This window comes from Zooshikella ganghwensis (genome assembly GCF_018263875.1).
Lineage (GTDB): Bacteria > Pseudomonadota > Gammaproteobacteria > Pseudomonadales > Zooshikellaceae > Zooshikella > Zooshikella ganghwensis.
In genome coordinates, this window is sequence record NZ_JAEVHG010000023.1 from 1 (window position 1) to 82,110 (window position 82,110).

At 40.8% G+C, this 82,110-nt stretch carries 62 protein-coding genes and 2 tRNA genes; 33 read left to right on the forward strand and 31 right to left on the reverse strand.

All coding sequences use genetic code 11. The features are described 5' to 3' along the window. Positions 1 to 243: 243 nt before the first annotated feature. Together KHS79_RS22185 and KHS79_RS22190 are read right to left on the reverse strand one after the other, a co-directional pair. Positions 244 to 1,629, reverse strand: coding sequence for a TRAP transporter large permease (locus tag KHS79_RS22185; protein WP_212722187.1), 1,386 nt, complete (start codon positions 1,627 to 1,629; stop codon positions 244 to 246). Further along, positions 1,629 to 2,243, reverse strand: a complete 615-nt coding sequence (locus tag KHS79_RS22190; RefSeq protein ID WP_212722189.1) for a TRAP transporter small permease subunit — start codon at positions 2,241 to 2,243, stop codon at positions 1,629 to 1,631. The genes KHS79_RS22185 and KHS79_RS22190 overlap by 1 nt, the downstream gene beginning before the upstream one ends. A gap of 531 nt (positions 2,244 to 2,774) precedes the next feature. On the opposite strand from KHS79_RS22190, the gene KHS79_RS22195 reads away from it, so the two are divergent. The 7 genes from KHS79_RS22195 to KHS79_RS22225 all read left to right on the forward strand — a co-directional run bounded on the left by KHS79_RS22195 (position 2,775) and on the right by KHS79_RS22225 (position 12,027). Next, positions 2,775 to 3,755, forward strand: a complete 981-nt coding sequence (locus tag KHS79_RS22195) for a PstS family phosphate ABC transporter substrate-binding protein (protein ID WP_212722191.1) — start codon at positions 2,775 to 2,777, stop codon at positions 3,753 to 3,755. Positions 3,756 to 3,996: 241 nt separating this feature from the next. Further along, the gene (locus KHS79_RS22200) at positions 3,997 to 6,273 is read left to right on the forward strand and encodes an ABC transporter permease subunit (RefSeq protein ID WP_212722193.1); all 2,277 of its coding nucleotides are present in this window, start codon (positions 3,997 to 3,999) and stop codon (positions 6,271 to 6,273) included. A gap of 34 nt (positions 6,274 to 6,307) precedes the next feature. Next, positions 6,308 to 7,975 (forward strand): phosphate ABC transporter permease PstA, encoded by a 1,668-nt coding sequence (gene pstA, locus KHS79_RS22205; protein ID WP_212722195.1) that lies wholly within the window; start codon positions 6,308 to 6,310, stop codon positions 7,973 to 7,975. 39 nt (positions 7,976 to 8,014) lie between these two features. Beyond that, positions 8,015 to 8,884: a phosphate ABC transporter ATP-binding protein PstB gene (gene pstB / locus KHS79_RS22210; RefSeq protein WP_211233660.1), complete on the forward strand. Its 870-nt coding sequence runs from the start codon at positions 8,015 to 8,017 to the stop codon at positions 8,882 to 8,884. 310 nt (positions 8,885 to 9,194) lie between these two features. Beyond that, positions 9,195 to 9,923 carry a phosphate signaling complex protein PhoU gene (gene phoU / locus KHS79_RS22215; RefSeq protein WP_027709042.1) on the forward strand — a complete coding sequence of 243 codons (729 nt, stop codon included), beginning with the start codon at positions 9,195 to 9,197 and terminating at the stop codon, positions 9,921 to 9,923. A gap of 282 nt (positions 9,924 to 10,205) precedes the next feature. After that, the gene (locus tag KHS79_RS22220) at positions 10,206 to 10,946 is read left to right on the forward strand and encodes a substrate-binding periplasmic protein (protein ID WP_212722196.1); all 741 of its coding nucleotides are present in this window, start codon (positions 10,206 to 10,208) and stop codon (positions 10,944 to 10,946) included. Positions 10,947 to 11,115: 169 nt separating this feature from the next. After that, positions 11,116 to 12,027 carry a response regulator gene (locus KHS79_RS22225; RefSeq protein WP_212722199.1) on the forward strand — a complete coding sequence of 304 codons (912 nt, stop codon included), beginning with the start codon at positions 11,116 to 11,118 and terminating at the stop codon, positions 12,025 to 12,027. A 12-nt stretch (positions 12,028 to 12,039) separates the two neighbouring features. On the opposite strand, the gene KHS79_RS22230 is transcribed toward KHS79_RS22225, so the two are convergent. Next, the gene (locus KHS79_RS22230; protein ID WP_212722200.1) at positions 12,040 to 13,821 is read right to left on the reverse strand and encodes a hypothetical protein; all 1,782 of its coding nucleotides are present in this window, start codon (positions 13,819 to 13,821) and stop codon (positions 12,040 to 12,042) included. 557 nt (positions 13,822 to 14,378) lie between these two features. Here KHS79_RS22230 and KHS79_RS22235 point away from each other — a divergent pair. Both KHS79_RS22235 and KHS79_RS22240 read left to right on the forward strand, forming a co-directional pair. Next, the gene (locus tag KHS79_RS22235) at positions 14,379 to 15,116 is read left to right on the forward strand and encodes a vWA domain-containing protein (protein ID WP_212722201.1); all 738 of its coding nucleotides are present in this window, start codon (positions 14,379 to 14,381) and stop codon (positions 15,114 to 15,116) included. 188 nt (positions 15,117 to 15,304) lie between these two features. After that, positions 15,305 to 16,171 (forward strand): phytanoyl-CoA dioxygenase family protein, encoded by an 867-nt coding sequence (locus KHS79_RS22240; RefSeq protein WP_212722202.1) that lies wholly within the window; start codon positions 15,305 to 15,307, stop codon positions 16,169 to 16,171. A 96-nt stretch (positions 16,172 to 16,267) separates the two neighbouring features. Here the strand turns inward: KHS79_RS22240 and treC are convergent, their stop codons facing one another. Continuing rightward, positions 16,268 to 17,950, reverse strand: coding sequence for an alpha,alpha-phosphotrehalase (treC, locus tag KHS79_RS22245; protein ID WP_212722203.1), 1,683 nt, complete (start codon positions 17,948 to 17,950; stop codon positions 16,268 to 16,270). Positions 17,951 to 18,001: 51 nt separating this feature from the next. Further along, a complete protein-coding gene (locus tag KHS79_RS22250; protein WP_212722204.1) occupies positions 18,002 to 19,639 on the reverse strand; it encodes a PTS transporter subunit EIIC in 1,638 nt (545 codons plus the stop codon). Between the two features lie 191 nt (positions 19,640 to 19,830). Between KHS79_RS22250 and KHS79_RS22255 the strand changes: the two genes are divergently transcribed. The 3 genes from KHS79_RS22255 to KHS79_RS22265 all read left to right on the forward strand — a co-directional run bounded on the left by KHS79_RS22255 (position 19,831) and on the right by KHS79_RS22265 (position 23,289). After that, entirely contained in the window at positions 19,831 to 20,850 is a 1,020-nt protein-coding gene (locus KHS79_RS22255) for a LacI family DNA-binding transcriptional regulator (protein WP_094788940.1), read from the forward strand. 339 nt (positions 20,851 to 21,189) lie between these two features. Continuing rightward, positions 21,190 to 22,407, forward strand: coding sequence for an aromatic amino acid transport family protein (locus KHS79_RS22260; RefSeq protein ID WP_212722205.1), 1,218 nt, complete (start codon positions 21,190 to 21,192; stop codon positions 22,405 to 22,407). A gap of 228 nt (positions 22,408 to 22,635) precedes the next feature. After that, positions 22,636 to 23,289, forward strand: coding sequence for a hypothetical protein (locus KHS79_RS22265; protein WP_212722206.1), 654 nt, complete (start codon positions 22,636 to 22,638; stop codon positions 23,287 to 23,289). Positions 23,290 to 23,409: 120 nt separating this feature from the next. Here the strand turns inward: KHS79_RS22265 and KHS79_RS22270 are convergent, their stop codons facing one another. Further along, on the reverse strand, positions 23,410 to 24,732 hold the full coding sequence (locus KHS79_RS22270; protein ID WP_212722207.1) for an OprD family outer membrane porin: 1,323 nt from the start codon (positions 24,730 to 24,732) through the stop codon (positions 23,410 to 23,412). A 603-nt stretch (positions 24,733 to 25,335) separates the two neighbouring features. On the opposite strand from KHS79_RS22270, the gene KHS79_RS22275 reads away from it, so the two are divergent. After that, a tRNA-Lys gene (locus tag KHS79_RS22275) sits at positions 25,336 to 25,411 on the forward strand. A 207-nt stretch (positions 25,412 to 25,618) separates the two neighbouring features. On the opposite strand, the gene queF is transcribed toward KHS79_RS22275, so the two are convergent. Continuing rightward, positions 25,619 to 26,455: an NADPH-dependent 7-cyano-7-deazaguanine reductase QueF gene (gene queF / locus KHS79_RS22280; protein WP_212722209.1), complete on the reverse strand. Its 837-nt coding sequence runs from the start codon at positions 26,453 to 26,455 to the stop codon at positions 25,619 to 25,621. A gap of 191 nt (positions 26,456 to 26,646) precedes the next feature. Here queF and KHS79_RS22285 point away from each other — a divergent pair, with 191 nt between their 5' ends. The 3 genes from KHS79_RS22285 to KHS79_RS22295 all read left to right on the forward strand — a co-directional run bounded on the left by KHS79_RS22285 (position 26,647) and on the right by KHS79_RS22295 (position 30,894). Further along, entirely contained in the window at positions 26,647 to 28,629 is a 1,983-nt protein-coding gene (locus KHS79_RS22285) for a hybrid-cluster NAD(P)-dependent oxidoreductase (RefSeq protein ID WP_212722211.1), read from the forward strand. A 939-nt stretch (positions 28,630 to 29,568) separates the two neighbouring features. Beyond that, a complete protein-coding gene (locus tag KHS79_RS22290; RefSeq protein ID WP_027709169.1) occupies positions 29,569 to 29,844 on the forward strand; it encodes a hypothetical protein in 276 nt (91 codons plus the stop codon). 396 nt (positions 29,845 to 30,240) lie between these two features. After that, complete coding sequence (locus KHS79_RS22295; RefSeq protein ID WP_027709170.1) at positions 30,241 to 30,894, forward strand: metal-dependent hydrolase; 654 nt, start codon at positions 30,241 to 30,243, stop codon at positions 30,892 to 30,894. A gap of 37 nt (positions 30,895 to 30,931) precedes the next feature. Here KHS79_RS22295 and KHS79_RS22300 read toward each other — a convergent pair whose 3' ends face one another. The 3 genes from KHS79_RS22300 to KHS79_RS22310 form a co-directional block, all read right to left on the reverse strand. Next, on the reverse strand, positions 30,932 to 31,294 hold the full coding sequence (locus tag KHS79_RS22300) for a DUF5329 family protein (protein WP_165773534.1): 363 nt from the start codon (positions 31,292 to 31,294) through the stop codon (positions 30,932 to 30,934). A gap of 71 nt (positions 31,295 to 31,365) precedes the next feature. Further along, complete coding sequence (locus KHS79_RS22305) at positions 31,366 to 31,710, reverse strand: cupin domain-containing protein (RefSeq protein WP_212722213.1); 345 nt, start codon at positions 31,708 to 31,710, stop codon at positions 31,366 to 31,368. An 18-nt stretch (positions 31,711 to 31,728) separates the two neighbouring features. Beyond that, positions 31,729 to 32,163: a DUF2214 family protein gene (locus tag KHS79_RS22310; RefSeq protein ID WP_027709173.1), complete on the reverse strand. Its 435-nt coding sequence runs from the start codon at positions 32,161 to 32,163 to the stop codon at positions 31,729 to 31,731. Between the two features lie 765 nt (positions 32,164 to 32,928). Here KHS79_RS22310 and KHS79_RS22315 point away from each other — a divergent pair. Continuing rightward, complete coding sequence (locus KHS79_RS22315; protein WP_212722216.1) at positions 32,929 to 33,852, forward strand: AEC family transporter; 924 nt, start codon at positions 32,929 to 32,931, stop codon at positions 33,850 to 33,852. A 327-nt stretch (positions 33,853 to 34,179) separates the two neighbouring features. Here KHS79_RS22315 and KHS79_RS22320 read toward each other — a convergent pair whose 3' ends face one another. The 6 genes from KHS79_RS22320 to KHS79_RS25990 form a co-directional block, all read right to left on the reverse strand. Continuing rightward, complete coding sequence (locus KHS79_RS22320) at positions 34,180 to 35,031, reverse strand: hypothetical protein (RefSeq protein WP_212722218.1); 852 nt, start codon at positions 35,029 to 35,031, stop codon at positions 34,180 to 34,182. A 139-nt stretch (positions 35,032 to 35,170) separates the two neighbouring features. Next, positions 35,171 to 37,624 carry an esterase-like activity of phytase family protein gene (locus tag KHS79_RS22325; protein ID WP_212722220.1) on the reverse strand — a complete coding sequence of 818 codons (2,454 nt, stop codon included), beginning with the start codon at positions 37,622 to 37,624 and terminating at the stop codon, positions 35,171 to 35,173. 444 nt (positions 37,625 to 38,068) lie between these two features. Next, a complete protein-coding gene (locus KHS79_RS22330) occupies positions 38,069 to 38,728 on the reverse strand; it encodes a type 1 glutamine amidotransferase domain-containing protein (RefSeq protein WP_212722222.1) in 660 nt (219 codons plus the stop codon). A gap of 158 nt (positions 38,729 to 38,886) precedes the next feature. Continuing rightward, complete coding sequence (locus tag KHS79_RS22335) at positions 38,887 to 40,476, reverse strand: O-antigen ligase family protein (RefSeq protein WP_212722225.1); 1,590 nt, start codon at positions 40,474 to 40,476, stop codon at positions 38,887 to 38,889. Continuing rightward, on the reverse strand, positions 40,477 to 42,390 hold the full coding sequence (locus KHS79_RS22340) for a sulfatase-like hydrolase/transferase (RefSeq protein ID WP_212722227.1): 1,914 nt from the start codon (positions 42,388 to 42,390) through the stop codon (positions 40,477 to 40,479). A gap of 48 nt (positions 42,391 to 42,438) precedes the next feature. Then, positions 42,439 to 42,855: a pilin gene (locus KHS79_RS25990; protein WP_212722229.1), complete on the reverse strand. Its 417-nt coding sequence runs from the start codon at positions 42,853 to 42,855 to the stop codon at positions 42,439 to 42,441. Between the two features lie 1,527 nt (positions 42,856 to 44,382). Here KHS79_RS25990 and recD2 point away from each other — a divergent pair. Together recD2 and KHS79_RS22355 are read left to right on the forward strand one after the other, a co-directional pair. Further along, positions 44,383 to 46,572, forward strand: a complete 2,190-nt coding sequence (gene recD2, locus KHS79_RS22350) for an SF1B family DNA helicase RecD2 (RefSeq protein WP_212722231.1) — start codon at positions 44,383 to 44,385, stop codon at positions 46,570 to 46,572. Positions 46,573 to 46,939: 367 nt separating this feature from the next. After that, positions 46,940 to 48,169, forward strand: a complete 1,230-nt coding sequence (locus KHS79_RS22355; RefSeq protein ID WP_212722233.1) for a trypsin-like serine peptidase — start codon at positions 46,940 to 46,942, stop codon at positions 48,167 to 48,169. 53 nt (positions 48,170 to 48,222) lie between these two features. Here the strand turns inward: KHS79_RS22355 and KHS79_RS22360 are convergent, their stop codons facing one another. The 10 genes from KHS79_RS22360 to KHS79_RS22405 form a co-directional block, all read right to left on the reverse strand. Beyond that, a complete protein-coding gene (locus KHS79_RS22360; RefSeq protein ID WP_027710095.1) occupies positions 48,223 to 48,615 on the reverse strand; it encodes a hypothetical protein in 393 nt (130 codons plus the stop codon). 116 nt (positions 48,616 to 48,731) lie between these two features. Beyond that, complete coding sequence (locus KHS79_RS22365; RefSeq protein WP_212722234.1) at positions 48,732 to 50,972, reverse strand: ATPase, T2SS/T4P/T4SS family; 2,241 nt, start codon at positions 50,970 to 50,972, stop codon at positions 48,732 to 48,734. Positions 50,973 to 50,990: 18 nt separating this feature from the next. Next, complete coding sequence (locus KHS79_RS22370) at positions 50,991 to 52,265, reverse strand: sensor histidine kinase (protein WP_212722235.1); 1,275 nt, start codon at positions 52,263 to 52,265, stop codon at positions 50,991 to 50,993. Then, positions 52,262 to 52,960 (reverse strand): GTP-binding protein, encoded by a 699-nt coding sequence (locus tag KHS79_RS22375; RefSeq protein ID WP_212722236.1) that lies wholly within the window; start codon positions 52,958 to 52,960, stop codon positions 52,262 to 52,264. The genes KHS79_RS22370 and KHS79_RS22375 overlap by 4 nt, the downstream gene beginning before the upstream one ends. Positions 52,961 to 53,262: 302 nt before the next feature. Then, on the reverse strand, positions 53,263 to 54,570 hold the full coding sequence (locus KHS79_RS26310) for an ATP-binding protein (protein ID WP_325167641.1): 1,308 nt from the start codon (positions 54,568 to 54,570) through the stop codon (positions 53,263 to 53,265). An 11-nt stretch (positions 54,571 to 54,581) separates the two neighbouring features. Continuing rightward, a complete protein-coding gene (locus KHS79_RS22385) occupies positions 54,582 to 55,178 on the reverse strand; it encodes a chemotaxis protein CheC (protein ID WP_233468557.1) in 597 nt (198 codons plus the stop codon). Positions 55,179 to 55,194: 16 nt separating this feature from the next. Then, positions 55,195 to 55,566 carry a response regulator gene (locus tag KHS79_RS22390; protein ID WP_212722237.1) on the reverse strand — a complete coding sequence of 124 codons (372 nt, stop codon included), beginning with the start codon at positions 55,564 to 55,566 and terminating at the stop codon, positions 55,195 to 55,197. A 125-nt stretch (positions 55,567 to 55,691) separates the two neighbouring features. Continuing rightward, positions 55,692 to 56,231, reverse strand: a complete 540-nt coding sequence (locus KHS79_RS22395; protein ID WP_212722238.1) for a response regulator — start codon at positions 56,229 to 56,231, stop codon at positions 55,692 to 55,694. Between the two features lie 8 nt (positions 56,232 to 56,239). Continuing rightward, entirely contained in the window at positions 56,240 to 57,538 is a 1,299-nt protein-coding gene (locus tag KHS79_RS22400; protein WP_212722239.1) for an HD domain-containing phosphohydrolase, read from the reverse strand. Next, positions 57,525 to 59,333: a sensor histidine kinase gene (locus tag KHS79_RS22405; RefSeq protein WP_212722240.1), complete on the reverse strand. Its 1,809-nt coding sequence runs from the start codon at positions 59,331 to 59,333 to the stop codon at positions 57,525 to 57,527. The genes KHS79_RS22400 and KHS79_RS22405 overlap by 14 nt, the downstream gene beginning before the upstream one ends. Before the next feature lie 293 nt (positions 59,334 to 59,626). Here KHS79_RS22405 and KHS79_RS22410 point away from each other — a divergent pair, with 293 nt between their 5' ends. Next, positions 59,627 to 62,932, forward strand: a complete 3,306-nt coding sequence (locus tag KHS79_RS22410) for an EAL domain-containing protein (RefSeq protein WP_212722242.1) — start codon at positions 59,627 to 59,629, stop codon at positions 62,930 to 62,932. Between the two features lie 373 nt (positions 62,933 to 63,305). On the opposite strand, the gene KHS79_RS22415 is transcribed toward KHS79_RS22410, so the two are convergent. The 3 genes from KHS79_RS22415 to KHS79_RS22425 all read right to left on the reverse strand — a co-directional run bounded on the left by KHS79_RS22415 (position 63,306) and on the right by KHS79_RS22425 (position 65,530). Continuing rightward, positions 63,306 to 63,563 carry a hypothetical protein gene (locus KHS79_RS22415; protein ID WP_212722244.1) on the reverse strand — a complete coding sequence of 86 codons (258 nt, stop codon included), beginning with the start codon at positions 63,561 to 63,563 and terminating at the stop codon, positions 63,306 to 63,308. 906 nt (positions 63,564 to 64,469) lie between these two features. Continuing rightward, a complete protein-coding gene (locus tag KHS79_RS22420; protein ID WP_212722246.1) occupies positions 64,470 to 64,670 on the reverse strand; it encodes a hypothetical protein in 201 nt (66 codons plus the stop codon). Between the two features lie 17 nt (positions 64,671 to 64,687). Continuing rightward, on the reverse strand, positions 64,688 to 65,530 hold the full coding sequence (locus KHS79_RS22425; protein WP_212722248.1) for a hypothetical protein: 843 nt from the start codon (positions 65,528 to 65,530) through the stop codon (positions 64,688 to 64,690). Between the two features lie 80 nt (positions 65,531 to 65,610). Here KHS79_RS22425 and KHS79_RS22430 point away from each other — a divergent pair, with 80 nt between their 5' ends. The 11 genes from KHS79_RS22430 to mobI all read left to right on the forward strand — a co-directional run bounded on the left by KHS79_RS22430 (position 65,611) and on the right by mobI (position 78,683). After that, positions 65,611 to 65,841 carry a helix-turn-helix domain-containing protein gene (locus KHS79_RS22430; RefSeq protein ID WP_212722250.1) on the forward strand — a complete coding sequence of 77 codons (231 nt, stop codon included), beginning with the start codon at positions 65,611 to 65,613 and terminating at the stop codon, positions 65,839 to 65,841. Between the two features lie 225 nt (positions 65,842 to 66,066). Next, a complete protein-coding gene (locus KHS79_RS26400) occupies positions 66,067 to 66,258 on the forward strand; it encodes a ribbon-helix-helix domain-containing protein (protein ID WP_212722251.1) in 192 nt (63 codons plus the stop codon). Beyond that, positions 66,259 to 69,144, forward strand: coding sequence for an SNF2-related protein (locus KHS79_RS22440; protein WP_212722253.1), 2,886 nt, complete (start codon positions 66,259 to 66,261; stop codon positions 69,142 to 69,144). After that, positions 69,137 to 70,399 (forward strand): ATP-binding protein, encoded by a 1,263-nt coding sequence (locus KHS79_RS22445; RefSeq protein ID WP_212722254.1) that lies wholly within the window; start codon positions 69,137 to 69,139, stop codon positions 70,397 to 70,399. Before KHS79_RS22440 ends, KHS79_RS22445 begins: the two co-directional genes overlap by 8 nt. A gap of 2 nt (positions 70,400 to 70,401) precedes the next feature. After that, entirely contained in the window at positions 70,402 to 71,835 is a 1,434-nt protein-coding gene (locus tag KHS79_RS22450; RefSeq protein WP_212722256.1) for an ATP-binding protein, read from the forward strand. 63 nt (positions 71,836 to 71,898) lie between these two features. Beyond that, positions 71,899 to 72,324, forward strand: coding sequence for a hypothetical protein (locus KHS79_RS22455; RefSeq protein WP_212722258.1), 426 nt, complete (start codon positions 71,899 to 71,901; stop codon positions 72,322 to 72,324). 21 nt (positions 72,325 to 72,345) lie between these two features. Next, positions 72,346 to 74,058 (forward strand): site-specific DNA-methyltransferase, encoded by a 1,713-nt coding sequence (locus tag KHS79_RS22460; protein WP_212722260.1) that lies wholly within the window; start codon positions 72,346 to 72,348, stop codon positions 74,056 to 74,058. A 24-nt stretch (positions 74,059 to 74,082) separates the two neighbouring features. Beyond that, a complete protein-coding gene (locus tag KHS79_RS22465; RefSeq protein WP_212722262.1) occupies positions 74,083 to 76,869 on the forward strand; it encodes a DEAD/DEAH box helicase in 2,787 nt (928 codons plus the stop codon). 47 nt (positions 76,870 to 76,916) lie between these two features. Continuing rightward, positions 76,917 to 77,804 (forward strand): competence protein CoiA family protein, encoded by an 888-nt coding sequence (locus tag KHS79_RS22470; RefSeq protein WP_212722264.1) that lies wholly within the window; start codon positions 76,917 to 76,919, stop codon positions 77,802 to 77,804. Positions 77,805 to 77,967: 163 nt separating this feature from the next. After that, a complete protein-coding gene (locus KHS79_RS26405) occupies positions 77,968 to 78,171 on the forward strand; it encodes a helix-turn-helix transcriptional regulator (RefSeq protein WP_212722266.1) in 204 nt (67 codons plus the stop codon). Next, positions 78,168 to 78,683, forward strand: coding sequence for a conjugative transfer protein MobI(A/C) (gene mobI, locus KHS79_RS22480; RefSeq protein WP_212722269.1), 516 nt, complete (start codon positions 78,168 to 78,170; stop codon positions 78,681 to 78,683). The genes KHS79_RS26405 and mobI overlap by 4 nt, the downstream gene beginning before the upstream one ends. Positions 78,684 to 78,795: 112 nt before the next feature. Here mobI and KHS79_RS22485 read toward each other — a convergent pair whose 3' ends face one another. After that, positions 78,796 to 79,572, reverse strand: coding sequence for a site-specific integrase (locus KHS79_RS22485; RefSeq protein ID WP_212722271.1), 777 nt, complete (start codon positions 79,570 to 79,572; stop codon positions 78,796 to 78,798). A gap of 156 nt (positions 79,573 to 79,728) precedes the next feature. Further along, positions 79,729 to 79,805, reverse strand: a tRNA-Arg gene (locus KHS79_RS22490). A 592-nt stretch (positions 79,806 to 80,397) separates the two neighbouring features. On the opposite strand from KHS79_RS22490, the gene KHS79_RS22495 reads away from it, so the two are divergent. Both KHS79_RS22495 and KHS79_RS22500 read left to right on the forward strand, forming a co-directional pair. After that, positions 80,398 to 80,685 (forward strand): hypothetical protein, encoded by a 288-nt coding sequence (locus tag KHS79_RS22495; protein ID WP_212722273.1) that lies wholly within the window; start codon positions 80,398 to 80,400, stop codon positions 80,683 to 80,685. Positions 80,686 to 81,194: 509 nt separating this feature from the next. Beyond that, the gene (locus tag KHS79_RS22500; protein ID WP_233468559.1) at positions 81,195 to 81,632 is read left to right on the forward strand and encodes a c-type cytochrome; all 438 of its coding nucleotides are present in this window, start codon (positions 81,195 to 81,197) and stop codon (positions 81,630 to 81,632) included. The last annotated feature ends 478 nt before the right edge of the window (positions 81,633 to 82,110 follow it).

An 82,110-nucleotide genomic window follows, 5' to 3' on the forward strand; every position in this document is an offset into this window, starting at 1 on the left:
AGATAATATTCCATTATATTGAAATGTTTTATAATCCAATACGGCGTCACACACACAATGACAGGTGCTCACCAGCAAACGCTGAAGCAGCGTATTTTCAAAACCTAGAAACTGTCTAGAAAAGTCAGGCCGTACCAGCCCATAGAACTGTTTGCCGCAAGAATATGGCAACTAAACCTCTAGTGGTTCATGGTGTGTTCGACGGGCACTATGCAGCCCAAAGGTACTCATCCACGATGTGGGTTACTGTACTCCATACATTTGCTCTGGTAGCCATGTAACAATTTTAGGCCAACACGCTAAAATAATAAGTACGAGTAATTGAATTAAAATATAGGGTGCAACCCCTTTATATATTTGAATTGTTTTTACGTGATTTGGTGCTACACCGCGCAAATAAAATAAAGCAAAGCCAAAAGGTGGCGTTAAAAAAGAGGTTTGTAAATTTACAGCAATCATTACACCTAACCAGACAGGGTGAAGACCCATGGCTAATAACACTGGGCCAACGATAGGTACTACCACAAAGGTTATTTCTATAAAATCAAGAATAAAACCAAGTAAGAAAATAACAATCATGACGATAAGTGTTGCTGTAAATACCCCGCCAGGCATTGTACTAAAAAAACTATGAATAACCTCATCGCCACCATATGCTCTAAATACCAGTGAGAAAACAGAAGCGCCTATCAGAATCATGAAAACCATACATGTTACTTTTGTCGTTGACTGAACAACTTCTGCAAGTTGCTTCAGGTTCAACTGTTTTTTAGTAAGGGCTAACAATGTAGCACCTAATGCACCAACACCAGCAGCTTCTGTTGGTGTTGCAATGCCTGCTAATATTGACCCTAGAACTGCAAAAATTAATAAGAGTGGAGGTACCAGGTGTGTAAAGAGTGAGTTTGTGCGGTTAACGTTTTTTTGTAAAGCCTGTTTATCAACAGCAGGTGATGTTTCGGGTTTAATCAATGCTAAAATAAATTGAAAAACAACGTAAAAAAAGACAAGTAATAAGCCTGGTATTAAGGCTCCGACAAATAAATCACCAACGGAAACGGTTTTCAGTGAATATAACCCTAAGCTTAATTGAGCTTGTTGGTATGCACTTGATAAAACATCCCCTAACAATACCAATGCAATAGAAGGGGGAATTATTTGACCAAGAGTGCCTGTAGCACAGATTGTACCGGTTGCAAGAGAGGGACTGTAATTTTGCTTTAGCATTGTTGGTAGTGAGATTAATCCCATCGTTACTACTGTTGCGCCCACGATACCAGTACTTGCGGCCAGTAACATCCCGACAATAGTTACAGATATGCCCAAACCTCCAGGAAAGCGACCAAATATTAGTGCCATGCCTTCTAAAAGATTTTCTGCAATTTTAGATTTTTCCAGCATAACTCCCATAAGCACAAAAAGTGGTACGGCCATTAGTGTTTCATTAACCATCGTGCCATAGAGCCGACTTGGTAGTGCTGTTAAGAAAGATGTGTCGAATATACCCGCAACTATCCCCCCACTGACAAACAGTAAAGCGGTTCCGGCAAGTGAAAAAGCCACAGGGTAGCCTAGTAATAATACTAAACAGACTACAACAAACATGAGGAGTGGAATTAGTGCTTCCATTACACATTCACTCCTTTTTTTGGCTGGTGATTCCAAGCGTTATTCAGAATGAGAATTGAACGAAATAACTCAGCGCAACCCTGTAATATTAATACAGCACACATTATAAGTATGAATGTTTTTAATAAAAAAACACCGGGTATACCTCCTGGTTCGCTTGAGCTTTCTGTAATAAGCCACGATTTTGTGACGTAATCCCAGCTTATGATGGCTATAAAAAAACAAACAGGTAGTAATAAAAATAATGTACCTAGTGCATCAATAAGCGCTTTACGTTTTGTTGACATTTTTCGATATAAAATATCCACTCGTACATGAGCATTGTGTTTAAGGGCATAACCACTCGCCGTTAGGAAAATAAATGCATGTATATAATGTGCAGATTCTTGTAGAGCAATAGAGCCAATATTGAATACATAGCGAAGTAAGACAACAAGAAAAACAGCAAACATGAGTAGCAGTGTAAACCAAGATACAAAGCGGCCAATGTTTTCGGTGAGTTGATCTACCTGGATGGTGATTTTGTGAATTACTATCAAAACTCGATTAAGTTGAGTGTTGTGGTGAGATTGAACAAATGGGTTATTATTAGTGTGATTGTTGTCTTTAGTCATTATTATTATCCCAGGTTACAACACGACAAATGCCTGACTTTAGAGAGGCTCAAAGCGAAAAATCCATTTCTATACCCTTCGCGAATCATTTTTATGCGAGCAATCCATAGCGCTTACCCTCTTATCCTAATGGAGCAGCGCATGAGTCCAACTGTGTTTCTGACACATTAATAGCTTTTTGTTTGTGTTTTAGGTTCGAATCCTTTTTGAAAGCACTTATTTTATTATGTTTAATTGGCTTGGTATCTCATACAAATCTCTAGGGGCCTCTAGTGGTCTAGCGATTATGGTGAATACTCCTAATTTATTTTTATTTTGACAAATTATACTTGAAATGACTATAAAAATGCCAAGAACCTTTAATATGTTTGATATTTACTACCTATGAACTGATCAAATTTGCATCAGTTCTCTTTTTCGATGAATCTGTGTGGCTGTTTAATTAGCTTAACATAAATGTAATATTGCATTCATATAGTTTGCGCATAGTCAACGCACATCACCGCTACTAAATTTTGCAGGAGACTTCAAATGAAACTGAAAGGGTTGATTATTGCACTGACAGTTGCCACCACTAGTATTAGCACGAACTATGCGCTGGCAAGTTCAAAAGTAGATGCTAATTTACCGGAATATAAAAAAGCGAGCGGCGTATCAGGGAATTTATCAAGCGTTGGTTCTGATACATTAGCGAACCTGATGACCTTATGGGCTGAGGACTTTAAACGGATTTACCCTAACGTCAATATTCAGATACAGGCAGCAGGCTCTTCAACTGCGCCACCCGCACTCACTGAAGGAACCTCAAACCTGGGACCTATGAGCCGGAAAATGAAGGATAAAGAGCTAGAAGCTTTTGAGAAAAAATATGGTTATAAACCAACAGCAATTCCTGTAGCCATTGATGCATTAGCTGTTTTTGTAAATAAAGATAACCCCATCAAGGGGCTGACCATTGCCGAAGTTGACGCTATTTTTTCTTCGACCCGTAAGTGTGGCGCTGATGGTAAAATTGAAGCCTGGGGTGATGCTGGCCTAGAAGGTCCTTGGGCTAAGAAAAGTATTCAGCTTTATGGTCGCAACTCAGTTTCCGGAACCTATGGTTATTTTAAGGAAAAAGCCCTGTGTAAAGGAGACTTTAAAAACAATGTGAATGAACAGCCTGGATCAGCTTCTGTTGTGCAAGCCGTGAGTGCTTCTGTGAATGGGGTAGGCTACTCTGGAATTGGTTATAAGACATCAAGTGTAAGAACGGTTCCTTTAGCGCGTAAACAAGGTGCCCAGTTTATTGATGCGACGCCTGAAAATGCAGTTAAAGGTGCGTACCCTTTATCTCGTTTCTTATACGTTTATGTCAATAAAGCCCCAAATAAATCGTTAGCACCATTGGACAGAGAGTTTATTAAACTTGTCTTATCTAAACAGGGCCAAGGTGTTGTAGTAAAAGATGGCTACATTCCCCTGCCGGCTCAGGTTGTTGCGAAAGAACTTAAAAAGCTAGGGATTAATTAATAACCTTGCAAAAAATGTATACCAAATAGGAAGGGCTTTTGAAGCTTCCATAACATGGGATATATAAAGGCAGTGTTAACTGCCTTTATGCTTTTTAAATCAACATTTTTCAGTCTTTTATTTTTTATATTTATAACCTTCAGTAGCGTACTGGCTCTATCTGTGAAAACGCGTGACAGTTCAACTTAAGGTCAATTATTTGTAACAAATATGTCATATACCGTCGGTATGGTACTCCTCCATGAAACCATATACATCTAAGTACAGCTCAATTGTTGACTTCTCAAGTCCAGCGCTCAAGCGCCACAAAATGCTGCGTCACTTTAAAGACAAGCTCGCCGAGTGGGGGGTAGCTGTTGGCGGCGTAGGTGTTATTGTGGCAATTTTGCTGATTTTCCTTTACTTATTGTATGAAGTTGTACCTCTATTCCGTTCGGCAAGCATGAGTTCTGTTGCGACTTACTCCTTGCCAGCATCATCCGCAGAAAAAAACCTCTATTTTGCTATGGAAGAGCAAGCAGAAATTGGGCTGAAGCTCGATAGTAATGGACAGGTAATTTTCTTTAAGACGAACACAGGGCGTGTTATTCACACAGAGTCAATCCCTGTTCCTGAAGGGGCGACTATTACCTGCTTGGCTGAAGCAGATCCGGCAACCCATGTGCTCGCCTTAGCCTTCTCAAATGGCCAAGCTATTGTTTTTAAACATGAATATGATATTCGGTTTGCGGATGATAATCAGCGGACCATTACCCCGAAAATAAGCTATCCCTATGGTAAAGAATATATCTCACTGGCAGAGAACACAGCTTTTTCTCACCTGGCATTAAGGGATACTGATGAGGCGTTAATTATCGCAGGTTCTGGAAAGGATGCTTTTGTCGTCAAAGCTTTAAATAAAGAAGAAAACTTTTTATCAGGTGAAGTAACGCTAACTGAGCAATTGTTGTCTGTTCCTAAATTACCTGGAACGATTAATGGTTTATTAATCGACCCGGATCAGCGTTGGATCTTTGCTGCTTTGGATAGTGATCATTTGGCTATTTTGGATATTAAAGACAAAGAAAATCCAGTGATCAATGCCGTTATTGATGTGACTGAAGATGGTTCGAGTTTAACTGCTATGCGCTTTCTCTTAGGCGGTATTTCCTTATTACTCGGGGACTCTTCAGGGCATATTAATCAGTGGTTTTTCGTTAGAAATGATACCAATGAATGGCAGCTGAAAAAAATTCGTGGCTTTAAGTTAAGTGACAGTGCGATAGTGAATATTGCACCTGAACATCGGCGTAAAGGTTTTGTTGCTGCTGATGCTCAAGGCAATATAGGAATTTTTAATACAACGGCTCAACGGACTCTAATCAAACAATCCGTTATGGATAAATCAATAGCTGGTATTGCCATTTCTCCAAGAGCAAATGCATTACTGGTGGAAAACCTGCAAGGTGAAGTGGGCTTTTGGGATGTAAATAATACGCATCCAGAAGTTTCATGGTCAGCGCTTTGGGACAAAGTGTGGTATGAAAGTTACACTGAACCAAAGTATATCTGGCAATCCTCAGCTTCAACTAATGACTTTGAACCTAAGCTCAGCTTAATGCCGTTATCCTTTGGTACCTTGAAAGCGGCTTTTTATGCCATGTTGTTAGCTGCACCATTAGCCATTTGCGGTGCAATTTATACGGCATACTTTATGGCACCTGCTATGCGCCGCAAGGTTAAACCTGTCATTGAGCTTATGGAAGCGCTACCCACTGTTATTTTGGGATTCTTGGCTGGCTTGTGGTTAGCACCATTTGTTGAGAATACGTTAGCAGGTATTTTTGTCCTGTTGCTTTTTATGCCTGTCTGTATGCTGTTATTTGCTTACCTATGGGCACAGTTGCCCGGCAGCATTCGGCATAGAATTCCTGATGGCTGGCAAGCTGCTATTTTGATTCCTGTTGTTCTGTTAGTGGGCTGGATAAGCCTGCAGTTGAGCGCACCTATAGAAGGCTTTCTTTTTGATGGGGATATTCGTCACTGGATTCAGGAGGCCACAGGGCTTGACTATGATCAGCGTAATGCACTGGTTGTTGGCCTTGCGATGGGTTTTGCCGTTATACCCACCATTTTCTCCATTGCTGAAGATGCCATTTTTAGTGTGCCCAAACACCTTACCTATGGCTCATTAGCACTGGGAGCAACACCTTGGCAAACCTTGACCCGTGTAGTGCTATTAACGGCTAGTCCAGGCATTTTTTCAGCGCTCATGATTGGTTTGGGTCGTGCAGTGGGTGAAACGATGATTGTGTTAATGGCGACGGGTAATACGCCGATCATGGATGCCAATATTTTCGAGGGGATGAGGACGCTGGCTGCAAATATTGCGGTTGAAATGCCAGAGTCTGAAGTCGGTAGCTCGCATTATCGTGTCCTATTTTTAGCCGCACTAGTGTTGTTCTTGTTTACGTTTGTGGTGAATACCATGGCGGAATTGATTCGACATCGATTACGCAAACGTTACAGCTCTCTCTAATCAATTGACTCTCTAATGATGGAAAGTGTGCCTTATGCGCATCGGATTAAAAAACTGGTATAAAAGTGGAGAGCCTTGGGTTTGGCTAAATGCCGGGGCTGTTGCCATTAGTATCATTATGGTAGTTGGCTTGCTGGCGTTAATTGCAGTTCGCGGTTTAGGACACTTCTGGCCAGCTGATATCATCAAGGCAAATTACACTGTGCCTGGCCAGCAGAGCAAAGTCATTGCTGGTGAAATTGTTGAGTCAGAAGAGGTCTCTGCTCAGCGATTGCGCGATGCTGGAATAGCAATCTCTGCTGAAGAAAGTGAGTTCTTCGAGCGCCAACTGATTAAGGTTGGTAACCGCGATATATATGGCAGTGACTTCCAGTGGATTTTGCCAGCTTTCTTAGAAAGTATTGAGTTTTCTGAAAATATAATGGTTGTTGAACGTCGTGAATGGGGCAACTTCTATGGCTTTTTAAAAGAGGTGAGAGAAGGTGACCGTGTTATTTTGGATGACAAACCGTTATGGGAAACCTTTCAGCAACGCATTGCCAGAGCTGAAAGTATTCACGATGATATTTATGAAATTGAAAAGCATCAAATTGGACGAATCAATGCAGCACTTGAGCGCTTGCGACTTAAAGAGCGTAGACTGGAATTAGAATCTAAGTTGACAAATACCGCTCAGGCTCAGCTTCAACTGGAACGTGCTGAGTTACAGCAGGAGTATAAACAACTAGAGAAGCGGTTGGGTGAGCTTTATCAACAGTTTAACCAAGACTATTTTGTGGCTGAAACGGTGGATGGCCATCAAGTGACTTTATCCATAGGTAGTGTGGTAAGAGCATTCCAACCAAATGCTATGTCATTGCCTGATAAGGTTGCACATTATGGGGACAAAGTATGGGAGTTTGTTGCTGATGATCCCCGTGAAGCAAATACCGAAGGAGGCATTTTTCCTGCAATCTTTGGTACGGTCATGATGGTTATTCTCATGTCCGTTATTGTTACCCCGTTTGGTGTTATCGCCGCAGTGTATTTGCGGGAGTATGCACACCAAGGGGCTGTTACACGGATGATTCGTATTGCTGTGAATAACTTGGCCGGAGTCCCCTCCATTGTTTATGGCGTATTTGGTTTAGGTTTTTTTGTCTATTTCATGGGATCGACAATAGATGAGACATTTTTCCCTGAAGCTTTGCCTGCGCCTACACTCGGCACACCTGGCTTGTTATGGGCTTCAATTACGTTAGCACTTTTAACACTGCCTGTGGTTATTGTCGCCACAGAGGAAGGATTATCACGTATCCCTCGTTCTGTTCGTGAAGGTAGTTTAGCGCTAGGGGCAACCAAGGCTGAAACGTTGTGGCGTGTGGTTCTGCCTATGGCCAGCCCTGCGATGATGACGGGCTTGATTCTTGCAGTTGCCAGAGCAGCAGGTGAGGTTGCGCCATTAATGTTAGTAGGGGTGGTTAAATTAGCACCATCTTTGCCATTGGACGGTAATTATCCCTATTTACACTTAGATCAGAAGTTCATGCATCTGGGCTTTCATATCTACGATGTTGGCTTTCAAAGTCCGAATGTAGAGGCTGCTAGACCACTGGTTTATGCCACTGCATTACTACTAGTGGTTGTTATTGCCATATTGAATTTATCCGCTGTGGCAATACGCAATCATTTACGAGAGAAATATAAGGCTTTGGAAGTCTAACTTACGAGTTTCCATTATAATGTTAGCAAGAGTGCAGTTATGTCTGAGGCAATGGTTGAATTAAGCACTGATCAGCAGCTGGCTGATAAAAAGGCGCATGCGATTGATATGCAGTCTCTTGGCAGGGTTAAACAAGATTTAGACATTGAGTCTGAAACTACATGTTTGGATATCAGTGGTCTTGATCTTTTTTATGATGATAAGCAAGCGCTTTATGATATTTCAATGAATATCCCACAGAAGCGTGTGACGTCCTTCATTGGGCCATCTGGCTGTGGTAAGTCAACGTTATTGCGTACTTTAAACCGTATGAATGATTTAGTTGATGGTTGCCGCGTTAGTGGAAAGATTTTACTTGATGATCAAGACATTTATGCAAAAGGTGTTAATGTTGCAGATCTTCGTCGCCGTGTTGGCATGGTGTTTCAAAAACCCAATCCTTTTCCAAAAAGTGTGTATGAAAATGTTGCCTATGGTTTGCGTATCCAAGGTATTAATAAAAAACGCATACTTGATGAAGTTGTGGAATGGGCACTGAAAGGGGCGGCACTGTGGGATGAAGTGAAGGACCGTTTACATGAAAGTGCATTGGGTATGTCTGGTGGACAACAGCAGCGATTAGTGATTGCGCGGACTATTGCGGTAGAACCTGAGGTCTTGTTGTTAGATGAACCTGCCTCCGCGTTAGATCCTATCTCCACATTAAAAATTGAAGAATTGATTAATGATTTAAAATCAAAATATACCATCGTCATTGTCACACATAACATGCAACAAGCTGCTCGGGTTTCAGATTACACTGCTTTTATGTATATGGGTAAATTAGTGGAATTTGGTGATACCGATAGCTTATTTACAAACCCTAAAGAAAAACAAACTGAGGATTATATTACAGGCCGTTATGGCTAAGTTTTATTGAAACTTGGTGTATTTTTTGGGTTATTTTAGCATTAGCGAATATCAGTAATTTCCGCTTACAGATGGTTTAATGTTGTTTGAAGCAGTATGTAGTTAAGCGTACCCTGTACCTCTTATATAGCTGATTTATCATGCTATATCAGTGCAAATATTTTTAAAGGATTGGTTGCTGGATATTGTTAGCACAAAAAGGTGTTACCGGTAACTAACTCGATGTCATTGTTTGGACATGCAAAAAAATCATTTGTGTTAACATTAAGGGCTATGCTATTTCGAAATACCATCCTTTTTGAGGTTTATCATGGATAAAAACCCAGATATGTATTCGCAGCACATTTCACAACAGTTCAATAATGAGCTGGAAGAAATTAAAAATCAACTGTTGTCTATGGGAGGTTTAGTAGAAAAGCAGGTGAGTGATGCGATGCGCGCATTGATTGATGCTGATAGCGGCTTGGGCAAAGCAGTTCGAAGAAAGGATGATGATATTAACCAGATGGAACTTCACATTGATGAAGAGTGTACGCGTATTTTGGCTAGGCGGCAGCCTGCTGCCATTGACTTACGCTTGGTCTTGGCTTGTAGTAAAGCTGCAACTGATCTAGAGCGAGTTGGTGACGAAGCGGCAAAAATTGCGCGTCATGCCATTAAGCTAACGGAAGAAGGAGAAGCACCACGAGGCTATATTGAAACGCGGCATATAGGCTCTAGAGTCCGTCGAATGATTCAGGATGCACTAACTGCCTTTGCTCGGTTTGATCCAGAGCTTGCTTTTCGAGTTGCGCAAGAAGACAAGTCTGTAGATCTGGAATATAAAACCGCTATGCGTGAGCTTGTGACCTTCATGATGGAAGATCCAAGAAGTATTACACGCGTACTAAATATTATTTGGGTTTTACGTTCACTTGAACGAATTGGTGACCATGCACGCAATATTGCTGAGCATGTTATTTATTTAGTAAAAGGTCAAGATGTACGGTATATTGGCTTAAAACGAATGAAAGAAGAAGTGCTTAAAGATAACTCATAAATACAATACATAAGTAATGTGAGTTATAAAGAAACTTTTATTATAAGTTCATCATTGTTTAATTCTCTTTATGTGCGCTATGTTTAGCGCCAATTCTAATAAAACGGACCAAACTGTAAAAAAGTTCTAGATAAAGTAATGGGGCTTCACCCTTGAACTATCTGAAAGTTCTGTTCTGCGGCTCGGTATTCTCATTTTCAGCTAATATTTATAAGATAAATTGAGCTACAGGTGACAACACAAGTAATGGCTATAGTCAAGTGCCTGGTATTGATCACATGTTTGTTGCAGTTATCTATTTGTTTCGCAAGCCAAGTTATACGGCTGACTAATGGAGAGTGGGAGCCATTTTTATCTGAGAAACTACCAAAGTTTGGTCCATCTTCCCAAGTTGTTACTGAGGTATTTGCTGGGCTAGGAATAACCGTTAGTTATGATTTCTTTCCATGGCCAAGGGCTTATGAAAATGCCAGAATTGGTCGTTGGGATGGCTCAGCAATATGGATAAAAAATAATGAAAGGGCGAAATTCTTTTATTTTTCTGATCCTATTCTTGTATTACCAAAGTACCTTTATCATTTATCAACTAAAGAGTATGAGTGGACAACTGTTCATGATCTTAAGGGATTAGTTATTGGCGTAACCTACTCTTATACTTATGGTATGGAGTTGGACAAAGCATTGGAAACGGGTCTGGTAAAGGCATCATGGGCTACTTCGGACCTAATAGGTTTAAAGAAGCTACTTTCAGGTAGAGTTGACTTAGTTCCTTTAGAACCGCAAGTTTTACAAAGTTTGTTAAACAATAACTTTAGTAAAGCGGAAAAAGAAAAAATCAGCTTCCACGAAAAACCAGTTACTATTGCAGCCTACAGGTTAATGCTTAATAAAGTTAATCCGGATCATTTTCAACTCATCGAAGCATTTAACCGAGAATTAAATAAGCTTAAGAAGTCAGGTAGAGTAGAAAAAATTTATAAGGCTATTTTAGGGGAGATGTACACATCTTCTTTTGTTGATTAATTAGTCATGTTGAACTTTACCGATTCAATAGCGTATAGAAATAAAAAAAAAATAATAATTAGCGATGAGTATATAATATGGTAAAGAGGTTACAGGAGATTTGTGATTACATGTCAGCGTTCAATCGACTATATTCATAAAGATAACCTTTGATTTTTCTGGGTGTTCTATGCAGAAGGTAAAATTGCTGGTAGTTGATGATGCTTCATTCATACGTGATTTGATTAAAAAAGCAGTTCGTAGCCGTTTTCCGCATTTTGTCTTGGAAGAAGCGGTAAATGGACGTCGCGCTCAGTCCTTACTGCAAAAGAATATTTATGATTTAGTACTTTGTGATTGGGAAATGCCCGAGCTTAGTGGACTGGAGCTAATACAGTGGATACGTAAAGAGTTCCCAGATCGAAAAACACCTTTTATCATGGTGACCAGTCGAGGTGATAGAGAGCATGTGTTACAAGCTATAGAAGCTGGGGTGAGCGACTATATTGGTAAACCGTTTTCAAATGATCAGTTGATTTCTAAAATTGTGAAGGTACTTTCCAAACGTGTGTCTGCCGATCGTATTAAAGGACAAGGGCGTCAGGCTGAAATGACTGATTCTACCGCAAGCTCATCACTAGAAGCACTCACTGGCAAACCTAAACCTGCTAGCGCAACTGGAGGTGCAACACATCAATCATCGGTTAGTGTATTGACTGGAGGGAATGCTCAAGCTGCAAGTGCTGCATCTTCAAGTGGAGGCAAAGGTGCAAAACATAAAGGACAAGTTATCGTGCGGGTGCACGATAAAACTATGCCATGTGCGATAGAAACCATTACCCTGAAAGAGATAAAAGTAATTGCAAGAAAGGCAGATGGAATACCGCAGTTATTCGAGCAGGCGGTTATTGACTTTGAGCAAGGGGAGCAGGCTTCGGATATCGCTCGGATTAATGGTTGCATTTACTTGCTGCAGTCGCTCGATAAAAAGATGGAGGCTGAAGGTTATAAGATTGGAATTTTATTTGTTGATGACGATCCACAAAAATTTGAATATATTTCAAAGATAATTGCGTCTGGGACAGGGCAAAAGTATTACTAAAAAAATGCTATTTTAAACCGTGATTTTTTGGGGTTTCGCTGGAAAAGTAAAATGGCAGCACAAACCATTTTCCGGTAAAGGTGTAATCTGTAGCTTACCTTCCGAAGATGAGATACTTTTACTGAGAACTATATCCATTTTGATTTCCTCTATTTTATCTAATGTTGACAAGTTGTCTGCATGGTTTTCTGTTGCTTGGTTTTCATTATCTGATGACGCATAAGTCTCTGTGTAGATCAAATCTCCTGAATCAGCTTTAGCAACAAAGTCAATAGTAATTTCAAGTGAGCAATTTCCAGCGCGATAGATTGATCCACAGAGGAGAGCTAGAATTATTTTACTAAAATTAACGGCGGGCACAGTGAAATCAATAATATCTGACGTCAAGTCATTTACCTTGACTTGGCTGGTATCAATATTTTGCATGAAATAATTCAATGCTTTATTGATAAGTAAAGAAGGATGTAGCTTTAAATTATACTCCTTAAATGAATTTACATTGAGGCCCGATAACCTTTTTTGTAAACTTTTTAACTCGGATCTAAGTTGAATAGTTAGTTCGGAGTATAATTTAATATGACCAAATAATTTGTTGTTTTCCTGCGCTGTTTTATAGTATATATCACTATTTTCTGATGATAGTTTATCTATGAGGTAATCTGCAGTGTGACAGTATTTATGTATATAGTCTGTGATCACTTCATAAAGCGCAATCATGACAATTTCGTCATCGATGCCTGTGCTTGTCTGGATATCACGTTTGTTTTGTGACTTTGTGATAGGTTTGTTTTGTGCTTTTTCTTTAGTCATTCTTCGGTAGTTGTATGCGAATATAGTGGCTGAAAGTAAAAATATAATAAAAATTGAAAAATAAATATCGATAAAAAAAAGACCGCTTAATCGTCTGCTGTCGATATATTCTTTTAAAGAGATAGAGCCAATGATAATGCCGCTGGGTGTTTTTGTTAAAGCGATAAAATAGTTTGTCCCTGAGATACTGGCTTCTTGAAATATTGGTATATTATTTTTAGCGTCGGTTAGTGTTTCTTTTTTGATATATGGGAGTTGATAAACATGCTCATATATTGGATTCTTTCGATCAACATTAATAAATACTTTGTTGGTTGATCCATCAATAAAAAATAGCAGTGATTTCGAGGTGCTTTGTTGCTCTTGTAGTATTTGGAGAACTTTATCTAAACTCCACTCAATAGCGATGACACCTTTAGCGGACTCAGAAGTCGGCATAACATAAGTTGTTGATAGTGAGTATTGTTTGTTACTTCCTGGTGAAGGAAAGGCTATATGCCATGATAACTGGCGACCATGTTTAAAGAAGTTTTGTAGACTACTAAAGTACCACCTTGGATATAGCTGACCTTTATCTAACTTTTTGTGAGATATACTGTTGGTTTCTCGAAACGCAAATGAAGAGCGATTGACTAAATGTGAGTGAGCATTCAGGTATTCAGGTGTATAGAGTAGGGTAATGCCAATTAGCTCCTCATAGTTATTAAAAAGATGTGTTAGATAATTCTCCAGCTTGGGTTGATAGTTAGTGTTGTTGTCATTATTGAGGAAGTAATCAGTATTGACAAGAATGTCTCCAATTCTCTTTACCGAGTATTCGAAGTAGTTTGCAGAAAACTTAAGATCATTTGCGTATTGCTCACTTACGTTATTTTGTAGGTATTCATCAATAAATCCACGCAAGTGTAGGTAAATTGAAGTAAAAATAATTAGTTCAATCAGTACTATAATTGCAACGTTTTTAAAGTTTTTTGTGATTAACATAGCTGCTCAAGACGTTACACTCACTACTAATCATAGATGAATGTCAACCGCAGTGAGTACAGGAATATAGTTAAAATTTAATTTTTTAATATCTTTTATTGATTAATTATATTTCTTCAATACGTCTTGAGTTTTGGCTGTCTATTTGTACCTATCTGTGGAAATCTACGTATAATTAATTCTGTAGTATTATTGAATGGTTGTTAGCGGTGTTTATTGCAAAAGTGAGTGCTTACTACTGTTGAGTAATATAAAAATAAGACTAAACACTTGGCTAGCCCGATTTTCTTTCCGTGATGGACGTGTTGTGGCTTGGACTGCTAAAGATGATATTAATGCTGGGTTGGCATGGGTAAAGCTTTTCATTATCAGATGAGTTTATGTTTTTATTTTAGATTTACTCTTTATATGATTAAGGCCAGTGTTTTTGGTATACGCTAACTGTCTTGATTTAGATTTTTTGATAGTTTAATGTCATGTTTGATATCGCTTAAATGGTATCAAAATGGATTCCCTATTGTAGGGTAATGGAAAACGACATACTAACAGGAAGAAGTATGGCTATAACAAAAAAAGCCACAGCCATAGCGCTTGGCACATTTATCAGCGTTGGTTTAACGACTCAGGCCCAGGCAGGTTACATGGCAGCTGATGTAGCCTTTGTTATTGACCAGTCAGGAAGTATGCAGAATGAATTTGCATGGCTGGGAAATAGTCTGGAAGCAATGGATAACCAAATGCGGGCTAATGGTATAGACGCTCGGTATGGTGTTGCAGGCTATGAACGCCTGGCTGGAAGTGAAAGTAATAAAAATATTTTTGTAGATTTTACAAAAGATTTTAATGCAATCTCTTCTAGCGTTAACTTTGTGAATACCTATGGTTCTCAAGAGCGTGGCTATCATGCTGCGCATTGGGCATTAGGAGGGTTTAGTTGGAAAGATAACCGTGTCAAAATGGTTATTTTGATTACTGACGAATCTGGCGACCAAGCAAGCTCTATGACCGAAACACAACTTGCTGGAGTGCTCAAAGATAATAACGTTTTACTGAATGTAATCTCGTTGAACAACTATGCCTCTGAGTGGGATGAAACTGTTTATACAACTAAAGATGGAGAAAAGGGATTTTTTGACTTGGCAGCATTGAGAGCTGATCCTGATACACTGACAGATGAAATCATAAAACGTAAGGTGAAAGAAATTATTGAAGAAGTGCCTGAGCCTGCTACTGCTGCTGTTATTGGCTTTGGGTTGCTTTCACTGTTATTTACAAGACGTAGACGTTTAAGCTAATTGAAATATACCCCCTTTGCTATGGGTATAAATGTATTTTCAGAGAGGTTTACCTCTCTGAATTTGTTTGAAAGTATTAGGGTGCTGTTAGCGCTATTTGAATATCACCGTCATAACCCTTCGGGCCGTGATTCAAATAGTGTTAACAGACCCTAGATAAGAAGTGACTATTTTGGGATACATTGTCAGTGAAGTTAAAGGACTTATCAGCAATAGATCAACGATTAATTCAAGCAAATCAGCAAATAACGGCTGAGCAAAAAGCAGACTATGTGCAGGATGGTTACCTTGTGCTTAATGAGTTTGCATCATCGTTAGAGTGTTTAACATTAAAACAAGTTATTCAGTCTTATCTAAAACAAGTAAATAGTGAACAAGTGATTTTTTCAACCCAGGATCAGTGTCATTGTGAGCAACAATACTTTCTGGAGTCTGGTAACCAAATACGATGCTTCTATGAAAAAAATATCAGGCAAGTTGATAATGTGCGTGCAGTGAATAAGGTAGGTCATGCTTTGCATGCTAACGATGCTGTTTTTAAACGTTGGTCTACTTCTCCAAATATCACTCGCCTTGCTTATGACTTAGGGATGAAAAAGCCAGCAATAATACAGTCAATGTATATTTTAAAACAGCCTTTTGTGGGAGGGGAAGTTACTTGTCATCAGGATGCAACATTTTTATATTCTTCTCCAGTAACGGTAACAGGTTTTTGGTTGGCGCTTGAAGATGCTACTGTGGAAAATGGCTGTTTATTTGCAATACCCGGTGGACATCAGTTTGAATTAAGTCAGCGTTTAGTACGTAAAAGCAATGATCAGGTATGCATGCAACGTTTGGCTGAGCCTCAGTGGGATATAAAAGAAGCGATACCCTTAGAGGTAAAGCAAGGGACATTGATTGTCTTGCATGGGTTGCTACCACACTATAGCCCGGCAAATAATTCGCCAGTATCACGACAAGCCTATGCAATACATGCTGTGGATCTAGCCAGTGAGTTTTCAAGTGATAATTGGTTAAATAATCCGTGTATAGAAGTGCTAGGTAATTTTTAGAGGTGCTTGTTCGTTTGTAGGAAAAAGAACTCCCCCCTATTTGTTTATTTTTAATTTGAGGGAGGAGGGTATCGGTATTACTGCGTAAACTTTGCTTTAGTAAGTTGGAAGCTTGAATATTACTGCTTCGTATGGCCTGAGCTTTAAAGTGGCTAAGTTGTTTGTAGTACCACTGTAATTGCTAAGAAGAACCTCAACATTTTCTTGATAAGTGTTAAGGGGTGTTTCTTGTAAAGGGAAGTCAACGTATTGATTATAAAAGTTACAGATAACAAGTAACGCCTGACTATTATATTCCCGTATATAGGCAAATAGTGATGGGTGTTTCTCCAGTAGCAGTTGAAAGCGGCCATATGTAAGCAGAGGCTCTATTTTCCGAAGCCTTATTAGCTGTTGATAATAATAAAATACAGAGTCTTCGTCATTGAGTGCAGACTCAGCGTTTAGCTCGTGATAATTATCCGCTACTTTCAGCCAAGGAGTACCTTTGCTAAATCCTGCATGTTGTGAATTATCCCATTGCATAGGGGTTCTTGAGTTATCACGTGATTTTGCTTGAATGATTGACATAATGTCACCTTCATCCATACCTTGGTCACGCATTATTTGGTAGTAGTTGATTGTTTCAACATCCTGGTAGGCATCAATAGTAGTGTAGTCTGGGTTACACATACCAATTTCTTCGCCTTGATAAATATATGGAGTACCTCGCAAACCATGTATTGCAGTTGCTAACATTTTGGCTGATTGTTTAAAGTATGTAGAGGTATTACCAAAGCGGGAAACAACACGAGGCTGGTCATGATTACACCAGAACAAGGCATTCCAACCTCGTTCAGCGAGGCCTTTTTGCCAGTCAGCAAGAATCTTTTTTAGGCTTATAAAATCAAAAGGTGCCTTTGACCATTTTTCTCCATTAGGATAATCAACTTTTAAGTGGTGAAAGTTAAACACCATACTTAATTCTTGGCTGGCAGGGTCAGAATACTGCTGGCAATGCTCAATGGTGGTAGAGGACATTTCGCCTACAGTCATTGCATTCCATGGAATAAATACAGCCTTGCTTAACTCCTGCAAATATTCGTGGACGCGAGGACCATCAGTGTAAAAACGTCGGCCGTCACCTATTCTATCATTAGGAAAGTCTTGTTGCTTGGAAATCAAGTTAATAACATCGAGTCGAAAACCATCAATGCCTTTCTTTAACCAGAATTCGACGACTTTTTGGACCTCTTGTCGAACATTTGGATTTTCCCAATTTAAATCGGCCTGCTCTTTAGCAAATAAATGTAAATAATATTTATCGAGGTGAGGCACAAACTCCCAGGCTGATCCGCCAAATTTAGACTGCCAGTTATTTGGGGGATTTTCTGCGTTACCTTTACGCCAAATGTAGTAATTATGATAGGGGCTTGTTTCAGAACGGATTGCTTCTTTAAACCACTGATGTTCAGTTGAGGTGTGGTTGACTACCAGATCCATTATGATTTTTATATTTCTAGTATGTGCTTCTTCGATAAGGCGCTCGAAATCTTCCATGCTTCCATAGCTGGGGTCTATGTTGTAGTAATCGCTAATATCATAGCCATTATCAATTTGTGGAGAGCAGTAAATAGGTGTTAACCAAATTGCATCTATACCAAGTTTTTTTAAATAATCCAGTTTGCTGATGATGCCTTGTAAGTCACCTGTCCCCTGTTGGCCTGAGTCTTTAAAGCTTTTGGGATATATTTGATAAATGGTCGCTGTTTGCCACCAGGATAATTCTGCTGCTGTCATGATTTAACCAGTAACGATAAAAAAAAGGGCTACTGTCGTAGCCCAAACTGACTATGCCATCAATTCCAAAATTTCTTCTTTAAGGATTGAAGAGTTTGTGCCAAATATGGCTTGAATTCCTTTGCCAATTACCAGCACATCTTTTGCTCCTAACTCAATAAGGCGTGGTTTATCAATTAAATCATGATTATTTACAGAAACTCTTAACCGAGTCAGGCAAGCATCAACATGAGCTAAGTTTTCCTGTCCACCGAAGGCGGCAATTACCTGGGCTGCTTGAGAGTCACTATTCTGTAGTGATGATGTTTGACCGGTTTGTTGCTGTTCTTTTTGCTTCGCCCGATACTCTTGAGAAGAGTACAGTTTAACTTGATCTTCAGTACGTCCAGGAGTGGGTAAGTTGAACTTCAAAATCAAGAAGCGGAAGGTTACATAGTAAACCGCAAAGAAAATCACACCTAATATGGCAATGGTAATCCAGGCATTATTGTGGTGGGGCAATACATTAAACAGGATATAGTCAATAACGCCTGATCCACCCCCAAAACCTGCTTGTAAGTCAAGCATAGCGGCTAAACCAAACGCAATACCTGTCAGCAGGGTATGAGCAACATAAAGTAAAGGTGCAACAAATAAGAAGGTAAACTCTAAAGGTTCAGTAATACCCGTTAAAAAGGCTGTAAATGCTGCAGCAAGCAATAGGCTACCGGCAATTTTGCGCTTGGCTGTTTTAGCAGTATGGTACATAGCTAATGCAGCACCAGGTAGACCAAACATAACAGGTATAAATTTACCGGCAATAAAATGCCCCCCAACAACACTTATATCGCTGTTTTGTAGACGGTCAACGACAGAAGCAATATAAATGTTTTGGTCGCCTACAATGGTTTGGCCATCTATTGTTAGGTATTCACCACCCAAAGGTGAAAATAAAATAGGAGCGTTATAAATATGATGTAAGCCAAAAGGGATCAGCATTTTTTCAACAGCGCCATACATACCAACAACTAAGGCATTAGTATTAGAAGCAATAAGATCACCAATACTCAGGATGGCGATGTGGGCATAGGGCCAAAACCAGAACAATAATAACCCTAGGAAAATAGCAAAGAATGAAGCCATAATCGGCACACTTCGCTCACCCGCAAATAGCGCGATAGCATCAGGAAGTTTAACTTGGTGGAACCTATTATAAACCCAGGCACTGGTAAAACCGATGAGCATACCGCCAAACACCCCAGTTTGCAGAGTTTGAATACCTAGCTCCTGACCAAACATACGCTGCAATGCATCGACAGGTTGGCCAATATCTGTGGCCCAGGCTTCTGCCAGGGCTGCTGTACCACCATTGGTTTGAATTAGCACACCAATGACTGTATGCATTACTAAAAAAGCAATTAAGCTGGAAAAGCCGGCAATGGGTTTGCCTGTCCAGGTGGACGCAATACCAACTGCAAAGAGTAAAGGTAAGTTATTGAAAAGTGCCTGACCGGCTTTTTGGAGGAAGAGTCCAACCGATAACCAGGATGGTGCATCAAGGAAGGGTATAAAAGCATGAACATTAGGATTAAGTATGATGCCACCTATCCCCATTAAAATTGAAACCAGGGGCAGGATGAGTACTACAGTCATCATCGCTCTTCCAACACGTTGGAAGAACTCAAATGACTTGGCAGCTTGCAAGTTCATGGGCCATCTCCGCGTCTATTATAATCGTTCTTACTGCTCGGGTGTTTCCCCGTTTTTTTATCACAATCAAACCAGCGCTGATTTGAACTAGAGCCGTGCTGTAACATTCCGACATGCTATTATGTACCACATCGTAGCAAAATTGGAAACGTTTCCAATTCGGTATTTTCCACAATTGTTGGTTTTGTGATATGACGAGCATCACAGATGTGGCGAAGTATGCTGGTGTCGCTGTTTCAACTGTATCAAGAGTACTAAATGGCTCTGGCGCTACCAGTGAAAAAACAAGGCAAAAGGTTATGGCTGCAGCAGCAGCACTGAATTACCAGCCTAACCTGACTGCCAGAGCATTGAGTACCCGAAAAAGCAACTTATTGGGGCTTTTAGTGCATAACTTTAAAGCGCCAGGTACGGCTGCTTTAATTGCTGGCATCGAACAGGCTATTCATGACAGTGGTATGGAGTTATTGGTTATTTCTTGTCAAAGTGAGGAAGAGCGTGAAGCAAAATCACTCAATACACTATTAATGAGAAAGTGTGATGCCATGATTTGGCAGTCACGCACGTATAATGAGCAGCTAATTCAAGAGTTTGCCACTAAGGCCCCCTTAATTTTGGTTCCGCCATCCTCATCGTCTTCTCATATAAATACCTTGTCTTTTGACTATGCATTAGGGAGTGAGATGTTGGTTAACTACCTGCTTAAAAAAGGCCATCAACAAATAGCCTATATTGCAGGTAATAGAGGCTATTTAGATGCAGAAGCAAAGCTGGCTGGATTTCAGCGAGCAATGGATCAAGCTGGTATCCGCCATAATCCTGAGCTGTTGGTATGGAGTGAGGACTCCAGCGCAGGAGGTTATCGGGGAATAAAGCGCATTTTACAAAAAGGCGTACGATTTACTGCCATTATGGCCGCTAGTGATAATATGGCTGCTGGTGTTATGCATGCTTTGCGGGAGGAAGATATTAGAGTTCCTAAGAATATTTCAGTTGTCGGTTTTGGTGATAATCAAGCGGCGCGTTATACCATGCCTCCTTTAACCACAGTTTCATGCCCCTATGAAGAGATTGGTTTGCTTGCTGGGCAAACAGCGCTGCGCTTGATTAATAATGAGTCCCTTGAGCCCGATACATTAAAAATTCCTGTTTACTTAATAGAGCGAGAGTCAGTGGCCTCTTTGACTGAGCAAGTACTTGGGCACTGGTAGCGTTGTATTAAGCACCTTTCTATCCGCTTTCGTTGTTAAGGCTAGTCTTATCAGACCAGACTAGACTAGCTCACTAAGAACTCTACGTACTGAGTATATTATTTTGTCAGAACTCAATAGTTACGGATTTTGCTAATGGATATTGTGTAAACATGTGGTTCAATGGATGGTCTCGAATAAATTGACTGAAAGCGAATCATATTCAGGCTTGCCATTTGCCAATCTACGTCTAAGGATTGGTGTTATTGGCTAAATGCACTGCCTGATTATGTTTTGTTGAGAGGATAGCTCCTATGGGGGCGGTTTAGTGAGTAACAAGAAAACCTCTAAGGAAAATGCATGGTTATGCGCAATAAAAAACTAGGCAGTGCATTAATATTGGCAGGCACTGCTATTGGTGCGGGTATGTTGGCACTCCCTTTAAGCTCAAGTAGTTTGGGCTTTCCATTAATGATTGCGTTAATGGTTTTATTCTGGGGACTTATGTTTTACACCGCTATGTTGATCATGGAAGTCAACCTAGCCATTGAGCCGGGGTCAACATTGTTTACCATGGCGCACCGGACATTAGGTAAGCCTGGCAAAATAGTGGCAAGTATCGCTACGCTCTTCCTTTTTTATGCACTACTGTCTGCTTATATCACAGGAGGCTCTTCTTTACTTAACAGCTATTTAAGCTCTCTGTTAGGTAAACCGCTGTCCCAGGTGCATACCACATTATGTTTTACGGTTATTGCTGGGGGACTGGTGTACTGGAGCACCAGGACTGTAGATTTTGTAAACCGCCTTTTGTTTTTGGGTAAGATAGCCATTTTCCTGACTATTGTTGCTTTTCTCCTACCTGAAGTAAATCAACAGCATCTCACTGAAATGCCAGTTGATAATGGACTGATGTTAGCTGCAATGCCAATAGTGTTTACGTCATTTGGTTTCCATGGCAGTGTCACCAGTGTTATTGCTTATCAGGGCAGTGATGTAAAAAGCCTGCGAAACATAATTTTACTGGGTAGCTTGTTGCCGCTTTTGGTCTATTTTGCTTGGGAGATAGTGACCTTAGGGGTGCTACCAGCAACAGCTATAGGCGCTATTGTTCAGGACGGTGGTTCTGTACCTGAAATGATCTCTGCACTAGGTAGCCAAATCCCTAAAACACCATGGATAAGCACAGGGTTGAATATTTTTTCTAATATTGCATTACTGACTTCATTTCTTGGGGTTGCTCTAGGGTTATTCGACTTTATAGCGGATGCCAGAGACCATGGTGATTGCCGCCGAGGGCGATTAGTAACCGCAATATATACATTTATACCACCGCTTATCTTTGCGCTTTTCTATCCAAAAGGATTCATTATGGCGCTGGGATTTGCCGCATTAGCCTTGGCGGTATTAGGGGTAATTCTTCCAGTATTAATGGCTTGGAAAGTAAGACAAAATGCCAATGAAAGCCAGTATCAAGTATTTGGTGGTATGCCTCTGCTTATGATTGCGATGTTATTAGCAATGCTTATCATCTGTATAGAGCTTGCTTCAACTGTCGGGATCATTGAGGGAATATAATCTGCATTGCTAAAAAGTAAATACATTGTTGCTGACTTTTAGCAAGGGAGGTTGAGGAAAGGCTAGTACTTTGTAATTGCTTCAATGGGGCTTTAGCAAATTAATGTTTATATTGGCAAAATGTGCAGGGATAGCACAAATTACTTAAAGAGTTTTTAATGTTTGTCTATGATAACGGCTATAAATTAAGCTGTTTCTAATTGATAATAATAGGTAGTTGACCAAACAATGTTAAAATTCAGAGCAGTCTGTTTATGTTTACTGGCACCCGTCGTGCTTAATGCTCAGGATTTACAGCTAAGTGAGCACATCTCTCTACCTATTCCTGAGGGTTGGGAGATTGGTAAACAGTTGAGTCCGGCAAGTGATCTTCACTACCATACGCTATATAACTCTAAAACACAGCAAAAACTATTAATTCTAAATGGTCTTATTGAAGAATGGCAAAGCCAGTGCAAGGTTGATACTCGGGTCAGGGAATGTGTAAAAGAGAAACTAACAGAGAAAGGGTTAGCTGAACGAGATAAGCTTTTACAGTCGTATCAAAAAAAGATAATTAGTGGACCTGAAATCGTCAATAAAAAAATCAACGAACAAAATGAATTGCTACGATTTAGCTGGACAGCGCAGGATAATAATATTGTGGATTTAAACGCAGCTACACAAGAAACCCCACTATTTTACGATTGTTTTGTTATTGGTTATATATTTAATGATAAATACGTTACTCATCTAACAATGATTGATATTGTGGACCAACCACAGGATTGCAAGAAGAGAGAGACATTTATTGATAAAATAGCTGGCTCAGTCAGTATTATAGAAGAGAAAGTTGAGTACCAAGAAGTGAGTCAGGATAAAACTGATTCTGTTTTAGACTAGAATAAGAAGGGTTCAAGTAAAATTTTTTTGTGCAAAAGCATAGAGAAGTCACCTGCCCGGTCACAAGGCAGGTAACATTTTACACAACACTGATTTTACTTTAATTTTAAGTAATATTATTTAGAAAATATCAAATACGTAATCAATATAGATACGGTTATAATCGATATCTTCAGTGGTGGATACAAGTGTTTTTGAGCCTCGGTAGGTTCCGTTATTCCAAGAAACACTTAAGCCTTTTAGAGTAGGATCTTGGAAAGCATAGCTTAACGTCATATCACGCCCCCACTCTGTTTTTGGTCTGTCAATAGTATCCCCTAAACCATTATTATTTTTATCTAGATCGAAGCCTCGTTGGTAATTAATATCAAACTCAAGCCCTGGAACGCCCATATCTGAAAAATCATAGGTGAAACCAACCATGATCGCTTTTTCATCTTTATATGCAAAGTCTGACCAGACAGGAATACTAGAATTAAAACCTCCATAGTATTCTCCGGTTTCCCAAGCATAACGGAAGTCTCCTTTAGCGGTATGCTGGTACGCGAGGCGGTAAGTTGCTGCGTCTAAATGTAATTGTGCGAGGAAGGAGGTATTTTTTGACTCAAAGTCATCTGCATTTGAAAATGTTTGATTAAAAGCGTCACCTATACTTTCAAGAGTATGATGAATACCCTCTAAATAAAGCTTATTATTGTCAACAAGCTCCATGGTGTAGTGTATTTTATAGAGATTAGATTTTTGGAAGTCATTCGACTTACCCCAATCGTATTCAATACCAATCCCGTTATCAAACTGATAGGCGAGTCCATAAGCTTGAATATAGTTTACTTTTTTTGTATTAGCGTCAGTGCTTGAACCATCATAAAAATCTTCAAAGTGGCCAAATGAACGCCATGAGTGCTGAGTAATATACGCACCATGCAGCTTAAGTTCACCAATATTAACTTCACCTGTTGTACCATATAGTGAGCTAGGCGCAGCACGGGAAGAAGAGCCTTGAATCAAATTATCATTGTAAACTTGTCGGCCATGCTTAATGTTGACATTTAAATCATCATTACCGTATTTGAATTTTACAAATGCTTGGCCAATTTTATTGATATCGTTAGTTTCTCTTTGGTTTCTTCCATCTTTTGGCAAATGAGTAAAACTATCACCAGGAGAATCAAGGTCCCAAGCGCCATAGTAAGACATGTCAAAACCAATCATGTCAGCAAAATAGCCTGAATGATAATTAAGATGTAAGCCCTGAACCCACTCACGGTTATCGTAAGGTGATTCATCTCGACCATCACGATTGAAGTAAACATTTCTTAATTTAGCATCAAGGCGACTGCCTTCGAGAAAACCTTTACTACTTTCATTTGCATGTGTATTAGAAAAAGAGAAAATAGTGGCGGTAACGGCACAAAACAATGCCGAATACTTAAAAGTATGCATAATACCAAGTTACTCCTAGAGCGTTTTGTTAGACACTTTTATTATTTATTAATTTGCTTGTGCAAAACTCCCGAGCCTAGCTTGCAAAAGATTGATATTTTTATTTTGCTACTAAGTCTTATTAGCTTTTTTGATTTTATACTGTCTATTATTTAACAAAAAATAAATAAATTTGGCAAATAAAAATCAAAATATATTTAATATGTGCTTACTCTAATAGAATAATCCTTATTATAAAAAAAATTATGAGTAAAGATTTAGTTATGACTAACTGGTTTGCTAAGTCTGAAGATAAATTGAGGTAAAATAAAAAGAGTTAGGAACAGTTCAACAAGTGTTACCCAGCGTTCACGTTACCAGGCTTTACGTTGAAATATGATTACTGTTTATTTGGATGTGGTTAGCAGAGTGTAAAAAGTAGGTTTGCACTGTTGGAGTTGGTACAACCCTTATCTATCATAGACTGTTTTATATGCAGTTGCCTTGGGGGATGGAGACTCAAAGTGGTAGAACAGGGAAAGATACATGTGGTTGGCGGTAATATAAGGGTTTTGACTAAAGGGTTGCAATACTGAAATATATCTGTATTATAAGCGGCCCGTTGGGTCGTTAGCTCAGTCGGTAGAGCAGTTGGCTTTTAACCAATTGGTCGCAGGTTCGAATCCTGCACGACCCACCATCTTATTACCCCTGTTTTCATTCCCCTTTGTAATACCTCTAGCCTTGTTAGCTTATTTATATGGTTTTTCTTCTTGGATAGCTTTGGCTTACTTGCAGTAAACAGTTCGAAATAATATATCCAGCCATTGTTTGCAGCCGGCATAATCTAAAACTATCCCCTCCAGCTAAGCTTTATGTGATAGTTCTAGTATGCCGCAGCTATTAGTTACTGACGTACTAATCGCAAACTGGTTGTTGGAGCAGCTTCAAAGTTACTCCTGAATGGGTTGATATCTAAGCCGCCACGGCGGGTGTAACGAGCAAAGACAGATAACTTTTCAGGTGCACAATAACGTTGAATATCAACAAAAATACGTTCGACACATTGTTCATGAAACTCTTGGTGCTGTCGAAAAGAGATGATATAGCGTAATAAGGCTTCTCGATCAATCTGAGGGCCTTGATAATGAATCTGAACACTTCCCCAGTCGGGTTGCCCTGTTACCAAGCAGTTTGATTTCAATAAGTGGCTATGCAGTGTTTCTGATACAACTGTATTTGACGTAGCATTTTCCAGTAAAGCAGGGTTTAGCTCATAGTGATCAACACTTATATCAAGCTCATCCAACAGCGTTCCATCTAACTCTGCCATTTGGAGCGAGGCATGAGATAAAGGGTGAATTTGCACAGTGACAGGACCACCAGCACATGCAGATAAATCTCGGTGTAAGGTTGATGTGACTTCTTCTAGAGAATCAAACTGGGTTTGATTAAAACTATTTAAGTACAGCTTAAAGGATTTTGACTCGATTAAATGAGGGGTTGAAGCATCAATCCGCACTTCACCTGTCGCTACACACGGTTTACCCTTGGTGTTAAGCCAAGATAATTCATAGAGAGTCCAAAGATCTTCACCATGAAACGGTAAGGCCTCATCTTTCACGCCAATCTCTGTCCGATTAAGTTGTCTAGGAACGGGGTGAAGTAGGTCTGGTTTATAGTGACAAACATACTCAGTTGTTTGCCCAAGTGGAAGCTTTTTTAAGATATCATTATTACTCATTCGTTCTTTATTCCCAGCAACAAATCATACAGGGGTAAAAGGGGGCTTGAAGCAATGATCGCTACTTTAGTCGTATTGTGCAAGTGCCTCTTGGGCAGGTAAACTGCCTCCGCTAAAAATGCGTAGATTTATGATTTGTAAAGGGTAATAGCTGTGTAGATGTCAGAATAAGCATACCCAGGAGATGTGCCATGCAGGAAACTCAACCGATACTTTCAGGCATCACGATTTACCCTGTTAAATCAACGGCAGGTATTTCACTGTCTTCTTCTTATGTTGAACCTCAGGGCTTGGCATTTGACCGACGTTTTGTATTAGTTGATCAACAAAATAAGTTCATTACTGCGCGTACTGAACATAAATTATTACAAGTCCGTGCTAGCTTGACTGTGGGAGGATTACAACTTTCTGCACCTGGTATGGAGTCCCTCGCTATTGACTATCGACTGTTTACTGAATGCCAGAAGCAGTCTTTAGAAATCTGGGGGAAGCAAACTGATGGGATGCATGGTAGTCAAGCCTATGATCTATGGTTTTCAGATTATTTAGGTAAACCTTGTTCGTTGCTATATCAGGGAGGTGACAGTACGAGAGGTATTAAAAGCAATCCTGAGTATAAGGTAAGCTACGCCGATGGCTTGCCACTATTGCTTATCTCAGAAGAGTCATTAGCTGACCTTAATCGTTACACTGCTGAGCCTATAAATATGAACCAGTTTAGACCAAACCTGGTGGTTTCTGGCGTCAGTGATGCATTCGCAGAAGATGGATGGGATCGTATTCTTATTGGTGAGGTCGAGTTTTTAGTTGTTAGGCCATGCACTCGTTGTGTTTTAACCACAGTTAATCCAAAGACGTTGCAAAAAAGTCCAAACAATGAGCCATTGAAAACGTTAATGACCTATCGGCGCGATATAGAAGGGAAAGTTGATTTCGGCCAGAACTTGATAGCGCTAAATGAAGGTGCAATTAACGTTGGTGATGTCGTTGAGATTGTCTCAACAAAAGCAAAACCTGTATACATCGATCTTCGTTCAATGGTGGCATCAACAAATGTTAATGTTAAGAATCAGCTTTCTGAAGCAGAGTCTCTGTCTCTAGAAAAAGACACTATTGAAATTGATAAAGAAAATAAAAATATTAACAGTAAGAGACTACCTTGGCCTGCAACAGAACAAGGTCATTTAAAATGTCTGCATCGAGTACAGGAGACTTGGAATACTGTCACTTTTTGGTTCAAATTGCAGGAGGGCTGGGCGCTATCGTTTAAAGCAGGTCAGTATATAACACTGCATCAGGAAATAAATGGAGAGTTTATTTCTCGTTGCTATACAATCTCCTCGGCGCCAAATAATACAAATAGTTTTGCTATTACCGTGGAACGTACTAAAGATGGCGTATTTTCTAACTGGCTCCATGAGTATTGTCAAAGTGGTACATTAATAAAATCAAGCAAGCCGGAAGGTTTGTTTCATAATGAAGCAACAGAGAATCAAAAAGTCTTACTGTTGGCTGCGGGTAGTGGAATTACTCCAATGCTATCTATGATTCGTTATTGGAGTCAGCAAAAATTTGATAAAGACATTATCCTGATTTATACAGCTAAAACAGAAATTGATTTAGTAAGTGCTGATGAACTGAAAGTGATTGCCAGACATTATCCAGCACTGCAATTAATATTCTGCCTCACCCAAAGTGATATGAGCTGGCCAGGATTTAAAGGTAGATTGAATCAGTCAAAAATTCAGCAAATGGTACCTGATATAAATCAGCGTGCCGTTTATATTTGCGGTGGTGAAAGTTATATGGCTGATATGCGTGAAGCATGTTCAGCATTGATGGCAAAAGAAATATACGAAGAGCATTTTCAGCTTGCCATTAAAGATAAGCCTGTTAAAGACCAGCGAAGTATTACAGTGCTTTTTGATAGCTGGGATACATTTATTGAGGATGGCAATAGTCAGGATACTTTACTGGAGCAGGGAGAAATGGCTGGCCTGGATTTAGATTATTCCTGTCGTGCAGGTGTATGTGGTATTTGTAAGGTAAAGGTAACTTCAGGCTCATATGACCATGTTGCTGATTATGCATTGACAGAAGATGAAAAGGAAAACGGAATTGCCTTGGCATGCTCTTGCATACCTCAGACGGATATTGTTATTGAGTCACTATAGGATACTTCGAAGCCATAGTTGCCCTGTAAAAAAATGTGGTTTGTTCTGATAAGCGACTTGTAACGCTACCAGTTTGACAAATCATTTCTTTAGGGATGAATAATTCATAATTGTTCGATCGTTCCAATTGTCGGGTGTGCGGTATTCTTTTGTTTACCACAGGCCGACATCAAAATCACAACACTGGGAAATTTCCAGGACGCTCTTTTAAAAGTGGTTGATGTATAGCAAAAAGTGGATTTGCAATTGTTCTGAGTTTAAAGGCAAGTATACCCAAAACGAAGGGTTTTTATACCCCAAGGGCACAAGGGTGCGGCCGTTAAACGCTCCTCGGCAATAGCTCTTGCATTGCTCTACTATATGACATCCATGTCATTATGCATAAACTGCATTCCCACCATCCTTAGTGTTCAAGAGCGTTGACAATAAACCCTAAAAATGATTCGTGAAGGGTATATGTCAGTTTACTGCTTAACGGCTAATAGTGGTCGATAAACGAATTGACTTAAAATAGGTATACACAATATGATGTATTTTTTAATTTGACCAATTGAGCTAAGGGTTAAGTACATATATATACTTATTATAGAGTGTAGTGCCTAACTAAAGCTCGTTGCATGTAATGAGCGTTTATTGATTGTCAGTGCAGGTAAATATTGAAACGCTGTTTTCTTAATTAAAGAAATTGGTAGTAGACCAATATATTGGTATACATGTTTACTAAATAATTGATGTAGTAGCAGATTTATACCCAGGCTCGTTTGCTACAGTGAAGCTTGATATATTTAACATAGTTTATTCGATGTAAGATAGAAGAATTAAATCTGATATATGCAGAATGGTATCGGTATGAGAACTAGCTTGTACACTTTACCTTCATTCTTTTATACAGTTTGGGCTTCCAGGATATTAAACGACAAAAGGGTAAAAGGAGTTAAAATGGCGATTACTACAGCTGATGGTTGGGTGGTAGTCCACGATAAACCCATCAATGGTTTTCCCTGGTTGTATCGTCGGCTAATTGATCCAGACCATTTTCAAATTCGCTATGCCACACCTCATGGTGACTGGGTAGAGAAGATAGGGTCTTTGGACTTGTTAGGTGAACTACCAGAGCCTGATGACCATATTGACTGTGTAGTGGCTGGTCACTGTCTTATGGATGATGATGATACTAGTTCAATTGCGCTGCTCAAGATTGGCGTAAGACACTAGTTTACTTACACTCTTCGTGTTATTTCCAATAACACTGAACTTAAATGCCCTTGTCCACATAGGGCATTTATGGCTTCAAGAGTAAATACCCTTCACGAATGATTTCTAGGTTTTGTTATCTTCACTCCTCACCCCTCACCCCAATCACCTATTAATATAGGCTCATGGGGCTTCGTCACTCGATGGCCGCACCTAAAAACCATTCGTATTGAGTATATTTAGCACCACACTGCTTATTCAACAATAAAGCCTATCCAGATTATCCTTTAACAACTTCGCTTCTAAACGGTTCCTTCTTTTTATCAAGTAATCCAAAGTCCGATTAGCTATATATACGACAAATGGTTAATATTAGCGATTTAGTATTCGAGTTAAGCTAAGTAATTTTGGGTTTTTATGGCGAACTTTAACACACACATTAATGTTGCCGCAGCAGCAGGTGGCGTTGTATCTATTGTGGGATTGGGAGAAGGCTGGCTATCAATCTCCCAAGCGCTGACAACATGGCTGCTTATTTGTATTGGTGGTGTTTTGCCTGATATTGATTCTGATCATGCTAAGCCAGTTAAAGCGTTATTTACCGCGCTTGCTGTTGGGTCAGTCGTGTTAGTCGTAACACACCTAAAACCAGTGCCAGCCACACCTTTTTTGCTGTTAATAGGTTTTTCCGTATTTTTAAGTGTACGCATTCTTGGTTATAAAGTATTTGCAAAGTTTAGCGTGCACCGGGGTATTTACCATTCACTGTTGGCAGGTGCATTTTTTATGTCGATTACAATTGCGCTCTGTCACTATGCACTGCAAGCTAACCCAGTATTAGCCTGGGGTAGTGGTATTGCAATTGCGTTTGGTTTTTTGATTCATCTCACACTTGATGAAATATACAGTGTTGATATTGCAGGTGCACGAATTAAAAAATCTTTTGGTACGGCATTAAAACCTATCGATTTTAAGAATCCATTAAATTCGGTGTTAATGGGTGGAATTGTAGCGGCGTTATTTTTTATTTCACCCTCCCCATCCCCCTTTGTAGATTGGTTGGTTAAGTAACTTACTACAGAGATGCCTGCCTGCTATCTACTATGAACTAATGTGTAGACTGGCGGTAGGCATTTAGCTCTTTCAATAACCAGGATGAGCTGTTTTGTACAGCTTCCCCTTTACAATGAATACGATAGTGCTTGCCAGATAATTCACTTTTGGTAGCGCTATAACGAATAAAATCTTCAGTGCTTTTCACTTTGTCTTGAAAGTAGTCATATTTCTTTTGAATATGCTCTACTGCTTCACTGCCTGCATGCATCTCACCATTTCGTTCATACTTGCATGTGGTGTTTTGGACAAACTCTAATAGATGGGCAATTTCATTCTTGGTTGTAGGGCTTATGTCGGCTATTCCCTTGGTACTTACAAGCAGTACAGCCAGCGCAATAGTGATTGAGTACTTCATTTAAAACACCTGCTTATCCGTTTAACCATTGATCATAATGGGTGAATGTAGATCTGGCAACTTGAGCTTTATCACTCCAGGGGAATACGATCATCATGGCTTGGAGGAGATGAAATCACCAGCAAGTGTAAATCTACAGTTCCCTGATTACTGAGCTTGTGGTTGACCCCTGGGGTTATATTGAAACCTTGGTTAGTGTTCAATATGTACGTTTGGTTTTCGACTTCAAGTGTGGCTTGACCTGCTAAAACGTAAAAGAATTGCTCTGATTGTTGGTGATGGTGTTTAACTTCGGAGCAGCCCGGAGGTACACACTCTTGAATAACACTTAAGTTTGCTGATTTAGTCAGGTGCCAACCATCACACATTGCACCCCAGGTATAATGTTCTGCATTTTTGGTCGATATGATACCCATCAAAAAATCCCTTCCTGTTTAAAAACTGCCGTAGCCTCTTGCAACCAAAAGTGCAAGTAAAGGCATTAACAAAAATAAAGTTAACTCTACTCGAATAATGATAGGAATAGACTTTGATACGGATATATTTTTTAAAGCACTTTTGCGGCTTTTTATAAAAAATATGGTAGGGTAAATAGAAAGAAGAACAATTAAAATAAAGAGTGAAATTTTGGTGTGAAAAATCCAGTTCTTAAGATAATAGTCTGCAGGTTTTCCTACCACGAACCATAAAAGTAACCCCGCAGTTAAGGTCACTAATGCGCTAATACCATAAATAGCATCTACAATTGCGATTTTTCTAATTTGCTGTGATGTGAGTTCTTTAGCAATAAGTAAGTGTTCTGCTACAAGTGTCGCACCTAAACCAATAATGCCAATATAATGAAAATAACGAATAATTATTTCTGTCATTGACTATGTCCATTTTAGTAATTGATGTTATATGCTTTTATACTTATGTAGTTTTATAAGGCTCGTCAACAAGCATATTATTAACTGTTATATAAAACAACATTGATATGCTCTGTTAAGAATAGGACAGTCAGATTAGATGGCTTATGTTAAGAGTGGCTTACCTTTTCGAGTTCTCTTAGCTGACATTAATATTGCGCTCACATCGTCAACATTGGTAAATATACCCTTCACGAATCATTTTTATGTGCGCTATCCATAGCGCTCACCCTAACGGGCCAGCGAAGCTGTACTAATGTGTTCCCGACACATTAGTAGGGTTTGTTGTCAGCGCTCTTGACTACCAAGGATGGTGGGAATGCAGTTTATGCATAATGACATGGATGTCATGTAGTAGAGCAATGCAGGAGCAATTGCCGAGGAGCATTTAACTGCCACCCCAGTCACTTATTAATATAACCGCCCAGCAGTGCTGTTATATCAATTAAAGTGGCTACCGCAAGTTTCACAGCAGTAAACTTGCCCAGGGGCTTCATCGCTTGACGGCCGCACCCTTGTGTCCTTGGGGTATAAAAACCCTTCGTTTTGGGTATAGATAATTATTTTGTCAGACAATGGGTTTTGTACCCTAAAAATGATTCGTGAAGGGCGTAGTCAAAGGCGTATTTGGATCGAGGTAAAGCTTCATATATTACGTATTATTCATCTAACGGATATCCGGTACAATAAGCCTTTGTTATTTCCTAACCCGTTGGACCCCTTGCTATGGATACTGACATACTGCTGAGTAAAGTTACCTTTTTGTTTATCCTTGTTATGCTTGGCTATGTGGCCGGAAAGCGCCTTCCTCTTAATACCCGTACGTTTTCTTCTCTTCTTATTTATGTTGTAGCGCCTATTGTTATTTTTACAGGCATGATGGAAGCACCCATTAAGCTCAGCTATGCCATGCTACCAATAATGTTTTTTTGTATTTCTTGTAGCTTAGCTTTTATAGCTTTTCTCTGGGGAGGGCGTTTATGGCAAGATAATACACGTAATTTATTTGCTTTTTCTTCAGGTACGGGGAATACCGGATATTTTGGATTGCCAATTGCAATGGCATTATTTGATGCAGAAGGCGTTGCGGTTGTGCTATTTTCATTAATGGGTTTTATGGTATTTGAGAGCACGGTTGGCTTTTATATTACTGCACGCGGTAATTTTACTATTCAGGATAGTCTGCGCAAAATATCTCGATTACCTTTAATTTACGCATTTTCAACGGGCTTGCTTTTAAATTTAGCGGGCTTTCATTTACCTACTAATTTAGCAGAAAGCCTGGAAGCCTTTAAAGGAGCTTATACTGTATTGGGTATGATGATCGTGGGACTAGGGTTAGCACAGGTATCGCGTAGTCATATTGATATGAAATTTATTGCAGTCACATCTATCGTTAAATATATCTTTTGGCCTGCAGCAGTCATCATTGCAATTATTATTGATCACTTTGTTTTCCACAGTTTTAATCGCACGATTATGTACGGCATTTTACTAATGTCGATGGTGCCATTAGCCGCGAATAATATTGCAGTAGCTGTTGAGTTGGATGCTCAACCACAAAAAGCCGCAGTTGCAGTACTTGCCAGTACAGGCATGGGTATTATTATTATTCCATTTTATATGTCGTTAGTGCTTGCGTATTTTTAACACATTAATTTTCCATCCCCACCCTAACCCTCCCCTTACTCAGAGGCTGTCGCAAAAGGTTATGAGCGAAGCAAAGACAAGGCAAAAGTCGGCGAAAAGGCGGAGTTTATACTTAATAAATGAGTACTTTGAGTTTATTTTTAACGCAGTATTTGCAAGTGTAGTAGTTTTGCGACAGCCTCTTGATGGGGAGGGGATAATAAGTATAGCAATAGGTTGCGTGATTCATTCCGCTTTTTTGTTGCAAGGAATAGAATAAATTGTACGGTTTTTTTAATTCCTCCCCCTTGTTGAAGGGGGAGGTTAGGAGGGGGTTAAGTAGTGTGGTTAGGTAAGCGTTTTAGCAGGAAGGACTTCAAACCGCATAATAAACCCAGACACTTTTACAAGCACCCATAAAAACAATAGTGGTAATAAAACAGTTTGTAGCAAAAAGCTGGCAATTAATAACATCATGTCTTCAATCGCTTGATTTGCTTTAGCATGTAATGCCTCAAATTGCTTTGAGGGATTAAGCTGTTGACTCACCTGATTCCAACGATCACGCAGTGAGTCCATAAATGATTTATCTTCTTGAGACGCTTCCATATGCTGTTGTTGAAAATCTTCAATTGCCTGCGTTGTCATCTGTAAATGCTCAGTCGCTTGCTGTTGTTGTTCTGCAAGAAAGTGAACCTGCAGTAAATGATTAGCGAGTACAACAATTGTTAAGGCAAAGCGAACCACAATCAGCAGCGAAAACAGCTTAGTAAACCAGAGTTGAGTGCGTGGAATTGCACGTGGTATCCATATTGCGAAGATCAACAAAGCCGCCATTGTTGAAAGCATAATGTTAAACCATTGGGCACTGATCATTTGTATCAACAGCTTCTGAATACCGAGTGAAGTAGTACTGGCCAGCATCACCCAGGAAAACCGTTCTACCATATCATTCACTGGGTCGAGTATTTCCCCAGCTTTAAAGGTAAGACCTATACCTACAGGTTCTATTGATAACTCAGTGCCTTGTACAACAGAGATGGCACCGTTCAGCAATCGTGCAGCGGCAAACGTAACAGCAGCGTTTTTTAAGTGCTCAGTGACAATTGCATCGGTGGATTGGTCAATAGGCTTGATCCAGACAATGCTTGTTAACAAGATAATAATAAAACTGATCAAGCACTTCAGACGTAGTGGCATAGTGTCTCCTTTTCAACCTATTTGGTTAAAAAAGACACTAGCACTTTTGTAGACATTAGCCCAGAGTCTATAATGGGCATTAGGACGTATGAAGTATTACGCCCTAACGGTGGTGAGAAAAACAAATTGTTCGCCAATTTTATTGTGATAAATCTAACTTTTCAGGTAGGCGTAACACAATAAACTCAGTGTCATCTGGCTGCTTAGACGCTAAATGACGTCCTATGCTGAATGGGTAATTATTGTCGTTCATTACCGCAATATGCTGCTCGTCCAACACTTCAATGTTTTCAATGGTTGTGTAACTAAAGGCAAACTTACCGTTGCTGATACCAAAATCACCAGCTTGTCTATCGGCTAATTGATGAGGGTCTTTAATCGCCATTAAATTGACCAACGGCTTTTTTGAAACCTGACCATCGTCTTGTAGGGTAATGAGGTAGATCATTTTGAAGGCTTCAGCGGTACCTTCTTCATTATCACGTTCAATGACCAACCCATGTTTAGCATTGATCATGGTAAAGTCGCCTATTGCTTTGCTCTTATCTGCCATAGGATAACGATAGTTTTTCCCTGTAAACACCTTACGCTTAAGGTCAAAAACATGAATGAGCAACTCACGCTTTTTGCTATCAATAACAGGTGCTTCGAGCATTGCAAACAAGGTATTGCCATCTGCGCTTAATGCCATACCTTCAAAGCCACTGCTACGATTGATGTTGATGCTATCAACCAAGGTAGTGTTGCGGTAGGGCCAGTATAGCCCTGCTAACCAAGGCGTGTTCTTTCCCTTTTCATCCTGCAAGTTGGTACCATCATCAGCATAGGGACCTTTATTGGGGAAATCACCAATCAGGTAAACGGTGCGAATAGTGGGATAGTTTTTCTGAATATATAACAGTGAGCGAAAATCAAAGCTTTGAATATCCGCTCGCTTAGTTAATCCATTGCGTTTGATGGTATTCGCCAAAATCGTTGCCATTTTTTCAGGTGTTACAGTTCGGCTTTTATAGACGACACCATGTTTATCACGATCACTGCGAGGGTTTAATTTCGTTTCTATATTAAACCGAACCTGCTCAGCCACTTTACTACGCTTAACAGCGAGTGGGTGATTTTTACCTGCGCCTGTTGTATAGAACCGTTGGTAAAAACGCACGAAGTCAAATACCTGCTGTATGCTGGGTGGTGTATAGCTATGCTCTAAACCCACTTGTTTGGTAAACGCTAGAGTGACAGGTGATAGGTTGGGGTCATTAACTTGTGAATCACCACGAAATACTTTATCGCAAATAAAGCTAGTTTGAATTTCTTTTAGGGTAAGGTTTTTAATCAGCTTTTGTTGGTGCTCTGTATAAGGCTGGTTATTACCTAAACGACATTTTTCTGCCTCTAAGTAAGGGTCATGACTGAGCACAGCTACACCATCTTTAGTAATGCCAATGTCTGTTTCCAGCGTTGTCATCAGGTTATCCAACGCGACTTCCATGGCCGGTAACGTGTTTTCGGGGCGCAAGTTACGACCACCACGATGACCTTGGGCATCAAAGCGTTGGCTGTCAATCAGTCCTTCAGGGGTTAGATAATCTGGCTTACCATCTTTATTGCCATCAAACTGCTTAACTGCCGTTAGCAATAAATCTGGACGATCAGAAATAATACCATCCACCCCAAGCGCCATAAGTTCTAGCATTCTTGGAAGATCATTCACTGTCCAGGTAACAACAGGGTAACCCGCTTGCTGAATCGACTGAATATCAAATACATCACTTGCCGCAAGCTTTAAACCATTGGGGGTGTCTTTATCACGGGCGTAATGGCTTACCCTTGGATTATTATCCTGCAACATCACATGGTAAGGTGAAAACACCGGCTGATACTTTGCACCCTGTTGTGCTGCATGTTGAGCAGCGGCATTCATAATACGAACGCTGGAGCCTTCTTCTAAATAAGGGTTTTGTGGTGAATTTAAATAATGGCCTGTCCGGCTAAAATCGGGTAGCCGGTAGGGCTCTTCTAATACTTTGCCATTGGCATCCACATGCAGTATAAAAGGACCAAACTCATCGCCTAGCCAATACGTGCCATCTGCTGTACGACGTACAGATTCAATATCAAAATCAGCACCAGTTAAAATACGCTGTTGCGTAAAGTGGTTAACAATAGCAAAGGGAATTTTTTGATCAGGGTCGTGTAGCTCAATAAAGCCATTTACCTCAACTTTACCTGCATCAGGCTTACCATTTGTTTTTAGCTGAGGCTGAATAGTATATAAACGCAGATTAAAATCTGCAGAGTTTTCTACCTTACCAAAACCATTGTCTGACATCGCTAAAAAGGTGCCATCGGGATTTTTTAAAACCGCTGAAAAACCTTGGATCGGCTGTCCTTTTTTAAAAGGCGTATGTTTGCCGTTTATAGGTGATGCCCCTAAACGCTTACCAGCCACTGGCCCTTCAGCAAAGCTGTCAGCAGGTAGTTTTGCATAGCCCACTAACGTTGCTGGGGCAGGCTCGGTATAGTGTTGACAACCAGAGAGAATTACGGCGAGTGATGTGCCTAAAGCACAGCGGGAGAGAAAGTGATATTTCATAGTACGCCTACTACCTTTCTTTTTTTATAAGCGAAACGATAGCGTTAAGTAGTAATGAGTGACTCATATACTGCACAGTTTTCGCTCAACTTACTGTCCATGTGTTGCTTTTTAGTGACGGTAACATGACAAATTTAAAATATAAAGCCTAACCCCCACTTGAACTTTGCATCTTATTGAGAAGGGGGTGAGCCGTAACTTTTAGTTACTCTACCTTGTTTTCGCATTAAGTCCCTCCCCCTTGTTGAAGGGGGAGGCTAGGAGGGGGTTAAATGAGCGTAAATATAAGTACTGAGTTTACGGTATGCAGTACAAACCCCACCTTAACCCTCCCCTTACCAAGGGGAGGGAATATGCGGTTCATAAAGTATATTTTTTGCATTAAGTCCCTCCCCACTTGCTTGAAGGGGGAGGTTAGGAGGGGGTAAAAAAACAAATAGAAAATTAATCCTTTAAAGCACGAATAAACGCTTTTGCTGTGCTCTCACTAGACTGAGGGTTTTGCCCCGTAATTAATAAGCCATCAATTTCAATATGATCGGACCAATTATCAGACCCACGATAATCAGCGCCAAGTTCACGCAGCCGGGTTTCCAATAAAAAGGGCATGTGGTTGGTCATACCTACTTCATGCTCCTCCTCATTGGTAAATGAGGTTAAAATACGCCCTTTGACAAACTGGGGACCATAACCGGGTATATCATTGATTAGGGCACAAACGCCATGACATACCGCAGCAACCGGTTGATGCTTTTCAATGTAAAAACCAATGGCATAGGCAACGGCCGGGTTGTTAGGTAAATCAAACATAGTGCCGTGTCCCCCAGGAATAAATAAACCGCAATAATTAGCAGGGGCCACATCTGTGAGGGGAATGGTATTTTCTAGCACCATCATCGCTTCTGCATGTTCCCCCTCTTTGGGCAGGCTCTGTTGGTCTACGGGTGCTTTTCCCCCTTGAATACTGGCAACAGTGATCTCAAAGCCAGCTTGCTTTATTTGCTCGTAAGGTACGGCAAACTCCTCAAACCATAAACCTGTGGTCTTGTCATCCGTGAGTTGACTGTGGCTGGTCACCAGCATCAACACTGCTTGATCACTCATTGAACACTCCTTGTTATACGTTATAAGACTGTATGACAAGTATAGTGTAGTTAAGGGACAGGTGTGTGAAGATAAAGGAGGGGAGAAGCTCTAGTAAATTTTGAAGAAGCCCCTATGAATACTCTTTTTGTAGGAGCCTCATAGGGAATAAGTGTGTATTACATCTGTTTTTTAAGAGCATTTTGAAAATCAATTAAGTGTTGCTGCTGACGCTGAGGGGCATTTTCAATGGCTTGAGTAATCAGCATTGCTGCTTTGTCTTGTTCACCAATATCATCTCGCACACGGGCCTCTAAATAATAGTAGTACCAACTATTATCGCCATGAGTCTGAAGCCACTGTGTCCACTCAAAGGCTTCTGCAGGATAATATTTATACCAAGCTTCAATCCAACGGTTAATGATTAACGTTGTTGAAGGAAATGAGCGCACCATTGTTGCAGTAAAAGAATTAGGTGCGGGGATAACAGGTCTAATGAGCCAGTAGGTGTTTGTGAGATGTAAGCAAAAGAGTAATATAACAATTCCGCTGCATAAGTTCTTATATGCAGTAGTTAATATTGGTTGTTTGTTGTTTAACGAGATTGGCAATAGATAAGCAATACACAGCGCAAAAACTAAAATAGAGTAGGAATGATAAAATACGCCTGCATTTAAAGAGTGTAAGCAGAGTGACACTGCGGCAAAAAAAGCAATAATTTGAGTATGACTTTCAATAGTTTTTTTGTAGATTTTTAAGAGTGTATTAATCAGTATATAGCCGATCAGTGAAAGAAAGCTGACTGTGCCTATAGTTCCCCAGTCATGGAGAGCCTGTACAATAGCGTTATGGGGTTGCATAAACACAAAGTTTTTACATGTGACTTGATAAGTATTGACACCATAACCAAACAGAAGTGTTTTAAAACTAGATAAGCTTTGGAGGGTTTCAATCCACATACCAATTCGGACGGCAATGGACATTTTGCTTAAATGATTGATATTGCCTGCAGTTGAATCAGTAGTACCCATATACGCAATCAAAAAGCCAAAAAGTAAAGATATAAAGGTAGATGTTAATATTTTACTTCGATAGTTTGGCAGGATGATAATCGCTAGGATAATAGTCAATAAATAAGAATAAAAAGCTCCTCTACCGGCTGTCCATATTAAGAAACTCACTGAAACAATACATGAAATAAACCATAGCTTTTTACGTGATGTATTTTTACATAACAAGTAGCTAAATTGTGAAATGATTGCAGATACTGTGCAGAAGTAACCTAACTGTCGAATATTAGTAAAAGGAGTTGCATTTATCCAGTTGAAAGTATACGGATCTTCTAACGTAAACCATCGATATACATAGAAAATTGCAGTACAAACCAGTGCAAAAGGAATAGCAGTTATCAGCTTATCCCATTGTTGCTTGTTAAGATGTTGTGCTAGCACAAAAGCAAATACTGCATGAGTAAACCACTCGAGTTGAGTGATTAGTGAAAAATAAAACCTGACGGATAGCACTGTTGAGACTATGGTTGAAATAACCCAAATGCTAAAAGATACAATGATCCATTTGGGTAAGCGTGTTGAATGGTGATTTGTTGATTGAAAATGAATAATAGTTGTTAGCTCAATGATACAGATAATAGCACGAACACTATCAACATTCGCTGGACCAATGAGTAACTGCCAATATTGGGCAAAACCAACACCAATAAAAAGCGCCCAAAAAGGCGCTTGATTAAGTAAACGTGCTTTGGATTTCATTTAACTACCTGAAAATTTTTGACAAAGTTGGTATTTGTCAAAACCTGTATCATCTTTATAGTGTGTACACAATGCATCGAGCATTTCGCGCCAAGGCGCCATCTTTTCTTCTTTGTAATGGGTCAGTGGCCACCAGGTTTTGGTCTTGCGGTTAACGATAATCATGTTATCCGTCATATCTGGGAACAAAGCCAATAACCAGTCTTTATAGATAACGCCGCGCTGTTTAGCTGCAATAGCTTGATCGATAACCTGTGGTTTAATAGTCACTAATCCATCTGTTGTTGTTGTGTAATAGTGCATCCCTTGACGTATTATACGTAATGCATTGATTCGACTGCTATTAAGACTTTCAACACTTAAACTGCTCTCTAAAAATAAAAAACGGTCATAATCTTCTTGATCTTTTTTATCCATCCAGTCTAGTGGTATGCCATCTGGTGAATAGTTTGGTGTAATATCTAAATAGTTATAGATGGTAGGAGCTATATCAATTAGTGATGCTGGTGCTTTCTTTGAAATTCCTTGGCTATCAGTTCCAAGATGCCTAATGCCTAAAACAACACTGTATTGTTCCTGACTGAGTATATTTGTCCCATGACCATAGCTGTTGGTTTTAAAGGATACTTCATCAATGGCTTTATTTAGACTATCTTGATCCAGCATGAACCCTTCTCCATGATCTGATAATACAATCACTAAGGCATTATCAAGGACACCACTATTTTTTAGTTGATCCATCAAGTACTGAAACTGTCGGTCGACTGCTTGTAACATTGCTTGGTAAAAAAAATAGTCAGGTTTTTTTGCATCAAATGAACGTCCTTTAGGTATTTCTAGCTGTGAATATCGGTACGGCCAATGAGGAAGGGTGAAGTGGGCTGCAATAAATAGAGGCTTTTCTATATTTGCTTTGATTGGTACCATTACTGAATCTACAAAATATTCAGGTATGTAAGTTGTGTGCTTAGCTCTATTATTACATGAGTATGGAAAAATATAAGCTCCTAGGGAGGTTAAGCATGTAAGGTTAACTAAAGGAATATCTGAGATACTGGCTAATATAAAATCTCCAATACCTATTTTTGGTCCTACTATATAATCAAAGTTATAGCTTTTATCTATATTATTAAAACGACGCTCATCTAAAGCATATACTGTTGTGTAACCTGCTTTTTTTAAGGTTGTTTGTAAATTATGTTGGCGGTCAACAATATCTTTTGGCATTAGATTAAACCGAGCGTTTGTACTGTTGCCATATCTACCTGTTAATATGGACATCCATGCAGGGTATGTTCTTGCTAAAGGAGTTATTGTATCAGAGAAAAGAGTACTTTTAGATAGAAATTTATCTATGTTAGGAGTTAAGGATGGAGTTAAACCATTAGCTCCAAGATGGTCTGGCCTCAGTGCATCAATACCAATGATTATTATATTTTTGTTTTTATTTCCTGAATGATTCATCAGGTTTGAAGTTTTACTTAGGAAAAAGCTATAAGCAAAAAGAACTACTGTAGAGTATAATATGGGCTTCAAATACAAAGTGTTGTTTTTAGTTTTTAGGGTTATATAAGTAATTGATGCTAATGCAAAAGGAGCAAAGACATAAAGTTTTGAAAAAAATGATCCGGGAAAAAATATGTAGTTTAATAAAAGGGTATAGACAAAAGCAATTAGCGAAAAAAAATAAATGTTGCAGTGTTTAGGAAAAAATATAAGCTGAACAGCTAGAGAAATTGCTAAGTATTTTATTATAAAATAAACTACAGGTAATATCGTTGAAAATCTAATTAAACTACTTAAATCTACTGAGTCTATAATACCATCTTGATACTTTACAATGATAGTTGTTAAGGCGCAAGCACTTAGTAAAAAAAAGTTAATTAGAAACTGCTTTAAAATATTGTTAATCATGCTTGGAATCATCAGCAAGTCCACTTAAAAAGTGGACTTATATAAAGTTTATCGACAGCCTGTAGGCAGGTAGTCTTTATTCACGTCAACGTTTTTACAATCCCAGCTTAGGGATCCTGTATTATTTATTGGTTCAAGTTGGAATTTTTTTCCTGTATCTATTTTGCTAGAAAGGGTAATTTCAATTTTACCACCTGCAACTATTTCAACACTAGTAACGTTATCGCTTTTTATATTTGATTTAGTTGGTAATCCTGCTGCAATGTTTGAAGTAGGAAATCCATTATTTACAGCCCAATACTCAGTCACAGCTGTTTTTGCAGCAGTTGATAAGCTTAAAGCATCAGCTGCTCTTGCTCTCTTAGTATAATTTTGATAAGCAGGCAAGGCCACAGCAGCCAAAATACCAATAATCGCCACAACGATCATTAATTCGATGAGCGTAAAACCTTGTTGTTTTTTCATTTGAGTCTCTCTCCGTTCTTTTTACTAACAAACAATCCAGATATGTTCTATGAGTAGAAGATATGAGCTGTGTATTTAGTGAGAGGTTTTGCTGACCTTAACCATCAGCATATTTGTATAAAAAACACAAGGAGAGCCACATTTAGCAGGCTACAAATATGCATTTATCTATAGTGACTAAGGTTTAACTCCTAATACACCTAACTTATACCTAAATGACTTCATAGTATGCTTAGAGAGTAACCAAGATAGATACATAAAAGTACAGCGATTAAACTTTAAAATATACCTTTATATAAAGGTACATTTAAGTTACAAATCAACATAAACTGCTATGTATTTAAAGATAAGGAAAGCGCTTCTCCAATATTTTAATATGAGAAGTTTCAGCTATTGCATTGCATGCCAATATATTAGTTATCTTTTACTGTCTTGATTACTTCCTAACCAAAAAACAAAACACGTTGCATTTAATATTTTAAAATGTAGAATCCGTCACATACTTTTTTCTTGTCATGCCAAAGTCATTACTATAGCACAACAATTGTTGTGTAACGGTCGTACTTATTAAATGCTATGTGCCACGGCATTATGCTACAAAGGTTTTATGATTGCCAACCTGTTAGCATTTTAGTATTGATGTGCGTATATAAAAAAGTGATAACTGTTCAGCTTTCAACGATGAGTAGCTGTTTCTACGCATAGTTACGTACAAGGTTTGTTGTATAAATGGTATGCAATAATGCTTGTGGTGTGTGTATATTTTATACGAAGTATAAACGCATAAAACTAAAGTACGAATATTATCGTATAAATAATATACAAGATTTTCGAAAGCATCACCCCCTTACTGCTTTATCCCTTCTGATTTTAGCTTTTTCTTCTTATATTTATACCTCAATAAACGTACAGCTTATGATGTTTATGGTTAGATCTTAACCCCGCCCCAACCCTCCCCTTGCCAAGGGGAGGGAGCAGAGCGTGTAAGCAGCAGACATCTTTATTTCAGGAAAGCACCATCAGTTCCTCCTCTTTTTGAAGGGGGAGGTTAGGAGGGGGTAAATAAAGCCAGCAGGTAAATAAGGTATTTGCAGTATAAATCCACAAACCCCACCCCAACCCTCCCCTTGCTAAGGGGAGGGAGCAGACCATGCAAGCAGTAAACATCTTTTGTTTCAGGTAAGCACCATCAGTTCCTCCCCTTTATTGAAGGGGGAGGCTAGGAGGGGGTTAACGAAGCCAGCAGGCAAATAAGATGTTTGCAGTATAAATCCACAAACCCCACCCCAGCCCTCCCCTTGCTAAGGGGAGGGAGCAGACCATGCAAGCAGTAAAAATCTTTTGTTTCAGGAAGCACCATCAGTTCCTCCCCTTTGTTGAAGGGGGAGGTTAGGAGGGGGTTAATAATCACTAGGTTTGGCATTCTTTTGTAGCTTTGTAATACTAGAGCCAGCTAATAGCAACCTATCAACTAATTGCAGAGATAGCCCAACACATGCTTCCACCATTAACAGTTAATCATCGCCTATGAACCAAAACACCACAAACCATCAACCACAGGAGCGTTTGGAAGGTAACGTTGAGCGGGTGACGTTCCATAGTGAGGAAACCGGGTTCTTTGTGGTGCGGGCCAAGGTGCGTGGTTATCGGGAGTTGGTCACTATAACGGGTAGTACGCCAGCTATCACTGCAGGTGAATATATTGAAAGCTTTGGTATCTGGGTGAATGATCCTCGTCATGGCCTGCAGTTTCAAGCGAAGTCGGTGAAGATGATTGTGCCTACAAACCTGGAAGGTATGCAGAAGTATTTAGGTTCGGGCATGGTGAAGGGGATTGGTCCCCACTTTGCTAAACGGTTAGTGAAGCATTTTGGTGAGCAGGTATTTGATGTTATTGAGCATCAGCCCGAACGTTTATTGGAACTGGAAGGTATTGGTAAAGTACGGCAGGAGAAGATTACTTCGGCATGGCAAGAGCAAAAAGTCGTACGTGATATTATGGTGTTCTTGCAGTCTCATGGTGTGGGTACAGCAAGAGCTGTACGTATATATAAAACCTATGGTGAAGATGCTGTTGATAAAGTTTGTGCAAATCCTTACCAGCTTGCACTGGATATTCATGGTATTGGTTTTAAAACAGCTGATCAGATTGCCCAACGACTGGGCATCGAACCTACTTCATTAATACGTGCCCGAGCAGGTATACGTCATGTATTGCAGGAAATTTCCGGCAATGGGCATTGTGCTGCCCCATTTGAAGAGCTGGTTTTATCTGGAGAGAAGCTTTTAGACATTCCAGATACTGTTTTACGCCAAGCGATTAATGAGGAGTTAGTTGCAGAAAACTTGGTTGCGCAAAATATTGATGGCTTACCTTGTGTTTTTTTAACGCCTTTATTTCACGCTGAACAAGGTGTAGCTAATCATATTCATCGACTCGCTCGAGGTCATACCTTTTGGCAGGGCATTGATTTAACCAAAGCAATTCCTTGGGTGGAACAGCAAAATCATATTCAACTCTCAGCTTCTCAACAGGATGCTATCCGTCAGGTTATTCACAACAAGTTCTGTGTGATTACAGGTGGACCTGGAGTGGGTAAAACCACAGTGGTTAATAGTATTTTGACGATTATTGCCGCTAAAAAAGCACATGTGACTTTGTGTGCACCTACGGGTCGTGCGGCTAAGCGTTTGAGTGAGTCAACGGGGCGAGAAGCCACGACTATTCACCGCTTATTGGAATTTGATCCTAAACAGTTTGATTTTAAGCGTAATGCAAAAAAGCCATTAGAAACAGATTTCTTGGTGGTTGATGAGACATCCATGGTGGATGTGGTGCTTATGAATCAGTTGTTGCGTGCGGTGGGTGATAATACAGCTGTTTTATTAGTGGGTGATGTCGATCAGTTGCCCTCTGTGGGGCCTGGGTCAGTACTGGCAGATATTATTAACTCAAACACTGTTACGGTTGCAAAATTAACAGAGATTTTTCGTCAGGCTGCGACGTCAAAGATTATTACTAATGCGCATAGTATTAATAAAGGCTATAGCCCGAAAGTCAGTGAAAAAGGAGAAAAGTCTGACTTTTACTTTATGGAAGTGGATGAGCCAGAGTTAATACAAGCAAAGCTGATATACTCGGTAAGCGAACGTATTCCCAAGCGATTTAATGTTGATCCCATTAATGATATTCAAGTGCTTACGCCAATGAATCGCGGTGGTCTTGGTGCAAGAAGCTTAAACCTGGCGTTACAAGAAAAGATGAATGGTGACGCACACCCTAAAATAACACGATTTGGTTGGACGTATGCACCTGGTGATAAAGTCATTCAAAATGTAAATAACTATGATAAGGAAGTGTTTAATGGAGACATTGGTCGTGTTCAATCGGTTGATTCAGAATCAGGAGAGCTATTGATTAATTTTGAAGGGCGCGATGTTGCTTATGAAATGCATGAACTAGATGAGCTTTCCTTAGCTTATGCAACAACGATTCACAAAAGCCAAGGTTCAGAGTACCCTGTTGTTGTGATACCAATTGCGACCCAACACTTTACACTGCTTGAACGTAACCTGCTTTATACTGGTGTTACACGTGGAAAACAGCTAGTTATTTTAATAGGTCAGAAAAAAGCAGTAGCAATGGCTGTACATAATGTCAAATCCAGCAAGCGTTTGACTTATCTACAGCAGACATTACAGGCGCTATTTAAATAACTTGTTATAAATATGCAATGTATTTGATTGTTTTTTTGATAGAATGTATTTCTGTTATTATTTTGAGTTTTATAAGCTTAATTAAAGTAATTGAAAGAGACTAATTCTATATCTTTTCTGAATACCTGTCGTGTGAATTGAATAAGAAAAAAAATATCAATTGCAAAATTATATTCAAGCAAAAATCTTAATTTGATAAAAAAATTAACACCTCGTTCATTTTGTTTATGCCAGAATAATAAGTGTTAATAATAAAAATGCTTAAGTGCGCGCTTTGCTGTAGGTATATATTTGGTTTTTTTAATTAATTGTGCTCAACAGCTGAATTGATTTACTTTTATTTTATGTGTAGCCAGGAGGCATAGGCATGTTAACGGACTTACTTAAAACTAAGCTTATAGCGAGTATTTTGTTGTCATTATCAGCCACACCCGTTTTATCCCAAGATCAGAATAATACATTAGAATATATTCCTTCTGTGAACAGTGAGGAATTAGAAGGATCTTTAAAGCCCATTATTATTGCAGACCGTGTTGAAATGCCTGCATCATTATTGGGTGGAGATATAGAAGCACTTGGAGGAGCAGTCACTATCAGTGAACCTGGAGCGAGCTTCATAAAGGTGCATTTTGCTGAGTTTGATATTCCTGAAGGTAGCTGGGTTACGGTGAGCAATAAAGATGGATCAGAAGAATATCGTTATAGTAATTCACAGCGTGATGACTTTACTGTAAGTGATGATGAAGATGGTGTAAATAGTTGGGCCAGTATGTCAATTACGGGCGATACTGCTATTGTGAGGTTGCACCAGCATGAGGCAACTACGTGGGTACCCACTCAAAATAAACTCAAAATAAGTCACTACATGAAGGGCTATTCTGAAAATGAAATTGCCTACCGTGTTCGTACGTTGTCTACCTGTGGTAATAATGAGCGAAAAGATGTTGCTTGCTATGAACGTTCACATCCTACTGAGTTTAATTATGCTAAAGCGGTAGGACGATTAGTTATGGGCCGCGGTTTGTGTACAGCTTGGCGAGTAAGTACTGATAATCGTGTATTTACTAACAATCATTGCATGAGTACCAGTTCATCTATCCGTGGCTCAGAAGTTTGGTTTAATTATCAGCGGAGTAGTTGTGGCGGACAGAGAATGAATCAAGTAGTTAAAGTTTCCGGACAGTCGCTACTAAAAACGGATTATACCCTTGATTATACACTTTTTACGGTAAATAACTTTAGTGCAATAAAACAGTTTGGTTATTTGGGCTTAGAAGTGCGTGACCCACAAAAAAATGAAGTTATATATATTGCTCAACATGGTAGTGGTGCACCAAAGCAGTTTGGTATAGAAAGTGACTATAATTCAGGTAATGTCTGTCGAGTTGATGCGCCAAGTCGTTCTGGTCGTGGGAGTGGAACTGATTTAGGTTATTATTGTGATACAACAGGTGGTAGTTCTGGATCTCCTGTTTTAGCCAGAAGTTCAAATAAAGCTATTGGTTTACATCACTATGGTGGCTGTTTGAATCAAGGTGTGAAAATTTCGCGTATCTGGCCACAGGTTAGAAGCTTTTTTAATAACCAAGTGCCTTGATTGAGCTTCTGTTAATTAATGACTCCCCCTAGTAATCTTCTAGAGGGGAGTATCTAAGTTTTTCCTAATAACCATTTTTTTGCTTCTTGTTCTTCGTAAAAAAGCTTAATATTGACACGCCTATCTTTTGCTATTCGAGTCACGGACTCAGCACCATAATTGGTCGGCGTCGTAATAATTGCAATTTGGGTATTTTGAGGAAACCCTTCAGAAAAAAAGCTAGTAGCAAAGTTATAATAATCCATAGCATTTCGGTGAACTGACTCACCCATTTCTTTAAGGAAAACAAGCAAGCGATAGTTATTATTTTGCTGACATGCCTTAAGCACTTTTTTTCGAGCGTGTCTAAGTAAATGACTATCAATTTCTACTGCTTCTACTTGTATATATTGAAGCTGTGGATCAAAAGTAGTTTTAATACGTTTCAATACAGGGTCATTTTTCATAATGAAAAGTTATTTATAAAATAATGTAGACTCATTTTTCAGTGTAAATGATGATATAGCTGTTCTCTTCACAGGTATAGTATAAACTGTAAATATTACATTTCATCGTATAAATATCAGGGTAAAGATTGTGGTCCTAATACACGCATAATTTCTGAAACGGTTGTTAAACCTGATTTTACTTTATCAAAGGCATCGTCTAATAAGGTGATCATTCCTTCACTGCGGGCACATTCAAACATCTCATCGGTAGAGGCAGCTCTTGCGATTAAACTGGTCAGTTGTTCACTAGGAATTAATACCTCGTAGAGTCCCAGACGACCTTTATACCCTGAACCATTACATTGATCGCATCCTGCGCCATTAAAGTACTGTTTGTTGTTTTGAAATTTTTGTCCTAGTTGACAAATGATAGTTTGATCTTCTTGTATGGGTTGTCGGCAGTGTGAGCAAATTTTTCTTACTAAACGTTGAGTGATAATTCCTGATAGTGCTGAACTAATGATAAAAGGTTTTAAACCAAGATCAGTCAATCTTGCTATGGTTGCAATTGATGAGTTTGTATGTAACGAAGAAAAAACCAAGTGTCCCGTTAATGCTGCATGAAATGCAACTTCTGCAGTTTCAAAGTCTCGTATTTCACCTAGAAGAATAACATCAGGATCTTGTCTGAGAATAGCTCTTAAGACTTTTGCGAAGCTTAGACCTGTTTTTTCCTTAACCATTACCTGTCCAGCCATATCAAGGTAGTATTCAACTGGATCTTCAATTGTTACATAATTTTTTTCTGGTTGGGCATAAGTTTGTAAAAGAGAATATAATGTGGTGGTTTTTCCACTACCTGTTGGTCCTGTTGTTAGAATTATTCCTTGAGGTTTCTGAGCCGCAAAAGAGACTTGACTTCGTTGTAACTGTGACATTCCCAGGTCATCTAAATTGACTACTTCTGCATTGCGATCAAGAATCCTCATGACAATTTTTTCGCCATTAATGGTTGGTAGAGTTGAAATTCTCAAATCAATGATTCTAAGTGGTGTTTTAGCCGTAATGCGGCCATCTTGTGGTCGGCGTCGTTCAGTAATGTCAAGTTCAGCCATTACTTTAACACGTGATACTAATGGCATAAGTAAATTAGTTGGAATATGTATTTTGTCCAGTAACACGCCATCAATACGATACCTAACTACAACATATTTACTACGTGGATGAATATGGATATCACTGGCGCCAAGTCGAACAGCTTCTAAAATAATAGCGTTAAGCATTCTGACCGCTGGAGGATCTTCTGTAGAAGATAGTAATTCGTCGATCGCAATTTCGTCATCATCTTCAATGATAACTTCTACCCCTTCAAAAGGGTCATTAGAGCCAACTATTGTCTCTAACTCTTTGAACGTTAACTTTTCATCACCAAAAAGTTGTTTGAATTTTTTGCAAAATGCTGAGGTATCAGCCATTACGACATCAATTTCAAGCCCTAAGCTAAACCGAAACTCTTCAATAAGTCCCTCATCCATAGGATCAGCCATAGCAAGAGTGAGATGTCGACCGGATTGAGCTATGGGTAATATATATTGCTGCTCACATATTTTTCGCGGAACCAACGCAATTATGGCTGGGTCGATATGACATTCGTTAAGATCTATTTCTCTAATGAGAAGATCTTTTCGTAGAATTTTTCTAATGACTGGTTCTTTGACCCAACCTTTGTCAAGGATTGTTGTCAGTACAGGTTTTTTATGAAATTGCTGCTGTTTATATATTTCTTGTAGCTGAGTATTATTTAAAAGATTTTTCTTTTGAAGAAGAATAGCAAGTTGACTACGATTCGTTATAGCTAGTTTTGAGAGCATTTCTAAATCACGACTTGCAACCTCAATATTATCTTGTAGCTGTTTATTTTTTTGTTTTAGTTCATATTGCTCTAACGCTAAAGCAACGGTTACTCTTAAATCATCATCATGCCATGGTTTTAATATAAATTTGTAGACTGCCCCATCTTTGATGGCAGACATAACCGCCGTAGTATCCGCATGTCCCGTCAGCATAATTCTTATCGTATCGGGATAATGCTTTTTTACTTCACGCAGTAGTTCGGCACCATTCATATTTGGCATCATATAATCGCTGATCATTAGATGACATAGATTTTTTTCTAAAATATGAAGAGCCTCGATACCATCACTTGCGGTTAGTATTTCATAATTTTCATCACGAAAAACACGGCGTAATGATTTAATTATATTTGGCTCATCATCAACAATCAAAATTGTATATGGGTTCTTTACTATAGAAGTAGAATCGTTGTCATTATTATGATCAGTTTTTGCGCCGAATAATGATGCATACTTTGTCATAATTTGATGCTGTTACTTTTATGGTGTGGAGACTGGTAGCCATAGGCTGACACAAGTTCCTTTTCCTTCCACACTATTGATGGTAAGTTTTCCATTATGCGCTTTTGCAATATCTTGACATATACTAAGCCCCAATCCAGTTCCTGTGCCCACATCCTTTGTAGTAAAGAATGGTTCGCAAACACGATTAATAATATTCTTAGGTATGCCTGGTCCATCATCTTGGATAGAAATAATGATAAAGTTTTCTTGGTATTTGCTTTCGATAAGAATCTTTCCACTTGGGTTATTAATGGCTTGAGCAGCATTTAATAATAAATTAAGAAGTGCTTGACTTAAGTAGCCAGGCATACAGTTGGTATGCGGAATATCACCAAGCTTTAATATGATAGATATCTCTTTATCTTTGGCTATAGTATTTTTAATAGTGCCTGTAGAAACAGTGTAAGCTGTCGTAATTAGTTCATTGATATCTATCAAATTAACTGCTTCATTATCAATGTTTGAAAAGAGCTTTAAACTTTTTACAATTTCAGAAATTCTAGCTGTACCTTGTAAAGACTCAGTAATGATGTTAGGAATGTCATCAACTATAAAATCAATATCTTCCTCAGACCAATAAGTTTTAATTGTGCTGATATCACTACTTAAAAGTTTTTCCTTAATACCAGATAGAGTTGTTATATAGTTTTTAAGCATTGATAAATTACTTTGAATAAAACCAATAGGATTATTTATTTCATGCGCAATGCCTGCGGCTAATTGACCAATAGCAACCATCTTTTCTGACTCATAAAGTTTGAGTTGAGCTTGTTGAATTTGAATGACTTGCTCTTTTACTCTTTGCTCAAGTTCTTCTGAAAGCGCTTTGTATTTTGCTTCTGAAGTGACTAGGGCTTGATGCTCAATATAAAGACGTTTGAAATCTTCATTAATAGCTTCAATATGAAGTTTAGATGCCATAGTATATCGAGCATTACTTTGGATAAGCATATTTAAAATTTGTAACGCAAGGTTTGCTTTATCTTCATCTTGCGATTCTAGCTCAAGAAAGGCAATAGGTTCTAAGTCATAATTAATCGTGATCCGCTTCGTGTAATTAATATCATTTCGTCCGCAAAGAATGGTATTATCTGATGTTAAAAGGCAGTATTTTTTATTAAGTAATTGATTTAGAATATTCTCAATTTTGGTTCGGTCAATTGAACTGATTAAGGTCGGAGCATCAAGTAATGCGTCAAAAAATTTTTGATTATCCTCTAAAGAACTATTTGAGGGCATTTTTTTAGTCATTTTAGGTTATTTTCTTGACTAGAGTTTGTAGAGTGATTAGCTTTGGGTGATGATCTAATAAGCTCATTCAAAAAATCAGTCTTGGCGAGCCCATGCTTGCTATGCAATTGATATTGATTATCAATCTGTGAATAAACCTGGCTTAGTATACCTTCGAATGTTTCAGTAACTCCCTTTCCTTCTAAGGCACTGGAAAAAACTATATTCCAAGGAGTTGGCTTCCAGAGATTAATTACATCATCTTTGCTGATAATATCAGGCAGGTCTCTTTTATTAAACTGCACAAGTATTGGTAATTTATTCGTATCAAGACCTAGTTTACCTATATTTTCAAGAAGATTTTCAAAAGATATTGCATTGTTTTCAATCTGAGTAAGCTGAGAATCTGCTACGAAAACCACACCATCTGCACGTGATAATACTGCTTTTCGTGTACTGTCATGAATAACCTGGCCTGGCACAGTAAATAACTTTACTTTAACAAGTAGGCCCGAGGGTGTGCGTAGGCCTACTGGTAATAAATCAAAAAACAGGGTGCGATCATTTTTGGTTTCAAGTACCATCATATCACTGCGTAATTGAGGTTGTAAAAGGTCATGTAGCTTAGTTAAATTTGTTGTTTTTCCACTGAGTGCAGGGCCATAATAAACAGTTTTAAGTGTTAATGTATTCTTGTCTTCGTTGAAATCAGCCATGATATACGATTTATTTAAAAGGACATTCAATAAAGTTATTCAGATTTAAAATTCTAAGTTTATCATTTTGGTTTATACCTACCTCAAACATTGACTTTTCAAGCGATCTTAACTTCAAGTCCCATGTTTGGAAATAACTACTCATAAAAAATAAGTTCATACATGAGCATTATAAGTATGGTTAATTGATATCAATAAGTTGGAATGCATCTGATTTTTTAAAATGGCTACATTATCAACTAAGTACTCTATTTATGATAGTCTAAATCAGCATTGAAAGATGAGGATTAACTGGGCGGGTCTTAATGAGAAACTGTATCGATATCTTTGATTTTTTTATCAACAGGTAAGGTTATGATAAACTCGGTGCCTTTTCCTACTTCGCTATTAACATCAATGCTACCATGATGTTTTTTAATAATATTGAAAGAAAGTGACAAGCCAAGTCCTGTGCCTTTTCCTATTGGTTTCGTAGTAAAAAATGGTTCAAACAAACGTTTTATATGTTTTTTTTCAATTCCTTTTCCATCATCTTTAATAGAAATTTGTACTTTATTATCATTATAATTTCTAGTAGTGATAGTAATTGTTCCTTTTTCTTCTATCGCATGGCTTGCATTGATAATTAGATTCATGAAAACTTGATTTATTTGCGAAGCTATACACTCTACTGCTGGAATATCACCATAATTTTTAATTACATCTGCTTTGTATTTTACCTCATTCCAAACAACATTAAGTGTACTGTCCAAACCTTTGTGTAAGTCTGCTATTATCCATTCTGACTCATCCACGTGAGAGAAGTCTTTTAGATCCTGAACAATCTTTTTAACTCTTCCTGCACCATCTTTTGTTTCTTTTAGAAGGTCTTTAAGATCCTCTTGTAAAAATTCAAAGTCAAAATCATGTTTTGCTTTTTTAGTAGCAGCTAATAGCTCCTCGTTAGCTGATAGTTCAATAGCTTCATCGTAAACAGTGATAATTCTGAATAAATCTTTAATGCAGTTATCCAGGGTATTAACATTGGAGGTTACAAATGCCATTGGATTATTAATTTCATGTGCTATGCCTGCTGCAAGCTGGCCTACCGCTGCCATTTTTTCTGATTGTAATAGTTGAGCTTGTGCTTCCTCTAATTTTTTTATCAGTTTCGCTTGCTCATTTTTTTCCATTTGAAGCTGTGTGGTAACTTCTTCTAGTGCCTGATGTTGCATAGCAATTTCTGTAGCGTCAAATATTAGAATCCCAACTAGTTTATCTTGTGACTCAGGTTTGTGCATGGGGAAGAAAGTAATGTTTTGATACATTTTGTCAGACCGCTCAGTTACTGGGCGACTGCTTGGAAAATCGAATAAATAAGGGCGTTGCTGCCAAGAGGTAAATGACATAATATCAAGCGTCAATACGGTATCAATTTTTTTTCGGACCCATTTTTCGAGGTATTCAGGAAATACTTCAAATATGGTTTTATCCTTAACCATATCAAATGTAAAGTTGCTATTTACTTCCATGAAGTCATTCCAATACTGGATACGGTATTCTTGATCAAGAATTACAACACCTACGCTGATTTGTTTTATGACATGTTGTAGGAGTTTATTGGTATCCACTATTCGAACCTTCAATACTTGGAAAGTAGCTTATCGATAGCCTTCAATAAAGTTGGTACGCTCTCATTAGCAATACAAATAAGTAAATCACAGCAAAAAGAATGAGAAGATATAGTAAAGTTAATCTCCATTACCAGAGTTTGTCTGCCATCGAATATATCAGCTGTAAGTGCTTCATCGAAAAAAGTGTTAGTTGAAAAAAGAGAAGGTGGATTAAATGAGCAAGTAACTTCTATTTGATTAGCAAGACCTTGTATACATGCACCGGTCAATATATTTGTTATGTCCAGAATAAGTTCTTCGTTTGCTTTTTCGTCATTATCGCTATATCCCATTAATTCTGCAATTTCATCAGCTCCATTGGTACCAAAGCAAACTAAAACTTCACCACGTAGCTTCCCTAAAAAAGACTGACGAGTAATAGCTGTTATTTGTCTAGAATCGCTAAGCTGGGTAGGATTCTTATTTTTGTATTGCATGTCAATGGCATGAATTTTAGGAATGCTTAAAGAAACTTGAGCCTCAACAAGCCTTGCCAGCTTATTTGCTGCTTGACCCATTGCTATATTCATTAGTTCTTGGAGGACATCCAGTTGATCTTCATTCATTATTGAACCTCAATTGCTATAAAATGCCAATTTCATGAATTTTTTTATTAAGATCTTCTGGAGTAATTGGTTTTTTTATAAATGCGGTAGCACCAAGTTCAAATACTCGCTTTTGAGCTTCTGGCTGGATATCTGCGCTTATGACTATAACAACAGTCTTTGCGTGCTCCTCTTTTAGTTTTTCCAAAACAGAAAAACCATCCATTTCAGGCATTGTTAAGTCAAGAAACATGATATCCGCCTTGCCGTTATGGTAGGCTTCTAAAGCCTCAACACCATTTTGGGCTTGACTGATTTCTACCTCTTCTTTTAAGGCAATAGAAACTGCTTTTTTTACCATTTTTCTTGATATTGAGGAGTCATCACAGATGAGAACATGTAAAGGCATTAATTTCTCCGGTTATGTATCTTAACCAATGATTGCAGTATAGAGTAACAGTTTCTAACACATCAATTAACGTTGAACAATAAATAACTATTTGTTATAAATATGATTTAACCAAGGCATTAATGTTAGTCCTCTGCATTATATTCATCAGATAAATCAATCATTCCTTCTTTATCAAAGTTAACTCTGGTTATTCCTGGAGATTCTTTTTCCAACCTTTTAAGTTCTGCTATCTGTTTTTCTAGCTTAGAACGTTGTAAACGGACAGTTTCTGCAAGTTGTTTATTTTCTTGAAGGAGATCAGCGTATTTGAGCGCATTTACTAAAGTCATAACCAGTTCATCATCATTCCATGGTTTCAGAATGAAACGATATACTTCAGCTTTGTTTATTGCATCTAAGACAGCTTTCATATCTGATTGTCCGCTGAGTACGATCCTGATTGCATCAGGTCGAAATTTTTTGAGTTTTAACAGTAACTCAACACCATTCATACTAGGCATACGAAAATCAGAAATGATTAGTTCAAAATGTAGCTCTGTTAGTTCATTTAAAGCCAGTAATGGATCAGAGTAGGTAACAATATTCCAGCCTTGACGTCGAAGTGTGCGTTTTAAGGCATTAAGAATATTGGGTTCATCATCAACTATGGCTATAGTAGTCATTCTTTACCCTACTCTTTTTGAATATAAATTTCGAGTTTATAATTTTCTAGTTTTTCGAACATGAGCAATTTTTCAATAATGGTATTTGTTAAATGATATCCCTTTGAAATCAGCATTATTCCATTTCTATTCAGTATATCTCTGGCTACAATCATCCCTGATTTCAGATTAAATGAATCTATTCTCAACTCTGTGGTGCCGTCGCTACGAACTTCAAAAGCATTTTTGTATTTCTCGATAATCTTGACTACACCTGGGTCGTAAATTTTTGAGACATTCTTTTGCATATAAACATATGCTTGGCCACTTGTCATTGCTTGCTTTTCGATAGTTCCTAGCTGTAAGCCAATGAAGTCATGAGTTGCTCTTAGTAGACGTGCACCTTTAGGAATAGACTTTCCAGCAAGATGATCAGGATACCCTTTTCCATCAAAACGTTCCATATGATGTCTAATAACGATACTTGCTTCTTCAAGCCCTTCTATACTCATTAGAATCATTTCGCCTATAGTAGGATATTTATAGTATCTTTCTTTTTGTGTGTCATTAAGCATTGATTCTGGTAAGGCTAGGATTTCATCAGGCAATCCTAGCTTGCCCAGCTCATGTAGTAACGCTGCATAGTATATTTGATTAGTTTCTTCCTCTGTGAAGTTAGCAGCTTTACATACTTGTTTAGTTAAGTCTGCCACTGTGCTTGCTTTTTGCTGATTTAGGAAGACTCTGCTGGATATAATTGATGAACATATACGAATAAATTTATCGTAACTTTTTCCCAACTCTTTATAGGCTAAATCAAGCATGTCAGCGGTTTGCTGAATTTCAGCGGTACGAGCTTTTACCTGCTTTTCGAGTTCTTCATTAAACTTCTGTAGTTTTTTATTCTGCTCTTGGGTTAGGTTGAGCAGTTCTTCTTTTTCTCTTTCTAATCGCCGTATGCGCAGACCTTCCTCAATAATCTGTTTAAACTCATCATCGTCCCATGGCTTGCTAATATATCTATAGATACCGCCTTTATTTAACGCTTCTATAGTCGCTCCAATATCTGAGTGGCCTGTCAGTAACATGCGAATGGTATTTGGCCAGCGTTCTTTAACGGTTGCTAAAAATTCTGCACCACTCATTTGTGGCATTCTCATATCAGAAACTATCAGATCGATAGGCTTTTCTTCCAGAATAGTTAATCCCTCTTGTCCACTGTTAGCAAAAGAACAATCGTAATCACTTTTGCGAAATAAACGTCGAAGAGCTGATAAAATAGATGGCTCATCATCGACAAATAGTATCGATTCGTTATGTTTGTTCATGCTCGATGATTACTTCAGGCTGTTTAAACGGTAATTCTAGCGTGAATGTTGACCCTTTTCCCTCTTTACTGGAGACTAATATTTCTCCATGGTGTCGTTTAATAATACTGTATGATAAAGAAAGTCCTAAACCAACTCCTTTACCTACAGGTTTTGATGTGAAGAACGGATCAAAAAGGCTGGTAAGAAATCGTGGTGGAATACCACAACCAGTATCAGAAACTGATATTGAAATGCATTCTTTTTTTGGGGGTAGAGAAGTAGAAATTGTAATTGAACCATTACTATCAATTGCTTGTATAGCATTCATTATAATATTGAGCAGTACTTGATAAAGCTGGTTTTCTACGGCCTCAATTTTGGGTATTTTTTGATATTTCTTTATAATTATTACATTTTTCTCTATTTCTATATGGGTAGAATCTAATATCTTATTAAGTAACTCATGAATGTCGACAAGCTCTAGTGTTACACTATCTGTTTTGGATAGGTCTTCAAGTATTTGAATAATATTTGTTACTCGTGTAATTCCCTCTTTAGATTCTTCTACTAGTTTTTGTAAGTCTTCAGCTATAAAATCAAAATCGTTGTTTATAGATATTTGCTTGAAGTCTGCTATGAGATCTTTGTTATTAGTTTGTGTAACATGATTTGTCATATCATAAATGACAAGCAACAAGGCCTGGCAATATTCCTCTAAGGTGTTTAGATTTGAGCTTATAAAGCCAATTGGGTTGTTGATTTCGTGTGAAACACCTGCAGCTAGTTGTCCTATAGCTGCAAATTTCTCTGTTTGAAGTAGTTTGTCTTGAGTTTCTTGTAATTTTTGAATAAGTATATGCTGTTCCTTTTTTTCTTTACGTAATGAGCAGTTTGTATCCTCAAGCTCTCGAAGTAAAGCATTTTTTTCTAGCCCTGCATAAACTTGGCTAACAAGAAGATCAAGATATACTTGATCTGTTTTTGAAAATACTTCTCGTGACTCAGGCTTGGATAAAATCAGTATAGTATTATTTGATTTTTTAAAGCATGATATAGGTAAAATCAGTAAATGATGGTGTGGATGTGGTGATGGTTTTTCCTTAGCATCAAATAATAACGGAGAGCTTAACTTACTTAGAGGTGTTTTTTTTTCATTCAGATACTTTTCTATTCGATTGATGCTGTTCTGATCCACTCGGTTCAATAACCAGGGAGAATAAGGGTCTTGTGTTACAAAATAGAATGCTCCACCGTTAGCATCTGTTAATGTTTGAGCACGTGTTAGCAGCTCTTTGTAAAAGGTTTGGTCATCATTATGAAGACCTTTGATCCATTCTAAACTTTCTGACCACGTCATCATATAACGCATATGACGTTGTATATCGTTCAGCTGGCTTTGAATATGATGTTGATAATATGAATGCCCCAAAGCTGCAGCAGCAAATTCAATTATTGAGTATTCATTTGACTTAAAAGAAAATGAAGTATCTTTAAATAAAATAATATAGCTTAGTTTTTTTGGACTAATTTCAGTGTTGTATATAGTTGAGAATGTTGAGCGTTTAATATCATAGTAACTGTGCCAGGTGTTTTTATTGGTATGAGAAATATATTTGCTTACAATGGTTGTTGGATCATCTGTTTTTTTGAAAATTTTGCTTGATGGACTGCTTTTGCTAATAACATTATTGTTTGTTTTATCTAACCATATCCAGGAGATACCAAAACTTGGAAATATACCACTTAGCTTGGTGAGGAGGTAGTTGTTTGAGGGTGCATTTAAACAAATATTATCACAGGTGTTAGCTTTCATAATAAGTATCAAAAAAACTATAATTCTTTGTTTTTATTTAAGTATATATTTTATTTCCGATTATACCTTGTTAACTTATAAGTTTTTTTGCGGGGTAATGAGTATCTTGCATTTGTGTTTAAATGCAATGCTATACTAAATCCTTGATGACTATTTGACTTGGTGTATTGGCTTTCTATTATTGATCTCTAAGCTTATCCTGTTCAGCTTTTTGATGCTACGATTGCGATGTTTAGAGATTACTCTTAGCTAAACCTTGTGACAATTTACCCACAACAATAGGTTACCTGAAAGTGGTTACCAATGTTCGCTTATTACTCTTAGAGCATAATGACGATGATGCTAATTTCATTGTGCAAATTATCGGGGAATGTGAGCAGCGCTATACTATTGTTCGCTGCACGTCACTGGAAGAAGGTTTAAGTCTTATTACTGAAAGCCAATTTGATATCTTTGTATGGGATTTTGGAATGATAAGCCCTCCACTGATATCAATGCTTGAGCAGGTGGTAGAATTAGATGATACATTGCCAATAGTAGTACTCTCTAACCTTAATGATAATAGTATTGCTTTAAATATTTTAAGCTTAGGTGCTCAAGACTTTATAACAAAAGAAGGTCTTGCTCCTGACGTACTTGAAAGAAGTATCAATTTTGCTATTTCGAGAAAAGAGTCTGAAAAGAAGCATATACTTTCTGAGATGGCCGGAGGAAAGCTTGCTCAAAATGCAAGTGATGCAATATTTACAATAACTGAACAAGGTACTGTTTTATATGTTAATCCTGCTGCAGAGCTACTTTTAGGGGAAAGAAAAACATCTTTATTGGGCATACCTCTGTTAAGAAAATTTGATAAGCCTACAGCTAAGCAGCTTAAGGATCTAATAAAGAAAGTTAGTATGTCAGTAGAGCCTTGTCGAAAAACGAACTTGAGTGAAGGGTTGATATATAATGCTAGAGGAGAGTCAATTGCAGTTGAGTACTCTCTTGGAAGCTGGTGTATGGAGTCGGGGCATGTTTTCAGTCTGTTTGTCAGAGATATATCTAAGCGTAAAAATGATGAGAAGAAAGTAAAAAATTTACTTGAGGTTCAAAAAGCACTTGCTCATATTCAAGCTCAGCGAGGCTATGGCGCTAACTTATCTGATAAGCTTTATAATGCGCTACTAGCGATTTTAACTATTTCGTGGGTACGTTGTGAGATTTCTAATGGAGCAATAATTTATATTCAAAAGAATGATAAGCCGCCTTTAATTGTTGAAATCCAAATGGAAATTCTTGAGCAAGAATATGAGGTTGCAAAGCAGCATACCACTAGCGCTAACCATTTAAACTTTTTTTATGATCATGATAAAGAACGCTATTGGTTTTTATTAAAAGCAAAAAGTGGAAATAAACTAGGCTATATAGTTTTACCATATCAGCCTCGTCTATTGGCTACCCCAGAGTTTTCTTATCAGTTTCAGCTGTTGCTAAATACAATTGCCTCTATGATAGAAGAATATTGTGCTACAGCTAAAATAGCTCAGTTAAGTCATGCGATTGAACAAAGTCCAGCAGGCGTGTTAATAACGGATGATTCCGGTAATATTCAATACGTTAATCAAGCTGTTCTTGATATGACAGGTTATAAATATTCTGAGGTTATTGGAAAAAATACTCGGTTGTTTAAATCAGGTCGAATGTCAGCACAGTTCTATATGAATCTTTGGAATACAATTAAGTCTGGTAATACTTGGAAGGGAGAAATTCAAAACCGCAAAAAAAAGGGAGAGGTATACTGGGAGTCGATGGTCATTGCTCCAGTTGAGGGGCTGTATGAGGATGAACAACTTTTCATTGCGATAAAGGAAGATATTGAACAGCGCAAGCATAATGAACAACAGTTATTGTACATGGCAACCCATGATGCATTGACAGGGTTACCAAATCGTTCCTCACTGCTTGAGTATCTGACGAAAGCGTTAAACTCAGCTCAACAGACTCAAGAGGGAGTTGCAGTATTGTTGTTGGATCTTGATCAGTTCAGTCTTGTTAATGAGCAGCTAGGGCACTTGCTTGGTGATGATTTACTTAAAGTCACTGCAGAAAGGTTAAGAAAGAATCTAAGAAAGGTGGATATGGTCGGTCGCCAGGGAGCGGATGAGTTTATAATTGTTCTGCCTTCTATTATTACAGAGCAGGATGTTCAATATTTCGTAGATTCGATCTTAAAGTTAATTTCTAAACCCTATCAGCTTGGTGATTATACTATTCAAGTAAGTTGTAGTGTTGGTATTGCAATTAGCTTAGATGGCTGTACATCATCTGAAGCTCTTTATAGGCAAGCAGGCGCGGCAATGTATCAGGCAAAGAAAATGGGAGGTAATTCTGAGTGTTTTTTCACTGAAGATATGGATTTACGTTTGCACTCAAGAATATGGTTTCAGAAAGCTATTCAAGAAGCATTTCAGACGAAGCAGCTTTTTCTCTATTACCAGCCGCAGGTAAATACGAAGACTGGTTTTCTTTCTGGAGCAGAAGCATTATTGCGATGGAAGCATCCTGAAAAAGGCTTTATTCCGCCAGGAGAGTTTATCCCATTAGCGGAGGAAACAGGCGCTATTGTTGAGATAGGCCAGTGGATTATAAATGAAGTATGTCAACAGCTAAAAGATTGGATAGACATGGGGCTACAACCACCTCGTGTTGCGATTAATTTATCTGCACATCAATTGATGCATATAAAATTAGCTGATGACATTATAAAGTGTTTAAAGCGTTATGAGTTAAAGCCTGAAATGTTAGAGGTGGAGCTTACTGAGTCAGAAATGATGCAGTCACCGGAGCGGGCAATCAAAATACTATCTGAACTTAGTAGCCATGGGATACATATTTCAGGGGATGACTTTGGTACTGGTTATTCAAGCTTGAGTTATCTAAAACGTCTACCTCTTGACTGCCTTAAAATTGATCGATCTTTTATTACGGACATTACCAAAGACCAAAACAGTCATGCAATTGCCTCAATGATTATCTCACTTGGTCATAGCCTAGGTTTAAGTGTGCTTGCTGAAGGAGTCGAATATGCAGAGCAGCTTAAACTGTTGACAAGGCTGGGTTGTGACGAGTTTCAAGGGTTTTACTGTTCTCCCGCAGTTCCTGCAGATGAGTTTGCGAGCTTGATCAAGTCCAGTAATAGGTTGATTGAAGTTAATAATGAAATGAATGAAAAGCGTGTACTGCTATTGTTGGATGATGAAGTTCATATACTTAAAGCGCTTTACCGACTTTTTCGTAAAAATGGATACCTTGTTCTGAGGACTGATGAGCCAGAGCAGGCTTTTAAGTACCTTGCTGAGTATGAGGTTGGTGTTATTTTATGTGACCAGCGAATGCCAACTATTTCTGGTACTGAGTTTTTTTCCCAGGTTAAGGGAATGTATCCCAACACAGTAAGAATGATTCTTTCGGGGTATACAGAACTTAGGAGTATTATAGATGCAGTAAATCAAGGCTTTATATATAAGTTCCTTACAAAACCTTGGGATGATAATCTGTTACGCAAGCATGTTGAGGAAGCTTTTCAGTTTTATGAGATGAAGCGTGACCGAGGATGAGTTTTAGCTTCACAAGTATACACTTAAAGAAGCTGCTAACAGTCCAAGTAGTTAAGATAATAAAGTATGAGCATTAGAGCATAGAGTGGCGCGCCCTAGAGGATTCGAACCTCTGACCTTTGCCTCCGGAGGGCGATTTCCGCCCCAATCCGGTCAGTCACCTGTGCGTCAACGCCTTGAAATAGCTTACTTTAACTTCCCACAGATGCAACTTGTTTCCCATTGCTTCCCGCTCCAACTGCCCCGATTTTGCCCCGATCCGTAAATCCTGGAAAAATTGGAATATCAAGTAGTAGCAGATAGTAGTATCGCTACTATCTGCTACTACCTAATGCCAAAATAAGGGAGGAGTTTTACTCTTGATGTATTGAATCTACGGTGTTGTGTCGCCGAGTATAGCGCCACGGAGCAAGCGAAGTTGTTCGGTGTCAGGCCATTGCTCTGCACGCTCAGCCATCCATTCCATAAAGTACGGCGCAGCATGCTGCCGAGCCCAGTAATATTCTTCGACGGTATCGATCTTGTGAATATCAATGCCTGCCTTGGCAAAGTATGCCTGTAATTCAGCAAGGCCTCGCTTGGTAAACCTTAGCTTTTCAGTGGTGTCAGTCAGATAGTAAGGGTGATGCATTCAGACTTTACCTCTCGCTTACCTTGGTATCGGTGGCCAATGGCTTGGCCTTATTGTCGTCGATCTCTGCCTTAGTAATGAGCAAGACCAATCCAAAGGCTGCAGTCAGTAATAATCCCAGCATCACATATAACATGGAAATCCTCCAGGTCTCTGATCCCATGGCTCTGTAAATATTCGACTAAATATAGTCAAATTGAAATGCTATTCGGTATTGCTCGAATTAGATGCGGATCTGCCTATATATAATCGAATTTTCTGGCGGCCACATGCACTTCGTGGCGTTTGCTAATGGACGGTAAAAAATACTTTCGAAAGAATTCGATTAAATATAGGCGATCATTGTGTTCATTAGATTATTGTCGAATTCAGATCTTTTTAGATGAGATAGATACTTTGGAAAGTGGGACGTTTTCGATCGAGGCTACAGTAAGTTTTTCAAGGTTCCTGTGATTAATGTTGTTTTGCCGCGTCGTAACAAAATGCTGCGAATTCTCCAAGTCGATATGACCGACGCGAACGGGCAGAAAACAAGTGCCTGAATATCAAGACCAAGGTAAGGCCCGCGAAGATTACCCATGCCAAGAATAGAAACACCTGTTCAAAGGCGGGGTCCGAAGGTCTCATAAAATAGTAAGCTGTCCATATGCCAAGGCTTGAAATGACATAATGGCGTAAACACCCGGTTGGATACAGGGAAGACAGTAGCCACCCCGGCGCCACCCAGCTTTCAGTACCAGTGGAATCGTTGTTGATGGCCACTAATGTGCCCGCATATTCATAGAGCGCTACCTGATGCCCCTTGCGGAGGTTGGGGTGTATGTCCTTGAGCTTGTAACGCCGCTCCAGACCATCTTCGGTACGCAGCCAGAATTCGCTATACAGTCCGCCGTCGGTGCTGCCGTGCTAGTTCCTGGCTTCAACGATACGGCCACGGAACAGAGTGACCGAATTGGGGTTGGGTCCAGTGCCTGATGATAGAAATGTGCTGATGAAACCAAAAGCACGGAATAGTCCCCGCAGCACTTTGAACAGCATTTGACTGGCGGCGATGATAATTGCCAGTGCGATACAGGCTACCAGGGCATTTAAAAACAGTTCCTGCATACCGTGCACCTATCCTATTACTGTTCAGCCGAAGAGGTGGCTTTCACGAAGTAGTGAATCTGGCCCTGTTGCACGAGTAATGGGACTTTAATCGGTTGCTCTTTACCAACGAATACCTTGTTGGGGGCAACGTAAAAATAGATCCACTCCGGCAGATGTTTGCTGGTCGCCAGCAACAGCTCCAACTCATTGAAACCAGGGTGATTCTTGGAAAAGACAAAACGGCTGTAGACATTGGCACTGGGATCAAAAAACCAGGTCTTGCTTTGACCCTCTCCGACGAAGGGTGGTGGTGTGTTCAGTTCAGCATCTCGGATAGCAAAGCTGATCCAGCAGTTCGATTTACCAAATTGGTTGTCCTGGCAGATGCCGTCATTGCGCCCTGTCACATAGATGCCAATACCGGTTTTGTCGGTACCGCCTTTGGCGATTTCCTGAACAGGCGTAAAGCCCAGATCCCGTACACCTTGACTGGCTGCATCCAATAACAGGTCAGCCAAAACCTCCTTGGGTGAATTACGGGCAACGCTTTCCGGCATCCAGGCAATCAGGCTGTTACGTGCTAAATCCGCCTCAGGGGCCAGCAGCCAAGCGGCAAAGTTCATACCTGCCATTTGTGAGGGGGAGAAGCCAGGAATTGGCGCATTGTACCCGGACGCTGCCATTGCAAAACCGAAGCCGGAGGAATCCGTGATGTCGGTGACCGTATCCTCCGGCAGCTCGGTATCCTTAAGTTTAGCATCAATACCGGCTGCCCGGACAATATTCAGCGCGTAGGAATCCTGTGGCGTATAGGCGATGGGTGTAGTACCGCACCCCGCCATTATCAAGACGGTGGACAATAATAGCTGCCTGAGCATGTGAAAGGGCCTCCTGTGCATGATTGATTTCCGTGTACCTGTTTTTGGTACATTGGCGATCGTACCAATAATCGGTACGCATGCAAAAGGCTATCACATCCTCAAAATATGCAAGTCTGGTTGCCTGGCTGAAACAGGCTAGAGTGGATCAGGGCATCAGCATGCGTGAACTCGCCAGTCGATTGGATGAGCCACATTCCTTTGTGCAGAAAGTAGAAACCATGGAACGGCGGTTGGATGTGTTTGAGTACAGCCTCTATTGTGAAGCGCTGGGCGTCGATGTCCATGCAGGGCTGGATTACCTCAAGTAGCCTGATACACACAGCTTCAGGTCCCACCCTGCTGGCTTCCTTTCTCATTGCCACCTCGTATCTTTCCCTTTTTTTGCGCTGATATTAACTGTGTCGGCGTAGCGTTTGTTGTGCTGGCATATCTGGGCTATACCTGTAAAATGATGCAATGTGATGCAGATTGATGCCTGCACTCATCAAACAACCCAGACCCTATTAAAAGAAGCCCGATAAAAGGGGAATTCGATGAAAGCTGTCAGGACCACGGTTTCGCTGCCCTCTGACCAATATGAAAAATTGCAGGCCCTCGCTGAGGCCAATGGTCTATCTGTCGCTTGGGTAGTGCGGCAAGCGGTTGGCGAGTTTTTAGACAGAGTGGATTCAGATAAGGGTTACAACCCACTGGAAAACGCATCAAAGGCCGGGGGGAAAGCCTAGATGTACACGGACTATCAGGCCGGGTACCTTGCCCATTGGCTGTCCCTGGAGGGTAAAGCCGAGGAAACCCTGACGCAGACAATTGCGTCAGCCAAGGTCGATATGAACCCCCATCAGGTGCAGGCCGCCTTGTTCGCCTTGGAGTCGCCGCTATCGCAAGGTGTAATCCTTGCCGACGAAGTTGGTCTTGGTAAAACCATAGAAGCCAGTCTTGTGCTAAGCCAGAAGTGGGCAGAGCATCGCCGTAAATTATTATTGATTGTCCCGGCGACGCTACGCAAACAATGGAGCCAGGAATTAGAAGAAAAGTTTTCGCTGCCATCGGTCATACTGGAAGCCAAAAACTTCAATATACTTCGTAAGGAAGGCATTGGTAATCCATTTGATGTCGACGTGGCTTTGGGCGAGCCTGCAATTGTTATCTGCTCTTATGAATTCGCATCCCGCAAAGACCAGGAACTGTCATTGATACCCTGGGATACAGTGGTATTCGATGAAGCCCATAAACTGCGCAACGTTTACAAGAAATCTGGAGCAATAACAGCGAAAAAGCTGGATGAAGCGCTGACGGGGAGACCAAAGGTACTGCTTTCAGCGACGCCCATGCAAAACAACCTCCTGGAACTTTACGGTTTGGTCTCCATTATCGACCCTCATTTCTTCGGTAGCGTGGACTCTTTCAAAGCACGTTATTCCAAGCCCAAACTGGAGGAGGCTGAGCTAGCACTGTTGAGGGATCGCTTGAACAAGGTGTGTCACCGCACACTGCGTCGCCAGGTGCAAGAAGAAGGCGGCATCAAATTTACTCGCCGCTACTCGATGACTGAGGATTTCCGCCCTTCGCAAGAAGAGTTGAACTTGTATTCTGCGTTTTCTTCCTACCTGCAAGACCCAAATATATTGGCCATAAAAAGTGGTGCGCGCCATCTTGTCACCTTGGTCATTCGAAAGATTTTGGCGTCCTCAAGCTATGCGATTCAAGGGACATTAGAAACCATGATTGCTCGCCTGGAGCAGAAAGCCGATTTGGTGGAGGCACTGGGTGATTTTGATGCGTTAGATGATTTGCTTGACGAGACCGGGGAAGACGATTCTGAAGCCCCAGGATTCATTAACCCGGAAGATCTACAGGCTGAAATTGAGAAGCTCAAAAATTTTCGATCCATGGCGGCGAATATTGCTCAAAATTCAAAGGCCGAAGCCCTGGTCCGTGTGCTTGAAAAAGCCTTTGATTTCACAGTAAGGCTTGGCGGCCAGCGAAAGGCTGTCATTTTCACAGAGTCCGTCAGAACGCAGGCATGGTTATGTGAGCGGCTTGCGCGTGAAGGGTATCAAGGAAAAATAGTGTTGCTAAATGGCAGTAACAACGATGCCGTATCCAAAGAAATTTACTCTGCGTGGATGGAAAAGCATCAGGGCTCTTCTCGAATCTCTGGTTCAAAAACCGCAGATATGAAAGCTGCCCTTGTGGATAAATTCCGGGATGATGCCACCATCATGATAAGCACCGAAGCTGGCGCGGAAGGCATCAACCTGCAATTTTGCTCACTGTTGATCAATTACGATTTACCTTGGAATCCGCAAAGGGTTGAGCAGCGTATTGGCCGTGTTCATCGCTATGGTCAAAAACATGACGTGGTGATCGTTAATTTTATTAATAAAGGAAATCGAGCAGACGAACGTGTCTTTGAATTGCTGAATCAGAAATTCCAGCTTTTTGAGGGGGTATTTGGCGCCTCGGATGAGATTCTCGGTTCTATTGAGTCAGGGGTGGATATTGAGCGGCGCATTCTTAATATCTATCAGCAATGTCGGAGTGATGAACAGATAGATGCCGAGTTCGCTCAACTCAATCAAGAGATGAGCGAGCAGCTCGAAATCCAGTACCGAGATGCGCGGCGATCATTGCTTGAACGGTTTGATGCCGAGGTGGTTAAGCAGCTCAATATCACACGGGAAAAAACACGGGAGCAACTCAGCGAGTATCATCACCGATTGCTAAAGCTGGCGAAAATGGCACTGCCGGAAGCGAAGTTCTCCGTTGGCAAGAATGAATATCAGTTTGTCTTCGAAGGAAAGACCTACGATGTTAATTGGCAGAAGGCCGAAGAGATTGATGCACAGTTTTTTCGGCCCCATGAAGGGCTAGGCAAAAGCCTGATCGAGAAGTACGAAAAAAGTCTTGGCGAGCCAAATAGCGTTAATATTCCTGTGGTGGAAATGGTTTACCAGCCTGATGTTCAAGGGCAATTCTCTGACCTGCGCCAACTAATTGGAAAAACAGGCGAACTGGTAGTAGAAAAGCTCGTTTTTAGCATCAAAAACCAGCGCATCGAGCATTTGATCTTGGCGGGTGTTACTGAAACCGGGGAGCCATTAAGACCGGAAACGATCGACCGTTTATTGTTGCAGCCAGGCAAAACAATGGGTGACGTTTTGTCGCTGAACAAAGAATCAATGATCCAGGAGCTCACTGCCCAAGAGGAAATGGCTACTGAAGAGTCTGTAAATCGAGATCTTGAGCGCTATTACGAAGAAGAAACAGAAAAGCTGGAGCGTTGGGCCGAGGATAGCCGCCTCGCGTTAGATTTAAAGACAAAACAGCTGGATGAAGAAATTAAGGCGCTGCGAAAAGCCAATCGCCAACTTGCTACCCTGGCAGAAAAGCGGGATGCCCAACGGGCACTGAAGCAATTGGAGCGGGAAAGGGATAACGCCATGCTCAATTACCACGAAGAAAAGAAAAAGATCGAGGCTGAGGAAGATCGGCTTCTGGATGAAATAGATGAAAAGCTCGCGATGCACAAAGAGAAAACCCGCCTCTTTGCTATGCGCTGGTCACTGACTGGTGAGGGCTCTTACAATGAGGATGGTATCAATGGATAGAGAAAAACTGGTTCGTGAGCTGCTTTATCAAATACGGCTGGGTGAGGATTCGAGCTACGAATTTAAAAAAGTCACCTTCAAAGGAAATAAGATAGAAGGCCCGAGCCAAAAAGACTTGGCGGATGAAATTGCAGCCTTCGCCAATACCAAAGGTGGTGTTCTGCTACTGGGCGTTAATGACAAGATGCGGGCTGGCACATCTGAAAATTCAGTTCGCGAGGTCATGGGCATTGAGCCAGACCATATTGATATAGTGCAAGGTATGATAACCCGCGCCTGTCAGGATAATATTAATCCGCCGATTACACCCTATACCCGAATCGTTGAAATCCCAGATCACGAGGGCAATCAAAAGCCGGTCATTTACATTGAAATAGATAAAAGTCTCTTCGTGCATGTGAGCAATGGCAAATACTATCACCGGGCTAACGAATCCAAAAAAGAAATGACGCCGGATTATTTGGGCCGCTTGATGATGCAGCGTAGCCAGGCGCGCATGATTTGGTTTGATGAGCAGATCGTACCACGCACCCAAGATAGTGATCTGGATGATGCTCTGGCGAAACGTTTCTTGCGGGGCGATCAACCCGCAGCCATTCAATTTAAAAAGCTCAAACTATTGGTTGAGGACGAAGATCAGCAGCTTCGCCTGAGTGTGGCGGGCGCGTTAATGGCAACCACCGAGCCACACCAGTGGTTGCCCGATGCCTATATTCAGGCGGTGAGTTACTCCGGTACAAACCGTGATGCAGAGGATCAATTGGATGCACAGGACATTACCGGCTCTTTGGATGCCCAGGTGACCCAGGCGCTTCGTTTCGTTGAGCGCAATATGAAAACGGCGGCGACGAAAAACATCGGCAGAAAGGATATACCCCAATACAGCTTGAAGGCCATTTTTGAGGCGCTGGTTAATGCGGTGGCGCATCGCGATTACGCGATTTATGGCAGTAAAATCCGCTTGCATATGTTTGCCGACAGGCTGGTTTTGTCGTCCCCAGGCGCCCTCGTCAACACCCTGGAGGTCGGTGATCTTGAGCTTAGGCAGGCGACACGCAACCAGTTGATTGCCACCTTGCTGGCGCGCTGCCCCGTAGCCAGTCCGGAGGTTGATCGCGCCATGATGATGGATAAGCGGGGTGAAGGGGTGCCGGTTATTGTCAATGAATCCGAGCGCTTGTCTGGTCGCCGTCCAGAATATCGAATGGTGGGTGAAGAATTGCAGTTGACTGTTTTTGCAGCGGCAAAGGACTAAGCATGGAAAGCCTGGATCTGTTCCACACAAAGTACGAAGAAAACTATTTGCGACACGAGTTGGGTGTGGTCGTAAATGATCCTATTGTTGCTCTGACCGAATTAGTCGCTAATGCTCACGACGCTGGTGCGAGTAAGGTTAACATCATCGTGCCGGAAGAATTTGGCCAGACACTTGAGGTGCTTGATGACGGTATAGGCATGACCAGTGAGCATCTGCAAACTCGGTGGATGATGATGCGCTACAATCGCCTGCAACACCAAGGCCCCTATGTCGCTTTCCCCGAAGAGAGGAAAACTCTCAAGCGCAAAGTATTTGGTCGCAACGGTATTGGCAGACATGGCTTACTTTGTTTTGGCAACGAATATACGGTCGAAACCTGGCGTGAAGGTTCGTGTACCAAACTGACAATACGAATCGGCAGTCAAGAAAACCCTTTAGAAGCGGTATCAATGGACTCCGAGCCTCGTGAAGGCCATGGAACCCGATTAACCGTTCCGGTAACCCAAAACCTTTGGACAGGTGAGCGAATTCTGGAGGCGATGGCGACAAGGTTTATCTCCATGCCGGACTTTGCCATATACATCAATGGCAAAGAAGTAAAGCTGGATGATCATCCGGGGCTTTTAAGTGAAGAAACGGTCGACATTGCTGGCGCAAACGTGAAAATCACCATTGTCGATACCAAGCTCTCAAAAAAGAACGCTAAATTTCAGGGCGTGGGGATTTGGGTAGGTGGTCGTCGTGTTGGTGATATGGATTGGCGCTTGGGCTCGGCCTCTTTCGCCGATGCGCGTAGAAAGTTCAGTCTAAGATTTGCCGTTGCCGTTATTGTACAAACGGACGATTTGCGAGAAGAAATACTGGAAGATTGGTCTGGCTTTAAGCCTAGAAGTGAATTCGTTAATCAAGTTGCGGAAGGGATTGCCCAATATATTGCAAGAAAGCGAAAAGAATTATTCAGTTCTGAAATTGAAGAAGTCAAAGAAGCCGCCCTCAATTCCTATCGTTCAGAGCTTGACGAACTGCCGCAGCTGGCGCGGAACGAGGTGTCTGAATTTATTGATACCATGCTGGAAGACAATCCCGATCTGGATATGAGAGTCCTGCAATTGGCTGTAAAAGCAGCGATCAATCTGGAAAAATCTCACCTTGGCCAAAGCTTGCTGAGTAAGCTGATCAGTATTTCCCATGACGATGTCGATGCCCTGGATCAGCTATTGGAGGAATGGACTGCCAAAGATGCGCTTAAAGCGCTTTCTGAAATTGACGCGCGCCTCAAGGTGATCGAAACCCTCCGACGCCTGTCTGGTGACAAAGATGCGGATGAGCTACATACGATACATCCATTGCTGCTAAAAGCTCGTTGGATTTTTGGCCCCGAGTTTGAATCTTCGGAATACTCTTCCAATGTGGGTTTGGTCAAAACCATTTAACAGGTCTTTGGCAAGCGCGTTGATCCTAAGGCATTCAACAATGCTAAGAAGCGACCAGACATTGTGGTATTGAAGGATGCCAGCGTCGGAGCACAGGCATTAGAAGACATAGATGAGGAGGGGCTGCCAACCGTTACTAAAGTTCTGCTGATCGAAGTAAAGCGTGGCGGATTCCCCATTGGCCGTGAAGAAATGAATCAAGCCTATGGTTACGTTCAGGATATTGCCTACAGCGATTTCTTAAGGTCGATTCCGTATGTTAATGCCTTTGTTGTCGGTGAGAGTGTAAAACCAAAAACGGCAACGGACAAAGAAATCAAAGACAGTGATGACCAAAACAAAAGGATTGGTCGCATCCGGGCTATCACCTTTTCCACGTTGATTGATGCGGCTGATAGAAGGTTGTTTAGGCTGCGAGAAAAGCTTCAAAAATACAGTTCCATGACAACATCCGAGTTGAAGCAAGCAGTCTTACCTATAACACAGTAATGTAATTTCGGAACAGAGTTAATGACAAGTAAACCAAAGCAAAAGCTCGAATTGAACTGGATTGGTAAAGAGAAAAGGCCAAGATTGGAGCCTCGCATACTAATGGAGGTTAAAGAGCTTTCCTATCGAAGTGAGGCTGCTGAGCAGTTAGCGGATGATCTGTTTGCTGACGAGATTGATGCACCCAAAGCATTCGATGACAACATCTTGATACAAGGCGATAATCTGCTGGCACTAAAGGCGCTGGAGCAGAAGTATGCTGGGCAGGTGAAGTTAGTGTATATAGACCCGCCTTACAATACTGGGAGTGCTTTTGATCACTATGATGATGGTTTGGAGCACTCAATGTGGCTATCACTGATTGCGGAACGCCTGAAGCTGTTATGGACTCTCCTCCATCCTACCGAAGGAACTTTATGGGTATCAATTGATGATAGAGAAATGGCATATCTCAAGATTGTTCTTGATGAAATTTGTGGTAGAGATTGCTTTATTGCATCAAATATTTGGCAGAAACGCTATTCGAGGGAGAACAGAGAAGCTATTGGAGATAGTCACGAGTACATTCTAGTGTATGCAAAGAATGCTGCAGCATTTAAGCAAATACGCAATCCACTGCCTTTAGGTGATAAGCAATTAAAGCTTTTTAAGAATCCAGACAATGATCCTTCTGGACCGTGGCAGTCAGTTTCTCTGACAGCACAAGGCTATAGGCCTAATCAAATGTATGAGATAGTCGCGCCAAATGGGAAAAAACATCGACCTCCGGAGGGGTCGTGCTGGAAAATCATAGAGGCGAATTATTTTAAGGAGTTGGAAGAGGGGCGAATATATTTTGGAAAGGATGGAAATGGCGTCCCTCGAAGAAAAAATTATCTCAAGGATGCAAAAGGCTTGATACCTTGGACTTGGTGGCCACACGAAGATGTTGGACACTCAGATGAAGCAAAGAAAGAGCAGCATTCTCTTTTCGGAAAGGATAGGGCATTCGATACACCTAAGCCGGAGCGGCTCATAAAGCAAATCATTCATATTGCAAGCAACCCCGGTGACTTGATTTTGGACTCTTTCGCTGGCTCTGGAACCACCGGCGCAGTCGCACACAAAATGGGTCGCCGCTGGATTTTGATTGAACTTGGCGATCACTGTGAAACCCATATCGTGCCGCGTTTGAAGAAAGTCATTGACGGCGAAGATCAGGGTGGTATCTCCAAGTCTGTCAATTGGCAAGGCGGTGGCGGTTTCCGCTATTTCAGGTTGGCGCCCTCATTGCTGAAAAAAGACAACTGGGGCAACTGGATTATAAACAAAGAATACAACGCCGAAATGCTGTCTGAAGCCATGTGCAAGCATATGGGCTTTACCTATGCACCGAGCCAGAAGCACTTCTGGATGCACGGCTACAGCACCGAAACAGACTTTATTTACGTCACAACCGGCAGTCTCAGTCAGGACCAGCTAAAAGTAATCAGTGATGAGGTGGGCAAAGACCGATCTTTGGTAATTTGCTGTAAGGCTTTTATGGCGGACGCTGAGCAATTCCCCAATCTGACACTCAAGAAAATTCCGCAAGCCATTTTGCACAAATGCGAGTGGGATCACGATGATTACAGCTTCTCGTTGAATGTATTGCCGGATGAAGATGAGGAACAGGATGACGTCGATCTAGACGAAGACGAATCTGAAGAAGCACCTGAGTCAGAGAAACGGTCAACAGAGCTATCAGAAGAATAAGAAGGGATGAAGGATTCGTTTTCGATGAATAAAAATGCTGTAAAAGTTGCCAATCAGATCTCGGCCCGCCTCTCGCTGCGTGATCCGCAACGAGATTCCTTGAATATTCTGGTGGATATTCTGGATCAGATGGAGCTTTCTAAAGATCCGGATCTAAACCAGTGGTTGCAAGTGGTGCAAGGTCAGTACCCTACGGTAAAGCAGTTCGAACGGGACTTCCCCTCCCTCTGTTTTGCTCTGGCCACCGGGGTGGGCAAGACCCGCTTGATGGGAGCCATGATCGCCTGGCTATACCTGACCGGCAGAAGCCGCCACTTTTTTGTGTTGGCTCCCAACCTCACGATCTACGAGAAACTAAAAGCCGACTTTACTCTGGGTACCCCAAAGTACGTTTTTGCAGGCATACCGGAAATCGCCCAAACGCCGCCCGTGGTGATCACCGGCGAGGATTACGAAGATGGCCGAGGGGTTCGCTTGGATTATGCGGTGCCGCAAACCCTGACCGGCGACTTACTGGCCTATGAAACCGCGCCCCATATCAACGTATTTAATATCTCCAAGATCAACGCCAAGGAAAACAAGAAAGGTGCCGCCAAATCCAATGTTGCCAAGGTTCGACGGCTTCAGGAATGTATCGGTGAGTCCTACTTCGATTATCTGGCGGACTTGCCAGACCTGGTGGTGTTTATGGATGAAGCCCACCGCTATTATGCCAGCGCCGGAGCCAAGGCGATCAATGACCTTAAGCCTGTATTTGGTGTGGAGCTAACAGCTACGCCAAAAACCACCGGCGCAAGACCGAGGGACTTTAACAATATTGTTTTCCATTACCCTCTGGCCAGCGCCCTGAACGATGGCTATGTAAAGATTCCCGCCGTGGCTACACGTCGGGATTTTCGCGTCGCCGATTACAGCCAGGAACAACTGGAACAAATAAAGTTGGAAGATGGCATCCACCACCACGAATACGTAAAGGCCGAGCTGGATATTTATGCCCGCAATACCGGCAGCAAGCCGGTTAAACCCTTCATGCTGGTGGTAGCGCAGGATACCCAACATGCCAGCCAGCTCAAAGAAACCGTCGAGGCGTTATTTGATGGGCGCTACAAGGGTAAAGTCATTGAGGTCCACTCCAATCAAAGTGGTGAGGAATCAGACGAAGCCATGCAGCGCTTGCTGGCTGTAGAGCACGATAAAGACACGGAAATCGTAATCCATGTGAACAAGCTGAAAGAAGGTTGGGATGTCACCAACCTCTATACCATCGTGCCTCTGCGAGCTTCGGCCTCGGAAATCCTAACGGAACAAACCATTGGCCGGGGGCTGCGGCTTCCCTACGGTAAGCGCACCGGCGTTGAATCTGTTGATCGACTGACCATCATCGCCCATGATCGCTACCAGGATATTATCGACCGGGCGAACGATGAAGAATCGATTATTCGCAAAACTGTGTACATCGGCGATGACGAAACCGCAGATATTCCTGAGCGACGGCCACAGGTTATCACAACACCGTCCATCGCTGAGATTGCTGTTACCGGTAGGCCTGCAACCAACAACGATCTGGAGATCAGAGAGCAGCACCCCGGCTATCACGTGCCGCAGTTGGATGCGCGTCGTGCCAAGGTGGCTGAGATTACCTTTAAGGTCATTGAAGAAGAGTCCACTCGCCTAACCTCCTCAAAAGATCTGGGCAATGAAGCCGTAAAAAGCAAGGTGCTGGAGCGGGTACAACGTGTGGTCAGGCAATCTATTCCGCAGCAGGCCTCTCTGGAAGGTATGGAGGACGAATCCGAACTCACCGATGACTCAGTGGCAGAAATCGTCAATAGCGTGACTGATAAGCTGGTTGCGTTAACCATTGATATTCCACAGATCACGGTATTGCCTACCCGTGAAGTAAATTATGGCTTTGAAAATTTTGAATTGACTGGGTTAGATAAAATTAACTTTCAGCCCGTTGCGCAGGAAATCCTGTTACGTCACCTGGAAGATAATAAGACCACCCGTATCCAATGGGAAAACCAGGAAGCCAAAGAAAAGCGACTGGAAGATTATATTGTTCGCAGCCTGATGGAAATTGACGCCATTGATTACGATGAGCATGCCGATCTTCTTTATCAACTGGCGTTTCAGGTGGTTGTTCGGATCAAGAATTATCTGAATAAGGACCAGGACAAAGTGGAGAATGTCCTGATCTATTGGCAAAAGCAGATCCGGGATTTTATCTGGGCTCAGATGCAGCAGCATGAATGGCGCACGCCGACCGATTATATAGGAAAAGTCACCCAGGGTTTTGAAGTGCTTCGCCCCGCCACGTTCAACCTGGCGGCGGGCGAAAAACCGCGAGACTATCGCGCACCGGTCGAGAATAAACAGCGGGTTAAGCAAATGCTATTTACCGGCTTTAACCGTTGCTGTTATCCCTTCCAGAAATTTGATTCGGTTGAGGGAGAGTTAAGGCTGGCGCAGATTCTGGAATCCGATGAGAGTGTGATCAAGTGGATGAAGCCTGCTTCGGGTCAGTTCCGTATTGAATATATCAATGGCAAGAACTATGAACCGGATTTTGTAGTGGAAACCACCGATGCCTACTTGATGATGGAACCGAAGCGATCAACCCAAATGGAGCAGGGTGAAGTGGAACAAAAAGCGAAAGCAGCGGCCAGGTGGTGTCGGTTTGCTAATGAGCATGCGGCGAAATGTGGCGGCAAGCCCTGGGCGTACCTGCTAATACCTCACGATACGATTGAGCTGAGTCGAAGTGTTGCCGCGCTGAAAGCGGAATTTCAGTGGCGTGAGGAAGGATAATTCAAACGACAGGTATGCTGCGGCAACTCCGAAAGGGTGTGGAATAAATGAGTGAACTGCTGATTCCGTTTGGAATTCATAAGGTCACCGGAGAGATTGTCGAACCCGAGGATGCGCCGAAAGGGCGCGCCTGCAACTGTTTATGTCCGGGTTGTAAAGCGCCCTTATTGTCTCGTCATCCGAAAGAAAAACGCTATCACTTTGCTCACGACTCGCGTCATAAGGACGCCAAGCCCGAAGAGGAGTGCCCGATTAACTCGGCGCTAGCCGTTGCCATGATGGTGCGCGATGTTGCGACTCAAGCGGTTGGCAAGATTCTCGAAACGCCGCCCCTTGAAGTGATGGAGCATTATGCCTGTTGTGGGGGCTATGATTTTCTACAGGTTAGCCGAGGGGCGAGCAACGTCATTGACAGTGCTCACGCGAGTACAAAAGCGTTTGGTTATCATGTGGATTTGCTGCTTGAGGTGGGTGGTTATCCGATCATTGTGGATTTGGTGTACAAAGGTAAGCTGCCTATCATAATTGACGAAAATAGCCTTCAGGAGAAAAAGGCTGCGCTTTTGGAATTGGATTGTGACAGTTTTTCAATATCGGCGCTGAAAAGTGATCGTAATCTTCGTTTTTCTGATGCGGTTTTGGCATTCCTTTTAAAAGCAGGCGAAAGGGATTGGCGCTTCCATTCCAAAACTGTGTCAGTTCTACAAAAAGCGAAGCGAGATCACCGTTGTGCCAGGCCGGAGTCGAGTAGATGCGTCGCTCAGCGGAATAGCTATCGCCCCGATTCACCCGTCGAACAGAAACCGCTAGTGGTCAAGAGAGACCCTGTACGCTATCAATGCATTATGTGCCACGTTGAGTGGGTGCATGATTTTAGTCATGGTTTACGTTGCCCCAAGTGCCAAAGCCATCTTTTTGCCAGAGACATCAGCTAACCGGTCTGACACCCTGATTTCCAAATTTTTCTACTTTTATCAAAATTACTGCCCAATCCGAGCATAAAGCCCCTTTTTGGTGGTTCCTACAGAATACTGTTTCGCTGCTTCTGTGTGAGCATGATTTCTACCGATAACGCATCGTATGCATGAAGGAGAAATCATGAGGTGGATAAGTATTGAGCAACTAGCCAATGAATTTGGCCTGTCAAAACGAACCCTGCAAAACCGCTTGAGTAACGGCAGCGCTATGCCACCGAGTTACAAAATCGGAAAACGGCGCATGTTTCTTCGCGACGAAGTGGATGCCTGGATTGCCAGCACTCGGGTGGAAACCTCCATCAGAACCCAAGGAGGCCGCCGATGAATTTGCAGGATATTGAATCGGTCAAAGCATTGGCAGAGGGCTCACCAGAAGAACGTGCGCATCTTGAGCCATTTCCGGTGCGCAGAGCCTCGATTGAGACTTTGCGCACTGCAATCGCGCTTCTGGAGTTGGCTCACTTGCAGGCTTATCTTGAAGGTAAAATGCACTGCGATAGTTACCACGAAGGTAAGCGGTCGTTCAAAGATCTTGGCGAGTCCTACGGTTATATCAACTCGTTTGTCCGGCAGGATGGAGGCAGTAATACCTTTAGGTTTGCCTATCGGCGTCCCGCGGGGGCAGGGCATGTCATCAAGGAAAATATACGACCCACCCAAAAAGGTTATACCGAAAACTGCTTTAAGCGAGCCGCGGATGACTATGAAAAGGAACTGGCATTGATGACGGAAGAGCATTATGCAAGGCTTCGCCAAAGCAGCAGAATTGTGCGCAGTGCTATCCGTAAGTTAAAAGGTCACCCCGTTTTGGAACATATCGACTGGCAGGTCGAATAGGCCTGCCTAATCTCAAATCAACCCAGTTTTTTTGCCAGATCTTCAGGACGCAGATGGGTATAACGTTTGAGCATGCCGAGGTCTTTGTGACCGGTAATGCTGGACACCTCCATTATATATTCAGCCCCTTTTCAAAGAATCGACTGGTGGCTTCATGGCGAAGGTCATGCAACCGCAGGTTCTTTATTCCGGCGCGTTGTCGGCACCTGTCAAACGCCTGGGTAATGGAGTCGGCTCGTATCGGGAATACTTGACCTATAATATCGCGCGGCAACTGCCGTAGTATTCCAATGGCTTTACTTGAAAGCGGAATCGTACGGTCTTCACCGTTTTTAGTATTTCGGGCGATGGCAGTACATTTTTTGAGATCGACATCTTTCCATTGCAGGCGAGCAATTTCGCCGCGTCGCATTCCGGTTTCCAGCGCGAATATCACTATATAAGGAATGTCTTTTGGGAGGTGGATTTCGCAATCCTTGATGGCAAATTCCAACACCCGGTTGAGTACGCCAAGTTCCTTGCGCACGGTTTCTTCCTTGCGCGTTTTCAAGCGTTCATCTCGGTAGTCTTTGATTTGGGAAGAAGTCAGCGCCGCCAGGGTAAAGTGACCGAACTGTTGATCAAGCAGTTTGATACGATACTTTAAATCGGCATAGGATTTTTTGGATGGTGCAATTTCTTCTTCGTAACGTTTCAAGAGTTCGCCGACGGTTGTGCTCTCCGCCTCGGTGGTAGAGACAAAAATGCCTTTCTCCATTTCGACCTCAACCTGACGCGCCCAGCGCTCGGCACTGGTTTTTCGGGTGAAGTTTTTGGAGATGGTACGGTAACCCTTTTTGCGAATCTGTGCCCGGTAGGTACCCTCCGGTGTCTTTGTTATGGATGCCATGCTGGTCGTCCTTCTGTTGCCAATCAAGTGAGTGAATGGCGCGCGCACGACATAACCATAAAGCAGCAAGCCAAAATCGATGGCCTGCAATCTGCCCCGAAAAGGGGATACTTGCTCGTATTGGAGGGTGACTGCCCCGATGGGCCGGGAGGAAGATGGCCCGCCCTAGAGGATTCGAACCTCTGACCTCGGCCTCCGGAGGGCCGCGCTCTATCCAGCTGAGCTAAGGGCGGGTTGTGCTGGGTTAGCATATGCTAACAAAAATCGCAGTTTTGACGAGCTGCGAAGACTCGTTTTGCCCGTTGCTTGCTGTTGAGCTTTGCCTCCGGAGGGCAACGCTCTATCCAGCTGAGCTAAGGGCGCTTAGATACGGGCTGTAGATGATACCACGGTTTTTTAGATAGTCCATACCTCACTCCAGTTTAGCAACTATTTATATTTCACTTGCCGCTTTGTAAATACTTCCAAGCTAATTAATCAACAAGTAGATCCTAAGATGAGCATCTTATACAGTTTCTGCTGTTGAATTAATTGGTTTATAATCTCCAGCCATATAACTAAAGTGTCAGCGAAACATAAGTCGCATGTTACCTGTATGCAGAAATAGGGTATACATTCGTAGCTTGTATCTTCCTTAGCTTGTTGAGCAATGCTAATAATCTGTATTGAAAGCCGTAACAGTTGACTGGTCGTTGAATGCTACAGTAGTTGAGCTTTAGCAAAGAAAGAATGCTTGCGTCTTTCATTCTTGAATACGTTAATGGCGCTACAAAAACGTGATGTGGTCTAAGTGGGGATTGTTAAGGGGATAGTAACGTGGGTTCGATGAAAAAATTACTGCAATATATGTTACCTTCAGTGGTGGTGGCTGGAGCTGTCTTTTTTGGACAAGGAGCTAGTGCAGCGCTTAATGATGAGATTGCAGAACGTATTAAGCCCGTAGGTGAAGTCTGCCTGGAAGGTGAAGAATGCGCTAAAGCGGCAGCTGCTCCTGTTGCTGTGAACGATGGCCCTCGCTCTGGAAGGGCGGGTTGTGCTGGGTTAGCATATGCTAACAAAAATCGCAGTTTTGACGAGCTGCGAAGACTCGTTTTGCCCGTTGCTTGCTGTTGAGCTTTGCCTCCGGAGGGCAACGCTCTATCCAGCTGAGCTAAGGGCGCTTAGATACGGGCTGTAGATGATACCACGGTTTTTTAGATAGTCCATACCTCACTCCAGTTTAGCAACTATTTATATTTCACTTGCCGCTTTGTAAATACTTCCAAGCTAATTAATCAACAAGTAGATCCTAAGATGAGCATCTTATACAGTTTCTGCTGTTGAATTAATTGGTTTATAATCTCCAGCCATATAACTAAAGTGTCAGCGAAACATAAGTCGCATGTTACCTGTATGCAGAAATAGGGTATACATTCGTAGCTTGTATCTTCCTTAGCTTGTTGAGCAATGCTAATAATCTGTATTGAAAGCCGTAACAGTTGACTGGTCGTTGAATGCTACAGTAGTTGAGCTTTAGCAAAGAAAGAATGCTTGCGTCTTTCATTCTTGAATACGTTAATGGCGCTACAAAAACGTGATGTGGTCTAAGTGGGGATTGTTAAGGGGATAGTAACGTGGGTTCGATGAAAAAATTACTGCAATATATGTTACCTTCAGTGGTGGTGGCTGGAGCTGTCTTTTTTGGACAAGGAGCTAGTGCAGCGCTTAATGATGAGATTGCAGAACGTATTAAGCCCGTAGGTGAAGTCTGCCTGGAAGGTGAAGAATGCGCTAAAGCGGCAGCTGCTCCTGTTGCTGTGAACGATGGCCCTCGCTCTGGAGAAGATATATATAATAGTGCATGTACTGCCTGCCATAGTATTGGCGTAGCCAATGCACCTAAGAAAGGTGATACGGCTGCATGGCAAGCCCGGCTTGATGAAGCTAGTGGTGATTTTAGTGTGTTGATAAAAAGTGTGACAAACGGCAAGGGTGCTATGCCTGCAGGCGGCAACTGTAGTAATTGCTCTGAAGAAGAAATTAAAGATGCAATTAAGTTTATGAGCGGTTTAGATATTTAATGATCTACAGCTTTAACTTTGCTCCAAAGAAGATATGTTCATAACAACCTTATTATTAAAGCATCACCTAACCTATTTTAGGTTGAGTAAATAATTTGAAAAAAAGGTTGCATCTGTGAGGGAGGTCTTTATAATGCGCCCTCACTTCAGCGGTAACGCTTTTCAAGTCCCCGACGCCCAGAGGGTTTTACCGAATATAGATGGTGAGTAAGTCTCTTTTGATGTGCGTCAAACGTCGTTCAATAGGATGACAAAAAAGAGGGGGTTGACAAGGTTATCGAACGCGCTAGAATGCGCGGCCGCTGAGAGGCGAGTTGGGTTGTGATTGAGGTTGAAATAAAATTCAACACGCAGCTTGACAAAACAAGGCGAGGCAGTAGAATAGCCGGCCTTGGTTGAGGCCAACGCTTAACCAAAGTTCTTTAACAAATGATCAAGTAATTCGTGTGGGTGCTTACGATGACGGATTAGGATACTG

Coding starts and splice junctions, on each gene's coding strand:
- KHS79_RS22420 (WP_212722246.1), bottom strand. CDS start 64,670: ATGCAGGAACTGTTTTTAAATGCCCTGGTAGCCTGTATCGCACTGGCA.
- KHS79_RS22260 (WP_212722205.1), top strand. CDS start 21,190: ATGGTTATGCGCAATAAAAAACTAGGCAGTGCATTAATATTGGCAGGC.
- treC (WP_212722203.1), bottom strand. CDS start 17,950: ATGACAGCAGCAGAATTATCCTGGTGGCAAACAGCGACCATTTATCAA.
- KHS79_RS22300 (WP_165773534.1), bottom strand. CDS start 31,294: ATGAAGTACTCAATCACTATTGCGCTGGCTGTACTGCTTGTAAGTACC.
- KHS79_RS22265 (WP_212722206.1), top strand. CDS start 22,636: ATGTTAAAATTCAGAGCAGTCTGTTTATGTTTACTGGCACCCGTCGTG.
- KHS79_RS25990 (WP_212722229.1), bottom strand. CDS start 42,855: ATGAAAAAACAACAAGGTTTTACGCTCATCGAATTAATGATCGTTGTG.
- KHS79_RS22305 (WP_212722213.1), bottom strand. CDS start 31,710: ATGGGTATCATATCGACCAAAAATGCAGAACATTATACCTGGGGTGCA.
- phoU (WP_027709042.1), top strand. CDS start 9,195: ATGGATAAAAACCCAGATATGTATTCGCAGCACATTTCACAACAGTTC.
- KHS79_RS22385 (WP_233468557.1), bottom strand. CDS start 55,178: ATGAATGAAGATCAACTGGATGTCCTCCAAGAACTAATGAATATAGCA.
- pstA (WP_212722195.1), top strand. CDS start 6,308: ATGCGCATCGGATTAAAAAACTGGTATAAAAGTGGAGAGCCTTGGGTT.
- KHS79_RS22295 (WP_027709170.1), top strand. CDS start 30,241: ATGGCGAACTTTAACACACACATTAATGTTGCCGCAGCAGCAGGTGGC.
- KHS79_RS22195 (WP_212722191.1), top strand. CDS start 2,775: ATGAAACTGAAAGGGTTGATTATTGCACTGACAGTTGCCACCACTAGT.
- KHS79_RS22415 (WP_212722244.1), bottom strand. CDS start 63,563: ATGCATCACCCTTACTATCTGACTGACACCACTGAAAAGCTAAGGTTT.
- KHS79_RS22285 (WP_212722211.1), top strand. CDS start 26,647: ATGCAGGAAACTCAACCGATACTTTCAGGCATCACGATTTACCCTGTT.
- KHS79_RS22440 (WP_212722253.1), top strand. CDS start 66,259: ATGTACACGGACTATCAGGCCGGGTACCTTGCCCATTGGCTGTCCCTG.
- KHS79_RS22430 (WP_212722250.1), top strand. CDS start 65,611: ATGCAAAAGGCTATCACATCCTCAAAATATGCAAGTCTGGTTGCCTGG.
- KHS79_RS22340 (WP_212722227.1), bottom strand. CDS start 42,390: ATGATTAACAATATTTTAAAGCAGTTTCTAATTAACTTTTTTTTACTA.
- KHS79_RS22360 (WP_027710095.1), bottom strand. CDS start 48,615: ATGAAAAATGACCCTGTATTGAAACGTATTAAAACTACTTTTGATCCA.
- KHS79_RS22470 (WP_212722264.1), top strand. CDS start 76,917: ATGAGTGAACTGCTGATTCCGTTTGGAATTCATAAGGTCACCGGAGAG.
- KHS79_RS22395 (WP_212722238.1), bottom strand. CDS start 56,231: ATGACTACTATAGCCATAGTTGATGATGAACCCAATATTCTTAATGCC.
- KHS79_RS22335 (WP_212722225.1), bottom strand. CDS start 40,476: ATGAAATCCAAAGCACGTTTACTTAATCAAGCGCCTTTTTGGGCGCTT.
- KHS79_RS26405 (WP_212722266.1), top strand. CDS start 77,968: ATGAGGTGGATAAGTATTGAGCAACTAGCCAATGAATTTGGCCTGTCA.
- KHS79_RS22365 (WP_212722234.1), bottom strand. CDS start 50,972: ATGACAAAGTATGCATCATTATTCGGCGCAAAAACTGATCATAATAAT.
- KHS79_RS22200 (WP_212722193.1), top strand. CDS start 3,997: ATGAAACCATATACATCTAAGTACAGCTCAATTGTTGACTTCTCAAGT.
- KHS79_RS22230 (WP_212722200.1), bottom strand. CDS start 13,821: ATGTTAATCACAAAAAACTTTAAAAACGTTGCAATTATAGTACTGATT.
- KHS79_RS22315 (WP_212722216.1), top strand. CDS start 32,929: ATGGATACTGACATACTGCTGAGTAAAGTTACCTTTTTGTTTATCCTT.
- KHS79_RS22225 (WP_212722199.1), top strand. CDS start 11,116: ATGCAGAAGGTAAAATTGCTGGTAGTTGATGATGCTTCATTCATACGT.
- KHS79_RS26400 (WP_212722251.1), top strand. CDS start 66,067: ATGAAAGCTGTCAGGACCACGGTTTCGCTGCCCTCTGACCAATATGAA.
- KHS79_RS22270 (WP_212722207.1), bottom strand. CDS start 24,732: ATGCATACTTTTAAGTATTCGGCATTGTTTTGTGCCGTTACCGCCACT.
- KHS79_RS22460 (WP_212722260.1), top strand. CDS start 72,346: ATGACAAGTAAACCAAAGCAAAAGCTCGAATTGAACTGGATTGGTAAA.
- KHS79_RS22320 (WP_212722218.1), bottom strand. CDS start 35,031: ATGCCACTACGTCTGAAGTGCTTGATCAGTTTTATTATTATCTTGTTA.
- pstB (WP_211233660.1), top strand. CDS start 8,015: ATGTCTGAGGCAATGGTTGAATTAAGCACTGATCAGCAGCTGGCTGAT.
- KHS79_RS22330 (WP_212722222.1), bottom strand. CDS start 38,728: ATGAGTGATCAAGCAGTGTTGATGCTGGTGACCAGCCACAGTCAACTC.
- KHS79_RS22500 (WP_233468559.1), top strand. CDS start 81,195: ATGAAAAAATTACTGCAATATATGTTACCTTCAGTGGTGGTGGCTGGA.
- KHS79_RS22290 (WP_027709169.1), top strand. CDS start 29,569: ATGGCGATTACTACAGCTGATGGTTGGGTGGTAGTCCACGATAAACCC.
- KHS79_RS22255 (WP_094788940.1), top strand. CDS start 19,831: ATGACGAGCATCACAGATGTGGCGAAGTATGCTGGTGTCGCTGTTTCA.
- KHS79_RS22375 (WP_212722236.1), bottom strand. CDS start 52,960: ATGGCTGATTTCAACGAAGACAAGAATACATTAACACTTAAAACTGTT.
- KHS79_RS22190 (WP_212722189.1), bottom strand. CDS start 2,243: ATGACTAAAGACAACAATCACACTAATAATAACCCATTTGTTCAATCT.
- KHS79_RS22450 (WP_212722256.1), top strand. CDS start 70,402: ATGGAAAGCCTGGATCTGTTCCACACAAAGTACGAAGAAAACTATTTG.
- mobI (WP_212722269.1), top strand. CDS start 78,168: ATGAATTTGCAGGATATTGAATCGGTCAAAGCATTGGCAGAGGGCTCA.
- KHS79_RS22405 (WP_212722240.1), bottom strand. CDS start 59,333: ATGAAAGCTAACACCTGTGATAATATTTGTTTAAATGCACCCTCAAAC.
- KHS79_RS22355 (WP_212722233.1), top strand. CDS start 46,940: ATGTTAACGGACTTACTTAAAACTAAGCTTATAGCGAGTATTTTGTTG.
- KHS79_RS22310 (WP_027709173.1), bottom strand. CDS start 32,163: ATGACAGAAATAATTATTCGTTATTTTCATTATATTGGCATTATTGGT.
- KHS79_RS22235 (WP_212722201.1), top strand. CDS start 14,379: ATGGCTATAACAAAAAAAGCCACAGCCATAGCGCTTGGCACATTTATC.
- KHS79_RS22390 (WP_212722237.1), bottom strand. CDS start 55,566: ATGCCTTTACATGTTCTCATCTGTGATGACTCCTCAATATCAAGAAAA.
- KHS79_RS22250 (WP_212722204.1), bottom strand. CDS start 19,639: ATGAACTTGCAAGCTGCCAAGTCATTTGAGTTCTTCCAACGTGTTGGA.
- queF (WP_212722209.1), bottom strand. CDS start 26,455: ATGAGTAATAATGATATCTTAAAAAAGCTTCCACTTGGGCAAACAACT.
- KHS79_RS22495 (WP_212722273.1), top strand. CDS start 80,398: ATGAAAAAATTACTGCAATATATGTTACCTTCAGTGGTGGTGGCTGGA.
- KHS79_RS22185 (WP_212722187.1), bottom strand. CDS start 1,629: ATGGAAGCACTAATTCCACTCCTCATGTTTGTTGTAGTCTGTTTAGTA.
- KHS79_RS22485 (WP_212722271.1), bottom strand. CDS start 79,572: ATGGCATCCATAACAAAGACACCGGAGGGTACCTACCGGGCACAGATT.
- KHS79_RS22425 (WP_212722248.1), bottom strand. CDS start 65,530: ATGCTCAGGCAGCTATTATTGTCCACCGTCTTGATAATGGCGGGGTGC.
- recD2 (WP_212722231.1), top strand. CDS start 44,383: ATGAACCAAAACACCACAAACCATCAACCACAGGAGCGTTTGGAAGGT.
- KHS79_RS22370 (WP_212722235.1), bottom strand. CDS start 52,265: ATGACTAAAAAAATGCCCTCAAATAGTTCTTTAGAGGATAATCAAAAA.
- KHS79_RS22465 (WP_212722262.1), top strand. CDS start 74,083: ATGAATAAAAATGCTGTAAAAGTTGCCAATCAGATCTCGGCCCGCCTC.
- KHS79_RS22445 (WP_212722254.1), top strand. CDS start 69,137: ATGGATAGAGAAAAACTGGTTCGTGAGCTGCTTTATCAAATACGGCTG.
- KHS79_RS22400 (WP_212722239.1), bottom strand. CDS start 57,538: ATGAACAAACATAACGAATCGATACTATTTGTCGATGATGAGCCATCT.
- KHS79_RS22325 (WP_212722220.1), bottom strand. CDS start 37,624: ATGAAATATCACTTTCTCTCCCGCTGTGCTTTAGGCACATCACTCGCC.